The organism is Gilliamella sp. Pas-s27 (genome assembly GCF_009795865.1).
Taxonomy (GTDB): Bacteria; Pseudomonadota; Gammaproteobacteria; order Enterobacterales; family Orbaceae; genus Gilliamella.
Window position 1 is genome coordinate 1 of sequence record NZ_WTEW01000002.1, and the last position, 115343, is coordinate 115343.

At 34.7% G+C, this 115343-nt stretch carries 115 protein-coding genes, 2 tRNA genes, 2 pseudogenes and 1 CRISPR repeat array (1 of these 120 running past the window's edge); of the genes and pseudogenes, 53 read left to right on the forward strand and 66 right to left on the reverse strand.

Features of this window, described 5'->3' with window-relative positions; genetic code table 11:
• Positions 1 to 121 precede the first annotated feature (121 nt).
• From GQ589_RS12480 to GQ589_RS01140, 4 genes and pseudogenes are all read left to right on the forward strand, one after another.
• A pseudogene (locus GQ589_RS12480) lies at positions 122 to 562 on the forward strand (collagenase-like protease); the annotation flags it as partial.
• 494 nt (positions 563 to 1056) lie between these two features.
• Complete coding sequence (locus GQ589_RS01130) at positions 1057 to 1569, forward strand: hypothetical protein (RefSeq protein WP_160411578.1); 513 nt, start codon at positions 1057 to 1059, stop codon at positions 1567 to 1569.
• Between the two features lie 251 nt (positions 1570 to 1820).
• Positions 1821 to 2534, forward strand: a complete 714-nt coding sequence (locus GQ589_RS01135) for a helix-turn-helix domain-containing protein (protein ID WP_160424027.1) — start codon at positions 1821 to 1823, stop codon at positions 2532 to 2534.
• A 50-nt stretch (positions 2535 to 2584) separates the two neighbouring features.
• The gene (locus GQ589_RS01140) at positions 2585 to 3625 is read left to right on the forward strand and encodes a YdgH/BhsA/McbA-like domain containing protein (RefSeq protein ID WP_160399882.1); all 1041 of its coding nucleotides are present in this window, start codon (positions 2585 to 2587) and stop codon (positions 3623 to 3625) included.
• A 62-nt stretch (positions 3626 to 3687) separates the two neighbouring features.
• Here GQ589_RS01140 and hrpA read toward each other — a convergent pair whose 3' ends face one another.
• On the reverse strand, positions 3688 to 7566 hold the full coding sequence (gene hrpA, locus GQ589_RS01145; RefSeq protein ID WP_160424029.1) for an ATP-dependent RNA helicase HrpA: 3879 nt from the start codon (positions 7564 to 7566) through the stop codon (positions 3688 to 3690).
• 81 nt (positions 7567 to 7647) lie between these two features.
• On the opposite strand from hrpA, the gene GQ589_RS01150 reads away from it, so the two are divergent.
• The 4 genes from GQ589_RS01150 (at position 7648) to GQ589_RS01165 (ending at position 13525) form a co-directional block, all read left to right on the forward strand.
• The gene (locus GQ589_RS01150) at positions 7648 to 8067 is read left to right on the forward strand and encodes an META domain-containing protein (protein WP_160399884.1); all 420 of its coding nucleotides are present in this window, start codon (positions 7648 to 7650) and stop codon (positions 8065 to 8067) included.
• Positions 8068 to 8411: 344 nt separating this feature from the next.
• The gene (gene pykF / locus GQ589_RS01155) at positions 8412 to 9824 is read left to right on the forward strand and encodes a pyruvate kinase PykF (protein WP_160399885.1); all 1413 of its coding nucleotides are present in this window, start codon (positions 8412 to 8414) and stop codon (positions 9822 to 9824) included.
• A 108-nt stretch (positions 9825 to 9932) separates the two neighbouring features.
• Positions 9933 to 11990 carry a polyphosphate kinase 1 gene (gene ppk1, locus GQ589_RS01160; RefSeq protein ID WP_160411583.1) on the forward strand — a complete coding sequence of 686 codons (2058 nt, stop codon included), beginning with the start codon at positions 9933 to 9935 and terminating at the stop codon, positions 11988 to 11990.
• An 11-nt stretch (positions 11991 to 12001) separates the two neighbouring features.
• Positions 12002 to 13525 carry an exopolyphosphatase gene (locus GQ589_RS01165; RefSeq protein ID WP_160424031.1) on the forward strand — a complete coding sequence of 508 codons (1524 nt, stop codon included), beginning with the start codon at positions 12002 to 12004 and terminating at the stop codon, positions 13523 to 13525.
• Positions 13526 to 13611: 86 nt separating this feature from the next.
• Here the strand turns inward: GQ589_RS01165 and GQ589_RS01170 are convergent, their stop codons facing one another.
• The 3 genes from GQ589_RS01170 to GQ589_RS01180 all read right to left on the reverse strand — a co-directional run bounded on the left by GQ589_RS01170 (position 13612) and on the right by GQ589_RS01180 (position 19083).
• A complete protein-coding gene (locus GQ589_RS01170; RefSeq protein WP_160424033.1) occupies positions 13612 to 15072 on the reverse strand; it encodes a DASS family sodium-coupled anion symporter in 1461 nt (486 codons plus the stop codon).
• A gap of 247 nt (positions 15073 to 15319) precedes the next feature.
• The gene (locus GQ589_RS01175; RefSeq protein ID WP_202114986.1) at positions 15320 to 16282 is read right to left on the reverse strand and encodes an FAD:protein FMN transferase; all 963 of its coding nucleotides are present in this window, start codon (positions 16280 to 16282) and stop codon (positions 15320 to 15322) included.
• 29 nt (positions 16283 to 16311) lie between these two features.
• Positions 16312 to 19083: a flavocytochrome c gene (locus GQ589_RS01180; protein WP_160424037.1), complete on the reverse strand. Its 2772-nt coding sequence runs from the start codon at positions 19081 to 19083 to the stop codon at positions 16312 to 16314.
• Between the two features lie 551 nt (positions 19084 to 19634).
• Between GQ589_RS01180 and GQ589_RS01185 the strand changes: the two genes are divergently transcribed.
• Complete coding sequence (locus GQ589_RS01185; protein WP_160399890.1) at positions 19635 to 20684, forward strand: dihydroorotate oxidase; 1050 nt, start codon at positions 19635 to 19637, stop codon at positions 20682 to 20684.
• Positions 20685 to 20757: 73 nt separating this feature from the next.
• Here GQ589_RS01185 and GQ589_RS01190 read toward each other — a convergent pair whose 3' ends face one another.
• From GQ589_RS01190 to dnaQ, 4 genes are all read right to left on the reverse strand, one after another.
• Positions 20758 to 21120 (reverse strand): YbaN family protein, encoded by a 363-nt coding sequence (locus tag GQ589_RS01190; RefSeq protein WP_160424039.1) that lies wholly within the window; start codon positions 21118 to 21120, stop codon positions 20758 to 20760.
• A gap of 56 nt (positions 21121 to 21176) precedes the next feature.
• A complete protein-coding gene (locus GQ589_RS12485) occupies positions 21177 to 21479 on the reverse strand; it encodes a DUF2645 family protein (protein ID WP_160424041.1) in 303 nt (100 codons plus the stop codon).
• 117 nt (positions 21480 to 21596) lie between these two features.
• Positions 21597 to 21673: transfer RNA gene (locus tag GQ589_RS01200), tRNA-Asp, on the reverse strand.
• Between the two features lie 116 nt (positions 21674 to 21789).
• Positions 21790 to 22524, reverse strand: coding sequence for a DNA polymerase III subunit epsilon (gene dnaQ, locus GQ589_RS01205; protein ID WP_160424043.1), 735 nt, complete (start codon positions 22522 to 22524; stop codon positions 21790 to 21792).
• Positions 22525 to 22734: 210 nt separating this feature from the next.
• Between dnaQ and rnhA the strand changes: the two genes are divergently transcribed.
• From rnhA to GQ589_RS01220, 3 genes are all read left to right on the forward strand, one after another.
• On the forward strand, positions 22735 to 23211 hold the full coding sequence (gene rnhA, locus GQ589_RS01210) for a ribonuclease HI (RefSeq protein WP_160399894.1): 477 nt from the start codon (positions 22735 to 22737) through the stop codon (positions 23209 to 23211).
• A gap of 95 nt (positions 23212 to 23306) precedes the next feature.
• Positions 23307 to 24035, forward strand: a complete 729-nt coding sequence (gene gloB, locus GQ589_RS01215) for a hydroxyacylglutathione hydrolase (RefSeq protein WP_160424045.1) — start codon at positions 23307 to 23309, stop codon at positions 24033 to 24035.
• A 41-nt stretch (positions 24036 to 24076) separates the two neighbouring features.
• Entirely contained in the window at positions 24077 to 25312 is a 1236-nt protein-coding gene (locus GQ589_RS01220; RefSeq protein WP_160411592.1) for a transglycosylase SLT domain-containing protein, read from the forward strand.
• Here the strand turns inward: GQ589_RS01220 and GQ589_RS01225 are convergent.
• The 3 genes from GQ589_RS01225 to rlmC all read right to left on the reverse strand — a co-directional run bounded on the left by GQ589_RS01225 (position 25293) and on the right by rlmC (position 29024).
• Complete coding sequence (locus GQ589_RS01225; protein ID WP_160411593.1) at positions 25293 to 26078, reverse strand: endonuclease/exonuclease/phosphatase family protein; 786 nt, start codon at positions 26076 to 26078, stop codon at positions 25293 to 25295. The genes GQ589_RS01220 and GQ589_RS01225 overlap by 20 nt on opposite strands.
• Positions 26071 to 27642 (reverse strand): glutamate--cysteine ligase, encoded by a 1572-nt coding sequence (gene gshA, locus GQ589_RS01230; RefSeq protein ID WP_160424047.1) that lies wholly within the window; start codon positions 27640 to 27642, stop codon positions 26071 to 26073. The genes GQ589_RS01225 and gshA overlap by 8 nt, the downstream gene beginning before the upstream one ends.
• Before the next feature lie 233 nt (positions 27643 to 27875).
• Positions 27876 to 29024, reverse strand: a complete 1149-nt coding sequence (rlmC, locus tag GQ589_RS01235; protein WP_160424049.1) for a 23S rRNA (uracil(747)-C(5))-methyltransferase RlmC — start codon at positions 29022 to 29024, stop codon at positions 27876 to 27878.
• A 219-nt stretch (positions 29025 to 29243) separates the two neighbouring features.
• Between rlmC and map the strand changes: the two genes are divergently transcribed.
• Positions 29244 to 30032, forward strand: coding sequence for a type I methionyl aminopeptidase (map, locus tag GQ589_RS01240; RefSeq protein WP_160424052.1), 789 nt, complete (start codon positions 29244 to 29246; stop codon positions 30030 to 30032).
• A gap of 53 nt (positions 30033 to 30085) precedes the next feature.
• On the opposite strand, the gene GQ589_RS01245 is transcribed toward map, so the two are convergent.
• Positions 30086 to 30955 carry a co-chaperone YbbN gene (locus GQ589_RS01245; RefSeq protein WP_160424054.1) on the reverse strand — a complete coding sequence of 290 codons (870 nt, stop codon included), beginning with the start codon at positions 30953 to 30955 and terminating at the stop codon, positions 30086 to 30088.
• A 20-nt stretch (positions 30956 to 30975) separates the two neighbouring features.
• Positions 30976 to 31746, reverse strand: coding sequence for an SDR family oxidoreductase (locus GQ589_RS01250; protein ID WP_160424056.1), 771 nt, complete (start codon positions 31744 to 31746; stop codon positions 30976 to 30978).
• A gap of 98 nt (positions 31747 to 31844) precedes the next feature.
• Between GQ589_RS01250 and GQ589_RS01255 the strand changes: the two genes are divergently transcribed.
• Complete coding sequence (locus GQ589_RS01255) at positions 31845 to 32537, forward strand: 5'-methylthioadenosine/adenosylhomocysteine nucleosidase (RefSeq protein WP_160424058.1); 693 nt, start codon at positions 31845 to 31847, stop codon at positions 32535 to 32537.
• Positions 32538 to 32613: 76 nt separating this feature from the next.
• Here GQ589_RS01255 and rnd read toward each other — a convergent pair whose 3' ends face one another.
• The gene (gene rnd / locus GQ589_RS01260; protein WP_160424060.1) at positions 32614 to 33711 is read right to left on the reverse strand and encodes a ribonuclease D; all 1098 of its coding nucleotides are present in this window, start codon (positions 33709 to 33711) and stop codon (positions 32614 to 32616) included.
• Positions 33712 to 33739: 28 nt separating this feature from the next.
• Positions 33740 to 34885: a metallophosphoesterase gene (locus GQ589_RS01265; protein ID WP_160424062.1), complete on the reverse strand. Its 1146-nt coding sequence runs from the start codon at positions 34883 to 34885 to the stop codon at positions 33740 to 33742.
• Between the two features lie 80 nt (positions 34886 to 34965).
• Between GQ589_RS01265 and cmoA the strand changes: the two are divergent.
• Together cmoA and cmoB are read left to right on the forward strand one after the other, a co-directional pair.
• A pseudogene (gene cmoA / locus GQ589_RS01270) lies at positions 34966 to 35688 on the forward strand (carboxy-S-adenosyl-L-methionine synthase CmoA); the annotation flags it as partial.
• Between the two features lie 36 nt (positions 35689 to 35724).
• Entirely contained in the window at positions 35725 to 36693 is a 969-nt protein-coding gene (gene cmoB, locus GQ589_RS01275; protein ID WP_160424065.1) for a tRNA 5-methoxyuridine(34)/uridine 5-oxyacetic acid(34) synthase CmoB, read from the forward strand.
• A gap of 136 nt (positions 36694 to 36829) precedes the next feature.
• On the opposite strand, the gene GQ589_RS01280 is transcribed toward cmoB, so the two are convergent.
• A complete protein-coding gene (locus GQ589_RS01280; protein WP_160424067.1) occupies positions 36830 to 37006 on the reverse strand; it encodes a hypothetical protein in 177 nt (58 codons plus the stop codon).
• A gap of 221 nt (positions 37007 to 37227) precedes the next feature.
• On the opposite strand from GQ589_RS01280, the gene ygfZ reads away from it, so the two are divergent.
• Positions 37228 to 38103 carry a tRNA-modifying protein YgfZ gene (ygfZ, locus tag GQ589_RS01285; RefSeq protein WP_160424069.1) on the forward strand — a complete coding sequence of 292 codons (876 nt, stop codon included), beginning with the start codon at positions 37228 to 37230 and terminating at the stop codon, positions 38101 to 38103.
• A gap of 118 nt (positions 38104 to 38221) precedes the next feature.
• Here the strand turns inward: ygfZ and GQ589_RS01290 are convergent, their stop codons facing one another.
• From GQ589_RS01290 to ppdD (GQ589_RS01325), 8 genes are all read right to left on the reverse strand, one after another.
• Positions 38222 to 39379, reverse strand: a complete 1158-nt coding sequence (locus GQ589_RS01290; protein ID WP_160401441.1) for a M20 aminoacylase family protein — start codon at positions 39377 to 39379, stop codon at positions 38222 to 38224.
• Between the two features lie 170 nt (positions 39380 to 39549).
• Positions 39550 to 40344, reverse strand: a complete 795-nt coding sequence (locus tag GQ589_RS01295) for an A24 family peptidase (RefSeq protein ID WP_160424071.1) — start codon at positions 40342 to 40344, stop codon at positions 39550 to 39552.
• A complete protein-coding gene (gene hofC, locus GQ589_RS01300) occupies positions 40344 to 41519 on the reverse strand; it encodes a protein transport protein HofC (protein WP_160424073.1) in 1176 nt (391 codons plus the stop codon). The genes GQ589_RS01295 and hofC overlap by 1 nt, the downstream gene beginning before the upstream one ends.
• Positions 41516 to 42625 carry an ATPase, T2SS/T4P/T4SS family gene (locus GQ589_RS01305; RefSeq protein ID WP_160412018.1) on the reverse strand — a complete coding sequence of 370 codons (1110 nt, stop codon included), beginning with the start codon at positions 42623 to 42625 and terminating at the stop codon, positions 41516 to 41518. Before GQ589_RS01305 ends, hofC begins: the two co-directional genes overlap by 4 nt.
• A gap of 39 nt (positions 42626 to 42664) precedes the next feature.
• Positions 42665 to 43096, reverse strand: a complete 432-nt coding sequence (gene ppdD, locus GQ589_RS01310; RefSeq protein ID WP_160424075.1) for a prepilin peptidase-dependent pilin — start codon at positions 43094 to 43096, stop codon at positions 42665 to 42667.
• A 413-nt stretch (positions 43097 to 43509) separates the two neighbouring features.
• Positions 43510 to 43803 carry a hypothetical protein gene (locus GQ589_RS01315; RefSeq protein ID WP_160424077.1) on the reverse strand — a complete coding sequence of 98 codons (294 nt, stop codon included), beginning with the start codon at positions 43801 to 43803 and terminating at the stop codon, positions 43510 to 43512.
• Between the two features lie 398 nt (positions 43804 to 44201).
• Entirely contained in the window at positions 44202 to 44438 is a 237-nt protein-coding gene (locus GQ589_RS01320; protein ID WP_160424080.1) for an ATPase, T2SS/T4P/T4SS family, read from the reverse strand.
• A gap of 39 nt (positions 44439 to 44477) precedes the next feature.
• Entirely contained in the window at positions 44478 to 44909 is a 432-nt protein-coding gene (ppdD, locus tag GQ589_RS01325) for a prepilin peptidase-dependent pilin (protein WP_160401437.1), read from the reverse strand.
• A 211-nt stretch (positions 44910 to 45120) separates the two neighbouring features.
• On the opposite strand from ppdD (GQ589_RS01325), the gene ampD reads away from it, so the two are divergent.
• On the forward strand, positions 45121 to 45972 hold the full coding sequence (ampD, locus tag GQ589_RS01330) for a 1,6-anhydro-N-acetylmuramyl-L-alanine amidase AmpD (RefSeq protein WP_160412020.1): 852 nt from the start codon (positions 45121 to 45123) through the stop codon (positions 45970 to 45972).
• Between the two features lie 120 nt (positions 45973 to 46092).
• On the opposite strand, the gene mltG is transcribed toward ampD, so the two are convergent.
• The 3 genes from mltG to GQ589_RS01345 all read right to left on the reverse strand — a co-directional run bounded on the left by mltG (position 46093) and on the right by GQ589_RS01345 (position 48734).
• Positions 46093 to 47115: an endolytic transglycosylase MltG gene (mltG, locus tag GQ589_RS01335; protein ID WP_160401432.1), complete on the reverse strand. Its 1023-nt coding sequence runs from the start codon at positions 47113 to 47115 to the stop codon at positions 46093 to 46095.
• 7 nt (positions 47116 to 47122) lie between these two features.
• Positions 47123 to 48208, reverse strand: coding sequence for an alanine racemase (gene alr / locus GQ589_RS01340; RefSeq protein ID WP_160424082.1), 1086 nt, complete (start codon positions 48206 to 48208; stop codon positions 47123 to 47125).
• 196 nt (positions 48209 to 48404) lie between these two features.
• Positions 48405 to 48734: a nitrous oxide-stimulated promoter family protein gene (locus GQ589_RS01345; RefSeq protein WP_160424084.1), complete on the reverse strand. Its 330-nt coding sequence runs from the start codon at positions 48732 to 48734 to the stop codon at positions 48405 to 48407.
• 72 nt (positions 48735 to 48806) lie between these two features.
• On the opposite strand from GQ589_RS01345, the gene GQ589_RS01350 reads away from it, so the two are divergent.
• Entirely contained in the window at positions 48807 to 49637 is an 831-nt protein-coding gene (locus GQ589_RS01350; protein ID WP_160412024.1) for a shikimate 5-dehydrogenase, read from the forward strand.
• Between the two features lie 66 nt (positions 49638 to 49703).
• Here GQ589_RS01350 and ycaO read toward each other — a convergent pair whose 3' ends face one another.
• A complete protein-coding gene (gene ycaO, locus GQ589_RS01355; RefSeq protein ID WP_160401428.1) occupies positions 49704 to 51470 on the reverse strand; it encodes a 30S ribosomal protein S12 methylthiotransferase accessory factor YcaO in 1767 nt (588 codons plus the stop codon).
• 123 nt (positions 51471 to 51593) lie between these two features.
• On the opposite strand from ycaO, the gene GQ589_RS01360 reads away from it, so the two are divergent.
• On the forward strand, positions 51594 to 51923 hold the full coding sequence (locus GQ589_RS01360) for a DUF4282 domain-containing protein (RefSeq protein ID WP_160424087.1): 330 nt from the start codon (positions 51594 to 51596) through the stop codon (positions 51921 to 51923).
• Between the two features lie 114 nt (positions 51924 to 52037).
• Here GQ589_RS01360 and tsaD read toward each other — a convergent pair whose 3' ends face one another.
• Genes tsaD through coaE form a run of 4 tightly spaced genes read right to left on the reverse strand, consistent with a single transcriptional unit; the run spans position 52038 to position 54664 of the window.
• Complete coding sequence (gene tsaD, locus GQ589_RS01365; protein ID WP_160424089.1) at positions 52038 to 53063, reverse strand: tRNA (adenosine(37)-N6)-threonylcarbamoyltransferase complex transferase subunit TsaD; 1026 nt, start codon at positions 53061 to 53063, stop codon at positions 52038 to 52040.
• Positions 53063 to 53281, reverse strand: a complete 219-nt coding sequence (yacG, locus tag GQ589_RS01370; RefSeq protein WP_160401425.1) for a DNA gyrase inhibitor YacG — start codon at positions 53279 to 53281, stop codon at positions 53063 to 53065. Before yacG ends, tsaD begins: the two co-directional genes overlap by 1 nt.
• A 35-nt stretch (positions 53282 to 53316) precedes the next feature.
• Positions 53317 to 54054 carry a cell division protein ZapD gene (gene zapD / locus GQ589_RS01375; protein ID WP_160401424.1) on the reverse strand — a complete coding sequence of 246 codons (738 nt, stop codon included), beginning with the start codon at positions 54052 to 54054 and terminating at the stop codon, positions 53317 to 53319.
• 4 nt (positions 54055 to 54058) lie between these two features.
• Complete coding sequence (coaE, locus tag GQ589_RS01380) at positions 54059 to 54664, reverse strand: dephospho-CoA kinase (RefSeq protein ID WP_160412025.1); 606 nt, start codon at positions 54662 to 54664, stop codon at positions 54059 to 54061.
• Positions 54665 to 54931: 267 nt separating this feature from the next.
• On the opposite strand from coaE, the gene lexA reads away from it, so the two are divergent.
• Entirely contained in the window at positions 54932 to 55558 is a 627-nt protein-coding gene (gene lexA, locus GQ589_RS01385) for a transcriptional repressor LexA (RefSeq protein WP_160412026.1), read from the forward strand.
• Between the two features lie 62 nt (positions 55559 to 55620).
• Entirely contained in the window at positions 55621 to 56001 is a 381-nt protein-coding gene (locus GQ589_RS01390; protein WP_160412027.1) for a hypothetical protein, read from the forward strand.
• 116 nt (positions 56002 to 56117) lie between these two features.
• On the opposite strand, the gene hisM is transcribed toward GQ589_RS01390, so the two are convergent.
• From hisM to GQ589_RS01405, 3 genes are read right to left on the reverse strand one after another with little or no spacing between them, the layout of a single operon-like run.
• Complete coding sequence (gene hisM, locus GQ589_RS01395) at positions 56118 to 56837, reverse strand: histidine ABC transporter permease HisM (RefSeq protein WP_160401420.1); 720 nt, start codon at positions 56835 to 56837, stop codon at positions 56118 to 56120.
• 6 nt (positions 56838 to 56843) lie between these two features.
• Positions 56844 to 57527, reverse strand: coding sequence for an ABC transporter permease (locus GQ589_RS01400; protein ID WP_160401419.1), 684 nt, complete (start codon positions 57525 to 57527; stop codon positions 56844 to 56846).
• Between the two features lie 3 nt (positions 57528 to 57530).
• Positions 57531 to 58319, reverse strand: coding sequence for a lysine/arginine/ornithine ABC transporter substrate-binding protein (locus GQ589_RS01405; RefSeq protein WP_160401418.1), 789 nt, complete (start codon positions 58317 to 58319; stop codon positions 57531 to 57533).
• Between the two features lie 398 nt (positions 58320 to 58717).
• Here GQ589_RS01405 and GQ589_RS01410 point away from each other — a divergent pair, with 398 nt between their 5' ends.
• The 3 genes from GQ589_RS01410 to GQ589_RS01420 are packed head-to-tail and all read left to right on the forward strand — an operon-like array spanning position 58718 to position 60489.
• A complete protein-coding gene (locus GQ589_RS01410; protein ID WP_160412029.1) occupies positions 58718 to 59074 on the forward strand; it encodes an ArsC family reductase in 357 nt (118 codons plus the stop codon).
• A 13-nt stretch (positions 59075 to 59087) separates the two neighbouring features.
• Positions 59088 to 60227, forward strand: coding sequence for a succinyl-diaminopimelate desuccinylase (gene dapE / locus GQ589_RS01415; RefSeq protein ID WP_160424092.1), 1140 nt, complete (start codon positions 59088 to 59090; stop codon positions 60225 to 60227).
• Between the two features lie 58 nt (positions 60228 to 60285).
• A complete protein-coding gene (locus tag GQ589_RS01420; protein ID WP_160412030.1) occupies positions 60286 to 60489 on the forward strand; it encodes a YpfN family protein in 204 nt (67 codons plus the stop codon).
• A gap of 19 nt (positions 60490 to 60508) precedes the next feature.
• Here the strand turns inward: GQ589_RS01420 and cysZ are convergent, their stop codons facing one another.
• The 7 genes from cysZ to GQ589_RS01455 all read right to left on the reverse strand — a co-directional run bounded on the left by cysZ (position 60509) and on the right by GQ589_RS01455 (position 67222).
• On the reverse strand, positions 60509 to 61330 hold the full coding sequence (gene cysZ / locus GQ589_RS01425) for a sulfate transporter CysZ (RefSeq protein WP_160412031.1): 822 nt from the start codon (positions 61328 to 61330) through the stop codon (positions 60509 to 60511).
• 87 nt (positions 61331 to 61417) lie between these two features.
• A complete protein-coding gene (locus tag GQ589_RS01430) occupies positions 61418 to 63448 on the reverse strand; it encodes a tRNA(Met) cytidine acetyltransferase TmcA domain-containing protein (protein WP_160424094.1) in 2031 nt (676 codons plus the stop codon).
• Positions 63449 to 63451: 3 nt separating this feature from the next.
• On the reverse strand, positions 63452 to 63907 hold the full coding sequence (locus GQ589_RS01435) for a DUF441 domain-containing protein (protein WP_160401412.1): 456 nt from the start codon (positions 63905 to 63907) through the stop codon (positions 63452 to 63454).
• Positions 63907 to 64617 carry a phosphoribosylaminoimidazolesuccinocarboxamide synthase gene (gene purC / locus GQ589_RS01440; protein WP_160401411.1) on the reverse strand — a complete coding sequence of 237 codons (711 nt, stop codon included), beginning with the start codon at positions 64615 to 64617 and terminating at the stop codon, positions 63907 to 63909. The genes GQ589_RS01435 and purC overlap by 1 nt, the downstream gene beginning before the upstream one ends.
• A gap of 71 nt (positions 64618 to 64688) precedes the next feature.
• Entirely contained in the window at positions 64689 to 65453 is a 765-nt protein-coding gene (bamC, locus tag GQ589_RS01445) for an outer membrane protein assembly factor BamC (RefSeq protein ID WP_160424096.1), read from the reverse strand.
• Positions 65454 to 65487: 34 nt separating this feature from the next.
• Complete coding sequence (gene dapA / locus GQ589_RS01450; RefSeq protein WP_160401409.1) at positions 65488 to 66366, reverse strand: 4-hydroxy-tetrahydrodipicolinate synthase; 879 nt, start codon at positions 66364 to 66366, stop codon at positions 65488 to 65490.
• 97 nt (positions 66367 to 66463) lie between these two features.
• Positions 66464 to 67222, reverse strand: coding sequence for a Nif3-like dinuclear metal center hexameric protein (locus GQ589_RS01455; RefSeq protein WP_160424098.1), 759 nt, complete (start codon positions 67220 to 67222; stop codon positions 66464 to 66466).
• A 200-nt stretch (positions 67223 to 67422) separates the two neighbouring features.
• Here GQ589_RS01455 and rnt point away from each other — a divergent pair, with 200 nt between their 5' ends.
• Positions 67423 to 68106, forward strand: coding sequence for a ribonuclease T (gene rnt, locus GQ589_RS01460; protein WP_370519404.1), 684 nt, complete (start codon positions 67423 to 67425; stop codon positions 68104 to 68106).
• Positions 68107 to 68166: 60 nt separating this feature from the next.
• Here the strand turns inward: rnt and GQ589_RS01465 are convergent, their stop codons facing one another.
• From GQ589_RS01465 to GQ589_RS01495, 7 genes are all read right to left on the reverse strand, one after another.
• Complete coding sequence (locus tag GQ589_RS01465) at positions 68167 to 68493, reverse strand: Grx4 family monothiol glutaredoxin (protein ID WP_160412065.1); 327 nt, start codon at positions 68491 to 68493, stop codon at positions 68167 to 68169.
• A 335-nt stretch (positions 68494 to 68828) separates the two neighbouring features.
• A CRISPR array of direct repeats spans positions 68829 to 69096; the repeat unit is 28 nt; unit sequence TTTCTAAACCACCTACACGGCGTTAAAG.
• A gap of 195 nt (positions 69097 to 69291) precedes the next feature.
• Positions 69292 to 69729: a pyridoxamine 5'-phosphate oxidase family protein gene (locus tag GQ589_RS01470; protein ID WP_370519405.1), complete on the reverse strand. Its 438-nt coding sequence runs from the start codon at positions 69727 to 69729 to the stop codon at positions 69292 to 69294.
• Positions 69730 to 69747: 18 nt separating this feature from the next.
• On the reverse strand, positions 69748 to 70341 hold the full coding sequence (locus GQ589_RS01475) for a UbiX family flavin prenyltransferase (protein ID WP_160424103.1): 594 nt from the start codon (positions 70339 to 70341) through the stop codon (positions 69748 to 69750).
• 279 nt (positions 70342 to 70620) lie between these two features.
• Positions 70621 to 71829: an aldose 1-epimerase family protein gene (locus tag GQ589_RS01480; protein ID WP_160412038.1), complete on the reverse strand. Its 1209-nt coding sequence runs from the start codon at positions 71827 to 71829 to the stop codon at positions 70621 to 70623.
• A 187-nt stretch (positions 71830 to 72016) separates the two neighbouring features.
• Positions 72017 to 72595, reverse strand: coding sequence for a thymidine kinase (locus tag GQ589_RS01485; protein WP_160412039.1), 579 nt, complete (start codon positions 72593 to 72595; stop codon positions 72017 to 72019).
• A 117-nt stretch (positions 72596 to 72712) separates the two neighbouring features.
• A complete protein-coding gene (gene gpmA / locus GQ589_RS01490) occupies positions 72713 to 73465 on the reverse strand; it encodes a 2,3-diphosphoglycerate-dependent phosphoglycerate mutase (RefSeq protein ID WP_091123425.1) in 753 nt (250 codons plus the stop codon).
• A 118-nt stretch (positions 73466 to 73583) separates the two neighbouring features.
• Positions 73584 to 74606, reverse strand: a complete 1023-nt coding sequence (locus GQ589_RS01495; protein ID WP_160424105.1) for a peptidoglycan DD-metalloendopeptidase family protein — start codon at positions 74604 to 74606, stop codon at positions 73584 to 73586.
• A gap of 466 nt (positions 74607 to 75072) precedes the next feature.
• Between GQ589_RS01495 and rsmI the strand changes: the two genes are divergently transcribed.
• From rsmI to moeA, 3 genes are all read left to right on the forward strand, one after another.
• Positions 75073 to 75900: a 16S rRNA (cytidine(1402)-2'-O)-methyltransferase gene (gene rsmI, locus GQ589_RS01500; protein WP_160424107.1), complete on the forward strand. Its 828-nt coding sequence runs from the start codon at positions 75073 to 75075 to the stop codon at positions 75898 to 75900.
• A 151-nt stretch (positions 75901 to 76051) separates the two neighbouring features.
• The gene (gene ychF / locus GQ589_RS01505; RefSeq protein ID WP_160424109.1) at positions 76052 to 77143 is read left to right on the forward strand and encodes a redox-regulated ATPase YchF; all 1092 of its coding nucleotides are present in this window, start codon (positions 76052 to 76054) and stop codon (positions 77141 to 77143) included.
• A 128-nt stretch (positions 77144 to 77271) separates the two neighbouring features.
• Positions 77272 to 78498 (forward strand): molybdopterin molybdotransferase MoeA, encoded by a 1227-nt coding sequence (moeA, locus tag GQ589_RS01510; protein ID WP_160424112.1) that lies wholly within the window; start codon positions 77272 to 77274, stop codon positions 78496 to 78498.
• 32 nt (positions 78499 to 78530) lie between these two features.
• Here the strand turns inward: moeA and GQ589_RS01515 are convergent, their stop codons facing one another.
• The 4 genes from GQ589_RS01515 to folB form a co-directional block, all read right to left on the reverse strand.
• Positions 78531 to 78959 carry an EamA family transporter gene (locus tag GQ589_RS01515; RefSeq protein ID WP_160401245.1) on the reverse strand — a complete coding sequence of 143 codons (429 nt, stop codon included), beginning with the start codon at positions 78957 to 78959 and terminating at the stop codon, positions 78531 to 78533.
• Position 78960: 1 nt separating this feature from the next.
• Positions 78961 to 79167, reverse strand: a complete 207-nt coding sequence (locus tag GQ589_RS01520) for a hypothetical protein (RefSeq protein WP_160401246.1) — start codon at positions 79165 to 79167, stop codon at positions 78961 to 78963.
• A 68-nt stretch (positions 79168 to 79235) separates the two neighbouring features.
• Positions 79236 to 80213 carry an MBL fold metallo-hydrolase gene (locus tag GQ589_RS01525; protein WP_160424114.1) on the reverse strand — a complete coding sequence of 326 codons (978 nt, stop codon included), beginning with the start codon at positions 80211 to 80213 and terminating at the stop codon, positions 79236 to 79238.
• Positions 80214 to 80231: 18 nt separating this feature from the next.
• Positions 80232 to 80600, reverse strand: a complete 369-nt coding sequence (folB, locus tag GQ589_RS01530; RefSeq protein ID WP_160401282.1) for a dihydroneopterin aldolase — start codon at positions 80598 to 80600, stop codon at positions 80232 to 80234.
• A 96-nt stretch (positions 80601 to 80696) separates the two neighbouring features.
• On the opposite strand from folB, the gene rsmE reads away from it, so the two are divergent.
• The 6 genes from rsmE to purM all read left to right on the forward strand — a co-directional run bounded on the left by rsmE (position 80697) and on the right by purM (position 85162).
• Positions 80697 to 81422: a 16S rRNA (uracil(1498)-N(3))-methyltransferase gene (gene rsmE / locus GQ589_RS01535; RefSeq protein ID WP_160424116.1), complete on the forward strand. Its 726-nt coding sequence runs from the start codon at positions 80697 to 80699 to the stop codon at positions 81420 to 81422.
• 197 nt (positions 81423 to 81619) lie between these two features.
• Entirely contained in the window at positions 81620 to 82576 is a 957-nt protein-coding gene (gene gshB / locus GQ589_RS01540) for a glutathione synthase (protein WP_160424118.1), read from the forward strand.
• A 3-nt stretch (positions 82577 to 82579) separates the two neighbouring features.
• Positions 82580 to 83032 (forward strand): GNAT family N-acetyltransferase, encoded by a 453-nt coding sequence (locus GQ589_RS01545; protein ID WP_160401250.1) that lies wholly within the window; start codon positions 82580 to 82582, stop codon positions 83030 to 83032.
• 21 nt (positions 83033 to 83053) lie between these two features.
• On the forward strand, positions 83054 to 83611 hold the full coding sequence (locus tag GQ589_RS01550; RefSeq protein ID WP_160401251.1) for a YqgE/AlgH family protein: 558 nt from the start codon (positions 83054 to 83056) through the stop codon (positions 83609 to 83611).
• A gap of 3 nt (positions 83612 to 83614) precedes the next feature.
• Entirely contained in the window at positions 83615 to 84028 is a 414-nt protein-coding gene (gene ruvX / locus GQ589_RS01555; RefSeq protein WP_160412045.1) for a Holliday junction resolvase RuvX, read from the forward strand.
• 96 nt (positions 84029 to 84124) lie between these two features.
• Positions 84125 to 85162: a phosphoribosylformylglycinamidine cyclo-ligase gene (purM, locus tag GQ589_RS01560; protein ID WP_160424120.1), complete on the forward strand. Its 1038-nt coding sequence runs from the start codon at positions 84125 to 84127 to the stop codon at positions 85160 to 85162.
• Positions 85163 to 85392: 230 nt separating this feature from the next.
• Here purM and GQ589_RS01565 read toward each other — a convergent pair whose 3' ends face one another.
• Positions 85393 to 86952 carry a hypothetical protein gene (locus tag GQ589_RS01565; RefSeq protein ID WP_160424121.1) on the reverse strand — a complete coding sequence of 520 codons (1560 nt, stop codon included), beginning with the start codon at positions 86950 to 86952 and terminating at the stop codon, positions 85393 to 85395.
• Between the two features lie 691 nt (positions 86953 to 87643).
• Here GQ589_RS01565 and nifJ point away from each other — a divergent pair.
• Positions 87644 to 91186, forward strand: coding sequence for a pyruvate:ferredoxin (flavodoxin) oxidoreductase (nifJ, locus tag GQ589_RS01570; protein ID WP_160424124.1), 3543 nt, complete (start codon positions 87644 to 87646; stop codon positions 91184 to 91186).
• Between the two features lie 281 nt (positions 91187 to 91467).
• Positions 91468 to 92655: a histidinol-phosphate transaminase gene (locus GQ589_RS01575; protein ID WP_160424126.1), complete on the forward strand. Its 1188-nt coding sequence runs from the start codon at positions 91468 to 91470 to the stop codon at positions 92653 to 92655.
• Between the two features lie 90 nt (positions 92656 to 92745).
• Here the strand turns inward: GQ589_RS01575 and GQ589_RS01580 are convergent, their stop codons facing one another.
• The 4 genes from GQ589_RS01580 to zapB form a co-directional block, all read right to left on the reverse strand.
• Positions 92746 to 93279, reverse strand: a complete 534-nt coding sequence (locus tag GQ589_RS01580) for a C40 family peptidase (protein WP_160424128.1) — start codon at positions 93277 to 93279, stop codon at positions 92746 to 92748.
• On the reverse strand, positions 93227 to 94585 hold the full coding sequence (locus GQ589_RS01585; RefSeq protein WP_160424130.1) for a DUF3482 domain-containing protein: 1359 nt from the start codon (positions 94583 to 94585) through the stop codon (positions 93227 to 93229). The genes GQ589_RS01580 and GQ589_RS01585 overlap by 53 nt, the downstream gene beginning before the upstream one ends.
• A gap of 1 nt (position 94586) precedes the next feature.
• Complete coding sequence (locus GQ589_RS01590; protein WP_160424132.1) at positions 94587 to 95894, reverse strand: DUF2868 domain-containing protein; 1308 nt, start codon at positions 95892 to 95894, stop codon at positions 94587 to 94589.
• A 78-nt stretch (positions 95895 to 95972) separates the two neighbouring features.
• Positions 95973 to 96218, reverse strand: a complete 246-nt coding sequence (gene zapB, locus GQ589_RS01595) for a cell division protein ZapB (protein ID WP_160424134.1) — start codon at positions 96216 to 96218, stop codon at positions 95973 to 95975.
• A 100-nt stretch (positions 96219 to 96318) separates the two neighbouring features.
• On the opposite strand from zapB, the gene tpiA reads away from it, so the two are divergent.
• Entirely contained in the window at positions 96319 to 97095 is a 777-nt protein-coding gene (tpiA, locus tag GQ589_RS01600) for a triose-phosphate isomerase (RefSeq protein ID WP_160424136.1), read from the forward strand.
• 51 nt (positions 97096 to 97146) lie between these two features.
• Here tpiA and GQ589_RS01605 read toward each other — a convergent pair whose 3' ends face one another.
• Complete coding sequence (locus GQ589_RS01605; protein WP_160424138.1) at positions 97147 to 97374, reverse strand: helix-turn-helix domain-containing protein; 228 nt, start codon at positions 97372 to 97374, stop codon at positions 97147 to 97149.
• A 164-nt stretch (positions 97375 to 97538) separates the two neighbouring features.
• Between GQ589_RS01605 and GQ589_RS01610 the strand changes: the two genes are divergently transcribed.
• The 8 genes from GQ589_RS01610 (at position 97539) to GQ589_RS01645 (ending at position 105927) form a co-directional block, all read left to right on the forward strand.
• The gene (locus tag GQ589_RS01610; protein WP_160424141.1) at positions 97539 to 98228 is read left to right on the forward strand and encodes a LexA family transcriptional regulator; all 690 of its coding nucleotides are present in this window, start codon (positions 97539 to 97541) and stop codon (positions 98226 to 98228) included.
• Positions 98229 to 98509: 281 nt separating this feature from the next.
• Positions 98510 to 99628, forward strand: a complete 1119-nt coding sequence (gene mnmA, locus GQ589_RS01615) for a tRNA 2-thiouridine(34) synthase MnmA (protein ID WP_160401263.1) — start codon at positions 98510 to 98512, stop codon at positions 99626 to 99628.
• A gap of 1 nt (position 99629) precedes the next feature.
• A complete protein-coding gene (hflD, locus tag GQ589_RS01620; RefSeq protein ID WP_160401264.1) occupies positions 99630 to 100277 on the forward strand; it encodes a high frequency lysogenization protein HflD in 648 nt (215 codons plus the stop codon).
• A gap of 47 nt (positions 100278 to 100324) precedes the next feature.
• On the forward strand, positions 100325 to 101695 hold the full coding sequence (gene purB / locus GQ589_RS01625) for an adenylosuccinate lyase (protein ID WP_160401265.1): 1371 nt from the start codon (positions 100325 to 100327) through the stop codon (positions 101693 to 101695).
• 140 nt (positions 101696 to 101835) lie between these two features.
• Positions 101836 to 102756, forward strand: a complete 921-nt coding sequence (gene hemC / locus GQ589_RS01630; RefSeq protein WP_202114989.1) for a hydroxymethylbilane synthase — start codon at positions 101836 to 101838, stop codon at positions 102754 to 102756.
• Positions 102753 to 103493, forward strand: coding sequence for a uroporphyrinogen-III synthase (locus GQ589_RS01635; protein ID WP_160401266.1), 741 nt, complete (start codon positions 102753 to 102755; stop codon positions 103491 to 103493). The genes hemC and GQ589_RS01635 overlap by 4 nt, the downstream gene beginning before the upstream one ends.
• A gap of 18 nt (positions 103494 to 103511) precedes the next feature.
• Entirely contained in the window at positions 103512 to 105017 is a 1506-nt protein-coding gene (locus GQ589_RS01640) for a uroporphyrinogen-III C-methyltransferase (RefSeq protein ID WP_160424142.1), read from the forward strand.
• A 10-nt stretch (positions 105018 to 105027) separates the two neighbouring features.
• A complete protein-coding gene (locus GQ589_RS01645) occupies positions 105028 to 105927 on the forward strand; it encodes a heme biosynthesis HemY N-terminal domain-containing protein (protein WP_160424144.1) in 900 nt (299 codons plus the stop codon).
• Positions 105928 to 106016: 89 nt separating this feature from the next.
• On the opposite strand, the gene GQ589_RS01650 is transcribed toward GQ589_RS01645, so the two are convergent.
• Both GQ589_RS01650 and GQ589_RS01655 read right to left on the reverse strand, forming a co-directional pair.
• Positions 106017 to 106340 (reverse strand): AzlD domain-containing protein, encoded by a 324-nt coding sequence (locus tag GQ589_RS01650; RefSeq protein WP_160424146.1) that lies wholly within the window; start codon positions 106338 to 106340, stop codon positions 106017 to 106019.
• The gene (locus tag GQ589_RS01655; RefSeq protein ID WP_237398392.1) at positions 106337 to 107032 is read right to left on the reverse strand and encodes an AzlC family ABC transporter permease; all 696 of its coding nucleotides are present in this window, start codon (positions 107030 to 107032) and stop codon (positions 106337 to 106339) included. Before GQ589_RS01655 ends, GQ589_RS01650 begins: the two co-directional genes overlap by 4 nt.
• Positions 107033 to 107250: 218 nt before the next feature.
• Between GQ589_RS01655 and gmk the strand changes: the two genes are divergently transcribed.
• Positions 107251 to 107880: a guanylate kinase gene (gene gmk, locus GQ589_RS01660; RefSeq protein WP_160424149.1), complete on the forward strand. Its 630-nt coding sequence runs from the start codon at positions 107251 to 107253 to the stop codon at positions 107878 to 107880.
• A 51-nt stretch (positions 107881 to 107931) separates the two neighbouring features.
• Here the strand turns inward: gmk and gloA are convergent, their stop codons facing one another.
• Complete coding sequence (gene gloA, locus GQ589_RS01665; protein ID WP_160401271.1) at positions 107932 to 108339, reverse strand: lactoylglutathione lyase; 408 nt, start codon at positions 108337 to 108339, stop codon at positions 107932 to 107934.
• A gap of 221 nt (positions 108340 to 108560) precedes the next feature.
• Positions 108561 to 109058 (reverse strand): glycine zipper 2TM domain-containing protein, encoded by a 498-nt coding sequence (locus tag GQ589_RS01670; protein ID WP_160424188.1) that lies wholly within the window; start codon positions 109056 to 109058, stop codon positions 108561 to 108563.
• Positions 109059 to 109223: 165 nt separating this feature from the next.
• On the opposite strand from GQ589_RS01670, the gene GQ589_RS01675 reads away from it, so the two are divergent.
• The 3 genes from GQ589_RS01675 to pgm all read left to right on the forward strand — a co-directional run bounded on the left by GQ589_RS01675 (position 109224) and on the right by pgm (position 111674).
• Positions 109224 to 109409, forward strand: coding sequence for a hypothetical protein (locus GQ589_RS01675; RefSeq protein ID WP_160424151.1), 186 nt, complete (start codon positions 109224 to 109226; stop codon positions 109407 to 109409).
• Between the two features lie 22 nt (positions 109410 to 109431).
• The gene (locus tag GQ589_RS01680) at positions 109432 to 109935 is read left to right on the forward strand and encodes a replication initiation regulator SeqA (protein WP_160401273.1); all 504 of its coding nucleotides are present in this window, start codon (positions 109432 to 109434) and stop codon (positions 109933 to 109935) included.
• A 101-nt stretch (positions 109936 to 110036) separates the two neighbouring features.
• Positions 110037 to 111674, forward strand: coding sequence for a phosphoglucomutase (alpha-D-glucose-1,6-bisphosphate-dependent) (gene pgm / locus GQ589_RS01685; protein WP_160424153.1), 1638 nt, complete (start codon positions 110037 to 110039; stop codon positions 111672 to 111674).
• Between the two features lie 404 nt (positions 111675 to 112078).
• Here the strand turns inward: pgm and GQ589_RS01690 are convergent, their stop codons facing one another.
• The gene (locus GQ589_RS01690; RefSeq protein WP_160424156.1) at positions 112079 to 113374 is read right to left on the reverse strand and encodes a hypothetical protein; all 1296 of its coding nucleotides are present in this window, start codon (positions 113372 to 113374) and stop codon (positions 112079 to 112081) included.
• 629 nt (positions 113375 to 114003) lie between these two features.
• Between GQ589_RS01690 and GQ589_RS12490 the strand changes: the two genes are divergently transcribed.
• The 3 genes from GQ589_RS12490 to GQ589_RS01700 all read left to right on the forward strand — a co-directional run bounded on the left by GQ589_RS12490 (position 114004) and on the right by GQ589_RS01700 (position 114789).
• A complete protein-coding gene (locus GQ589_RS12490; protein WP_160424190.1) occupies positions 114004 to 114168 on the forward strand; it encodes a transposase in 165 nt (54 codons plus the stop codon).
• Between the two features lie 85 nt (positions 114169 to 114253).
• Entirely contained in the window at positions 114254 to 114385 is a 132-nt protein-coding gene (locus tag GQ589_RS12385) for a hypothetical protein (protein WP_255471051.1), read from the forward strand.
• Positions 114386 to 114609: 224 nt separating this feature from the next.
• Positions 114610 to 114789 carry a hypothetical protein gene (locus GQ589_RS01700; protein WP_237399164.1) on the forward strand — a complete coding sequence of 60 codons (180 nt, stop codon included), beginning with the start codon at positions 114610 to 114612 and terminating at the stop codon, positions 114787 to 114789.
• Between the two features lie 332 nt (positions 114790 to 115121).
• Here GQ589_RS01700 and GQ589_RS01705 read toward each other — a convergent pair.
• Positions 115122 to 115195, reverse strand: a tRNA-Cys gene (locus tag GQ589_RS01705).
• A gap of 132 nt (positions 115196 to 115327) precedes the next feature.
• On the reverse strand, positions 115328 to 115343 hold the end of the coding sequence (locus tag GQ589_RS01710; RefSeq protein WP_160424160.1) for a hypothetical protein. It continues 596 nt past the right edge of the window; 16 of the gene's 612 nt are visible here — the last part of the coding sequence; the start codon falls outside the window, past its right edge; it ends in the stop codon at positions 115328 to 115330.

The window sequence follows — 115343 nt, forward strand, 5'->3', positions numbered from 1 at the left end:
TTAAGCCGTTGTGCTTACTATTATAAACCTAAGTTACAGGATGATTCGGTGATTGTTTCGGTGTTGAATGCTATCACAGACCGGCATTTACGCTGGAGCTTTCCTAAATGCTTTAATCGTAAGAGATACTATAGCTAAATTAACTATAGCGAGATTAGAAAATTACCAACCTCAAAAGCATAAACCAAAACAAGAACCAGCTCCAATTTATCCTGAAAATCATCTGAGCTTTTTGGCCAACGTTTATAATCATAAGGCAAATGCAGCATGGTGTAGAATTAATTGAAAGTGCTTATGAAGCGCATGAGGTTAAAGACGATGCACCATTAATGACAACCAAACATTGCTTACGTTTTGCATTTAATTTATGCCGAAGCAAGCTAAAGGTATTCAAGGGGTGAAAAGTAAAGTAACACCAATGAAATTGGTTCAAAATAATGAGGAATTATTATTAAAATTCAACTGTAAAGCTTGTGAAATGCAAGTTTGGGGAAAAATCAAAAAGCATATTTTAAAAATGCCACTTCTTGGAGGTGATGTTATTTTAATAACTAAAAGTTAAAAATATTTAATAATCAATGATAGCAATGAAATAAATAACAAATTAATTCGCAATATTATGCATTATTTAACATAATATACATTATGCGAACAACGATAAACGTACGTGAATTCTGTAGATACAACCAACAAAATCATGACGCTAATTTAAAAATCTGTGGCATCTGTATCTGTTGAGTTTTCACCAAATTTATTTTTTATTTTTGTTACACTTCAGATTTCGTGGATCGACCATGAATCTGAGAAATCATTTTAACAAATGAAGACTATATAAAATTAGCAAGCCAAAAAGATAAATAACCATGGTAAAGTTCGGGTGTCACTGAACATTCAAAAACTTGATTAGCGTTAAAAGTGGTTGTATAGATAAAGAGTTTTTTCTGATTATAAACAAAATCAGTTAATTAAGAAATTCTCGTATATTTACACAACCATGATTTTCAAATATACTGATTTAGTTTAAAAATAAAAGATATACACAATAGGAATTTAAGAATGAGAACATTATTACTTATAGTTACTTTATTGGTTTGTCCATTATTGTATGCAAATCCAGCTCCATTTGGACTTGAAATTAACAAAGCAACATTAGAGAAAACAAAAGAAAAATATAATTTAGTTGAAAATGGGGTAAATTATTACTCACAGGGTTCAACGTACCTTATTGACACAAAAGAACTATCCTTAGATGGCTTAAACCGAGTGTTACTTATCTTTTCAAAAGAAAACAACATATTACTCAGTGTAGTTGCTACATTTAGCAGTTATAAATTTGATTCTATAAATAATAATTTATTCCAAAAATATAAGTTGTTAAAACAAAGTATACCACTTGTTGGCGATAGACATGTTGAATATAAAGATGATCAATCTTTAATCATTTTAGATGCCCCCCATTCTTCTTTTGATTTACATATCACATATATTTCAGAAGAGTTTAATAAAAAAGTAAATGAAATTCGAAAATTTGATAAAGAGCAAAATAAGAATGAATTTAATTCTTTATAATAATTAATCTCTTTCACTTGAGTTAAATAGTGGATAGAGGGAAAGACTCTTTCCACTTCAAATAAGTTAATAAATATAGCATGTTAAGATTAAAATAATGTATATTATGTTAAATAATGCATAATATTGCGAATTAATTTGTTATTTATTTCATTGCTATTAAATAATAATATAGTTAGTAATTTTTGTTTTATTTATAAAGTATGATAACCTAATCATCTAATAAATGATGATTATATTTTTCTATTAATATGCAAAATATTTTTAAGACCTTACGTTCGAAAAGTTATTCAGTTCCATGTGAATTATGCAGTATCGGCTCTCTTTGTATTCCCATGTTACTCAATAATAAGTTAGATAACATATTAGATCGAAAGGTGTCTTATGCCAAAAATGAAATTATAGTTAAAGCAAATACACCATTTACAAAATTCTATATTATTCATTCTGGTGCATTAAAAACTTTCGTGACAACGCCTGACAATTATCAACAAATTAATGGTTTCTTTTTACCTGGTGATATTGTTGGTTTAGATTCAATTTCCACTAAAATATATAATAATAATATTCAATCTCTTACTAATACACATATTTGCGAACTTCATTATGAAGAATTAATGTCATTAGTTGATACTCAAAAAAATGTTAGAGACATGGTTCTTAATTTACTCAGTTCTGATATTTATGATTATCAAAAATTGGTATTATGTTATTCACAGAAAAAAGCTGATGAAAGACTAGCAACTTTTATATATTCGCTTTATCGACGTTATGAACAACGAGGGCACACTTCATTAAATATAAAGCTCATGATGAGTCGGGCTGATATTGCTAACTATTTAGGTCTAACCATCGAAACAGTTAGCAGGAGTTTATCAAAACTTCAAGAACAAAATATTTTATCTGCTAAAGGAAAATGTATATTTATTAAAAACTTAAATGCTTTAATGAGTTTAGGTAATTAAATTTAGTTATGCTAAAATAATCACAATAATTTATTGTAGGGTCTTAATATATGACAAGCTTAAAGAAAACATTTATTGCAGGAACTATGGCTTTAGTCCCCCTTTTTTCGTTTGCAGCTCAACAACTAACAGAACAACAAGCTAAAGATTTACAATCATTTAAAAGCATAACTATTCGTGGTGCATTTTATACTGATAGTGATTATGTTCTGGCTATGTCAAAAGCCGCTGATAAAGAAGGTGCATCTTCTTTTTTTATAACTACAACTAATATTAGTCCTTCTAATGATACTTTGCGCATTGTTTACGCTAAATTATATAAAGCTGATGCCCCAAAAGCAGAAGAACAAACTGAAAACTTGCGCAAATTTGAAGGTGTATATGAATATCCAAAGTCTAAAGCAATCCGTTTAGAACCTTTTAATATTGTTCGTATTCGTGGATATTTCCCTAGTGAATATGATATAAACCGAGCTGTTGCTAAAGAAGCATCATTAAAAGGAGCCTATGCCTATTATATCGATTCACGTTCTGAATTAGGTAGTAATATACAAGTTGCAGCTTATTTATTTAAGAAAGATGCACCTGAGCGTAAACTTCAACCAGAAGATGCTATTCCATATGATTCAGAAGCTGGGCAACAAGCTCTTGCTCAAGGTGGTGATGCAGCAATGCAAGTTGAAAAACCAGGCTATTATTCCCCTTCTGCTTTTAATGAAAAGTTTTATGCAGATAAATTTAATAATAAAGTCAAAGTTATTGATGAACCTAATAATAAAACTACATCAACTGTAACGACAAATGCATCTTCATCTGAAACAACTTCTGTTGTAGAACCTCAACGCGTTACTCGTTACACAGTCACACTGCCTGATGGACGAAAAATCCAAGAATTAAATGATGCAACCGCCGCTAAAATGGTTGCATTTGATACAATAAAATTTAAAGGATACTACGTTACTGATCAAGAAATCTCTTATCAGGCAGGTAAACGAGCTATCGATGGTGGTGCTAAATATTATCACATAGCTCGAATTGCCCATGATTCAAATGGTCCGAATATAACTGTTTTTGTTGATCTTTATCGATAACTTGCATAGATAATGGGCGTTATGCGCCCTATTTTTTAGTCAATAAAGTGTTCTTTATTCGATCATTGTAATTCAGATTTTACTGTATCGATTTGTTGCTTAATACGTTTTGCTGAAATAGGATATGGTGTACCAAGCTGTTGAGCAAATAAATTAACCCTTAGTTCTTCAATCATCCAACGAATATTGGTTACTTTTTCTTGTGATTTTAAATATTCTGGCAAGTTATTTACCCATTTTGCATATTGATTTTCAGTATCTTCGATAATCGTCATCGACTGCCTGTCTTTAGTCAAATTTACCATTAACTTTTCAATTCTTTTTTCAATTGCAGTTAAATAGCGGAAAATATCAGGTAGTCTATTGTAACCTGATTGTGCAACAAATCCTTTATAAACAAGATGATCGAGTTGTTTTTTTATGTCAGATAACGCGAAAGCTAATGATAAATCAATTCGTCCTTTTAACTTTTTATTAATGTTATAATGTAAAGTCAAAATAGCTTCCACTTGTTTTGCAATATCAACTACAATTTCATTAATATGGCCTTTGATATAATCCAATAATGTCTGATAGGCATCTTCACTTTGAATAAATTGACCATTTTTTTCAATTAAATAATCAATACCACAAGCAATGCAGTCATCAATCAAACTTAGTACCGTCCCAAAACTATTAAAATACAAACCTAATTTAGATTTATTTGGTAGTTTTTCGTGTAAGTATTTGATTGGTGATGGTATATTGAGCATAAATAAACGTCTTAAACCTAATTTAGTTAATCTTTTTTGTTCATCTTGATTATCCACTAATTTTATGCTCACAGAATGTTGATTATCAATGATTGCTGGATAAGCTTTTATCGTATAATTATTGTTAGCTTCTTCATAGACACTAGGCAAATGACCAAAATTCCAGTTAACTAAATTATTTCGCTCAATTTGAGATGCTTTTTTGGTTGTTAAAGAGGATAACGCTTGCTGAACTTCATTTTTAAGTTGTTCTTTTAGTAAAGTTAGGTCCTTATTAGCAGCAATTTCTTTATTATTTTGGTCAACAATACTAAAAGTTATTTTTAAATAATTAGGAATTTGCTCAAGCTGCCAATCCTCATTTGTAATTTTCACACCGGTTATTTTGTAAAATTCAGTTTCTAAACTTTCAAGCAAAGGAATGTCTGTTGAAACAGCTCTACTCAAAAATGCATCAGCATAGTTTGGTGCAGGAACAAAATTTCGTCGCAATGCTTTTGGTAATGATTTTATTAATGATATAACTAAATCTTTTCTAAAACCAGGTACTTGCCAATCAAATCCCTTATTCTTAATTTGATTTAGTAAATCAAGTGGTATTTTTATTGTGACGCCGTCACGTTTGTGTCCAATATCAAATTGATAACTCAATGCTAATTTAAAATTATCTTGATACCAAAAATCAGGAAAATCATTTAAATTAACTAGTTCAGCAGATTGTTTGATCAACATTTCTTTTTCGACATTAAGAAAGTTAGGAGCCAATTTTTGCTTTTGCTTCCACCATGAGTCAAAATGTTTTGATGAAATGACAGACTTATCAATTCTTTTATCATAAAAATCAAAAAGTTCATTATCATCAATTAAAATATTTTGCCGACGAGACTTATGTTCAAGATCTTCAACCTCATTGATCAATTTTTGATTTTGCTTATAAAATCTATGATTTGTTAACCAATCACCTTCAACTAACGCATGCCTAATAAATAAGCTGCGACTTAAGATAGGATCGATTTTACTATAATTGACTATTCTACTTGCGACGATGGGTAAACCAAATAAAGTTACTTTTTCGTTCGCTATTGTGGTGCCCTGCCTTTTTGACCATCTAGGTTCACTGTAGCTATACTTAACTAGATGCTTTGCTATCGGTTCAATCCACTCTGCATCTATCTTAGCGACAGTTCGACCCCATAATCGACTTGTTTCAACTAATTCACTGGCAATACACCACTTAGGTTGATTTTTGAAAAGTGCTGAATTAGGAAAAATTGCAAATTTAATATTACGAGCACCAATATACTCGTGTTTTTCAAGATCTTTCATGCCAATATGAGATAGTAGCCCACTCAATAAAGCTACATGAAGTGAACGATAATCAGCTAATTGACTGTTGATGGGAAAAGCCAATTGTTTTATCGTTTGTCTGATTTGTGTATAGACATCTTGCCATTCTCTAATACGAAGATAGTTTAGAAAATCTTTTTTACATAATCGTCTAAATTGGTTTCCTGATAATATATTTTGCTGTTCTTTAATATAATTCCATAAATTAATTAAAGAAATAAAATCTGATTCATTATCAATAAAGCGACGATGTTTTTCATCTGAAGCTTGTTGTTTATCAAAAGGCCTTTCTCTTGGATCTTGAATCGATAAAGCAGCAGTAATTATCATGATTTCTTTGGTGCAACCTAATTTTCTTGCTTCAACAAGCATTCTGGCCAATCTTGGATCAATTGGTAATTGTGCTAAAATTTTTCCTATTTCAGTTAAATGATATCGATGATGTTTTGTAAATATTGCACCAAGTTCTTCTAATAATCGGATACCATCTCGAATATATTTTGCGTCAGGTGATTCAACAAAAGGAAAGGCTGCAATATCACCTAAACCTAAAGAAGTCATTTGTAATATCACTGATGCTAAATTGGTTCGCAAAATTTCAGGTTCAGTAAATTCAGGACGAGACAAGAAATCTTGTTCATCATATAAACGTATACAAATACCATCAGAAGTTCGTCCACAACGCCCTTTTCGTTGGTTAGCTGATGCTTGAGATATGGGTTCAATGGGTAAACGCTGAACTTTAGTACGATAACTATAGCGACTGATTCTAGCTAAACCAGGATCAATAACATATTTGATTCCAGGTACAGTTAAAGATGTTTCAGCTACATTAGTTGCAAGAACTATTCGCCTTTTAGTATGTGATTGAAAAATTCGATTTTGTTCAGATGCTGATAATCGTGCATATAAAGGTAAAATATCCGTATGACGAAGATCTAATTTATTTAATGTATCAGCAAGATCTCGAATTTCTCTTTCACCTGTTAAAAAAATCAGTATATCACCAGAGCTTTCAGCTGATAGCTCATCAATTGCATCAATAATAGGTTGAAAATCACTATTTTTATCGTCTGAATTATCACCGTTATCCAATATCGGTGGGCGATATCTAACTTCAACGGGATAGGTTCGTCCCGATACTTCAATAATTGGCGCCTGATTGAAATGCTTTGAAAACCGTTCTACATCAATCGTTGCTGACGTTATTATAACTTTTAAATCAGGACGCTTAGGTAATAATTGTTTAAGGTAACCTAGAATAAAATCAATATTTAAACTACGTTCATGAGCTTCGTCAATAATAATAGTATCGTATTGTAATAAAAGTTTATCTTTTTGAATTTCTGCAAGTAATATACCATCAGTCATTAATTTAATCAGTGTTGTATCACTAACATGATCTGAAAATCTAACTTTGAAACCTACTAACTGCCCTATTTCTGTTTTTAACTCTTCAGCTATACGATTGGCTACTGAGCGTGCAGCGAGTCGCCTTGGTTGGGTATGGCCAATATAACCTTTAACGCCCAAACCTAATTCTAAACAGATTTTTGGTATTTGTGTTGTTTTCCCTGAACCTGTTTCACCCGCAATTATGACAACTTGATGCTCTCTAATTGCATCATAAATCGACTGTTTTTTTTCAACAACAGGTAAATTATCTGGGAAATTAATTTTCTTTGGTAACGATGCTATTCTAGCCTGATAATGTAAATTAGCATTTTGTATAGCAGAATCTATATCAGCTATAGTTTGACTTTTCTTAGCTAACTTTATTATTTTATGTTTATCTAAGAAAGTTATTGAATCAAGGTTTTTTAATTGGTTTTGAGATAACATAAAAACTCAGATAATTTTAATTGACATCATATTTGAATTAGAATTAATTATAGCAAATCTAACCTATTATTAGGAGTTTAAATGAAAAAAACATTATTACTAATTTCACTATTTACATTGTCTTTAGTTATGTCTGGATGTAACAAATCAAATAAAATACAAGATACTGATCTTATGCATCACCGTTTTGTGCTAATTAAATCAAATGGCCAACCAGTTTCTTTAGATGAACAAGCTGAACTTATATTTGGTGAAAAGATGACTATCACAGGGAAAATGTGCAACCAGTTTTCAGGTCAGGTTACTTTAAATAAAGATAGCATTAATGGTTCTGGGCTTGCGATGACGAAAATGCTTTGTAGTGATGAACAATTAAACCAATTAGATTATATTATTACGCAATTAATTACTAATGGAGCTAAAATTAATTTAAACAACAACCAGCTAACTTTAAAAAACAACGAAAACGAACTAATTTATCAACTTAACGACCTAATGTAATTTAAAATATTTAGTTTTTTGTGACATTGGGCATAAATCGTTTTATTAAGTTGTCATAATTTAATTGCTTTTTAAGCAATAAAATTAAGATAAAAAACTTTATTTAAAATACTGTTAAGAATATAATAAGGACAATTTTTAAGGAATTTAGCTTATTGATGAAATTATCATATTCTTCGAGTACGTTATGCATTTTTGTAGCTGTTTTTAGCCACAAAGAATACTTTTACTAATAACACCAATGCTTTGTCATTGGTTTTTTTTTGCGAAGTACGGGTGTATCGGATTTTTGAATTGATTAAAACTTTAACATTAACATTAAATATTACTAAGTAGATATTATTATGAAAAAGACAAAAATTGTTTGTACTATTGGGCCAAAATCTGAATCAAAAGAAATGTTAGCAAAATTATTAAACGCAGGCATGAATGTTATGCGTTTAAATTTTTCTCATGGTGATTATGAAGAACATGGCAATCGTATTAAAAACTTACGTGAAGTGATGCAAGAAACAGGTTTAAAAGCTGCTATTATGCTAGATACTAAAGGACCTGAAATTCGTACCATAAAGTTAGAAGGTGGTAATGATGTATCACTTGTAGCAGGTCAAACATTTACCTTTACCACAGATAAAACTGTTGTTGGAAATGCCGAACGAGTAGCGGTTACTTATGATGGCTTTGCTCATGATCTTAAACCAGGCAATCGTGTACTTGTCGATGATGGTTTAATTGCAATGGACGTTAAAGAAGTCAAAGGTAACGAAGTTATCTGTACAGTTTTAAATAATGGTGATCTTGGTGAAAACAAAGGTATCAATCTACCTGGTGTTTCAATTAAGTTACCTGCACTTGCAGAAAAAGACAAAAACGACCTTATTTTTGGTTGTGAACAAGGTGTTGATTTTATTGCAGCATCATTTATTCGTAAACGTTCTGATGTTGAAGATATCCGTGCTCATTTAAAAGCACATGGTGGAGAAGACATTAAAATTATATCTAAAATCGAAAATCAAGAAGGTTTAGATAATTTTGATGAAATTCTTGAAGCTTCTGACGGTATTATGGTTGCTCGTGGCGATTTAGGTGTTGAAATTGCGGTCGAAGAAGTTATTTTTGCTCAAAAAATGATGATCAAAAAATGTAATAAAGCTTCAAAACCAGTTATTACCGCAACACAAATGCTTGATTCAATGATTAAAAATCCACGCCCTACTCGTGCTGAAGCCGGCGATGTGGCTAATGCTATTATTGACGGAACCGATGCTGTAATGCTTTCTGGTGAAAGTGCTAAAGGTAAATATCCACTTGAAACAGTCAATGTCATGGCAACTATCTGTAAACGCACAGACAAAACAATTCCTGCTTCATTAGAATTAACAACAAAAGATGAAAAATTAAGTATAACCTCAGCTGTTTGTTGTGGTGCGGTGGAAATTGCTGAACGCTTAAATGCACCGTTAATTGTGGTTGCAACTCGCAGTGGTAAATCTGCTCGTGAAGTTCGTCATTACTTCCCAAGAGCGCGTATTTTAGCGCTTTCATCAAGTCAAAAAACGGTTAATCAATTAGCTGTTACTAAAGGTGTAGAACCAATTTTAATTGATTCAATTAACTCAACTGACGATTTTTACCGTTTAGGTAAAGAGATGGCTGTAAAAGTATGTGGTTTACAGCAAGGTGAAATTATTGTGATGGTATCTGGTGCATTAGTACCAAGTGGAACAACTAACACAACATCGGTTCATCGTATTTAAACGTTAAATTTTTTCTATATAAAATAAAAAAAGCTAGCAGCCTGCTAGCTTTTTTATTTACATAAGTTATTCTGTATACAATATTATTAATAGAGTTAAAACACAACCATGATTGAAGAAAAAGTATATTTACCTAAAGAGCTTAGCTGGTTATCTTTCAATCAGCGAGTTTTACAAGAAGCTGCCGATAAAAGTAATCCGCTTATCGAGCGAATACATTTTTTGGGGATATACTCAAGTAACCTTGATGAATTTTATAAAGTCCAGTTTGCCAACTTAAAAAAATATGTACTTATAGAACAAGAACAAGTTCATTCTTCATCTAATGCTAAAAATTTATTACGACAAGTAAATCAAAAAGTTATCCAATTAGAACTGCAATTTGATCAGCTTTATAATGAATTATTATTAGAAATGGCTAGGAATCAAATATTCCTGATTAATGAAAGACAACTTTCATCGTATCAAGAGAATTGGATAAAAAATTATTATAAACAAAACCTTAGACAATATATCACGCCTATTTTGCTTGATAGTCATACCGAGCTTATTCAATTTTTAAAAGATGATCATGCCTATTTAGCTGTAGAAATTATTTGTCAGGATAACATCAGTTATGCACTTCTTGAACTACCAACCGATAATATCCCTCGTTTTGTATTATTACCGTCAGAAGTATCAACTAAAAATAAGTCTATTATTTTCCTAGATAACATATTACGCTACTGTTTATCAGACATTTTTAAAGAGTTTTTTGATGCTAAAGAATTAAATGCTTATTCAATTAATATCAACAGAGATGCGGAATACGAATTAAATACTGAGTTAGATAGCTTACTTGAACTCATGTCTCAAGGTTTAAAACAACGCTTAACAGCACAGCCCGTACGTTTTACTTATCAAAAAGATATGCCCAAAGCTTTATTTGAATTATTGATCAATAAATTACGATTAACCGAACAAGATGCAATGCCTGGAGGGCGTTATCCTAATTTTAAAGATCTTGTCAGATTTCCTGATTTTGGACAAAAAAGTCTATTAAATAAAAAAATCCCGAGTCTAAGTTATAATCGATTTAAGCAATTTCGTAACGCATTTGATGCAATTAAAGATAGAGATGTATTGCTCTATTATCCCTACTACTCCTTTGGCCATGTTCTAGAAATTATGCGGCAAGCCTCGTTTGATCCCTCTGTTACTCATATTCGAATGAACATTTATCGAGTAGCCAAAGACTCGCGCTTTATTCATGCTGCAATTAATGCCGCTAATAATGGTAAAAAAGTTACCGTAGTAGTTGAGTTACAAGCACGATTTGACGAAGAAGCAAATATAAAATGGGCAAAACGATTAATCAGTAGTGGAATTAAAGTTATCTATTCACAACCAAAGCTCAAAATTCACGCCAAATTGTTTTTGATTGATCGTAAAGAAAACGACGAAATTGTTCGTTATGCGCATATTGGTTCAGGTAACTTTAACGAAAAAACAGCACGAATTTATACTGATTTTTCACTATTAACTGCAGATCCAGCTATCACTGAAGAAGTTAGAAAAGTCTTTAATTTTATCGAAAATCCATTTAAACCGGTAACTTTCAATCATCTACTTGTTTCACCACAAAATACACGATTACGCTTTAATGAGTTTATTGAGCGAGAAATAAATAACGCTAAAGTCGGTAAAAAGTCAGGCATTTATCTAAAACTAAACGCTATTACCGATAAAGAAATGATTGATGAGCTTTACCGTGCATCGTGTGCTGGTGTAAAAATTAGAATGGTTGTACGAGGAACTTGTGTTTTAGTGCCACAAATACCTAATTTGAGTGAAAATATTTATGTGACTAGTATTGTGGATCAATTTCTAGAACATGCTCGTGTGTATATTTTTGAAAATGATGGGAAAAAAGATACCTATATATCTTCCGCTGATTGGATGCCTCGTAATATAGATAATCGTATTGAAGTAGGCGTAAAAATCTTTGATCCAATAATAAAATCAACAATTCATAATATTTTTGATATACAGTGCAATGATAACGTAAAAGCCCGTATCATTGATAAAGATGCAACAAATAATTATGTACAAAGAGGTAATAAGAAAAAAACCAGAGCTCAATATGCTATTTATGATTATTTAAAGCAATTAGAATCATTTGAATAAGGATTTTTAAAATGAAAAAATTCAATGAATATGCGGTAGTTGATCTTGGTTCAAATAGTTTTCATATGGTAATTGCCCGTATTATTAATGGTGCGATACAGATTATTTATAAAAATAAAAAAAATATACATCTAGCAACAGGGCTTAATACTAATAATGAACTAAGTGAATCAAGCATAATGCGAGGAGCGGAGTGTCTTGCGCTATTTGCTGAACGATTAAATGGATTTCCACCAGAACATGTTCGAGTTGTTGCAACTCATACATTACGAGTAGCAAAAAATAAGCATAAATTTTTAATGGCTGCTGCTAAAGTTTTTCCTTTTCCTATTGAGGTTATTTCGGGTCAAGAAGAAGCACGTCTTGTCTATTTAGGCACAATGACAGCAGAATCGACATCCTCAACTGATACAAAATTTGTAATAGATATTGGCGGAGGATCGACTGAAATTGCGATAGGAAAAGGAAATGATTTAACCCCCTTGATCGTTGCTAGCCGCCCCATGGGTTGTGTCACTTATACAAAACAGTTTTTCCATGACAAAAAAATTAATGCGGTTTCTTTTCAACAAGCTAAACTTGCAGCAGAACAACAAATTGAAAGCATGGTTAATACTATAAAAAACTTAAATATCACTGTTGCATTTGGTACATCGGGAACCATAAAATCAATTTATCAAATATTATTAGATCTTGGTGTCAGCGATGGCATTATTACATCTAAAAGGCTCGATGATTTAATTAGTTATGTTTTAGAATTCAAATCTTTTCACGATATCGACTACCCTTCGTTGTCCAAAGAAAGGAAAAACGTATTTGTTAGCGGGCTAGCTATATTTAGTGGTATTTTTGATGCATTAGGTCTAGAAGCTTTACAATTTAGTCCATGTGCATTACGAGAGGGTATATTTTACGAATTGATTGACGGTCCTAATTACCAAGATATTAGGCAAAATACTGCACAATCGCTTTCAGAGCATTATAATATAGATCAACGCCATGCAAAGCAGGTTGTTAAAACTGCAAAATATTTTTTTTCACAATGGCAACAACAAACACCAATTACAATTCCACCCAATATTGAATCTATTTTATATTGGGCAGCTCAGTTACATGAGGTAGGTTTAAAGATTAACTTTTCTTCAATTCATAAACATTCAAGTTATATTTTAAAAAATAGTAATCTACCAGGATTCAATGAAGAACAACAATTACTACTATCTACGCTTGTTCGTTATCATCGGAAGTCGATTAATATTGATGCTATACCTTATTTTAGCTTGTTTGAATACAAACATATCATATCATTAATACAAATTTTAAGATTATCTATACTAATAAATAACCAAAGGAATCCCGAAATTGATTTGCAGGCATTTCAATTAAAATTATTAAAAAATAAACTCACTAAAATCACCCTAGAAATTAATCAAGAATTTGTTGAAAATAATAAATTGATATTGCTTGATTTAGAACAAGAAAAAAAATTTTGGAAAAAAATTAATGATTGGAAACTATCAATTGTCATTAGTTAATTTGCCATACAATTTATTTTATATATAAAAATACCGCCAAGTAGGCGGTATATACAATAATTAGAAATATCATTATTGGCTTGTGATTAACCAAGACCAATAATCTTCCACCATAAAATACCAACAGTAAATACAATAATTAGATTAACAACACTACAAATAAATCCAACTTTCCACCATGTTTTTACTGGAACAAAACCTTCGGCAAATAATAATGGATTTCTTGCATTAGCAAATTGAGTAATAGAGCCAAAATAATTGGTACATATAACTAATGCAAAAACAGCAATTAATTGTGGTACGCCTAGTGCAATCGCAACAGATAAAAATACTGGAAATAGAGCAGCAATATGAGCATTACCGCTAGCAAAAAAGTAATGTAAATAGACATAAGCAATACACAAAACAATTATTACAAATACCCAACTACTTTCACCTAAGTATCCTTGTACAGCACCACCTATGGTGTCACCTAACCATTTTGTTACACCCAGTTTATTTACTTGGCCAGCCATCATAAGTAGCGCAGCAAACCATATTAATGTGTCCCAAGCAGATTTTTCACCTTTTATGTCATCCCAGCTTAATACACCCGTTAAGATTAAAATAGTTAAACCAATGAATGCTGTGGTTGTTGAATCAACACCAACATTTTTGCCAAAAATCCAAAGCACTAATAATAGAATAACGGTACCTGCCATAATAATTTCTTTAGCGGTAACTGCTCCCATTTTTTTTAATTCTTCTGCTGCTAGTTTTGGTGCTTCTGGCGTTTTTTTAAGTTCTGGATTAGTTAAAAAATAAATCACTAAAGGAATTACAATAAATGAAACTAAACATGGCACAATGGCAGCAACAAACCATTGCCCCCATCCTAATGTAATACCTAATGATGTTGTAACTAGTTTAGCGGCTAATAAATTACCTGTAAATGCCGTTAAAAACATTGCCGAGGTGATGTCATTCATATGGCTAATTGTTAGCATTAGAAATGTACCAATACGATTTCTTGATTCATCTTTTGGGCTTGAATTAAAGTTAATCGCTAACGCTTCCGCTATTGGATAAATAACCCCACCAGCACGCGCTGTAGTACTGGGAATTGCTGGAGCTAACGCGATGTCGGTGACCGATAAACCATAAGCAAGCCCTAATGTATTTTTTCCTAAAATTTTAACAAGATAATAGGCAATACGTTTACTTAGTCCTGTTTTGATAAAGCCACGAGCGATCATAAAAGCAATAACAATCAACCAAATAAGACTACTATTTAATTCACTTAAGGCAATTTTAATAGCAGCCGCATTTGTATCAGCACCAGAGGGTCTTAATACGGCAAAAACGGTAATTGCTAATAATCCAATAGCTCCAATTGGCATTATTTCAGCTACGATGCAGGCAATGGTGGCCACAAAAATAATGCTGGTTTGCCAACCTTGTTGGCTGATACCTTCAGGTGGCGTTACATATAACCAGAGTATCGCAGAAATTGCCGCAATAATAATGAGTGGCAACCATTTCACTGGTGTTTTTTTTACTACGTTCATAGTATTTTCCTTTTGAATTTAAATATTTTTAATAAGTTAAGATTTAATTCTATTTTTTATTTGATTATTTATTAAGTTTATTATTTTGAATAATAAATTAAAAAACATAATTAAAATCAATTACTTTTCTGACCTTTTTTTATTTGAAATTGCTTGTTTTTTTAATTAAAAGATATCAAAATAAATCTCAAAAAACTTCAATAAAATCAATATGTTTCCTGACGACTTTTTGTTACTATATTTATGTTTAATCTAGTTTTATTGTGTATTGTTTATCACTTTTTTGAAAAATAAAATTATTAGGATTTACCAATGCTATTGTTTTATTTTTTAACAAAAATATGGCTGATAAATTTGGACGTTTTTGCAAAAATTCTCTACTCTTATCAAGTCCCCATCCATAAAAAACCGTAGAATAAATATCACCTTCTAAAGAAGAATCTGAAATTACAGTCACGCTTTCTAATTCATTATCTAATGGATAGCCTGTTTGGGGATCGAATATGTGATGATAAAGATGATCGTTTTGTATAAAAAAGCGCTCATAAATTCCTGAAGTAACAACCGACTTATCTATAACTTTAATTACTCCTGATAACTTATTATCCGTTGAAAATGGTTTTCGAAGTCCAATATGCCAATAGCCGTTATCATCTGTTAAGGATGCGCCTAACGCAAATACATTACCGCCTAAATTAATGATCCCTTTGTAAACTTGATATTGAAGCAAAATTGATTTGACAACATCAGCAATATAGCCTTTAGCAATGGCACCTAAGTCAATTTCCATTCCTGCTTTTTTTAAAAAAACAGTATGTTTATTTGCATCAAGTTCAATATTTTTAGGATCTGTTAATAAAAGTTGTTGTTTTATTAATCTAGCAGCAGGAATTTGGTCACCTTGAAAGCCAATTTTCCAAAGTTTGACCAAAGGACCAATAGCTAAATTAAAACAACTATTAAAGTGTAAGCTTATCTTCTGGGCTTGTTCAATCAAAGAAAAAACAGGTCGACTTACTGTAACAGGATGTTGCCCAGCCGCTAAATTAATTGACATAACTTCGGATAACGGTTTGTTAACAGTTAGTTTGTCCTCAAGTATTTTTATGGTCTCAAAAACAGTTTGCACTGCGGTTTCATTAGGCTCTAAAAGCATTAATGAAACCGTTGTTCCCATTAAATGTTGAGTATATTCATTTGCATTTACCATGCTAAACAAGCTCAAATAGTTGTAACAAATTAATGTTTAATATAATCAGCCGCTTTTTTACCTGCTTGTGTACCAAATATAATAATATCAGCAACAGCATTACCACCAATACGATTAGCGCCATGTACTCCACCTACAACTTCACCAGCAGCAAATACACCTTGGATTACCTGTTTATCAGCATCTAATACTTGTGTTTGAGTGTTAATCGTTACGCCTCCCATTGTATGATGGACACCCGGTGCGATTTTTATTGCATAAAAAGGCCCTTTTTGAATTGGGTGACGCATACCAGTCGTTCGACCAAAGTCTTCATCGTGTTTAGTCGTCACAAATTGATTGTAACGCTCAACCGTTTTCACTAATGTGTTACCATCAATCGATAGTTTTTGAGCTAACTCTTCAAGCGTATTTGCTTGCCTTACAAGTTCATTTGAAACATATTCTTCAACAGATTTATTTTCATCTCGAACTTGTTGATCAAATAGAATATAAGCATAATGTTCAGGTAATTTGATAATTTCAGCAGAAACATTGTCTCTTGTATCAAGTTCATTAACAAATCGTTGACCTTTTTGTGATACCAATATTGCACCACCACCACGAATAGATTCAGAAATTAAATACGACGTTGTTTGTTCAACGGTTGGATGAATTTGTATTTCACCCATATCAACAGTCCCTGCACCGAGTTTTTCTAATAGCATAATACCAGAACCCGTTGCCCCTTTATGATTAGTAGTGACAAATCCTTTAAGATCAGGACGATATTTTTCAACCATTGTAGTATTGGCACTAAACCCACCTGTTGCAATAATGACAGCTTTGGCTTTTATTAAATGAGTTGAACCATCTTCTTCTGAAACTTTAACGCCAATAACTTTATGGTTTTCGGTTACAATTTCAGTAACTGCAGTATCAAGCATAACTTCAATATTACGCTTATTGATATTTTTAACTAAACCACTAATTAAAAAGCCACCAACAGCAGCACCACTTTCAGGGCGATGAGTTCGATCAATGCTCATTCCCCCCGTTGTGGTGATGCCACTTAATTCAATACCGTTATCATCTAACCAATTTATCGCATTTGGCGCATTTTCAACAAAATAATGCAATAACTCAGGATTATTTTTATTTTTCCCACCAGTCATTGTTTCTTTATAAAAGAGTTCTTTATTGTCTACAATACCTTTTAGCTGTTGGAATTTGGTTTCCGCAGCATTCATACCTGCCGAAGCTTTATTAGTATTACCACCAATCACTGACATTTGCTCGACAATAATAACATTTGCACCAAGATCATGTGCTTGAATCGCCGCAGAAAGTCCTGCTCCACCACTACCAACAACTACAACATCAAAAGCGCGATCATTAGGATCACCACCTTCGGCAATAATAGCTTCTTTATTAGATTTGGCCATCGCTTTAGTTACGGCTTTTTTAAAAGCTTCACATTGTGTAGTAGCGCCTGAAATAGCATCAACATGTGGGCTGTTGGAGTCAATAATTCGGTGTTTGATTTCAGTAAAATTATTTAATACTTCTCGATCAAAATTTTGAGCATTAACTAGTTGTATATCTTTAATAAAATCTTTTCCTAATTCAACATTAATCAAAAATTCGGAAGACTCATCATTAACTTTCTCTTGGTAATTCCCTGGTTTGAACTTTTTGACATTAAGATTAACATCTCGAATCAAGCTTTCAACAAGCGAAAAATGCCATAAAGGTTCAGGAATATTTAGCTCTTCACGTTTATCACTATTGATAAAAAGTTCAAGCTTTTCACCTTTTTCAATACGGTCAATCCAATCGGGATAAGCAATACAAGCACGACCAACCGCAACTAAATCATAACCACTATTAATGGCATCTTCCACATCACTTTGATTAATAACATTTCCGACACCAACAACTGGTATTTTTGCTAATGTTTCAGATCGCATTGTCACATATTTTTTAATTAATGGCGTTGGATCTTGTGTATCAACAATGGAGGGCCTCAGTATTGTTCCCATTGAAAAATGGATATAATCAAGCCCCTTTTCAGCCAATTTTTCAAGCAAATACATGGAATCATCAAAACGAATTCCAGGGACTTCTAATTCTTCAGGCGAAAAACGATATCCAACAATAAATTCAGGGGTTGCATATTGCTTAACCATAGCGTGGGTAATTTCTAAAACGGCTAAAGGGAATTGGGTTCGATTATCACGGCTTCCTCCCCATTTATCTTTTCGTTGATTTGAATTAGGTGAATAGAATTGTTGAATTAAATAAGTATTTGCCCCATGAATTTCTACCCCATCAAATCCTGCTTGAATTGCACGACGTACTGCTTGACCAAATTTATCAATCATTTCATCTACTTCTTCAGCCGTTAATGCAATGGGTGTAGGCGCATTTGGACGTGGAGCTGCAATAGCGCTAGGACCTACTGGTGATTGTCCTCCAATTAATTTAGGTTCAACCATTCTTCCGCCATGATAAACTTGAATAATTGCTTTAGAACCTTTTTCTTTGATCACTTTAGCAATTTTAGCTAAGCCTTCAATCTTATCATCACTATCTAAACCAATAGCGCCGGGAAAAGCTAACCCTTTATCGTCAACAAATCCACATTCAACAATAATAGTACCAATTGTTCCTGATCTTGCTTGATAATATTCAATTAAATCATGCGTAACTGAACCATCATAAAAACCGGAACAAGTTGTCATTGGAGCCATCATGATACGGTTTTTTAGTTCAACGCCATTAGGCAGTGTTAGCGACTTAAAAATATTTCCATTTTTCATTTTTATACACCTAATCATTATTATCTAATCTTCATAACTACCAATAATGATAACATTAACAATAATTATCCTCCAATTACATTAATTTCATTAATACCTGTTTTACTAATAGTAAATAGCGATGAGTATCATTTTTTCGACAGAACTTTTTTAGTTTTATTAGTCAATTAGAAAATTATTGATATAACTAAAATAAAATTCTGCCAATTTTTGATGTTTTATCGTACTTTATTTGTCAAACTCACAATTAAAAATCTAAAAAAAAACACTATAACCTTTTCATTTAGTTATATATTTTTTTAATTTTTATGTTGAACTTTAAATTGTCTGAGATAAAATAATCTGAAATATAACGCAAAGAGAGTATCGGAATGTTTGTAATACCAATTAAGAAGTTAAAATCAACTTTCGATTTTCTAGTTATTCTATTTTTTAATCCTCCTTTATGGAGGATTTTTTTTTGGGTTTAAAAAAACATATTTATCTATTTTTCTTTTATTACATATTAATAATCAATTTTATATTGAGAACACGCACAATCAGGAGACAGTATGAAATCTTTAACCCCTTTTTATGATCCAACTATAAGTTACGAAGATAATTATGCTCAAGGTCCATTTGGACTCTTTAAACAATTAGATAAAGCACAACAAATATCAACAAAACCTTCAAAATTCTTAAATGTTGAAGTCAATTTGCCATTTGGCCAACCAGCAGGCCCGTTATTAAACGCAAATTATATCAAAGCTGCTTTTGCTTATGGATTTGATTTATGTGTATATAAAACAGTAAGAACTAAAGGACATAAATGCCATCCATTACCGAATGTTTTGGCGGTCCATCCTAACGGTAAATTATCATCTAATTTAGATACTGTGCTAGCCGATACCAATTACAATCAACCATTGTCAATAACCAATTCGTTTGGAGTTCCCTCTTTTTCGCCTGATGTTTGGCAACCAGACATGGCTAATGCAGTCAAATATGCAGGGCATGGGCAGTGTGTTATTGGTAGTTTTCAAGGTACACAAGGTAACGGTGAAATTGAAAAAGATTATGCTTTAGCAGCGAAATTAGTCCGCGAAACAAATGCTCCTATTCTTGAAGCAAATTTAAGTTGCCCAAATGAAGGGGCTAGCAAATTACTTTGCTTTGATGTTGATAAAGTTGAGCGAATTGTTAATGAAATTAAAACTGAAGTACCTGATCGTCCACTTATCTTAAAGTTAGCTTATTTTCCTGATGATGAAAGAATTATTTCTTTATTAACCCGTGTAGGCTCTATTATCGATGGTTTAAGTGCAATCAACACACTATCAGCTAAACCTGTTGATGCTAAAGGAACCCCTGCTTTAGGTGAAAATAGAAAAGAAGGCGGTATTTGTGGTGACGCAATCCGTTGGGCTGGTTTAGATATGGTAAGTCGTTTAGCTAAATATCGTGAACAAATGGATTTAAACTTTGCTATTGTGGGCGTTGGTGGAGTTAGTTCTAGCGAACATTATCATCAATTTATAAAAAATGGTGCTGATGCTGTTATGAGTGCAACTGGTGCTATGTGGAATCCACTCCTTGCGATAGAAATAAAAAAGAGTCTTTAACTTTGACTAATAAATATTAAAAGTACGGGGCATTTTGCCCTGTATTTATGATCGCATAAATACAAAATGGCAATCACTTTTTTTTAAAATAAGAATAACCAAAAATAAGATGTGCTAAAAATACTATCGCTAACATAATTCTGACATGTAAAGAATCAAAAAGAATAAAAGGAATAAGTAAAACAACAAATATCATGATTATCATTTTTAATAAATTTAATTTTGTTATTTCCTTTTCTATTAGTATTTTTTGAATATAATCTTGATAATAACCACTTTTAGTAAAATAACGGTAAAGACGATCTGAGCTATTCAACCAAAGATAAGCCGTTAATAAATAAAATGGTACAGTTGGTAAAAGTGGTACAAAAATGCCTACTGTTCCCAATATAAATGAAAGACTACCGATAATAATAAAAAACCATTTTTTTAACATTGATAAATTCAACTCAATAGAATAATTTTCCATATTTTCTAGACAGGATGTTATTTTTAACAACTAAACCTAATAATAAATGAATAAACCCAAAATGCGAATAACAGCAAAATAATAACTGAGATAAATAACTTTTCTTTCTTTTTAGATAGAAAAAGTGGAATTAATAATGGTAGTAAAAAAACTAACACTATATACATATCACTTTGCGGATCATTATCATTGCCTGTTGGTAGCATGCATAAATTCAAAAATTCTTCCGGATATAGTTCTAACCAATATTCATGTTTGTTAGTTGAAAAAACGAATATAATAAAAAAACAAAATATTGCGTATATTGTTGCAAAGAAATATTTCATTATTTATGATGTCGTTATTTAATTTATACCACTTTTATACTTTATTACATTTAATAAAAGAAATTAAACTACTTCGAAATAAAAAATAGCAAGTCATGTTGAACATTCTTTAAGAATTGGCGGAACGGACGGGGCTCGAACCCGCGACCCCCTGCGTGACAGGCAGGTATTCTAACCAACTGAACTACCGCTCCGCTTTGTTTGAGAGTTTTAATGCTACAGCATTAAAGTAGGCGTGATATTAAAGATTATTTTTATTCACGTCAATAATTTTTTTTAAATAAATGATTAACTGAATGCAAAATAATCATTAATTCAAATTCCACAATGCTCCACCACTTTTTTTATCAATTTTTTTTAAAACAGATTCATGTTCAGAAAGTTCATATTCCGTTGCTTTTATTACTTTTAAAGGCACGCCACTACGCTCTACTCTTTTTATTGCATTTGGTTCAGATGAAGATAAATTATTTTCTTCGGAACTAAAAGATAAAGTTGTTTGTCCCCCAGTCATAGCCAAATAAACTTCAGCTAAAATTTCAGCATCTAATAAAGCACCATGCAATGTTCGGTGAGAATTATCTATCTGATAGCGTTCGCATAATGCATCTAAATTATTACGTTTACCAGGGAACAACCGTCTTGCCGTCGACAAGGTATCAGTAACAAGACAATGATCGGCTGTTTTAAAATCTAGCCCACAAAGACGAAATTCATAATCCATAAACCCCACATCAAACGAGGCGTTGTGAATTATTAATTCAGCACCATCAATAAATTTAATAAAATCATGTGCGATTTTTTTAAAAATTGGCTTATCTTTAACAAAATCATCACTGATACCATGCACACTAAATGCTCCCTCATCAATTAAGCGTTCTGGATTAATGTAAACATGAAAATGGTTGCCTGTTAAACGGCGATTAACCATTTCAACCGCGCCAATTTCAATAATCTTATGCCCTTCATAATGGTTATTGCCATCTTGATTCATACCGGTTGTTTCAGTATCTAAAACGATTTGTCGTGTATAATTATGTGTCACTTTCTTCTCTTTTTATATCAACAATTGGGGAAACGCATTTTTAATGATATAGTCTAGCACTAAAACCTTTTAATGTTGATACCTACCTAAATCTAGGTAGTAGACAATTGGCTAAATTTATAGAATATATAGTAAATAAATTAAAGTCCGTTAACTTGCCGTTTAATTGAGATAATTAATAAATTTAAATAGTTACAAAGAATCAACAATATGTTAAAAAAAATCGAAATATATACAGACGGTTCATGTCTTGGTAATCCTGGTCCTGGTGGCTATGCTGCTATATTAAAATATAAACAAATTGAAAAAATATTATCAGAAGGTTTTTTTAAAACAACAAATAATCGAATGGAATTATTAGCTGCGATTGCCGCTTTAGAACAATTAAAGCAACCTTGCCAAATTGAGTTATATTCTGATAGCCAATATTTGCGTAATGGTATTATCAATTGGATCCATGGTTGGAAAAAAAATGGTTGGAAGACCGCTAATAAACAATCTGTAAAAAATGTTGATTTATGGAAAAGACTTGATCAATTAGTACAAACTCACAAAATTGAGTGGATTTGGGTCAAAGGCCATGCTGGCCATATTGAAAACGAACGTTGCGACATTATAGCCAAAACACAAGCTCAATCGCCTACTTTGCAAGATACTGTATTTGAACAATCTATGCAGGATAATTGAATTGATAAAATAAAAAGTAGCTTTTTAGGCAACTTATATTTATATAAAAAGTTTTGGTTTAAATCAATTACTCATAAATAATGGTAAAAAATAATATGTATCAACTTCATTGCATTCCAGTTTTAAAAGATAATTATATTTGGATTTTAACCAATTCAGCCAATCAAGCCATAATTATTGATCCTGGTGAAGCCAAACCTGTCATTAATTATATAAACAAACATAGAATATCCCCTCTTGGAATTTTACTTACTCATCACCATATTGATCACACAGGTGGGGTGTATGAATTAAAAGCACAATATCAAAACATTGATGTTTACGGCCCCAATGAGATCGATTTACCAATTAATTATCTTATTAACCAAAATAAAGTTGATATTGGTGATTTTAGTTTTGATGTAATCGCTGTACCAGGGCATACTCTTGGTCATTTGGCTTATTATTGTAGCCCCTATTTATTTTCTGGCGATACTTTATTTTCGGCTGGTTGTGGAAGAGTTTTTGAAGGTACTTATCAACAAATGTTAGATTCGCTAAAGCAATTAAAACAGTTACCTGAAAATACTTTAATCTGTGCAAGTCATGAATATACTTTATCAAATTTAGCATTTGCACTTCAAATGTTGCCCGATGATAAAAATATCAAAGATTATTTAAATTTGATTTCGAAAAAACAAATGACATTACCGTCTATTTTGTCTAAAGAAAAACAAATTAACTTATTTTTAAGATGTCATGAACAAAAATTGCAAAATAAATTTAATTTTAACAATGAATTAGATTTATTTTCTTTTTTTAGAAGCCAAAAGGACATTTTTTAGGTATAATGCCACACTTAATTTGGGTAAAAACTTACGGACTAATGAAAAAGTTATTAATATTTACAGTATTATGTTTGTTTTTAATCGCATGTCAGCATCATGGACCACGATATAACCCTGTTGTTAGAATAAAATATTCAAAAAACACTGCTAACAGTATAAATGGCTCCAGTAATTATGTGTCTATCACTCAGAATCCATGGCAATATATGCTTAATCAGATTGATGCGAATATTCCTGAAAATAGTAGAATTAATGCAGAAAGAGAGCGATTGTTGCGTAATCCTAAAGGATTTGAAGCGGTTGCCTTACGTTCAGAGCCTTATGTTTATTACATTATTAATCAGCTTCGTAAAAATAATTTGCCAGCTGAGCTAGCTTTAATTCCTCTTATCGAAAGTGCTTATGATCCACTTGCTACATCACCAGCACAAGCGGCAGGTTTATGGCAATTTGTTCCAATTACAGCTAAAGAATATGGGCTACAGCAAAGTAGATCATTTGATGCCCGTAGAGATCTTATTGCATCCACTAACTCTGCAATTTCTTTGTTACAAAATTTAAATAGCCGTTTTAATGGGGATTGGTTATTAACACTTGCGGCTTATAATGCTGGTGAAGGTCGAGTCAAAAAAGCCATTGAAAAAAATCAGGCAAAAGGTCTACCTGTTAATTATTGGTCACTAGATTTGCCAACTGAAACTATGCATTATGTTCCTAAAATATTAGCTATAATTGATATTGTTAAAAATAATAAACGATATGGTATCAAGTTACCTGATTGTAATTATGAAAATTCACTTGTTAGGATTGATATATCTAAAAATATTTCATTAGCTAAAATTGCTCAATATTCTAAACTTTCACTTGATGAGCTAACAACATACAATGCAGGATACGTGCAACAAACAGTAAACGGTCCTTTCCATTTACTTGTTCCTTATGTTCATGCTAAAGATTTATTTACAAAATTACAAAAAGAAAATCTTGTTGCAAATGAAATTACAGAACTTTTACAAGATACACCACATCCTAATATGCCATTTGAATTTAGAGCAAGTTTAATTCAAAAAAGTGGTATAACAAATAGAATTAATTTCCCAAAAAATGTAAAAAAGATTGCTTATCTTGTTAAAGCTGGAGATAGTCTTTACTCGATAGCTCAAAATTATCGTGTAAAAATTACCGATATATTACAATGGAATAATTTAAAAAACTCTAAAGTACAAGAGGGTGATATCTTAACCATTAATCTTGCTAATGCAAATCCAATTTAAAATTAACAAATAAAGGGTTATGATCTGATGCTGCTGTTTTAATAATTTGAGCTGTATCAAGTTGTAGCCCTCGATAAAAAATAAAATCAAGTGGTCTACCCATAAATTTTTTTCGAATATCAATATCAACTGAAAAATTAACTGGCTTAAGTTCAATTGAACTTACAAGTTGATATAATAAATTCATTCTCTGCTTGCTCCAAGCATTAAAGTCTCCAGCTAAAATAACTGGACCATCGTGTTCCTTTATTCTATTTAATAGCATATGTATTTGTTGTCTATAAACTTTTACACCAATGCTAAAATTTACAGAATGAATATTTGCAACTAATAATTTTTGTTTGGAATGACTAATAGGATAAATAGTAATCAAAGCAGATTTAGGTACTCGAATTAATGGTTCTTTTTCTTTAAAAGAAAAAATTGAGGTCGGTAATGAATCAGAGATTGTCATTACGCCAGCATAGATGCCATTCAAACAATAAGCAGGAACATGATCTGCAATTTTATTATGATGTGAAATAAAATTAAGTAATTGAGCCGTTGTCTGGGCTTCTTGCAATAAAATTAGTTTAGCTTTATCCGCATATTGTTTAAGTACATCAATACAATCAACTCTTTTTTGTTTAAAAATATTCCAAACTAAAATCGAAAATGATGATTGTTCGATTAACGGTTTATTTATTGTTATTGGGTGATTAGGCAAAATCAACTCAACCTCGTTGCTTGCCTGATATCGTAATGTATAACACCGTTTTTTAAACATTTTTATTGTTCAATTTTTGTTTTAAGTATTCATCAAAAGATAAAGTATCGCCCTGCTCTTTCTTTTTTTGTTTTTCAATAGATGAATTACGTTGCTGAATAAAATCACCATCTGTTAATAATGATAAAGGTTCAGATAGAAGCTGTTTTTTATATTGGTTTGCTAAAGCTAAACCAAATTTTGCAGTACCTAAATCACTTATTGCTTGCAGTGTTCTTGCTGATAAAGTTAATTCAGGTTGATCAAACATTAAATCTAGTCGTTCACAAACTTTCCGATATTGTTGTTTATCATCCTTATGATCTAAAACATCAGCTACTCGTAATAAATCTTTAAATAACTCATGCCCAACTTTGGCCAAAGGTTCTCGATGGCTGTCACAGCCTATACCAATTTCAAGTCCAGGCTTTCGCCCTTCCATGATAACTCTATTCCAATTTAATTTAGCACACTCTAGTTCTTGGCTGCTCATTTCAGGGGCTGGGGCTAATGCACACCAAATTAAAAATAGGTCGATAAAGCGAACTTGCTCTTCAGTAATTCCCACTGGTGAAAACGGATTAACATCTAATGCCCGAACTTCAATATATTCAATGCCACCTCGTAAAAGTGCATCAGAAGGTAATTCCTGTGCCATTGGCACTCGTTTAGGGCGAATAGGTGCATAAAACTCATTTTCTATTTGTAAAATATTATCATTTAATTGTCGATAATGGCCATTAACTTTTATGCCTAATTGTGTAAATTCAGCTGATTTTGTTCGTGTTGCACGTTTTAATCCTTCAGCATATGTATCTAAATGGTTAAATGTAATGCCTAGCTGTTTTTGTGCGTTATTTGTATACCCAATATCACTTAATCTTAAGGATGTCGCATAAGGCAAATAACAATTGCCATTTGTTTGTTCAATAAAGGCTTTGGCTTTTTGTGGATCTTGAATAAATGAAGAACACATTGATGGCGATGCACCAAACAAATAAGGAATAACCCAACCAAATCGGTAATAGTTACGAATCAAAGTAAAGTAACCTTCAGAAATAACAACCTTACCCTCTTCTGAATTTTTTACACCATCTCTTGTTTGCCAAAATGCCATCGGTAATGAAAAATTATAATGAACACCTGATATCGTTTGCATCATTGCACCATAACGGTTTTTTAAACCTTCTCGATAAACCGTTTTGAAAAGTCCTTCATTTGATGAACCATATTGCGCTAAAATAATATCATCTTCGTTAGCTACAAAACATGGCATGCTCAATGGCCACATCATCTCATCACCAATATTTACGCTAGCATAACGATGTAAATCTCGTAAAAATGTTAACATATAATCAATATTAGTATTAACAGGTGTTATAAACTCTAACATCGACTCAGCAAAGTCGGTGGTAATCCATGGATGTGTTAATGCGGCGCCAATTTTAGAAGGAAAAGAAGCTTTCGATAATGATCCATCAGGTAAAATGCGTAAAGTTTCACGTTCTACACCACGTTGAATACCTTGTAAAATGGTATAGTGTTTTTCTAACCAATTAAGTGCTTTTGATACATCTGGAATCATATTTATACTTCCTTAAAATGAAGTTATTTGATTTTTTATATTAACATAATTTATGTATTAACTATGGGCTAATTTAATAACGTTTAAAATAAAAATTAGTAGTATTTTGTGAAAGAGGTAATTCAACAAATTGTAATTATTTATGTTTACCCAAAAATATCTAATTTTAATTATACTTTTAAATAATATCTATTTCATAGATAGGAGATAGTATTTTTGTTTTTATTATTAGCTTACTTAGACTTTTTTTGTAATAAAACTAACACTTCCATATGTGAAGTCTGTGGAAACATATCAAATAACTGTACTTTTTGGATTTGATAAATTGACAATAATGATAAATCATCAATTAATGAAAATAAGTTACAACTTGAATATAAAATATAATTAGGAGCCATTTGCTCTAAATACTGTATAAGTATCTTTCCCGCCCCTCGTCTTGGAGGATTCAATAAAACTAAATCGGGTACATTTTGTTGAGCTATCGCATATTGTGTTGCATCAAAAGACTTAAAAACTAGCTGTTTAAAACCGAGCCTTTCTGTTGATAAGGTTGCACATTCAATTGCATCAGAGTTAATTTCAATACCAGTTAGTTGAATATTTTTTTTAGTAGAATGGCTAACACAGCTTAAACCAAATCCGCCTACTCCACAAAATAGATCCCAAATAGATTTCACATTTAAATTTGTGACCCAGTCACTTGCTGTCTTGTAAAGATTGTTAGCAACATAGGTATTTGTTTGAAAGAAACTTTTAGATTTTATAAACAATGGAATCCCATTCAAAGTTATCGATAAAAAGGAATTCTCAGTTAGCTCGATCTCTTCATCTCCTTCTAAAATAGCTGAATGATTAGGCTGAATATTAATTGAAACGACTTGTAGACTTTGAATTTTTTCTTGCAATTGATGAAAAGAACGCTTAATTTTCTCGACAAATTTGTGTGATCTTAAAACAAAGCGCAACATAAAACTACTCGTCTCATTGCAACTGCTTTCTGTAATAATAACAAACTTCAGCTCGCCTTTTCGCTTATTAATATTATAAGGTACTAAGCCTTGTTTTCTGATATAAGTTCTCACTATTTTCAGAATGTTTTGCATATTATTTGAATAGAGTGGACAATCACAAAGATCAACTACCTTATTACCAGTCTGAACACCTAATATCGGTTTTTCAACCGTACCTAATACCGCCATTTTGGCTTTATTACGAAAAGCAGATTCTTTGCTGGCAAAAGGCTTTTTCACTTCTATAGGATTAAATTTACTTAGTTGCTGAATCAGAGTTGTTTGTTTCTGTTCTAATTGTGTTTGATAAGGGTGATTTATCCATTGACATGACAAACATTTTTTTTGTTGATAAAAGTGACATTGCATTATGATTAAGGCCTTTTTTATAATAAATATATTATATATAAAATTGAACTAATATAATAAATAGTTTCGAATTTTATACTAAAACACATGTTTTTCAGAAAACTTTTTACAAAAAAATTATAAGAATATAGATAAAATGTGTAGTTAATCATCTGTTATGATTTGACGAAACACAGCTGTATGATAGGATATTGCCATCAACATTATAGGAAAAATTTAATGTCTATTAAGTTAAAAAACCCCGAAGAAATCGAAAAAATGCGCATAGCAGGAAAGCTTGCTGCTGAAGTATTAGAAATGATTGAACCCTATGTTAAGCCAGGTATTAGTACTGGAGAACTGGATAAAATCTGCTATGAATATATCGTTAATGTTCAAAAAGCGATTCCTGCAAATATTGGTTATAGCGGTTATCGACATACAAGTTGTATTTCAATTAATGATGTGGTTTGTCATGGCATTCCAAGTTTTGATAAAAAAATAAAAGATGGTGACATCCTTAATATTGATGTAACCGTGATTAAAGATGGTTATCATGGTGATACATCAAGAATGTACATAGCAGGTAAACCGACAATTGTTGGTGAAAAGCTGTGTCAAGTAGCACAAGAAAGCTTATATGAATCGATCAGAATTATAAAACCAGGTATTCGTCTAAAAGAAATTGGTAAAACAATCCAAAAATATGTCGATAAATTTGGATTTTCATCTGTTCGTGAATATTGTGGACACGGTATTGGCAAGGTATATCATGATGAGCCTCAAGTTTTACATTATGATGCTGATGATGGCGGTGTCATTTTAAAACCAGGGATGACATTTACGATTGAACCAATGATAAATACAGGTGATTGGCGTACTCGTACTATGAAAGATGGTTGGACAGTCAAAACTAAAGACCATGGGCTTTCCGCTCAATATGAGCATACTATTTTAGTTACTGACAATGGAGTTGAAGTCTTAACATTGCGTAGTAATGAAAACTTCCCTCGTATTATTGAACACTAAATAAAAAAAGATTCAACAATAGCTTATTGTTGAATCTCTTCATTTAATAAACTTTAATACAATAAAGTATAAAGTTTACGGCGATATGAGCTTGCTAATGGATTACTTGTGCCGAGAGCAGCTAGCAAATCAAGTAATGTTTTTTTCACCTGCCCTTCGCCTACATTAAGATCTTGGGTAAGTGGTTTAAATAATAACTCTAATGCCTCTTCATGACGTCCAACTTGCATTAATTGAGATGATAACTGAATCATAAGTTCAACATTATCAGGTTGCTTAGCTAGTTCAGCTTGTAATAATTGCAATTCAGGTGAATTTGCTGCTTGTTCAAGTAACTCGATTTCAGCTTGTAAACCATGAAAAGTGGAATCTTGATCTTGTAGAGGAATTGTTGCAAGCACATCTTTAGCTTCACTTAATTGTTTTTGTTCTATTTGTGATTTTGCTAGCATTAAAGCAATATCTGTTCTTGTTTTCCCAAGATGATCAGTAAGCGCTTTCCAAGCTTGTCTTAATAAAGGTAATGCTTGTTCATATTTTGCTTCATTAAATAAGTTTTTTGCCTCAATAAGTTTTAGTTCATCTTCGTTAGGTAAAAACTTTATTAAAAATTCTTTGATCGTTTCTTCTGACTGTGGGCCTTGAAAACCATCAACAGGTTGACCATTTTGAAAAAGATAAACAGTTGGAATTGCTCTTAAACCAAATTGAGCTGCTAGCATTTGTTCTTCATCACAATTAAGGCTAGCTAAAATAAATTGACCATGGTGTTCATTAGCTAATTTTGTCAATACGTTTGTCATTGCTTCATAATTTGGACTTCTTGCAGACCAAAAATAAAACAATACAGGGGATTGAAAGGATCTTTCTATAATCTCTTGAATATTTTGTTCATTAACATCAAAAATAAATTGGTTTTGCATATTATGTCCTAGGTATATGGTTATTTATTCTTTAAAATTTTATCCATTAATCTATCTGGAAGCAAACGTTTAGCAATGGCAGCAATTTTAGTTATTTTTGTTACCCTGTAACGTATTTTAGGGGTTTTATTTTCAAGCGCATGAAATAAATAAGGTAACACGGCTTCTGGTGGTAACGTAAATCGTTTGGCAATAGGTGGGTTTTTTACAATATTTTCTTTTTCTGTTTGATTAACATTATTTGAAAAATACGTTTTTAATGGTCCAGGTTCAATCAGACTAACTTTGATATTGGTATTAGCTAATTCTAATCTTAGTACATCGGACCACGCTTCTAATGCATACTTACTTGCAGAATAAGCACCACGACCAGGAGTAGCAATAATACCAACAATTGAACTTGTTTGAATAATTCGTCCTTCATTTTGTTCAAGCATCGCAGGAAGTAACAGTTGAGTTAATTGATGAATCCCAAAGAAATTAGTTGAAAATTGTGATTCCAACTGCTCACGACTAATAGTATTTAATCGCCCATACACACCAAAACCTGCATTATTAAATAATGCATCTAATTTACCATTTGTTAAGGTTAAAACTTCCTGAGCTGCTTGGTCAACTGAGTCGGGATTATCTAAATCAAGCAAAACTGTTTCAAAACCTTGCTCAATAAGTTTTTTTTGATCAGATAGTCTGCGACATGACGCAATAACGCGATACCCTCGTTTTTTTAAGGCAATGGCCGACACTAAACCTATTCCACTCGAACAGCCCGTAATAAAAATAGTTCGCAATTTTATAGCTCCGTTAATTCATATATTGTCAAGTTTATCTCTAGCAATTATGATAGCACATCTAAATTCAAGTTATGCAAATAAGCCAAGAGGATCCTATGAAAATCGCCATTATTGCAGCAATGGAAGAAGAAGTAGCCATATTAAAAAGTAAAATTACTCATTACCACGTTGAACATCATTTAGGTTATGTTTTTCATCTTGGAAAAATTTCAGGATGTGACATAGTTTTGCTTCAATCGGGTATTGGTAAAGTTGCTGCAGCGTCAGGCACTACTGTACTATTAAATAACTATAAAGTCGATGCAGTTATCAACACGGGATCAGCTGGAGGGTTATCTGCTACTCTTAATATTGGTGATATTATTGTTTCAAAAGATGTTTTTTATCATGATGTTGATTTAACGGCTTTTGGTTACAAACCTGGACAAATGTCGGGTTGCCCTGTTACATTTAAGGCAGATCAAAAATATCAATCACTCGCCCAAAGTTGTATAAAAAAACATGGTGTTAATGCGATTGAAGGATCAATTGGTAGCGGCGATGCATTTATCAATGGTAAAGCTACATTGGAAAAAATAAAACAAACCTTTCCTGATGCAATCGCTGTTGAAATGGAAGCAGCAGCTATTGGTCATGTTTGTTGGTTATCTAAAGTCCCTTTTGTTGTCGTTCGAGCTATTTCAGATAATGGTGATAATGAGTCCGCCGTTGATTTTGAATCATTTTTAAAATTAGCAGCTGCACAATCATCACTTATTGTTGAATCAATGCTAAGTGAGCTTGCATAAACTACATTTTAAAATGATGTGTATTCCCCAAAAAGCCAATCATATTTAAGATTGGCAATTGCTCTCAATAAAAATACTAAGCATCATCAATGTCAAAACAATATTTTTCAAATAAAGCTTTTCGCCAGCCTATTAATATTTCAGGCTTATCATCGTTTTTATTAGTTTGCCATTTTACATATTGATTAATTAACCGACGAGAAATTAATAAATCAGGATTAAGTCCAGTCTGCTTAGCTAGTTCTCTAGCCGCTTCCTTTAATTTATCAGAAATATACTTATAATTAGGGTAACTACTCACCTTAAATACAGGTGGAATGTCGGGTATTGATTCAGATAAAATAGCTAAAATTGTTTGTCCATACAAACGAATTTCCTTCCCTTTCATGCCTAACTTATTAAGTTCAGCTAATGATGTAGGTGAATAACGTGCAACTTTAAATAATGCATCTTCATGTATAACAAAATTCAAAGCAATATCTTGTTCTTTGGCCAACTTGTATCGCCAATTAGCTAATTTATATAATCGTCCTAAACTTTTACCTTTTAGTTGCCAATTATTTTTAATATTTAAATAAGCATCTTTGGGGTCCATAACTTCACATTTACGCATAACTGCCATTTGGCACTCTTGATAAGCTGCTTGTAAATAATTGTTTGCGCTTAATTGTGATTTTAAAATGTTTATTAAGGGAAAAAGATATAACACATCATTTATGGCATACTCGCATTGTCTTTCAGTTAATGGGCGTTTTAACCAATCTGTTCGAGTTTCGCTTTTATCAAGCTCTATCTCTAAATATTTTTTTACTAAACTAGCATAACCACAACTAAGTGGATTATCTAAAAACGAAGCCAATATTTGGCTATCTATAATAGGAGTGGGTACTATTCCGAAATAATGGAGAAAAACCTCGATGTCTTCGCTACACGAGTGAAAATATTTTTCAATTTTAGGATTGCTTAAAATGATTAGAAAATCCTTCCAATCATTGATTGCTATGGGGTCAATTAATGCCGCATGTTCTCCATCAAATATTTGTAACAGCCCTAAATGAGGATAAAAGGTTTGAGTTCGAATAAATTCAGTATCTAACGCAATCGCCGAACTATTTTCGATTTTAGAACAATAATCAGCTAATTGATCATCATTAATAATAAGTTGATAAGACAAAGTCAAATTCCTATTCAGATAAGTTAATTTATTGTATGTGCTTTTCAAATACAACATCAATCACCACAATTTCGGAACGAGTCATTAAGCGAATGGGTGGTCCCCAAAATCCATACCCACTACTGACTATACTAGTAAAATGTTGCTCTTCATTTTGATATAGACCATAAGCATTTTTATATATTAACTTTTCGATAAAGTTGATAGGAAATATTTGCCCAGCATGAGTATGCCCAGAAATCATTAAATCAACACCTAGTTTTTCTGGTTCAGTAAGATCTTTGGGTTGGTGATCTAGTAAAATAATAGGGGCACTTGTATTTGCAAACATCATCAGCTCGTCCAATGTTGCTCTTTTCACATCATAGAGTACAGAAGAAAAATCATCCCGCCCAATTAATGTAATTCCCACATCATCTAGATAGACAATATCATCCTTCAAAACTTTCATATTTGCTTGTTTAAAAGCATGAATAATATCTTCTTCACGATTATTTTGTTTTCTAGTATTTAAATATTCATGGTTACCAAAAATAACATAAGTGCCATATTTTGACTTTAGTTGTTGCAATTGCTTATCAAAACCATGTTCAATAAAAGGTGCTAAACGTTTATCTAATGTATCACCAGTAATGACAATAAAATCAGCATTTAATTGGTTTACTTTATCAATCATTTGCTGAATAAATTCAGTCGACGTTAATTCATTAATATGAATATCGCTAAGCTGCACAATACGTAATTGTTCAACATGGGCTAGTTTGTCAATTTTTACTTGATAATAAACGTTTTTTGGACTAATTGCCATTTTATGGCCCCAATAAAATAGTGACAAAACAGCGCTTATATAAACAATTTTAAGCCATAAATTAGGTTTTAATTTTCTTTTACTAAACAGATAGATTGCATCAAAAATCAATAGTGTAAAAATACTACACAGCACTACTGCAAAAATAGAATTAAAAACCAGAGATAGTTTATTAAAAGTACCGTCAAATACCCTAGAAAGTACGAGAGATAATCCTGCGGTCACAACAACCACCCAATAGATGGTTTTATAATAACCTGTTAAATGAAAATTAAACCAAAATAACCATCTTTTCCCTAAATACACAGCCATTAAAATACAGATAATAATGGCTATAAAAGGAACAGCAAAATTAATAAATCCCATAATTATTAGAACAATTGAATACAAAAAATGATATAATAACAGAATTATTTTTTATCGTACCACTAACTTTTATGGATCTCAAAAAAGACCAATTATTCAGCGTACCCGTCGAAAAATTAGGGGATTGGACTTTTGACGAAAAAGTCGCCGAGGTTTTTCCGGATATGGTTCAACGTTCTGTTCCTGGTTATTCCAATATTATTTCAATGATCGGAATGTTGGCAAAACGGTTTGTCCAACCAAACTCGATGATCTATGATTTAGGTTGCTCTTTAGGTGCGGCAACCCTTTCTATTCGTCGTAATGTCAATCAAGAAAATTGTCGAATAATTGCCATTGATAATTCTTTACCAATGGTTGAGCGTTGTAAACGACACATCGAATCTTACAAAGCAAACACCCCTGTAGATGTAATTTGTGATGATATTTGTCATATTAACATGCAAAATGCATCAATGGTTGTACTCAATTTCACCTTACAATTTTTAACCCCGGAAAATCGTCAACGTGTTTTAAATAATATCTATAATGCGTTAAAACCAAATGGCATTTTGGTACTATCTGAAAAATTTAGCTTTAATGATTCCACTATCGATGAGCTGCTATTTAATATGCATCATGATTTTAAACGAGCTAATGGCTACAGTGAACTGGAAATCAGCCAAAAGCGTAATATGCTAGAAAATGTGATGCTTACAGATACAATTGAAACTCATAAAAAACGGCTTGCTGATGCTGGTTTCTCCCACATTAATACTTGGTTTCAATGTTTTAATTTTGGCTCGATTATTGCCATAAAATAACAGTTTGATATAAGCGTAATTGACAAGGAACATACAATGATTGATTTTGGTGATTTTTACCAGATTATTGCAAAAAATAAACTTAGTAGCTGGCTTGAAGTATTGCCAGCACAACTCGCAAACTGGCAAAAACAGAATATTGATAACCGCTTTAATCAATGGCTCAATAGCATTAAGCATTTACCATCTATTACGCCTTATCAAATTGATTTATTGCATAGCGTAACAGTAAAAGCGCAAGAACCACTTTCTGCCGGCGAACAACAAAGAATTACCCAATTACTAAAAAATATGATGCCTTGGCGTAAAGGCCCTTTTCACTTGTATGGTATTGATATTAATACTGAATGGCGCTCAGATTGGAAATGGGAACGGTTAATTAATTATATAGATAATTTAGAAGGGAAAACCGTCTTAGATGTTGGTTGCAACAGTGGTTACCATTTATGGCGGATGATTGGTGCAGGAGCCAAACTCGCTGTTGGAATCGATCCTATGGCGCTTTATTTATGCCAATTTGAAGCAATTCGCAAACTGCTAGGTAATGATCAGCGAGCTCATTTATTACCTCTTGGAATTGAACAACTACCAAAACTTAATGCCTTTGATACTGTATTTTCAATGGGAGTATTATACCATCGAAGATCGCCACTCGATCACCTTTATCAATTAAAAGATCAACTTGTTGACGGTGGACAATTAGTTCTCGAAACGTTAGTCATTGATGGTGAATTACATCAAGCATTAATGCCTGGGGAGCGTTATGCACAAATGCGTAATGTTTACTTTATTCCATCCGTTCCAACAATGATTAACTGGTTATGCAAATGTGGATTTTCGGACGTAAAAATGGTCGATATATCACCAACAAGTTTAAAGGAACAAAGAAAAACAGAATGGATGAGTTCTGATTCACTAGCTGATTTTTTAGATTCAAATGATTTAAGCAAAACCATTGAAGGCTACCCTGCTCCAGTACGAGCAGTTTTTATCGCTAAAAAATAAACTGAATTGATAACTATAAATACCTATAATTTAAAATAGTTATCCGATATGTTTGAATATCTACATTTTGTTTTTTGTAATTGGTGTTTTTGCGTAGCGTGTTATATTATTAATAATTAGTATAAAAAAATACAATTTATTTTTCTAACGCCATAATCCGTTGTTGCTCAGCCGTTAACTCTCGACGTCTGTTTTTATTGGGGGACAGTTGCCTAATCCACTTATATAGAGTTGATCTACCCAAACCTAAATGGTTGGCAAGCTTACTGATAAGATCACGCATAATCAACTGATTGTTATTTGAATTCGGCACTAAATTTTTTGACCATGATATTTGTCTCCTATGATTTTTGTTTATATCATAGAGGCGACTTTTGTCCACTTTTTGGGCGAGGAACATCTACAAATAAAATTAATTTCTTAAATATCGCTAATTGATTTTATTGTTATTTTTTGGTTTTTTATATACACTCAGAACTTAAGCATTTCTAAATATAACAGTACTGGAATCCTTCATTACCTAAAGGTACAAATATGAGCAATATTTCTTCTAAACCGACTTCTCTTGCTGACTGGCAATTGGTTAAAGTCTCAGGGGACGATAACCGTGTTTTTTTGCAAGGACAAATAACCAATGATATTAACCGCCTTTCAGAACACGCTACACTCTATGCTGCTCATTGTGACAGTAAAGGCAGAATGTGGAGTACGTTATTGTTATTTCAACGAGGTAACGATATTTACTACATTGAACGTAAAAGCGTTGCAAAAAGACAGGTTGCTGAGCTAGCAAAATATGCCGTTTTTTCTAAGGTATCTATCGAACTAGTCCAAGACTTAAATATGGTTGGATTGGTTGACGATGCCATACCAGCTGCAATTAAAGCTAAATTAATTGATAAAAGCTGTTTAACTGAAAATAACATCACCTACATCAAGTTACCTTTACCTGAAACACGCGTCATTATGATAACGCCGGAATCAATTCCAAATGATTTGAATCCATGTAGTGACTGGTTAAAACTTGATTTTCAGGCTGGTTATCCAGTTATTGATGATATCAATATGGCCATTTTATTACCACAAGCTTGCAATTTACAATCATATGATGCAATCAGCTTTGACAAAGGTTGCTATTGCGGGCAAGAAATGGTTGCTAGAGCGCAGTTTCGTGGTGCAAATACACGCGGTATGTATGTTATTAAAGGAACAAGTAATGTTCTGCCCAAAGTGGGAAGTACACTTGAATACAAACTTACTGGTGGTTGGCGAGAAGGCGGCTTAGTATTAGCTGCAACAAGACTAGATGACAAAGACAGCATTTGTGTCCAAGTTGTACTAAATAATGGAATTGATTTAAATACCGTATTTAGAATCTACGGTAATGACAATAGCCGATTGATGTTTTAATCTGTTATTTAGCTAAAACTGCTGGAATAAATTAATGTTTATTCCGGCAGTTTTATGTATCTACCGTTTCAGCTAGTAGCTTAATCACTTAGTTAACTACTTATAGTTAGTTAGTTCGTTACTTAGCCAATTCTTGGTTAACAATTTCAACAAAATAGCTTACACCCGTTGCTAATACTTCGTCATTGAAGTTAAAGGCGGGATTATGTAAGTTAGCACCTTTTCCTGCACCCAACCAAACGTATACACCTGGTATTTTTTGCAACATAAAGGCAAAATCTTCTGATCCCATTGAAGGAAGCGGATCAATAACTAAGTTATCTTGCCCAACAACTTTTTTAGCGGCGGCAATTGCAATATCAGCTTGTTTTGCGTAATTAATTGTTGCAGGGTAACGACGTTGATAATCCACTTCGGCTTTAGCTTCAAATGTTGTGGCAATGCCAGTTGCAATTTGTTTAATTCGTTGTTCAGCCATATCTTGTACTTGAGCACTAAATGTCCTAACTGTACCACGAATCACCGCTTCTTGAGGTAACACATTCCAAGTATCACCGCTATGAATTTGAGTCACACTAACCACTAACGAACTTAGCGGATCAGTATTACGACTCACAATACTTTGCAAACTATTCACTATTTGTGTAGCAGTTAAAATCGTATCTTTACCAAGATGAGGAGCAGCCGCATGCGCACCCACGCCAGTAATTTTAATTTCAAACACATCATACGACGCCATCATTGGACCATGATTAATATAAAAATGATTTAATGCCATGTTAGGTTGATTATGAATACCGTACACCGCTTCAATTGGGAATTGCTCAAATAAGCCATTTTCAACCATAACTCGTGCTCCACCTTCGTTTTCCTCGGCTGGTTGAAAAATAACAACAACAGTTCCTGCAAAATCGCGATGTTCGCTTAAATACTTAGCTGTGCCAAGTAACATAGCAGTATGTCCATCATGTCCACAAGCGTGCATTTTGCCACGAATCGTCGAACAATATTCGATGTTATTTTCTTCAATAATATCTAATGCATCAATATCCGCTCTTAGCGCAATCCACCGCCCTTCTTGCTGACCTTTGATAATACCAACAACGCCCGTTGGGGCAAAATGGGTATACAGTTCAGTAATCCCAAAAGACTGGAGTTTTTCAATAATAAATTGTGTTGTGTTAACTTCTTCGAAGGCGGTTTCAGGATGAGCATGAATATGGTGGCGCCATATTTCCATTTCGTTTTTTAGTTCATTAATGCTATTTGATATCATAAATAATTCCTTAAGTAGTGACTGATTACAGCACAACAAGCTGATCTTGTTGGTACTATAACGCGATTTTCACTTTTATAAAAATAACTATTTTTACTATGAATATCAATTTTAGTTATATGTTGCTAATATTGAAAGGGGTAACAACTTGATGTGCTTTTGATACATGATTAATTAATCAAAAGCGACGTAAATAGCAATATTTTTGAAACACTTTGACCCAAATAAACCATCACATAACCAGAAATTAACAAAAACGGTCCAAAAGGAATACCTTTTAAGGTGTTTTTATTCAGCACATACCGCAAAAAAAGGCAATATAAAATCCCTAATACCGAGGCAAAAAATAGCAATATAGGCAACTCAATATAAGGTAACCAACTGCCTAATGCCGCCAATAATTTAATATCCCCCCCACCTAGTCCTTGTTTTTTGAAAGCTAAATAAAATAAACTAGCAGGCACTTTTAATAATAAATACCCCAAAAAGATACCAAGTAATGAATCAGTTAAGCTGATGTTAGTTATGTTAAAATAGGCAAGTATTACACCAAACCACATCAATGGTTGGGTAAACAAATCAGGTAATAAAAAGTATTTAAAATCGATTAAAGCTAACAGCAAAAAGTAGCAACCAAGTAGCATTAAAATGCCACTTTGATAACTTAAACCATAATCAAAATAGATAATAACAAATAAAGCCGAGATCAATAATTCGACAATAAGATAATGCCATGAAATCTTAGTGTTACAGTAATGACAACGTCCTTTTAATATCAGCCAAGAAACAATGGGGATTAATTGCCAAGCATTAAGTCGATGATGACAGTGCGAGCAAGCGGATCGATAAACACAAATACGGTATAAATATTGGCATGATGTAATTGTTGGCAAATAACGGCAATATGCAACATAAATAAAACTACCAACACAAAGTCCTAAACAAATAATGATAAATGCTAACATTAGTGAATCACTTCGCCCATTTGAAATATCGGTAAATACATAGCCACAATTAGACTGCCAATAATCAAGGCCAATACTAACATTAATAATGGCTCAAACGCTTGTGATAAATTATCGGTTAAGGTTTGATTTTGTTCTTGATAATAGTTAGCGAGCTTATCAAGCATTAAATCTAATGTGCCTGACTCTTCGCCCACACGAATAAGCTGGGCACATAAGCTAGGAAAGTGTAATTGCTGATGCAATACATGGCTAAATGAGTGTCCTTGCTCAATACTAGCTATAATTTTCGAAAGGCTATCACGATAAAGGCAATAATAAGTGGTATTCGCCGCTGCAGCTAAACCTGCTAATAATGGTATGCCTGCTTTTTGGGTGATCGCAATGGTTTGAAAAATTTGCGTTAAGCAGCTAGTTTTGATCACTGGACCAATAAAAGGACTTTTGATTATTATCTTTTCGATTTTATGGCGATAGTGTACTTTTAAATAGCGTTGATAACAAAAATAGCTAATAGAAAAAATCACACACCCAATTAACCAATTTTGTTGCAAATAATTGGAAAAATCAATAACACCTTGTGTAAAAGCAGGTAACTGAGCATCGAAATCTTGATAAATATCCGAAAATTTTGGCAAAACAAACAACAACATCACCAAACTTACAATTACAGCAACCAATAATAAAAACAGTGGATAACGCATTGCCTTTTTCAGACTTTTTTGTAGTTTAATTGATTTTTCAAGCAATACAGCTAACTGCTCAAAACTTTCATCAAGCTGTCCTGTCAGTTCGCCTGTTGCTATAATTTCGCAATACAGGGCAGAAAATACCGAAGAATGTTGTCGTAATACTTGGGATAAAAATTCGCCTTTAGCTATTTGTTGCTTAATATCAAGTAACAAATATTGCCAGTGAGGTTTAGTTTGCTCTTGGGCAAGTAATTGCAATGTATCAATAATAGATAATCCAGCTTTTAACATCGTCGCTAATTGTTTAGTAATCATCAGCAAATCAGTACGATTAAAACTATGTGCGGTAATAATATTACCTGCTTTAATCTTAATGGCGATTTTACCTTGCAACAATAAATGCCGTTTAACAGCCTGTGATGATTCGGCGATAATTTTGTGTTGATTAAAATCGACATCATACCAATAATAGAGCCGTTTCATGCGGTATCACCCAAAACTCGATTTAATTCAGTTAACGTCGTCACGCCCTGCTTCACTAATTTTTGTCCAGCCATTTTTAGTGAAATCATATTGGAAGAAGAAATAGCCTGATTGACTAATATTTGCTGTTGAATATCGGGCGTGATAACTAAAAATTCATATAACCCAATTCGTCCTTTATAACCACCAATACAGTTTTGGCATCCTGAAGCTAAATAATGGGGTTCGTATTCATTATCTAACTTAACCAAATCACTTGCCACAACTTTGCAATGTGGGCACAATTTTCGAACTAACCGCTGAGCAATGATTAATTTTAAGCTTGATGACAATAGATAATTTTCTATACCCATTTGCTTTAATCGTGTTATTGCCTCGACACTTGAATTAGTATGCAATGTAGATAACACTAAATGCCCAGTTTGCGCAGCTTGGATTGCTATTTCGGCAGTTTCACGATCGCGAATTTCACCGATCATCATTACATCAGGATCTTGCCGTAGTAAGGCACGCAATACTATAGCAAACGTCAAACCTGCCTTAAGATTAATCGCAGTTTGATTAATGCCATCTAAGGGAATTTCAATGGGATCTTCAACACTACAAATGTTACGTTCAGTTTTATTTAACCGCTTTAATCCACTATATAGTGTTACCGTTTTACCACTACCTGTTGGTCCAGTAACTAAAATCAAACCTTGCGGATAGTTTAAAATTTGCTTGAATGTTAAAAGGTCAGCATCTGTTAATCCTAAGTCATTAATTGTTAGTTCTGATTCATGGTTATCCATAACTCTTAAAACAATTTTTTCACCATACATGACGGGTAAAGTGGCAATACGCATGGTATAACGGTCAATCACAAGTTGCCCATCTTGGGGTAATCTATGTTCAGCAATATTCAATTTAGACATAATTTTTAGCCTTGCAGTAATCTGTTTCGCTAATGCAAGTGGGGGTGATAACATATCGTGCAAAACACCATCAATACGCATACGAATACGATAGCTATGTTGGTAAGGCTCAAAATGAATATCCGAAGCACGCTTATTTAACGCTTCAAGCAGTAATTTATCAATACTTTCAATTAGCTGTTCTTCTTGCATAAAGGCGCTTCCTTATCTGTTAATTTTTAAATATAAACATTAAAATTTGAAAATATCTTCACACGCACTGGTTAAACTGGCATCAACAGGTGATGTGGTGCACACACGGCTCCAATCTAAATTGCCATGAGTGGCATTGATTGTTGGTGTTAGTGTAGTTGTTAATCCTGTTAAAGCACTGGTTCCAACCAAGGTAATAATACCGTTATTGACTGTAATTGAAGTTACATAATTCGATGTTCGACTTGCTGGTACACCATTGTTACCATTGCTACAGTTAGTTAAACCACCTTGTTCAACAGCACAAATTTCAACCGCTGTTTTATACGATGTCATTATTTGTAACATATCAGTCAGCGCAGCTTTTTTTACATATCCTTGATAGGCTGGTACGCCGATAGCGGTTAAGATAGCAATGACAACAATGGCGATCATCAGTTCAAATAATGTAAAACCCGATTGATTAGACATAAACACCTCGATTTTTTAGTCAGTTATTTAATAGAGGATTCTTTATAACAAGATAAAAAAATGAAATAATAACGAAATAGCAAGATTGGAATACAAAATCCCCTATGCACTTAATTGTTACGTTGCATGTCTAATTTTCGTGAAGTAGATCGCAAAACAAATCCATATATCGGTTTATTAGAATCGGTTTATTCGTAAACAGGAGTTAATATGCCCCTAAAAATTATGAATGGCTGGTTACAAGGTATAAAATATCCTTGCTCAATACCCACAATCATTTGCACAAGGCTGAAGAGATCTGTTGAACCTCACGATCATGATCATAATGAGGTGATAGAATAATAGAAATGCAGAGACGACGACAAATAGATAAAGAGTTAATACTCAAATTTTTTAAGGAAAAAATTTATTGTTTATGAATCTAATTTACAAGTTATCCATTCTACGAGTTTTTTTTCATCTGACCGTGAGCAATAAACCCAGTATCCTTTGAATTCAGATTTCGTCGATAATCTTATAAACCATTGTTCGTCTTTTGGAATATCTTTTTGTAATTTTACTTTTTTATAAACTACTTTCACATCAGAATTTAACTTTTTAATAATCCACTCTTGTAACGTAATGTTGTTTTTTTCTGCTTGTCTTTTCCATCGAATGAATCTTTTTTTTTCTGTAACAAAAATAAATGATATTAATTTTTGCTCCATTTCAACCTCTTTATAGAAAAGACTATTACATGTTAATAGAGTTATAAGTAAAGACGAAAAACTATTTTTTTTTCGTTGGTTTAGTTACTTTAATACACCATAAAGTGAAAATAAACATAAGTAAACCGAGTAAAAATAGTAACCACATATAAGCTCTCCCATTACTTATTTTTAAGTGTTATGCTACTGAGTATAAGTAATACTCCATAAAAAACACTATAATAGCATTTATATAACCAGACTTTTTCACAAAAATAAGACCATATAGCGCCCATCTCCGCAATTTTATCACAAATATCTTTTCTAGCATTTTTATTTTCAATAAAATTCACGATAAAAAATTAATGAATCTTTCTAAAAAAATCTCATATAAGATATCTTTACGCATGGTATAGAGGTCAATGATAAGTTGGCCATCTTGAGGCGATATTTAACTTAGACATAATTTTTAGCCTTGCAGTAATCTGTTTCGCTAATGCCAGTGGGGGTGATAACATATCGTGCAAAACACCATCAATGCGCATACGAATACGATAGCTATGTTGGTAAGGCTCAAAATGAATATCCGAAGCACGCTTATTTAACGCTTCAAGCAGTAATTTATCAATACTTTCAATTAGCTGTTCTTCTTGCATAAAGGCGCTTCCTTATCTATTAATTTTTAAATATAAACATTAAAATTTGAAAATATCTTCACACGCACTGGTTAAACTGGCATCAACAGGTGATGTGGTGCACACACGGCTCCAATCCAAATTGCCATGAGTGGCATTGATTGTTGGTGTTAGTGTAGTTGTTAATCCTGTTAAAGCACTGGTTCCAACCAAGGTAATAATGCCGTTATTGACTGTAATTGAAGTTACATAATTCGACGTTCGACTTGCTGGCACACCATTGTTACCATTGCTACAGTTAGTTAAACCACCTTGTTCAACAGCACAAATTTCAACCGCTGTTTTATATGATGTCATTATTTGTAACATATCAGTCAGCGCAGCTTTTTTTACATATCCTTGATAGGCTGGTACGCCAATAGCGGTTAAGATAGCAATCACAACAATGGCGATCATCAATTCAAATAATGAGAAACCTGATTGATTGGACATAAACACCTCAATTTTTCAGTTAGTTATTTAATAGAGGATTCTTTATAACAAGATAAAAAAATGAAATAATAACGAAATAGCTAGGTTGGAATGCAAAATCCACTATGCACTTAATTGTTACGTTGCATGTCTAATTTTCGTGAAGTAGATCGCAAAACAAATCCATATATCGGTTTATTAGAATCGGTTTATTAGATAAGTCGGAGTCAATATGTCCCTAAAAATTGTAAATGGCTGGTTACAAGGTATAAAGCAGGTTGTTTCGCCTTTTTATAATGAACGTCCAGCAAATAAACCGATATCGTTACTTGTCATCCATAATATCAGCTTGCCACCCAATCAATATGGTGGCCCTTATGTTGAAAAGTTATTCACCGGCAAGCTCGATCCTAAGCAGGATCCGTACTTTACGTCGATTTATCAACTTGAAGTATCCAGTCATCTATTTATTCGACGCGATGGTGAAATAATTCAATTTGTTCCATTTGATAAACGGGCATGGCACGCAGGAAAATCAGTATTTGAAGGACAAGAAAACTGTAACGATTTTTCAATTGGTATTGAAATGGAAGGATGTGATAGTGACAATTTTACCGAGCAACAATATCAACAATTAGCAAACATCACGTTATTATTACAACAGACTTATGCTATCAAAGACATCGCAGGTCATAGCGACATAGCGCCCGATCGCAAAACCGATCCTGGTCCTTGTTTTGATTGGCAATATTATCAAAATTTGCTTGCACAAAAATCACAAACAGACATGTTACTCAAACAACTTGAAAAAATTATGGCAGAATTGCAAAAAATCGACCTATGGCAAACCACACCGCCAAATCCCGATGCCTTTTTAAGCCAAGAACCTTTTGCTATCGACACCATGCAAGCACACGAATGGTTACAGTGGATTTTTATTCCACGAATACAAGCAATGATTGATGCCAAAACAAATTTGCCAAAATTTGCTCTACACCCTTATTTTGAAGAAGCACTAAAAGAGCAAGAGCAAGATGTTAATCATCTGCTCAATCTTATTAAACAACTTGATGAATTATCGTAAATTAACAAGATAAAAGAACCGCATTTATATGCGGTTCCCTAATGTATATCAATAACTAATACCAAAAGGATACAATAAAAATCGGCCAGAAAAGGTATTGATTTTATTAAAGTTTTTGGGTTAATTTCCACTATTCGATAACTGTCTATATACATTCACCGCTTGTTGATGGTTACTATAAGTGGTTGAAAAGGTATGCCCACCGGTTCCATTCGCAACAAAAAATAGATAATTGGTTTTAGCTGGATGCGCTGCTGCTTCAAGTGAAGCAAGGCTTGGCATTGCAATTGGTGTTGGAGGAAGTCCCTCAATGACATAGGTATTATAAGGGTTTTGGGTATCAGTCAAATCAACTCGCCTAATGGTACCTTTGTAGTTATCACCTAAACCATAAATAATGGTTGGGTCAGTTTGTAACTTCATTTTGCTTTTTAGGCGATTAACAAATACTGAAGCCACATTTGCCCTTTCGGAATTAATACCCGTTTCTTTTTCAATAATTGATGCAATAATAAGGAGTTCATAAGGCGATTGATAAGGAAGATTACTATCGCGATTATCCCAGATTTTTTGCAAGTTACTTTTCATTGTCATGTGTGCACGTTTTAAGATATTAATATCTAACGTATCGGCGGTATAAAGATAAGTATCGGGTGATAACCAACCTTCTATCGATCCTTCAATACCCAGTAGTTTAGCAATTTCTTCGTCGGTTTTACCTATTAACGTTTGTTGAATATATGGGGTATTTTGGATGACAGTTAACCAGTCTTTAGCCCGCTTGCCTTCAACAAATTGAATCGAAAAATTGCTCTCTTTGCCTGACACCAACAATTGCAAAAACTCTTCAACTGTCATATGAGGGTGTAATTGATAAGTCCCTGCTTTAATGGATCTTAATGATGGGTTTAGTTTGCACAAATATGGAAGCAAATATGCCCTTTCGAGCAATTGGCTTTCTTTAACTTGTTCAACTAACTGATGCATAGATGTGCCTTTTTTCAAAACAAACATCTGGTTTTCGTTAGTGACTTGCATTTGCTGTTTAGAAAACTGCTGTAAAAAATAATAACCAATACTAATCGAACCACCCACAATTAAGATTAGGGTGAGTAAAGTGTATAAAAATATCTTTTTAATCATAACTTATTTATCTAATATAGTGGATTTTTGCGCGTGAAGTTAAGCGCGTTATTAATTCATAAGCACTAATTCCTGTGTGCTTTGCGATTTCTTCAACGGGGAGTTCTGCCCCCCAAAATATGACTTCATCACCAGGTTTTTCAAGGCTATTGATGCCTAAATCAACCACAATCATATCCATTGAAACTCGCCCAACAATGGGCACTTTACGGTCATTAATCAAAACTGGGGTATTTTGTGGGATATTTCTTGGATAACCATCACCATACCCCATAGCAACCACACCAAGTTGTGTATCTTGCTCACAATACCAAGTCTGACCATAACCAACCGATTCGCCTTGTTTATGCTTTCGCACGGCGATTAATTCTGATTTAAATGTCATCGCTGGCTTTAAATCAGCAATTGGTGCATCAAAAGGTGAAACACCATATAAAGCGATACCTGGACGCACAGCATCGCGATGAGCCATTGGCCAAGCCAACGTGCCGCCCGATGCGGCAATTGAACATTTGCCAATCAGTGTTTTGTCCTCAATTGAATCAATAAACTGATCAAATAGTTCTATTTGCTTTAACGTTTGATCTGAAGTGAGATCATCAGCTGAACTAAAATGACTCATAATATTAATCGGTTTACAAACCGCAGAACAATTCGCTAAACGATAAAATTCGTCCTTGGCTTCATCAAGACTAAAACCTAATCGATGCATACCTGTATCAAGTTTAAACCATGTAATAATTTGATTTTCAAGCGGTGATGACTGCAATACGTCGATTTGCCATTTACTATGAATGGCTGGTTGAACATTAAAAGTGATTAAATCCCACATATCATCATGCAGGAAAAACCCTTCCAAAGCCATAATGGGGGTATTAATGCCAATATTTCGCAATTGAATTGCTTCTGAAAGTCGAGACACACCAAAATAATCGACTTTATCGATTAATAGCTGTGCAATTTCTTCAATACCATGAGAATAAGCATTAGCTTTAATTACTGCAACTAGTTGACTCGTTGGCGCTATTTTTTTTAGATATTCAACATTATGAATAACTGCTTGACGATTGACTTCAACAACGGCGATAGACATGTTATTACCTAAACTTTGATTAAGGGGTTATTTTAAATTTTGTTTTTAATAATAACAAATTTTTATTTTTATATATATCTATTAATAACTTAACATCATTTTTAAGTCATAAAAAGGTTTTATTTACACTCTCAATTCCATCATTTATATTAAATTAATCAATCTTTTTTGTTTATTACTACAAGCCTGCTGTTTACTATTTACTCAATAAATTTTTATAGATATGTCTAAAGGCCATAATGGGGTGGTGAATAATCATCCTTGGACCTGCATAACGCATCACTTGTTTTATTTTTTGTTTATAATCTTTGCGATAACAGTGTTTTGGACAGCGTTCGCAAGTTGTTTTGTGTTCACCAAAGCGACACATGGTTAGGCGTGCCATGGCATAATTTAGCAAATCATGGCATTCATTACATAACTGATTGCGAGGTGTGTGATGATTTTGATGGCAATATAAATAGATCATCACACTTACTGTGGCTTTTTCTTGCTGTATTTTAGGACCAGTATTATTTGCAACCATAATCACATAACAGGTTAATAAAGAAAGTGGTAAAATAAAATTTATCGTACTATACCACAAGGATTTGTTGTCATGACAAGAATTATTAATAAAGACACCACTGTTTGTATGTCTCTTTCGGCAAGACCAAGCAATTTTGGTACTCGTTTTCATAATTATTTGTATGAAAAACTCGATCTTAACTACTTATATAAAGCTTTTACCACTAATAACTTAAAAGATGCTATTTATGGCATTAAAGCCTTAGCGATCCGTGGTTGTGCTATTTCAATGCCTTATAAAGAAGCTTGCATTGAATTTATTGATGAATTAGATGATTCAGTAAAATCTATTCAATCGGTTAATACTATTGTTAACACCAATCACTATTTAAAAGCCTATAATACTGACTATATTGCCGTTGCCAAACTTATAGTCCAAAATAAAATTGATAATACCACACCATTTGTTTTAAAAGGTAGTGGCGGTATGGCAAATGCAGTAATTGGTGCTTTTTATGATGCCGGCTTTAAAAATGGTATTATTGCTGCTCGCAACCAATCCAAAGGCGAAACATTAGCCAAACGTTATGGATATCAATGGGTGAAGAACGAGCAAACTATACCGTCCCAACAAGCTAAGCTTATTATTAATGTGACCCCAATTGGTATGCTTGGTGGTGTTGAAGCGCAGGAATTAGCGTTTCCAAAAGAAATGATAAATAATGCTGATGTTGTGTTTGATGTCGTTGCTCTACCCGTTGAAACACCAATGATAAAATATGCCCAACAGTTAAACAAAACTATTATTTCAGGTGCTGATGTTGCGGTACTTCAAGCGCTTGAACAGTTTGTATTATATACAGGTATTACACCTAGCGAAGAATTAGTTAAACAAGCAGGTGAATTTGCAAGGCAAGGTTAAATAACATTATCAACGCCACCGAGTCTATTCGGCGGCGTTGAATATATAAATAATAACATATATAAGTTATAACATCGCCTGATGTAATTTGTTATATACTGCTAATAACTTTTGATGCATGGCAAATTGTTCTAAATTATTATTGGTGGTTTTGTCGTCTTTAGCAAAAGACACCAAACCAAAAAATACTTTTTCACCATTAGCGTACTGCCACATGTCATCAACACACGCTTTGCCATACATTTTATCAAAGGCGGTTTGATAGCTACTAAACTGTTTTTTACCGCGTTGCAAAATAAAATTAACTAACGTTTGTAAACAACGATAAGCATGATTACGCTCTGGGGTAAAGATCGATTCATTCATTTCAAGCGTCCAATCAATCCACTGTTGTGCTTGTGTTAAGTCTTTACCTGCCAATGCTAACATTGCTTTTAATTCACCAACACGCAGTGTTAACCACGCATTATCATTACCTGTTGCAATACCTAGTAATTCACGAACACGCGCATAATCATCAAGCCCTTCATCGTCGAGCTGTTCAATAATGGCTAAGTATTGTTTAGCCGTGTGCTTTTTATTAGGTAACGATAAAATAAGATCACGCAAACCAATAGCCATATTGCTGTTAGCAATTAAAAGATCTTCCGGAGGATAAATTTCAGACATGCCTACAGCTAAAATACGGCAAGCATAAACACCTAGATGTTCGTAATCCATGATTAACACTTCAGTTTTGTGACGAGCAAAAATAGCCATTAAATTTGCAAACTCTTGTTCTGTCGTACCTGAAAAGTCCCAATCGACAAATTCATAATCGGCTTGTTCTTTAAATAGATCCCATGAAATCAAACCGCTTGAATCAATAAAATGTGTTTCTAAATTGCTAAGATCTGCAACATCATCATTATCAAAACTTGGTGGTGAAAACACATCAAGATCTTTTAAACTACGTCCTTGTAACAGTTCGGTTACTGTTCGCTCAAGTGCAACACCAAAATTAGGATGAGCCCCAAACGAGGCATAACAAGTTCCATTTTGTGGATTAAACAGCACGACACAAATAACCGGAAACTCACCACCCAGCGAAGCATCAAAACAGTAAAGCGGAAAGCCTTCGCTTTCAAGCGCATCAATTGCAGCTAAAACGGTTGGGTAACGATTAATCACTTCGGTTGGAATAATCGGCAAACTAATAGCTTCAGCTATAATCTTGTTTTTGGTATAACGCTCAAAAATTTCGGATATCGCCTGCACTCGCGCTTCATTATGTGTGTTACCAGCGGCCATACCATTAGAAGCATATAAATTAGCAATTAAATTAACAGGCACATAAACCGTTTGTTTATCGGACTGTTGTTCAAACGGTAAAGTGCAAATACCTCGTTCGTCATTACTTGATTGTAAATCAACTAAGTCGGTTGCGCTTAACTCACGATCGGGATCATAAAATTTAAGTAGTTTTTGAGATAATAATCCTTTAGGTAAGGAATTATCTTCAGGAATAGAAAACCATTTTTCACTCGGATAATGTACAAAATCAGCATTTGCTGCTTTTTTGCCTAAATAAAAATCGGAAAAAAAGTAATTGGTTGATAATCGCTCAAAATATTCCCCCAAGGCCGATGCCAATGCTGCTTTTTTGCTGGAGCCTTTACCATTAGCAAAGCATAATGGACAGTTAATATTTTGAATATGAACTGACCACACATTGGGCACAGGATTAAGCCAAGATGCTTCTTTTACTTCTAAATCATATTTTGTTAGTTGTTGTTGAAAATAATTAATTGAATCTTCGAGGGCGGCATCTTTGCCGGGGATATACGTTTTCATAGTTAATCTCAAGATAATTTTATGTTACAATCGTCGCGCCTTACAGCTTTTGAAAATTATAACTGTATACGCGAATTAAAAAAATAGAAACAATAAAATTAACCCATTCACAAAGGAAATATAATGAACAATAAAATCAAATTTTCAGATCTTACTATTAAAGACTTTTTCTTCTTTAATCGAATGATAACACCAACATTTATCACTATTGTATATTGGATTGCATTATTTTTTATTGTAATTGCTTCATTAACAATGATTTTAGGTAGTTTTGCTTTATTTACTTATAGTTTTTCTGCTGGTTTAGTTACCTTTTTTAGTGGCATCGTTACTTTTATTGCTGGCTTTATTTCAACGCGTATTGGTTTTGAATTGATTTGTATTTTATTCAACATTAACCACAATATTGAAAAATTAGCCAACGAAAAGACTAATTCAGAAACACAAGAATAATCACCTAATATCAATGCTATTAATTAATAGCGTTGACTGGGCTTCAATAAAAAAGTGAGACTTATTCCCACTTTTTTATTTTCTATTTTTTATCGCTAAATCTAAAATAATCCCTTAACCTACATTAAGCTCACTAAGTGGCCATCTAGGTCTAACATTGATGGACAAATCAGAATGTAACCCTGCTTTTAGATGGATCATCCCAGCATAAGCAATCATAGCACCATTGTCAGTACAAAATTCAAGTCTTGGGTAATAAACCTGCCCCTTTCGCTGTGCCATTAATTGTGCAAGCTTATGGCGTAATGTTTTATTGGCACTGACACCACCAGCAACAACGAGGCGATTAAATCCGGTTTGTTCAAGTGCACGGCGAGACTTAATAATTAGCGTGTCGACTAAAGCATCTTCAAAAGCCCTCGCAATATCTGCTTTAGTTTGGTCATCTATAACTTGATCGTGCGTATTTTGATGAATAATATTAGCCGCCGCAGTTTTAAGCCCAGAAAAACTAAAATCAAGCCCGGGTCTATCTGTCATTGGTCGTGGAAAGTGAAAGCGAGAATCACAACCTTGTTCAGCTAATTTTGACAATTTTGCACCCCCCGGATAATCAAGCCCAATTAGTTTAGCTGTTTTATCAAAGGCTTCCCCTGCCGCATCATCAATCGACTCTCCCATTAATTGGTATTGTCCAACACCTGTCACCTTAATTAATTGTGTATGCCCTCCTGAAACAAGTAGTGCGACAAAAGGGAATTCGGGCGGATTATCTTCTAACATTGGCGCAAGTAAGTGCCCTTCCATATGGTGCACAGCAACTGCTGGTACATCCCACGCATAAGCCAGTGAACGCCCAATTGATGCACCAACCATTAACGCACCAATCAACCCTGGACCTGCCGTATAAGCAATTCCATTAATATCTTGAGCTGTTAAATTTGCTTCTTTTAGAGCTGCTTGAATTAATGGCACTGTTTTACGAATATGATCACGCGATGCCAGTTCAGGCACCACACCACCATAATCGGCATGTAATTTAATTTGCGAATAAAGCTGGTTTGCAATTAACCCCTCGACATCATCATAAATCGCGATGCCTGTTTCATCGCATGAGGTTTCAATACCAAGGATCTTCATTAATGTCTACCTGCAAAATCGTTAAGATCTTCTTCACTCCAAAGATCTTGTTCAGTAATATCTTTATCAGGAATGCGATGTTCTTCAGTTGCCCAATCGCCTAAATCGATAAGTTGACAGCGTTTACTACAAAATGGACGGTACGGGCTATCTTTGCTCCATACCACTTGTTTTTGACAAGTTGGGCAATTGACATAGGTAACGGTTTCTTTATTCATTGTAACTCTTTTTTAATAATTAGTACTTAATAACGCTAACAACAAGCTAATTCAAAATCAATACTATCGGTATTCACATTATCACAAGCATCAAGCGGTAAAAATCGAATGCTATAGCGTGACATATGACCAGATACTTGAGGGTACATGTTTTTTTCTAACGAAATCCGAATACGAATCAAATTAACATCACCATTAGTTTCTTGAAAAAAGTTGTTAGTATAAATAAATGGTTTAAATTCTCCCAATTGTCTTATTAATTGCATATAACATGTCAAAGACTCATCAAGAATGGATAAGTGTTGTAACCAGTTTTTTACTTGTATATAACGCCTTTCTTGTGGAATTTTTAGCCATAAATGAAATGAAGGCAAATCAAAACTACAACAACCACCTGGTATCATTAAGCGTTGACGAATTGCGGTAATAAAACGATCATCTTTTAACGGTTGTCCCAAACGGGCGATAGCATTAAATTGAGCTAGAAAAACATCAAACTTGTTAATCAAATTGCTAAGTAAATCATAATCCACACCATCAAAAGCTAACCAAGAAGTTAACTTTTGTTTTTGAGATTCAAGCTCTTTAATAAAATCTGCTTTCACATCGTTACGTTCAATAATCTCTAATAACTCGGACAATGCGTGAAAAAAAACCAACGCATTATTTTGATCAAAATGACAATGCGTATTTAACTGATTTAATAAAAATTCAATACGAAGCCAAGTGCGCATTTTCTCATTTAATGGATGTTCAAAAACAATGTTATTCATCTATTCAAATCTTACAATTAAAGTTATCTAAATATTGTTGATGTAATTGGTCGACTTGCGTAGTTAGCGACGCAAAATCACCCTCATTAACAATGATATCATCAGCATAAGATAAACGTTTTTGTAAAGACACTTGTGACAGTATCATTTTTTTGGCTAATGATTCGCTAATATTATCTCTTTTTACTAATCGTGCCAATTGTAACGACACAGGCGTATCGATTATCAATACACGATCAGCCAACGTATGTAAATTATTTTCAACTAACAAAGGAACAACCCAGATCACATACGTTGATTTTTGCATTGCAATTTGTTTTTGGGTTTCTTGCTGAATAATTGGATGCAACAAATGATTAAGCCATAGCCGCTCATGATCATTATTAAAAATAATCTCACGGAGTTGACTGCGATCAAGTTCACCATTTGCAAGTAAAATTTCCTGACTAAAATGCTGAACAATTTGATTAAATGCATCGCTACCAACCTGCACAACTTGCCTTGCAATAATGTCAGCATCAATAATAGGTACTCCCAATTTGTTAAACAAATTGGCGATGGTACTTTTACCACTGGCAATACCACCACTGAGCGCAACAACATAAGGCATACAGCAAATTCCAAGTTAAAAAAATATTGCCCAATTATAGCATATAAGTAACTTGATCATATAACCCTAAATACAAGCAAAACTTATTCGTTAATTGGGAAATTTATTCCCCCATTAACGCGGTAAAATCATTTACTAAAATAGTACATAAAGCTAAGAATTAGGAAAATTAATCGCCCATTGTCAAATAAATAAAATAAAACAGTTGTTTTATATCATTGGCTGTATATAATTACATATATATGTATATAAAAACAGGAATATGTTATGAGACCATTAACCGAACGCCAACAACAGATTTATGACCTAATTAAAGACAACATCCAAACTACTGGCATGCCTCCTACTCGTGCCGAAATTGCAAAAAAATTAGGATTTCGATCAGCCAACGCCGCTGAAGAACACCTTAAAGCACTCGCCAAAAAAGGGGCAATCGAAATGATCGCAGGATCATCACGCGGAATTCGTCTTTTGCTTGAAAACCCAGTTGAACAAAATGAACTTGAGGGTTTACCATTAATTGGGCAAGTAGCGGCAGGATCACCGATCTTAGCGCAAGAGCATATTGAAAGCCATTACCAAGTTGATCCGTCTCTATTTAAACCTCATGCCGACTTTTTACTAAGAGTGCATGGCATGTCCATGAAAGATATCGGTATATTAGATGGTGACCTGTTAGCTGTACATAAAACCCAAGATGTTAAAAATGGTCAAATTGTTGTTGCTCGCATTGATGACGAAGTTACCGTAAAACGCCTATCACGCAAAGGCAAACATGTCCACTTACTTGCCGAAAATAGTGAATTTTCACCTATAGAAATCGACTTAGAACAACAAAATTTTGCCATTGAAGGGCTTGCTGTTGGCATTATTCGTAACGGTTCATGGATGTAAGTATATAGATGTATGAGCAAAGATGGTATAGAATAGTAAACACTAAAAAGTAGGAGATTACTATGTGGCTATTTTGGTTATACGAAGGTTTAGCATTTGTTGCAGTCATATTGCTCATTTTTGGCTATTGTCGTTTTAGAGGAATTGGTTTTTGGTCTTTCATCTGGAAATATTTAAAATGGGTATCGTTAGCAGTCCTTATTGCTTGGTTAGCAGTTGCAATCCTTTGCCGAGTTGACTTATATAATGCTACCCACTGCTATTTTAGAGGGGAAAGCATGCATGCCAACACCAAATATTCTATCTTCTTAGGTGAATGCCAAGTTGAAACGCCAAGTGGAAGTTATGTACCTATTGAACGAGCTAGAGCATTACCTGGCTCAAGTAACCATGATAATGACGATGGAAACGAATCCACAAGCGAATTCTATCCTGTAAATTAATATATCGGGAATTCAAAATCCGACAAGTGCTACTGTAGTTGTCGGATTTTTCCATTTTTATCTGAATGAAAAATAGAATTGTAAACAAATAAAAAATCAGCACATAACTTAATTTATTAATTATTTTGCGCATTAGTCCGTTGAAAAGCCAAACAAGACTGTTCTAACTTTTTAAACCCCCAAATTAGCATAAAGCTTACACAAAGATAAATTACTGCGGCAATACCAAAAGCATAAAAAGGTTGATAGGTTTCGGCATAGATATCTCGTGCAATCTTCATCACATCTTGTACTGTAACCGTAAAAGCTAGCGCCGTCGAATGCAACATAAATATCACCTCGTTACTATAAGCAGGCAATGCAATACGAAACGCTCTTGGCAAAATAATATAGCGATAAAGTTGAAAACGGTTAAAGCCAAGTGCAGTTGCGGCTTGAATTTCACCATGTGAAACATGTCTAATAGCACCAGCAAAAACCTCGGTCGTGTAGGCACAAGTATTTAAGGTAAAGGCAAGCACAGTGCAATTTAAGCCACTTTGAAAAAAATCGCCCAACCAAGCATTATTTTTAACCACACTTAAAGTATAAATACCTGTGTAAATAATCAATAACTGCACATATAACGGTGTACCACGAAAAATATAGGTAAACAACCAAATAGGTAATTTAATTAGTTTATTTGGCGAATTTCGTCCTACTGCTAACCCTAGCGACAAAGTGCCACCAATTAAAACGGATAAAATCAAAATCCACAGCGTCATGGCAAGGCCGGTGATGTTATAGCCATCAGTCCATAATAATGCTTGCCAATATTGTTGAATAATTTCTAACATGAGTTTTTATAACTTACTTTTAATGGTACCAATGGAATAACGCCGCTCCAGCCACCATAAAACGATATTCGATATTGAGGTAAAAAACAGATAAAATGCGCCAGCGATCAAAGCAAATAACAAGGGTTGATACAAAGCTTCGCCTGCATTTTTAGTTGCTTTGACTAAGTCTGATAACCCCAGCAACGATACCAACGCCGTCGCTTTTAATACTACTAGCCAATTATTCGCAATACCTGGCAACGCAAAACGCATCATTAAAGGAAACATTACATACCGAAACACTTGGACTTTGCTAAGTCCTAGAGCTGTTGCTGCTGCCAATGTATTTTTAGATACTGCAATATAGGCTCCCCGAAAGGTTTCGGTAAAATAAGCCCCATAAATAAAACCTAACGTAATAATGCCGGCTATTAGTGGATCGATTTCAATAAAAGGCATATTAAAATAATCTGTTATATTATTGATTAAAAACTGCAAACCAAAGAAGATCAACATCATCAACACTAAATCAGGCACGCCACGAATTAGCGACGTATAAGCCTGACAAAGTACATTACATATTTTGGAATCAGCCAACTTTCCTAATGCACAAACAATACCAAGAATTATGGCGAACAACAAAGAAGCCAGTGCTAAAACAATGGTTAGCCATGCGCCTTGAAAAATTAACGAAATATAGCCCTGCATGGTTTATTTTTTATTACCATATACATTAAAGTCGAAATATTTATCATTTATTTTTTGATAAGTACCATCGGCTAAAATAGCTTTTAACGCTTGATTAAATGCTTCACGTAGCTCGTTGTCATTTTTACGAAAACCAATGCCTACCCCAACATCAAAATAATTTGCATCAGTCAATGCATCACCCGCAAAAGTAAAACCTTTACCTTGTGGTTGTTTGAGAAAGGCATAACTACCTGTTACTTCATCTTGTAGTGCGGCATCTAAACGACCAGCCACTAAATCAGAAAATACTTGTAATTGATTTTGATAAGGCACAATTATCACCCCATTAGGGCGCCACATTTCGTTAGCAAAATGTTCCTGCGATGTTCCTTGCTCAACCCCAACACGTTTACCTTTTAACGATTCGGCATTAGGTATTAAATTAGATCCTTCTTTAACAATCAAACGCGAATAAGTCATAAAAATCTCGTCCGAGAATGCAATCTGCTTTTTACGCTTTTCAGTCATCATAAGCGATGAGGAAATGATATCAATTTTTCTTGATAGTAACGAAGGAATCAGCGCATCAAAATCGGTCGATTGAAAGGTGCATTTTATGTTAGCCTTTTCACATAAAGCTTTTGTAATTTCAATATTAAAACCTGTAATATTGCCACTAGCGTCAATAAAATCGAAAGGTGCATAAGACGTATCTGAACCAACTTTGATCGACTCAGGTAATGTGGCATAACTTGCTATGGATAAGCTTAACCCCCCCAAAATAGCTAATGCTTTTAACCAATTCTTCATAATTTATCTTCCCCCCATTTTTAACCAAAGGCATAATATAGCGCGTTATGCTATATTTTTATAATAAAAAAAAGTTATTATTGCTGTCCCCAAAATTAGAATTACTTAACAACAAATCCTCCCAAATAATATTTGCTTAATAACTAAAAAGACGATTTTTAACCACAAAAAACTTAAATAAAATCAATACCTTTACTGACGGTTTTTTGTGCCATTTTTTACTTTTATTTTTTAATTATCTAAAACAGTGTTGAAAATGCGATAATTACCACATGTTTACAAATGTGTGTAGCTAAAAAATTCAATCAAAAGATCTAAATATAAAACACCCCTTCAATTTGCTGCCTTATACTGATAGCTGTTATAATTTGTTAAACTTTCAAATTGAGATCACCTTTATGTATACTGTCTATGGCATTAAAAACTGCAACACAATGAAAAAAGCCTTTACTTGGCTTGATGAACATCATATCAATTATCAATTCCATAATTATAAAACTGATGGACTATCAGAAGCGCTTTTAGACACATTTTTACAATTGGTGGACTGGCAAAATTTGCTTAATACACGCGGGACAACTTGGCGCAAGTTAGAGGAAACTGTCCGAGCCCAGATAAATAACGAACAAGCGGCTAAAAAAATTATGCTAGCCAATCCATCTATATTAAAACGCCCTTTACTGATTGATGGAAAGCGGGCTTTATTGGGATTTTCAGATCAGCTTTATTCACAATTTACATCGCAATCTAAATAAAATCGAGACCATTATGACTGAACCTGTTATTGCATTAACCAAAGCACTCATTGCAGAAAAATCAATAAGCCCTGACGATAAAAACTGCCAAAAACTGATTATTGACCGACTAAAACCGCTTGGCTTCATCATTGAAGAAGTCAATATAGGGCAAACAAAAAACTTATGGGCCTATCATGGTGATGCTACTAGCAAAACCTTAATGTTTGCCGGTCATACCGACGTTGTACCTGCTGGCGATGAAAGTAAATGGCTTTATCCACCATTTACACCGACTATTGACCAGCACGGAGTGCTTTATGGGCGTGGCGCATCAGATATGAAAAGCGGTGTTGCAGCCATGGTTTGTGCGGCGGAAGATTTTGTTAAACGCAATCCAAATCACTCTGGACGTGTAGCTTTTTTGATCACTTCAGATGAAGAAGCTGATGCAACTGACGGCACCGTCAAAGTGGTTGATTTACTTATGGAACGCCAAGAACGTGTTGATTATTGTATTGTCGGTGAGCCATCGAGCAATGCCGTACTTGGCGATCAAATTAAAAACGGTCGTCGTGGTTCAGTCACAGCTAATCTAATTGTGCATGGCGTTCAAGGTCATGTTGCCTACCCTCACCTTGCCGATAATCCTGTCCACCGTTTTGCACCAGCATTAAACGAATTAGTTACCACTGTTTGGGATGAAGGTAATGAGTACTTCCCTAAAACCACAATGCAAATAGCGAATATTAATGGTGGTACAGGTGCTGAAAACGTTGTACCGGGCGAGCTTCGTGTGCAATTTAATTTTCGGTATAGTAGCGAATTGACAGATGCCATGATTAAAGCGCGTGTTGAGCATATTTTACAAAAGCACAATGTAAATTATACCTTAACTTGGCGATTATCAGGTCATCCTTTTTTAACACCACAAGGCGATTTAACCAACGCTGCAGCTAGTGCTATCAAAGAGTTGACAGATATTGACACTGAATTATCTACTAGTGGTGGTACATCTGATGGTCGCTTTATTGCCAAAATGGGATGCCAAGTAATCGAACTAGGCGTACTTAATAAAACTATTCACAAAGTCAACGAAAACGCCAACTGCCAAGATATTATTACCTTAACTGCAATTTATTACCGAATTTTGGAAAAATTGTTGCTAGTATAATTGGTTCATGTAGCGATTATAACTTGGTGATTTCGATTTTAATCTAAGAGGAAATACTATGGAATGGCTTAAAGATTATTGGTGGATAATTTTGATCATTTTAATTGGAATTTTTATTAATACGATTAAGGCATTAAATCGGCTAAGTTATAAAGCGTATCTTGAAAAAAAGAAAGGGATAAAATCTATCCCTTATAAAGATGACGACGACGATGATTGGCCAACAACAAATCCCACGTCAACGTCGCCTAAAAAAAAGTAACGCAGTAAAAATAACAAGCCTATTTGCCGCTATTAAATAATGCTTGATGACGGTAGCGATCAACCCACATTGCCGTAGCACCACACACTGCAATAGGCATAATAATTAAATTAAGCACGGGTACCATAGTAAAAAAGCCAACTAGAATACCAAAAGTTAAATTATCGGCTTTATGTTGATTAAGCAACTCACGCATACGGTGAAAAGTGATTTTATGATTATCAAAGGCGTAATCAGCATATTGAATGTTAATTTGCCAAGCGGTAAATAAAAACCAAACCACAGGCGTCACCGATTGCCCAATAACAGGAATAAAATAGGTTAACAGTATTGGAATCGCCCATAATAAATAGTTAAACAATTTTTGAAATTCGCGACCAAAAATCCGAGGAAGATCTTTAATGATACTTATCCACGATGTATCTACTGCTGGCATTCCTGTTAATTGTGCTTCGACTTGTTCGGCCAATAAGCCATTGAACGGCGCAGCAATGATATTTGCTACCGTACTAAAAAAATAACAAAATAAAATCACTAGCGTTAAAATCACAATAAAAACGATAATATAACCCAACCACTGCAACCAACTTGGCACATACGACAATCCCCAATCGACCATACCCGTAATGGTGGTAAAAAACCAATAAAATAGTGCCGACATAATCACAATATTGGCAATTAATGGTAAAAAAACAAATCGCTTGATTCCTGGGCTAAATGCCAAAGACCACCCTTTAAAAAAATACTCAATACCTGTTGTAGGTTGACGGTTTGGGGTGTGGTTATTAGGTTGGTTTTGCGAATGGCGGTGCTGTGTTCGGTTTTCTAATTGATTGTGCATCACATCCGATTCCTTTTAAATTAAAACGAATTGAATTAAAACATGACAACTATTGTAAACATACCTCTTAATAACCTGCAATGACAATTAATTATTTTTACTGTCTATTTTGGCAAAGATTACATTATTGCCTTGCTTTGCTAGCCATGTTCTGACCTCGTTTTTAATGGTTTGCATTAATGCTTGTTTACCAGCAAGTTGGTATAAATCAATAATCAAAGTCTGATTATTTTTGCTGTTTAATAGTGCTGACAACACAGGTAAATCGTTTGCCTGCGTGGGCTGTGATTGTAAGGATGTTTGAATATGGCGATTTAATCGACACAATGCAGCGTAAGTGGCTTCAAATGGGCGGTGATAATAAGCAAATCCCGTTAGCTCATCAAAATCATTCGTATCTAAGTTTAGTGATAATAACAACTCACTGTCGTTGTTAATCATTTGATTAAAAGGTAAATTGATGATATCGTTAAGCCAAAATATGTTACACTGTAACTTACGTTGTAATTTTAGCGTTAAATGCTGACCAGATTCTGTGAGTGGCTTTAACACCATAACCGAATAACTACCACTGCTGGCTTGTTTATGGCTACTGACATGAACCAAGACAAATCCGCAAGCAGCCCAAAATTGATAATTAGACGGACTATAAGCAAAACTAACCGACACAAAATCACAATCATGCACTTTAGCATCATCAACAATAGTCTGCACAAGTTGCTTAGCAATATATTGCCGTCGATAAGTGCTAATAACCGCAATACGGTTGATTCTAACCGAACGCAACTTGGCGGCTAATCGTTCGCCGGCATGGGCAACCAGAGACTGTGCCACTAAATTACCTTTAGGGCGACGTGTTCCCTGCCATACTTGTTCAATTAAATTATCAGGTAAATTCCCTTCAGTCACAGTCACTGCCGCAGCCACTTTTTTATTACCAACAGTTGCCTGCCAAACTGATAAATTTTGTGCGTCAAACAGACGCCGTAAATCAATGAGTGTAGTCTGATAATGCGCTATTTTTAGTAAATAAAAGATCGACCTTAACGCATGAATATCATTGCGTTCAATCTTGGCATATTTGACGGGTAAAGAACTCGCCTTCCTAGGGTTATTTGGCGCCAATAAACCATTGAGTAACAACCGATCGCTAAATTGTTCCAGCTCATCACCCGCTTGCCAACGAATGGGAGTATGTAGATGAAAATATTGACATGCTTTATTTGCCAATAATTTCAACAAAAAACCTTGTCCTGTACCTTCATACCCTTCAACGGTTGTAGTTAATAATACTCGACTATTATGGGCAATAGCCAATTGTAACAGTTGTTCAAGCATGGAAAGTGGGATCATGGCGGCTTCGTCAATAATCAGATAGTCAGCAAATCGATTATGCGACTGTGCAATTAATTCATCAGGTGCAAAAAATGGAATATTGGGTTTGGCAAAAGCAAAAAAGGTTGTCAAAGCTGATTTATTGGGAGCGGTTACAATACAACGTTGATAATGGCTAAATAACCCCGCTAATGCTGATTTACCACGCCCACGCTTGGCAACTAATACATTAATCGGTTTATTGCTATCTAATATCTGTTTTAACGTGCTTTGCTGCTGAGTTAAGTCGCAACTGTCATCATTCACTTGCCCAAAAATCACCGGTAATGTTGCTATTTTGGGCAAAGTAGCTTGATTAATATATATGCCAAACTCTGCTAATGTTTGGGTTAAATGTGTAACAAAATTAGGAACGGAGATCGCTGTTTGACATTCATTCCAGCGCAGGCTGTCATGATCGTGCCAAGTAGTTAGGTTATTAGGCAATAACAAAACTAACACACTGCCTTTTACTAGCGTACCGACTAACATGGCAAAAGCATCAAGATTAAATCCGACCGTGGCATCAAAAACCGCATGCTGATACTGCTGCCCCAATAATTGTCTTGTTTGATTAGGTTGGAGTGCGTTAGCAATCAATGAGCAAGGTAAACAATCGGGCTGATGCGTAACAATAACCCAATCACCAACATTTTGCTCAAAGATTGGAATAAGTTGTTCAAATAATTGTGAGGTTTCGCCCTGTAACACCCATAGTTTTCGAGTGTTGTTGGGATTATGCATAGATTAACTTTTTCCAATTAATAACGACAATATCCCTGCAGCAATAAGTGGTCCTACAGGAACGCCTTTGAAAAAGGCAACGCCAATTAGCGTACCAATAATTAAGCCATTAACAATAGTTGGATGTGCACCAATAAGTGATATGCCACGCGTGCCTAGCCAAGATACGCAAATACCAACCAAAATAGCCAATAGCGATTGCCAAGTGGTAAACGATTTAGCAATATCAGCAATTTTTAACGAACCATCAGCCAATGGCACCATCATAGCAGCCGTTAAAATAACAATCCCAATGGTTAAGCCATATTGATTTAAAAACGGAAAATAAGTGGCTAGCGGTGTTAGTTTAAAGAGTAACAACAAAAGTACTGCAAATGTCACTGTGTTATTATTCGTTAAATAACATAGTCCCGCTAAACCCAATAGAACAAAAAAAGAAACATCAAACTGCGCAAGCATTACAAAGGCACACCAATCCGTTTTGCCACTTCTTCATAAGCTTCAATTACACCACCTAAACCTTGACGGAATCGGTCTTTGTCCATTTTTTTCAGTGTAGCGCTTTCCCACAAACGGCAACCATCGGGTGAAAACTCATCACCTAACGTAATTTCGCCTTTAAACAAACCAAACTCGAGTTTATAGTCAACCAATATTAGCCCTGCTTTCTCAAATAGTTCAGTCAAAATAGTGTTAATTTTAAAGCTAAGTTCTTTCATTTTAGCTAATTGATCATCACTAGCCCAACCAAAAGCTTTACAGTGCGACTCGTTAACCATAGGATCGTGCAATGCATCGTTTTTTAGAAATAATTCAAAGGTAGGAGGATTTAAAATTTCGCCTTCTTCAACGCCTAAACGCTTAACTAAAGATCCCGCCGCACGATTGCGTACCACGCATTCAACTGGTACCATTTGTAGTTTTTTAACAAGTACTTCATTGTCTGATAATAAGGATTCAACTTGAGTTGGAATGCCCGCTTCACGCAATTTGGTCATAATAAAATAGTTAAATTTATTATTAACCATGCCCTTACGATCTAACTGCTCAATGCGTAAACCATCAAATGCCGATGTATCATTGCGAAACTCAAGGATTAATAAATCGGGGTTTTCAGTCGTGTATACCGTTTTAGCTTTACCACGATAAAGCTCAGCCAACTTTTTCATGTTTATAACCTTATATCAATTACCAATAAATAATTAAGGAGCTATTCGCTCCTTAAATTCCAAATCTATTTTTAATCTGCGCCACTCACGGCAGTTGCTGGTTTTTTACTTTCAGACTTGTCCTTTTCTTCATCACTTTTATCTTGTGATTTTGGTGGCACAACACGCATAGAATCAGGTGCTACATCGTCCATAATGTCATTAAATAAGCCGACAACATAACGTTGTACTTCAATCGGTTGTGAAGTTAAATCATCAGCACCACGAGTTAACGAAGTGAGCAAAATGGTGATAGTTTCAGTATCCCCTAGCAATTGACGCTTAATTGAATAAGAAGCTTCAACCGCTTGCTCTTCATCCGCACGAACTATAAAACTTTTACCAGTTTGAATAGAATTACTGTCTTGGCTAGCAATAAAAATATTTCTTTTGCTTAAGCTATTAGGGATGCGTTCCCACACTTGACTGCTTAATGGTGCATTAAAAGTAACAGCACCACTATTATAAACTGCAAATGCATCGGATATAGTTGGGATTGGTAAACTTGGCGGTCTAATATCAAGCTTTTTACCTAAAGCACCTTTATACTCGGTTTTATCAATATAAAAATCACCGTTTTCAATAGGTACTAAAAAGCCTTCAGGGACAATTAGTGATTTTAAAGAAGGCGACTGAAGGTAATCCTCATTACCATCGACTTCACGCTTAAAATTCTGATCATTACCACAACCAGCAAGAAATAAAGAAGCTACAATAGTTAAAATTGCTACTTTTTTAACCCCATTGTTTTTAAATAAAGTTCTGCTTAATATTTTATTTAATGAATTATTTAACATAAATATCTGCTTTTTAATTAAAGGTTATACAAAACTACAGTAGATTTGCCTCTTTTAATGCTTGCTCAACCACAGGCATTGATGATTGCGTTAACGCTACCAAAGGCAATCGAATTGTTGCGCTTTGCATTAAACCTAATCTTGCACAAGCCCATTTGGCTGGCGTAGGGTTGGGTTCAATAAATAAATGGCGATGTAACGCCATTAAAGTATCGTTTAAAGTACGGGCTTCTTGAATTTGGTTATTAGCCGCAAGTTCACATACTGTTGCAACAGCTTTGGCAGCCACGTTAGCAGTGACCGAAATCACCCCGTCACCACCTAAAATCATAAAGTCTAAAAATGTCGAATCATCGCCACTTAATAATTTAAAATCAGGACCAACTAATTTACGCGTTGGATAAACTCTTGAAAGGTCACCGGTTGCGTCTTTCAATGCAACAATATTTTTAATTTTAGCTAAACGCCCAACGGTTTCAGGTTTAATATCACTACTCGTACGCCCTGGCACATTATATAAAATTTGTGGCAACGCTGTGCTTTCAGCAATGGCTTTAAAGTGTTGATACATACCTTCTTGTGTTGGTTTGTTATAATAAGGCGCAACGGTTAAACAACCAACAACACCGATATCTTCAACCCGACGAGTCAACTCAATGGCCTCTTTCGTTGCGTTTGAACCTGTGCCTGCAATAATGGCAATGCGACCATCGGCATAATCGATAGTTCGTTTAATCACATCGACATGCTCATGATGATCAAGCGTTGCCGATTCGCCTGTCGTACCGACCGAAACAATGCCTGATGTTCCATTAGCAATATGATATTCGACCAATTTTTTTAAGCTTACGTGGTCTACGTTTCCTTTCGTATCCATAGGGGTAACTAGTGCGACCAGACTTCCTGTAAACATAAAATGACCTCTCATATTTATTGGTTTATAACACAACGTGAAGAATAAAAAATCTGCGGATAAGTATGCGATATTTCTTAATTAAATTCAACTTTTGTTATGCTGGATTATCAATATCAACAAAAATAACATCCACACCATAACGGCTTGCTAACCATTTTCCTAGATTTTCAATGCCATAACGCTCGGTGGCATGATGCCCAGCGGCATAAAAGTTAACACCATATTCACGCGCAATGTGAATAGTGCGTTCTGACACTTCGCCAGTAAAAAAAGCATCCACTCCCATTTGTGCTGCTTGCTCAATATAGTCTTGCCCACCACCACTGCACCAAGCAACACGCTTAATCATTTGCGGTGCATTATCACCACAAAATAACACTTGTCGCTGGTTATGATGTAACACTTGTTCAAGTTGATGTTTAAATTGCAATGTCGTCAATGGGCTATTTAGCACACCTGTAAAAAGTAGATCAGTGATATCATCACGCTTATCAACCGTAATCCCGAGCAAATTAGCTAACGCCACATTATTGCCCAACGAAGGGTGACCATCTAACGGCAAGTGATAGCCATACAAATTAATATCATTTGTTAACAACGTCTTAATACGCTGATACTTAATACCAGTAATGGTTTGCACTTCGTTTTTCCAAAAATAACCATGATGCACCAACACCGCATCGGCCTGTAATTCAACTGCTTTATCTAACAATAATTGACAAGCTGTAACGCCTGTTACAACTTTATTAACTTGTCTTCGCCCTTGTACTTGCAGCCCATTTGGTGCATAGTCCCGATAGCGAGTAATTTGTAGTTCATCATTAATAATCTTTTCTAATTCAAAATGGTGCATTGCTTGCTCGGTTTTAAAATGATTTTATAAGGAATGATTATAATCACTTTAAATAACAAACGCATCTACTCGTTTGCCTTAATGTAATTTGCGTAATATTTATCATAAAAAATTAACAACAAACGATTAGCTCCAGTGCTAGGCGAACCGTTTAAAAACTGGCATAATAGCCCTTTTTTGACGAATTAAGATAAATTATTGTGCCAAACGCCAAATTATGTGAACGCTTTCGGGGGTTTTATCCCGTTGTCATTGATATCGAAACCTCGGGGTTCGATCCCAAACTCAATGCCATATTAGAAATCGCCGCCATCACCTTAAAAATGACACCAGACGGCTGGCTAGAACCAGATCAATCGCTACAATTTAATGTCAACCCATTTGACGGCGCCATTTTAGAGCCTGCTGCACTTACCTTTAACGGCATCGACCCCAGCAACCCATTACGAGCCGCAGTGGACGAAAGACAAGCCCTAGATGAAATATTTAAAATGATCAGAACAGGCATAAAAGACAGCGGTTGCACGCGCGCAGTTATTGTGGCGCATAATGCGCACTTTGATCACAGTTTTTTAATGGCAGCAGCAGAACGTTCAGAAATAAAACGCAACCCATTCCACCCATTTGCTACCTTTGACACCGCATCACTCAGTGGCTTAATGTTTGGACAAACAGTGCTTGCCAAAGCTTGCCAAATGGCGCAAATCACCTTTGATCACAAACAAGCTCACAGTGCGCTATACGACACCCAAAAAACCGCCATACTCTTTTGTAAAATTGTTAATCGACTAAAATCGCTTGGTGGATGGCCTTTGGTTGCTATAGAAATTGATGAGGATTTAGAGACAAAGTCAGATAATACTCAACAAATTGAAGAACAATAAAATAAATTACAATAACAAACAAAAAAGCGCGCTCAACTGGCGCGCTTGATTGATTGGATATTAAGACTTGTGCTTTTCAGCCGTTTGCTTAATGAGCGTTTGCAGTTCGCCAGTTTGGAACATTTCTAACATAATATCACAGCCTCCCACAAGCTCGCCTTCAACCCACAATTGTGGGAATGTAGGCCAATCAGCAAATTTGGGTAATTCGGCACGAATATCAGGGTTTTGCAAAATATCAACATAAGCAAACGCTTCACCACATTGCGACAAAACCTGCACTGCCTGAGCCGAAAAGCCACAACTTGGCAATTTTGGCGAACCTTTCATATATAAAATAATTGGGTTATCGGCAATTTGTTTTTTGATTTTGTCGAGTGTTGTCATTTCAGTTGTCATGCGATTTCCTTGGTAATTTAGCGTAATAACGCTAGTTATTTTAACGTAGAATTAGGATTGTGACTAATGCTATCTTGAATCATAGCCGCTTAGTGGAGGTTTTTAGAGCAGATTATTGGGGGGATTTTAGCGTTAAAAATCACCAACAAAAACTTCAATAAAATCAATACCTTTCCTGACCGTTTTTTTGTAAAAAATAATACCTTTTTTGGCAGTGAATAGAATGGATTAGGTGCGGTGGCTTGGGATGTTTGGACTTTGGGGATTCAAAATAGCCAATTATTTTTTGAGATTATTTTTTATAATTAACTGATTTATTTTATTTTTTATTACCACCACACGGCGTTAAAGTTAAAAATTTTATTGACCTTTAATGTCGTGTATTTCTAAACCACCTACACGGCGTTAAAGGATTCTAAAAATATTAAAAATGACATAAAAGATTTCTAAACCACCTACACGGCGTTAAAGGAGGCTGATAATGGAACAGCGAACGGATGAATTTTCTAAACCACCTACACGGCGTTAAAGTCCTTGGCGATCATCGTAGTTATTAATTGAATTTTCTAAACCACCTACACGGCGTTAAAGTAGAACTTAAGATTCGATAAATCTTGCTATACAAAGATAAACAACAATTTTGGCTTTGAAAACCCTTTTTTTAAACTATTTTTTAATAGATTGATTTTATTTAATTTTAAATTAAAGTAAAAAAAGGGTTTGTAGGGTTCTGTATTCAAAAAAATGCCTAAAAAACTTTTGAAGGCAGACAATAGTTTTTTTGTTTTATGTGTCTTGTTGTTTTACCCAATGCGTTTTATTAGCAAATCCTAATAAGTTGTTGGTCATTTTTATGCTTTGTAGTTCTAATTCCCAAATTGGTGCTTTGATAACCCTTGCAAAAGGAAACGCTCGATAATATTGTCCATAGGCTTGCTTGGCTTGTTCATTTTGTAATTGAGTTGCTTTAGCTTGAAATTGGATGCCTTGGATTTGTGCAATAGTTTTGGGGGTAACGCTAATGGTTCCTGCCACTTGGGGTTGTATTAGCATAGCTTTAGCGTGTTGGGTTTTTAGTTCAGAAAGGAAATATAAATGCATTGGCTGTTCATCAAATACATAAAAAGTATTACATGCCCATGGTGTGTTGTCGGGCAAAATAACGCTGAGTGTTAGCACATGATGCTTTTTGATAAACTTAATAATTTTAGGATCGACTTGCATAGGTTAAGGTTGTGTTAGTCATTCGGGTTTGTGATTTAGGTGCCGGTCTTCGCCCCAGCGTGGTAGTGTTGGAATATCAAGACCAAATAAGTCAAGAGCTCTAGCTACGCTGTGGGTAATGATGTCATCAATACTATTAATATGCTGATATAGCGCAGGCACGGGGGGGCAAATAATACCGCCCATAAGGGTGACTGCCTCCATATTTTTTAGATGTGCTAAATTTAATGGCGATTCGCGCACCATTAGCACTAAACGACGACGCTCTTTTAATACAACATCGGCAGCACGAGTAAGTAAATTATCAGATAGCCCTTGCGCTATGGCGGCGAGCGTGCGCATTGAGCAAGGAGCGATCAGCATACCTATGGTTTTAAATGAGCCACTTGCAATGGCGGCACCAATGTTGTTAACAGAGTATACTTTGTCTGCCATTGATTCTATTTGAGCTAAACTTATGTCTGGTGCTTCGTGAGTACGTGTGATGTGCGCCGCTTTTGAGATCACTAAATGAGTTTGGATATTGAGTGGCTTTAAAAGCGTCAGGGCCTTTATTCCATAAACAAACCCTGTTGCGCCACTAATACCAATCACTATCCGTTGTTGTGTCATGTTGGTCTCATTATTTTATTAATATAGAATTGTAATAAATGTCGTTAATCGCTATCTTAATTAGTTAATAAATCAAATAATACTTTAAAAATAAGTGATACGAAAGCTAGTTACGAAATGAATGACTATACCTATATATTAATAGTGAATCAAGTAGTATCTGGTTACTAGCTAAGTTATTACACTATCAATACGTCAATTAGGGAGGGGGAAAACTAGTTCGTTTATTAGATTGTTTTTATGGCTACCACTATGAGATTAGTAGCCATTTTTAATGATTTATTCTTTAGCCATTGGTTCATTAATAACTTTGGTTTCTTGATCTCTTTGAATAGCTTTAATCTTTTCTGAGTATTTTGTAACAGCATCTTTATTAGATAATAAGCTATAAGTTAGCGTAAACTCTGTGCTTTGTCCTGGCTCTAACTGACGCACGCGTTTTTGCTCACGTTCGATAGTTATTGGATAAGCAAAACTAGTACCTGGCTCTAAACCGGTGACATAGCCTTGTTTTAAAGTATCGGTATTTTTCCACAATGAAAGAACAGGAAGCTGATTGATGTTAAAAGCAATACCTGCTGCTTTATCACCAGCTTTATTAGTTACCATTACCTGTGTTTGTCCATTGGTATCGGCAAAAGGATACACATTAAATACCATTTCATCAAAGCCTTTAGTTGGGCCTAAATAAGTTTGCCATGTATTAAGTCCACCTTTTGCATAATCGTTAAATGGTGAAATTTCTTTAACAGGTGCTACAAATTTAGCTCCTTCTTCAAGAATTGGTGTACCAAAGTTGCTATGATAGATGATTTGATAATCACGAGTATAATCACCTTTATTAGTGACTACATCATGAACAGTAAATTCTTTACTTCCTGGTACATAACTAAGAGATACCCAAGTTTCTAGATTACTTTTTTTAAAAGTATTTTCTTTGATTAGACCTTTGACAGTAATGGTATGCGGTAATTTATCACTAATATCAACGATTAATTTAGATACAGGAGTATTTTGAGCTCGACCATGAAGCGTGTACATCATTCCATCAGCTCGTGCCGCATGACCTGTCCATTCAAAACCACAACGAACCATCATTTCGTTAAAACCATCTAACCAACCTATTCCTCCTCGACTTTCTAAATTAATATATTTAGGATTGACGACTTCATCTACTGGCGAGTCCCAACCCATACGTACACCATCACCAACAACAGATAAAATACCTAAACCTCTAGTAGGAATTAATTTAATAGTAAAATTACCGCTAGAAATAGTAAGAAGTTCTGTACCATCTTGTTTTCCACCTTTTAGCACGGTATTTTGAATAGTAAATTTATTACCATTTACCCCTAAGCTTTGATTGGAAATTGACCAGTTACCTTTAGCAATATTCTTTTCGTTATCTGTTAATACAAATTCTTTAGCATTGGTATTATAACTAATCAAACTAAGTACTACAGCTAATGAAATAGTTTTGATTTTCATAATTTCCCTCATCTCTCATAGTTAATAAAATAGTACTGAATCGTTTCAGTAAATATGGCATAAAATAACAAGAATGAACAAAAGGAAAATCATAAAAATGAGAAGTTATTCACACTTTTTCAACATCAACTAATTGGACATTATAAAAATATATCATTTCTTCGAGTCAGTGTGAAATATTCCAAGGTCAGTTCTTAGGCCTTATTTGCCCTGCTTTCCAGTGTTTTCGACATACTGAGTGGTATTCACTGTCACCTAGATGGATAGAGTTACCAAATTTTACAATTTTTCCGTCTTGTCCTTCTAGTAAGATCATGGTAGCTTTTTTACCACACCAACAGACGGTTTTTAGCTCTCTAAAATTGTCGGCAATTTCGAGCAGTGTTTTGGATCCTTCAAATAGATGCCCCATATAGTCGGTTTTGATACCAAAAAACATAATAGGCACGCCTTTTTCATCACAAACATCGGATAGTTTCCAGATAGTGTTACGAGATAAGAATTGACTTTCGTCAATAAGTATACAAGCGTAGTTACTTTGTTTGATGTGCTCAATGATGCCATCAACCGTTGTATCGTCAAGCTGTAGCGCCTTTTTGCGTAGCCCCAAGCGCGAGACAATTTCAACCGCCGAATCACGCGTATCAACCGACGATTTAAGCAGTAACGTTTGCATGTTGTTACTTAGGTAGTTGTGGTCAATTTGTAGTAGTTCGGTGGATTTACCGGCATTCATTACGCCATATATGTAATAGATCTTAGACAAAATAACGCTCTCAAAATTAAAATAAATAAAACATAAAAATCAGTGAATAACAGCTATTATGCAGATAATAAAAAAGGTAAGTTAAACAACCTACCTTTTTGTTTGTTTAAGGAATAATTATTTTGCTTTACCTTGGTTTGCAACTGCTGCTTGTTTTGCTGCAATTTCATCTGCGTTGCCTAGGTAATAGTGTTTGATGACTTTCATATTGTCGTCAAATTCATACACTAATGGTACACCTGTTGGGATGTTAAGTTCGATGATGTCGTCATCGCTAATGTTGTCTAGGTGTTTTACTAACGCACGAAGTGAGTTACCATGCGCGGCAATAATAACACGTTCACCTTTAGCTACACGTGGAGCAATGGTTGATTCCCAGTAAGGTAATACTCGTTTGATCGTTAATGCTAAGCTTTCAGTTAATGGTAGTTCTGATTCAGGTAATTTGCTGTAACGTGAATCGTGACCTGGGAAGCGTTCATCTGATTTTTCAAGCGCAGGAGGCGTAATTGCAAAGCCACGACGCCATAATTTTACTTGATCATCACCATATTTTGCCGCTGTTTCAGCTTTGTTTAATCCTTGCAATGCACCATAATGACGTTCGTTTAATTTCCAGCTTTTTTCAACCGGTAACCATGCTTGGTCGACTTCGTCCAAAACGTGCCATAATGTGTGAATTGCGCGTTTTAATACTGATGTATAGGCATAATCAAATTCAAAACCTTCTTGTTTAAGTAATTTACCTGCTTCAGCGGCTTCTTGGTTGCCTTTGTCAGATAAATCAACATCAGTCCAACCGCAAAAACGGTTTTCTTGGTTCCAAACACTTTCGCCATGTCGAATAAGCACTAGTTTTTTTACTGCCATGAGTATAACTCCTTAGTTACGTAGATTAAATTTTTAGTATATTCTGTTTTATGGCTATGCTTAGTCCTTGCCTGCACAGCCTTTGATTTTGCGGTTATTAATTAACGCAAAATGTTTGTTATTTTGGTAAATATTTTAATGGATCGACTGATTTTGCTTTGTATCGAATTTCAAAGTGTAATCTAACTGACGATGAGCCCGTTGCGCCCATCGTGGCAATTTGTTCACCCGCACGCACGGCTTGTTGTTCTTTTACTAAAATAGATTGGTTGTGCGCATAAGCGGTTAAGTAGTCATCGTTATGTTTGATAATAATTAAATTTCCATATCCCGGTAATGCATTGCCCGAATAAACAACTCGTCCATTAGCTGCTGCCATGACTTTACTGCCAAGTGAACCTGATATATCAATACCTTTGCTTACATTAGAGAATTTTTCAATAATTTTACCCTTAGCAGGCCATTGCCATGCAATTCTCGACATTGATGAACTTGCGCTTGGTGCGCTGTTAGCTGAATCTAATGGTTCAGTAACAGTTTCAGTTGTTTCGATCGTTGTTGGTTGTTGATTTGGATTTGTTGTCGTTACCGAAGTGGTAGTTGTTTTACTTGCCGTTGTATCGCTTGTTGTAGTTTTTTCCGTTACCACAACTGTCCCACCACTCACGTCTAACACTTGCCCAACATTTACGGCAAAAGGTTCTTTGATGTTGTTTTTAGCCGCTAACGAGCGATAATCATTACCTGTTACCCATGCAATGTAAAATAATGTATCCCCACGTTTAACTGTGTAAGTATCACCTTTGTAGCCCCCTTTGGGAATGTCGTCGTAATTACGGTTGTAAACAATCCGTTCGTTACTAACTACGGTGCCATTACTGCTAATAGTAGTGTGAGTTGTATTTGTATTTGCCGCCGTTGTCTGTCTTGATGAAGGTGGATTATAAGTACTAGGCGTAGCAGAAGTTCTACTACCACCTGTTGAAATATTCGTAGGTGGTTTGGTATAGACTGAGGATGTTGATGCCCCTCCTGCACCAGAAATATCTTCAATTTCAGCCTGCTCGGTTTGTGTACAAGCGGCAATTAACAAACTTAAGCAACTTAATGTCAGTATTTTTTTCAAAGCAACACCTTTCATTCGTAAATTTTATTTTTAGCTATTTTGTATTCAATAGCGTTTTTATTAGAGCATTTTAGCGTTTTTGTAGCAAAAAGCTATTATCAAATAAGTTATTATATGGATTACTTATTGATTAAAGCAACAAATTCATCAAGAATTTGCCGATTATGACTGCTATTTTTGTTTATCATCTTGGTTTATTAAGGTTATTACTCTATTTTTGTGTTCAATAACCATGATTATAATACTAATTTGGTGTCATACCGTTATCTATTTATCTGTATTAATCCATTATTAATTGGCTATTAATTAAAAATAAAATGCAAATAATGTTATTATTAATGAGTTAGTTTGCTAACCCACGATTTGCTATTTAATCTAGCTGGTCCAATTTATTTTGAAAGTAATGAGTATATACAATAAAATAGGCTTTCGTACAGTATCTTTACCGTATTTCTATAAAAATTTAATGTGATTTAAAATAATGACTTTATATATTGTTGCAACACCAATCGGAAACTTAGATGATATTACGCTTAGAGCGATCAATACACTTAAAAGCGTTGATCTTATTGCGGCAGAAGATACTCGCCATAGCGGTCTACTTTTACAACATCTTGGCATTAAAGCAAAGCTGTTTGCTTTGCATGATCATAATGAGCAAGAAAAGTCTCACCTTTTGATTGAAAAATTAAAATCGGGCTTGTCTATTGCTTTAATTTCAGATGCCGGTACACCATTAATTAACGATCCTGGTTATCACTTGGTTAAAGCTTGTCGTGACAATAATATTCAAGTCGTTCCCATTCCGGGGGCTTGTGCTGCTATTGCTGCATTGTCGGTCGCGGGATTGCCTTCTGATAAATTTAGTTATGAAGGATTTTTACCCGCTAAGAGCAAAGCACGGCAAGATAGTTTAACTAGATTAATTGATGAGCCACGGACTATGATTTTTTATGAATCAACTCATCGTTTGTTAGATACGCTGCAAGATATGCAAGCCGTTTTGGGTGCAAATAAGCATATTGTTTTGGCGAAAGAGCTCACCAAAACATGGGAAACTATCGTCAGTTTTACCATAAGCGAACTAATTGCGTGGCTAAACGAAGATACTAATCGGCAAAAAGGCGAATTTGTTTTGATTGTTGAAGGCCATGTAAAAACAGATAATGACATTGATCAGAAAGCCATTAATACCCTTAAATTATTGCAAAAAGAGTTACCTCTTAAAAAAGCGGCCGCTATTACTGCTGAAATCCATGGACTGAAAAAGAATCAGCTTTATCAAATTGGATTAGTGCAAGAAGAATAACTTTAGCAAAGTTACCAAGTTGATATTAAGCCGTTGCGGTTAAAATACGAAACAACGTAAAATCAGTAACAAGATCATTGGTACTAAGTGCGTTATTTGATATAATCCCCCGCAATTTTTATAACATTTTATGATAAAGGTAACAAACAGTATGGGATTTAAATGTGGGATTGTCGGATTACCGAATGTAGGTAAGTCAACGCTTTTTAACGCACTAACTAAAGCAGGCATTGAGGCAGCTAACTTTCCTTTTTGTACTATCGAGCCAAATACTGGGGTTGTGCCGATGCCCGATCCACGTTTAGATGAGCTGGCTAAAATTGTCAAACCACAACGTACTTTGCCAACAACGATGGAATTTGTTGATATTGCAGGCCTTGTTAAAGGTGCATCAAAAGGTGAAGGCCTTGGTAATCAATTTTTAGCCAACATTCGTGAAACCGAAGCCATTGGGCATGTTGTGCGTTGTTTTGAAAACGAGAACATCGTCCACGTTGCGGGTAAAATCGATCCGGCTGAAGATATCGAAATTATCAATACCGAGCTAGCATTAGCCGATCTTGAAGCCTGTGAACGGGCAATCACTCGCCAACAAAAACGCGCTAAAGGTGGCGATAAAGACGCTAAATTTGAGGTGGAAATTCTTGAAAAATGTTTACCTCATCTTGAACAAGGCAAAAAGCTACTTTTATTAGATTTTAGTAAAGAAGAACTTGAAGCTATCAAATACCTTAGTTTTTTAACACTAAAACCAACTATGTACATTGCCAATGTTAATGAAGATGGTTTTGAAAATAATCCTTATTTAGATAAAGTCAAAGCAATAGCAGAACAAGAAAAGGCAGTTGTAGTGCCAGTTTGTGCAGCAATTGAAGCTGAACTTGCTGAACTTGATGACGATGATCGTGATGAGTTTATGCAAGATTTAGGTTTAACCGAACCCGGTTTAAACCGTGTAATTCGTGCTGGATATAGTTTGCTTAATCTGCAAACTTATTTTACCGCTGGCGTTAAAGAAGTTCGTGCTTGGACAATTTCGGTTGGTGATACGGCTCCGCAAGCGGCAGGTAAGATCCATACTGACTTCGAAAAAGGCTTTATCCGTGCACAAACCATCGCTTTTGATGATTTTATTAAATACGGTGGTGAGCAAGGGGCTAAAGAAGCAGGTAAAATGCGTGCCGAAGGTAAAGATTATGTCGTGCAAGATGGCGATATTATGAATTTCTTATTTAATGTGTAGTTGATTATTTTACGTCGCCTCTTGGCGACGTTGTTATGTGGGTAAAGAGGACGTTAACCTTTATCTACAACTTTTGTCAAACCTGCTAATCTGTAGTGGATTGATATACACAAGGACTGCTCACTTTTATGTTACTCACTTTTCAACAAGCCAAACAGCAAGTACTGCAAAGCATATCAACCATAAAATCACTGTCTCACGAAAAAGTCAGGTTATTTGATGCTCTAGATCGGATCACTGCTGAGAATGTGATTTCGCCGATTAATGTGCCACGATTCGATAATTCTGCGATGGATGGTTATGCTGTTCGATTAGCGGATCTTAAGCAATCAACCTTATTACCGTTAGCAGGTGCAATTTTTGCGGGCGATGATATAAGCAATCTTTATTGGCCAAAAGGAACCTGTTTACGCATTATGACAGGCGCTCCTGTACCCAATGATGCCGATGCAGTTGTTATGCAAGAGCAGACCAAAAAATCAGATTTGGGTATTGCTTTTTTGAATCAGGTAAAAGCTGGCGATAACATCCGCCGTATAGGCGAAGATGTTAAGCAAGGTGCAATCATCGTCAACAAAGGGACTAAATTAACAGTACCAACCCTATCGACACTGGCAACACTGGGCATGAGCAAACTTGTGGTATTTAAAAAGTTAAAAGTCGCTATCTTATCAACTGGGAATGAATTAACACCCATTGGTGAAAGCTTACCTTGCAATGGTGCTATTTATGATAGTAATCGCTTTACGCTGAAATTATTACTGAGCAAACTTAACTGTGAAATTATTGATCTGGGTATTATTGCTGATGATCCAAACCAAATTAAACAAGCGTTGATGAGTGCATCAAGTCAAGCGGACTTGGTGATAACCAGTGGCGGAGTTTCAGTTGGTGACGCTGATTATACCAAAACCGCTTTAGAGGATCTGGGCACAATCAACTTTTGGAAGATGGCAATAAAACCGGGCAAACCTTTTGCCTTTGGTAAAATTGGCAATGCGCTATTTTGTGGTTTGCCGGGCAATCCTGTTTCAACTTTGGTGACATTTTACCAATTAGTGCAGCCTTTGATTTTGGAGCTTTCAGGACTTGAAGATTCATCCATGGATTTAAGCTTTAAAGTTAAAACAGCAACAAATCTTAAAAAAAGCGTAGGTAGATTAGACTTTCAACGTGGTGTGTTGCAAATTAATACTCAAGGCGAATTAGAAGTGAGCACAACTGGACAGCAAGGTTCGCATATTACTCAATCGTTTAATCAAGCAAACTGTTTTATTGTGCTTGAACAAGAACGAGGCAATGTAGCTAAAGGTGAACTTGTTACTGTTGAGCTATTTAATGCGCTATTAAAGTAGCCTATATTTAGACTAATGCACTATTTTGAATATCAAAATAGTGCAACTAATATCGCACCAGCCGCAATCATCGCAACACCAATTCCGGCTAATAACGAGATCTTTTCACCAAATAAAACCACAGCAAACACCACCGCAAATACAACACTTAATTTGTCAATTGGCGCAACTTGTGACACTTTACCTTCTTTAATTGCCATAAAGTAAAATAACCAAGAGAGCGCACCAGCAATACCACTAAGCGCAATAATGAGTAAAGCTTTTTTGTCGTTAAAAAAGGTACTAATAAGGTTGAGCTTACCTTGAACAACCACAACACCAACTAAAAAAATGGCCATAACAATAGCACGAATGGCTGTTGCAGTGTTTGCATCAAGATGTTGTAAGCCAATTTTTCCTAAGATAGCAACACTTGCAGCAGTAATAGCGGAAAGTAGCGCATAAATAAGCCAAGTACTCATGTTAATACTTGTCTATTTTGATTAGATATTGTTGATTATTTGAATTAGCTTCACATTGTTGTGATTTATTCATTACACCACGACAATCTTCTAAAACGCCGTGGGCTTTTGACCAATGATAAGTTTTACCTTCGTCGTTTTTACCGCCACATCCGACTAATATCACGCTAAACATTAAGCAAGACAACCCAATAATGGCTGATTTCATTTATTCCCCCTCTCTTTTTTGCAAATACATCGAAATAATTAACGGTATTACGTTTGTTTTTATTTAGATTATTCTACTCCAGAATCAATACGATTAATAGCTTGGTTACCGCCTATTTTTATTAGATGAAAAGGACGATTGCCTTTGTAGGAATTTAATAATTGCGGAGGTTCATCTAGTGGTTCATCCGCTAGCTCAAATGCTCCCCAATGAATAGCTATTGCGCAATGACAACTAAGTTCATCATATAACTGCACAGCTTGTTTGGGGTCAATATGTTGAAGGTGCATAAACCAGCGTGGTGCGTAAGCACCGATTGGAATCAAGGCTAAATCAATACTTGAAAAACGTTCACCAATTTCTTTTAAACTTGATGAATAGCCTGTATCCCCCATAAAATAGATGGTTTTAGTTTGTTCTTCATCCGTTACTTTTGATTGAATAATCCAACCACACCAGAGACTTTTGTTGGTGTCAAATATTCCTCGATTACTCCAATGCCGTGCAGGTACAGCTGTAAACCTGATACCGTTAATAGTAACAAAATCCCACCAATTGAGTTCAATAACCTGCTTGGCTCCCCACTTTTCTAATTTACGCTTTAATCCTAATGGCACCATAATGACCATGTTGGGAAAACGTGTAATTAATTTTTTAATACTCTGATAATCAAGATGATCATAATGAGAGTGCGAAATCACGATAAAATCAATTTGAGGGAGTTGTTCAATCAATAAAGCAGGTGGCGTACGACGTTTTGGACCAACAAACTGAACTGGTGATACTCGTTTTGAAAACACGGGATCGGTTAAGATCATTTTATCTGCTAAACGCATTAATGTGGTTGAATGACCTATCCACCATACTCTATCTCCCGCCAACGTTAAATCAATTTTTTCAAACCAAGTTTGATTAAAAGCTAAGTAGCCTGTTTTAGGTGGTAATACTTTACGATGACGATGCCATCGCCATGCATCAAATAGCTTAATTTTAAAAGGTTCACTGTTTTTAAAACGGCGCGTTTTGCGTTGCGTTTTTGTTTTCATAACTTCATATCTTTTGGGCTAATTAGCAAATCGTTCAATCATCACAGCAACATTATTAGCATTAACAATTGCGCTCGGTTTAGAAACTTTGACTTTTAGCCATTGTACCGCAAATTTTTGTATGATTAATTTGGCAACGTTTTCAGCTACCGATTCTATCAATTCAAATTGGTTTGATTCAATAAATTGAGTGATAGCTTGGCTAACTAGAAAATAATCTAAACAAAGTGAAACATTATCGCTTTCACCTGCTGGTTTATTGTCCCATGCCATTTCTAGGTCGAGTATGAGTTTTTGTTTGATGGTCTTTTCCCACTCGTAAACACCTATAGTGGTTAAAACAGTTAACCCTTCAATTATTACCCTATCGTTACTATATGTATTCATGCTAGATTCCAAAAGCTTAGTTTATTTAAATAGAGATTACCGAATCTTAGTAAATTACGCTATAATTTATTGCAATATATTTTAAGACTAGCAATTATGACACGAATTTTTCAACCATTTACAATTACCCAAAATAGTATTATTACGTTAGATGATAACGCCTTTAATCATCTTGTTCGCGTTTTGCGGATGAAGGTTGGCGAAAATATTATTTTATTTGATGGTTCGAATCAAATCACACCTGCCGTTATCCATGAAGTTAATAAAAAATCAGTCACGGTGAAAACAGCTTTGACAATAACTGATGACCGTGAATCACCTTTAAACATTCATTTAGGGCAAGTTATTTCTCGTGGTGAGAAAATGGAATTTACAATTCAAAAATCAGTTGAATTAGGTGTAAAAAGTATTACCCCCCTACTTTCTGAACGTTGTGGTGTGAAACTTGATGCCGAAAGACTAGATAAAAAAGTTCAACAATGGCAAAAGATCGTGATTTCAGCTTGTGAGCAATGTGGTCGTAATGTCATGCCTATCATTCATCCTGTAACCAAACTTGAAACTTGGTGCACAAGTTTAACAACGCAACTACGCTTAAATCTTCACCCCAAAGCAAAGCTTGGTATTAAGCAGATACCTAGTGGTAAACAGGATATTAGCTTATTGATTGGCCCAGAAGGTGGATTATCAGACAGTGAAATTAATATGACTCATCGCTATCAATTTACCGATATTTTGCTCGGCCCGCGTGTTTTACGCACCGAAACAGCAGCATTAACCGCGATAACCGCTTTGCAAGTGCATTTTGGTGATTTGGGATAATATAAATTAACTCGATATGAGCAATGTTTGCTTTGAATCTTAATCGGTAACGAGTATGATAGTTGAAAATACATTTTTTATAATGATTTAGCACACTAGCTGTTATATGTTCAAAATACCCCAATGAACACATATAAAGTAATACATATTATCAATCGACTATTCGCTAAAACCAAAAGAATCAGTAAGGAGTCACTATGATTAAGCTTGGTATTGTTATGGATCCAATTAGTCATATCAATATAAAAAAAGACACTAGTTTTGCTATGTTGCTTGAGGCACAAAAACGCGGTTATGAGCTTTTTTATATTGAAATGAACGATCTTTTTTTATACACAGGCGAAGCTTATGCCACAACTCGTGCTTTGACCGTTTATAACGATAAGGATCATTGGTTTGAGTTTGGGCAAGAACAAACCATTGCACTCAGTGACCTTGATACAATTTTAATGCGTAAAGATCCGCCTTTTGATACTGAGTTTATTTATGCCACTTATATTTTAGAACGCGCCGAAGAAAAAGGTGTATTAGTGGTCAATAAACCACAAAGCCTGCGCGATTGTAACGAAAAATTGTTTACTGCTTGGTTTGCACAGTTTACTCCGAAGACACTAGTTACACGCCAAACAACACAAATTAAAGCATTTTTCCAAAAACATCACGATATCATTTTAAAACCATTGGATGGTATGGGGGGGTCGTCAATTTTTAGGATCAAACAAGATGATCCTAATGTTTCGGTCATTATTGAAACATTAACCGAACATAATACACGTTATTGCATGGCTCAAAACTTCATTCCAGAGATTAAAGACGGCGATAAGCGCGTTTTAGTGGTTGATGGTGAACCCGTTCCTTACTGTTTAGCTCGAATTCCACAAAAAGGCGAAACTCGCGGTAACCTTGCTGTTGGCGGCCATGGTGAAGTAAGAGCATTAAGCGAAAGTGATTGGTATATAGCTAAAAGCATCGCCCCTGTTTTAAAAGAAAAGGGCTTACTGTTTGTAGGACTTGATATTATTGGTGATAAATTAACCGAAATTAATGTCACTAGTCCAACTTGTGTCCGTGAAATTGAAGCTGCCAATCCCGATCTTTCAATCACTGGCATGTTAATGAATGCAATCGAATATCGATTAAATAAGAAGAGTTAAATCATGATTAGAGAATATAAAGCAGAAGATTTAGACAGCGTAATGGAAATATGGTTGCAAGGTAATTTGCAAGCGCATGATTTTATTAACCCTGATTTTTTTAAACAAAATTATGATTTGGTAAAAATGCTAATTCCAATGTCTAGGTTATATGTACAAGATCTTAACGGCGTAAAAGGTTTTATTGGTTTAACTGAAAACTATATTTCAGGGCTATTTGTTGATCAAAATTACCGCCACCAAGGCGTCGGTAAAGCATTAGTCAATAAAGCAAAACAGCGCCATAATGAACTGTTAGTACATGTTTATAAAAAAAATGCTGCAGCGATTGATTTTTATCTTTCTCAAAATTTTAATATTGTTTCAGAATCAATCAATGAAGAAACCAACGAACCAGAATTATTAATGCGCTGTAATGTTGAACATAACGTTAAAATTGGCAAATGCGCATTATAAAAGTTACCTAAATGTGAGCTTATGAATTTAAAAGATCATTTTATTATTGCTATGCCAACTTTGGATGACTCCTTCTTTAGTCGTTCTGTTATTTATATTTGTGAACACAATCGTGATGGCGCCATGGGCATTATGATTAATAAACCGATTGTTGATCTTAATGTTGCAACGGTGCTTACACGATTGGAAATTACTTCACCAAAAAGTTGTGCTGAATTAGAACATCCCGTATTTTGTGGCGGCCCACTTGCAGAGGAGCAAGGGTTTATTCTACACACTCCTCAACAAGGATTTGCTTCTAGCATTCAGATTTCTGACGAGGTGATGATTACCACGTCGCTCGATGCACTCAAATCAATCGGCTCACCTGAACAACCGCAAAATATCTTTTTGTCTTTAGGTTATTCAAGCTGGCAATCATTGCAACTTGAGGGTGAAATTGCCCGTAATGATTGGTTAGTGACTCATGCTGTGCCTAAAATTATTTATGAGGTAGCCATTGATGAGCGTTGGCAAAAGGCAGCCGAATCACTTGGTATTAATATCAAAACTATTTCACATCAAATGGGCAATGCATAATCGATGGCTACAATTATTGCATTTGATTTTGGTACGGCAAGTATTGGCGCAGCAATTGGGCAAGATATAACTAAAACAGCTAATCCTTTATGTTCTTTTAAAGCGCGTGATGGTATTCCTAACTGGCAAACCATCGAAAAGGTGTTAAATGAGTGGAAACCTGATTTTTTAGTCGTTGGGCTTCCCCTAAATATGGATGGCACCGAGCAACCCTTAACCGCGCGAGCTCGTAAATTTGCTAATCGTTTACATGGCAGATTTGGTTATCAAGTACATTTGCAAGATGAGAGATTATCAACCGTTGAAGCAAAATCACATATTTTTGCTTCACGAGGTTATCGAGCACTTGAAAAGGGACATGTTGATGCAACTTCTGCCATTATTATTTTGGAAAGCTGGTTTGAAAATAATTACTAGTTTTAATTAATTGGTTATTTTGTAAATAATTAATCGCCATTAAATTTCATCCTTGCTAAAATAGTAGCCCACTATTTATTGTAAGGATTGCTTGCTGTGTCAAATAATAAATCTCTCAGTTATAAGGACGCTGGTGTCGATATTGATGCCGGCAATGAACTTGTTAATCGCATTAAATCTGTCGTTAAAGAAACCAAACGACCTGAAGTTATGGGTGGACTGGGTGGCTTTGGTGCACTATGTGCTATTCCACAAAAATATAAAGAGCCTATTTTAGTATCTGGTACCGACGGTGTAGGTACCAAATTACGTCTAGCAATGGATTTAAATCGCCATGAATCAATTGGTATCGATTTAGTCGCAATGTGTGTTAACGATCTGATTGTTCAAGGCGCTGAACCTTTATTTTTCCTTGATTATTATGCTACTGGTAAACTTGATGTTGATGTTGCCGCTACCGTAGTTACAGGCATTGCTGAGGGTTGTAAGCAATCAGGCTGTGCTTTAGTGGGTGGTGAAACAGCTGAAATGCCGGGTATGTATCATGGTAATGATTATGATTTGGCAGGATTTTGCGTGGGTGTTGTTGAAAAGTCAGCCATGATCGACGGTAGCAAGGTGCAAGATGGCGATGTATTAATTGCATTAGCATCAAGTGGTGCTCATTCGAATGGCTATTCATTAGTGCGTAAAATTATTGAAGTCAGTGGCGTAAACCCGGCTACCGAACAATTAAATGGAAAACCACTTGCCGATCACTTACTTGCACCAACTAAGATCTATGTTAAGTCTATTCTTGACCTTATTGCTCAAGTTGATGTGCACGCCATTGCCCATATCACTGGTGGTGGATTCTGGGAAAACATCCCTCGTGTATTACCCGATAATACACAAGCCGTGATTAACGAAGCAAGCTGGCAATGGCTTGAGATATTTAATTGGCTACAAAAAGCAGGTAATGTCAGCCGTCATGAAATGTACCGGACCTTTAACTGTGGTGTTGGCTTAATTGTTGCCTTACCAAAACAGTCAGCCGATAAAGCAATTAACTTGCTAAATAACCATGGCGAAAAAGCATGGTTATTAGGTGAAATTAAACACACCACGTCAAGCGAGCGTGTTGTAATAAAATAAATTTTATTTTCATATTATCCATCTTAACATAATGAATTAGATGGATAATATGCTACTTTTTTATTAGGCTAAACTTAATCTAACAGTTACTCAATGTTTATGTTTATTTTATAAAATTTTTACAACATTATCAAAAGATTAGCTAATATCTATTAAACTTATGTATTGTTCAGCAAATGAGTTAAACCATGAAAATTTATTTATTCTAGTGATAAATAAAACTATTACGTTTACTGAGCAACACAAGCAACCCTATCAGTATTTCGCTTCCAAAATTCAACATCTACATCACCGAATAGAGCGAAAACATTATATCTTCTACCTTCTTTAGAAACATCAGTTACCCAATAGTCACCAGAATCCCAACCCGCATCACGATAATTATAAATAATTCCCCATTCATTAAACAACCCTCCAACCCATCGAGAAGTACTCCGATAACTAATTCTGCGTTGATACGTATTTCCTTGTCCTGGCACCCCAAAATTCCAACCAGAACCATTTGCATTTGTATAATCTTGTGCTGCAGGAACAAAATACGTTTGTGGTGAGGAAAGATTTTCACAAAACGAAACTGCATTATCGTAATTCTGACCTGTATCCCCTGGTTTTACGATAAACCAACGATCTATTTTAAATTGATATAACAAATTTCCTGCCGTATCACGATAAAGTTCAAATTTTGCTGGGTTAAACGTTTTATTAATAGAATCCTTTGTTGGTCCTTTTAAGGTTACCCGAACAGTGTTCTTATTTTCAGCAGTTAATGATAGTTTAATCCCCGTACCTAATACCGGCTGTACCATATTACCATTAATAGCAATCATTTGCCTTGCTGTCATACCTGTGAGTATTAATTTAAAATATAAATTATTTGCTCCAGTTGTGGGGAAATTCTTTGATGCATCACTAAGACTTTGTACTTTAAATCCATAATCTTGATCCCACTGTTCCTTTGGACCTGCGTATTCACCCGTACCATTAGCTAACTTAGGTTGAGCATAACACACGGAAGGTATATCGATATGTGGTTTAATATAATATGAGTGACTAGCCCCAGAAAATCGATTTTTTCTAGGTACTCCATACGCTGTCCATAACTCAGCTTCAGTTGCTGTTAATGTTAATTTATAAGGTGCATCACAAATATTTAATTGTCTGCTTGGATTAGCTTTCACATCTCCCGTAATATCTTTACCGTTTTTATCTTGCCATTTAATAATTAAGTTGCCCGTTGCATTAATATCTCCATCACCATCATCATCTCGCCCATAGTTATACGGTGGATTAACCAAGTTAGTTAACAAAATTTCAGGATAACTTGCTACTGGTACCATGGTTTGAATATCTGCAAAAGAGTCTGTGGCATTAGGCATCTCTATTGGATTATTTATGCTTGATGTATCTACTGTTGCGTTAGGATAAAGTACACTATTTACACCCGATGGTATATAACTGCCATGTGGCAATTTTATGCCCAATAGCCCTTCAACGCTCATTGCCTTAGTGGTTCCACCATCAAACGTTAAATATGGCGCTGTTCCTTGAATAACTCTTGAAGTTTGTGCCGATAGTGCCTGAGAACTGAGAGAATACGGTAATAATAACAATGGAGCAATGTACCAAGGTGATTTTGATAAAAATTTGAGTCTCAGCGAAAATTTTAGCCAATTCGCTAAGTTCGGTGATAAAGATAAGGTTAGTAAATGTTTTCGGTTTCGACGATAATTAAAATCAAGAAGAGTTAGAGCATAGGGCTGCCAGTGCTTGTTGCTAATATGAAAATGCATAAAATCACACCTGTCAAGTAAATTTTTTGTTTTGTTTATGTTTTATGATTAACAGCTTATTTAATAAGCAAAATAGTGTAAAAACGTCTAAATTATAAACTGCTTAAAATAAGTTCGCTAGTTTTTTTATTACTATTTTGTAAAGATTTGTTAAGTTATCAAAGATAAAGTTGCCTTTGGGATATTTTAAGAAGTCGTTTTTTTTGTGTTATATTGTGCAATGTTTTTTGATGATGATTGGCTTTATGAAAAGCTAAATGATATCGACTCTAAATATTTTTACAGAAACATAATCTAAAAAATAAAAAGTTTTACAAATGTCCATAATTAGTATACCGCTTACATAAAAAATTACACACTTGTTTTCATATTTTATATGTGTAGAAGTTTTGTTAACTATTATTTTACGAGGTTTTTAGGTGTTATAAATAAAATGTTCCAAAAGATGTTTGATGTCGGCAGATAGTGTTATTTTTTATTAGAGTAATTACTCAAATGAGTATAAACAACATAAGTAATATCTGCAGTTTAAATCTATTGATTTTACTTGTTATCAAAATTTTTATTAAAAAAAGTGATAATAAAAAATTTAACATAAAAATAACAAAAAGTTATATTGGTTTCTGATACAATAATACAAATTTATAATAAATTTGTAATGCCATAACACTATAAAATACAAGGTTTTTTAATGATCATATCAGATGCTAACAGTGCGGTGTCATCCGTCGCTTATCGTGCAAACGAAGTCATTGCCATATACCCAATCACACCAAGCTCAACCATGGCCGAGCAAGCTAGCACTTGGGCAGAGTTTAATAAACCAAATGTATTTGGTGATACACCAAGAGTGATTGAAATGCAGTCCGAAGCAGGAGCCATTGCAACTGTTCATGGTTCATTAATGACTGGGGCGCTAGCAACTTCGTTTACTTCGTCGCAAGGTTTGCTTTTAATGATCCCATCACTATACAAAATAGCTGGCGAACTTACTCCTTTTGTTTTGCATGTTGCCGCTCGGACTGTTGCAACTCACGCTCTTTCTATTTTTGGTGATCATTCTGATGTGATGGCAATTAGGCAAACTGGTTTTGCAATGCTTTGTTCAAGCTCAGTGCAGGAAGCACAAGATTTTGCGTTAATTTCACAAATGGCAACCTTAAATAGCCGAGTTCCTTTTGTTCACTTTTTTGATGGATTTAGGACATCACACGAAGTCAATAAAATCTATCCACTAAGTGATGAACAAATTCATAATTTATTACCGCATGAGGCGATTAAAGCTTATCGTGAGCGAGCTTTAACACCCGACAAACCTGTGACTCGTGGCACATCAGCCAACCCTGATACCTATTTCCAATGCCGAGAAGCGATAAATAGTTATTATGATAGTACTTATCAACATGTTGTTGATGCTATGGATTCCTTTGCGGCAGAAACAGGCAGAAGGTATCAACCTTTTGAATATTATGGAGCTTGTGATGCTGAACGTGTTATTGTCATTATGGGATCTGGAGCAAGCACCACCAAAGAAGTTGTGGATGTTTTACTTAAACAAAACGAAAAAGTTGGTGTTGTGAACGTTCGATTATTTCGCCCTTTTTCAGCCAGCCATTTACTAAGTGTCATTCCTAATACTATTAATAAAATTGCTGTTCTTGATAGAACTAAAGAGCCAGGAGCGCAAGCCGAGCCACTTTATTTAGATATTATAACCGCATTTTCTGAAAGTTTATCACGAGGGGAACGCACAACTATGCCACTTATTATAGGTGGACGTTATGGGTTATCCTCTAAAGAGTTTGATCCTAGATGTGTACTTGCCATTTTTGCTGAACTTAACTTAGCAAAACCAAAGCGACGCTTTACTGTTGGTATTTATGATGATATTACAGGACTGTCTTTACCATTGCCGGATCAATCTATTCCACAAAAATCTTCACTTGAAGCGCTATTTTATGGACTTGGTAGTGATGGCACTGTATCAGCAACTAAAAATAATATTAAAATTATTGGTGATAGTTCACCTTTTTATGTACAAGGGTATTTTGTATATGACTCGAAAAAAGCAGGCGGCTTAACCACTTCGCACTTACGAGTTAGTTTAGATCCTATTGATTCCCCTTATTTAATTACCAGTGCACACTTTATTGGCTGCCACCAAGATCAGTTTATCGATAAATATCAAATTGTTGATAAGTTAAAAGACGATGGTATTTTTTTACTTAATACACCATATAGCAAAGATGAAATTTGGCATAGACTTCCAAAAGAAGTGCAAGTGCAATTAATTAAAAAGCGTGCACACTTTTACATTATAAATGCGGCAAAAATTGCTCGTGAATGTAATTTAGGAGCTAGAATTAATACCGTTATGCAGGCTGCGTTTTTTCATCTTGCTGAAATATTTAAAAATGATTTTAGTATTACTCAATTAAAAGAGGTCATTGCCAAAAGTTATAGTAGTAAAGGGCAAAATTTGGTTGAAAACAACTGGAAAGCACTTGATTTAGCTATTGCTTCATTAGTACAAATACCGCTTAGTTGTGTTGATCAAAGTAGCTCAACTATGCCTCCTATTGTACCAGCTAATGCTCCTAATTTTGTTAAAGCAGTGACAGCTACAATGTTAGCTGGTTTAGGTGATAATTTACCTGTATCAGCATTTCCACCCGACGGCACATGGCCTATCGGTACAACAAAATGGGAAAAACGCAATATTGCAGAGCAAATCCCGATTTGGCAACCAGAACTATGTACTCAATGTAACCACTGTGCGGTTGCTTGCCCTCATGCAGCTATTCGCGCCAAAGTTGTTGATCCTGACGATATGCTAAGCGCTCCAGATTCATTAAGCTCGCTTGAAGTTAAAGCTCGTGATATGAAAGGACAACGCTATGTGTTACAAGTGGCACCAGAAGATTGCACTGGCTGTAACTTATGTGTCGAAGTGTGCCCTGCTCGCGATCGTAATAATTTTGAAATTAAAGCAATTAACATGCAATCACGTATCGACAATCTTGATACACAACGTACCAATTTTGAGTACTTTACTGCATTGCCAGATCGAAATATTAATACACTTGAACGTATTGATGTACGTACATCACAATTGCTTACACCGCTATTTGAATATTCAGGCGCTTGTGCTGGCTGTGGCGAAACTCCATACATAAAATTATTGACACAACTTTATGGTGACCATTTAGCCATAGCCAATGCCACTGGGTGTTCATCAATTTATGGTGGTAATCTGCCATCATCACCTTATACGACCGATCGCGATGGGCGTGGACCGGCTTGGGCAAATTCATTATTTGAAGATAATGCTGAGTTTGCATTAGGGTATCGCATTACTTATGATCAACATAAAAAACGTGCGTTACGTTTACTTGATTATGTTGCCGGCGACATTTCGCCCGAAATAATTATCGCCTTAAAATCATCAGAAACCTCTATAGCTGAAAAGCGTCAACAAGTCGAGTTATTACGTGAGCAGCTTGCACACCTAGACTCTGCTCAATCACAAGAGTTGATGCAAGATGCAAATTATTTGGTTGATAAATCAGTTTGGGCTATTGGTGGCGATGGTTGGGCTTATGATATTGGATTTGGTGGGCTTGATCATGTGATGAGCTTAACCGATAACGTAAATATATTAGTATTAGATACACAATGTTATTCCAATACCGGTGGTCAACAATCAAAAGCCACGCCGATGGGTGCGGTATCAAAATTTGCCGATTTAGGTAAGCATAAAGCGCGTAAAGATCTTGGTGTTAGTGTAATGATGTATGGCCATGTCTATGTTGCACAAGTTGCATTAGGTTCACAACTCAACCAAACTCTTAAAGCCCTACAAGAAGCCGAAGCTTATGATGGGCCATCTTTAGTCATCGCTTATAGCCCTTGTGAAGAACATGGCTATGATTTGGCTAAATCACACGAACAAATGAAGGATTTAGTTAAATCAGGGTTCTGGCCTTTATATCGTTACGATCCACGCCGTATGGCTGAAGGTAAACCAGGTTTAGTACTAGATTCTAAAGCACCAAACAGTGATTTATTAACTAGTATCTTACTAAAAGAACAGCGTTTTCGCCGCTTAGAAACACTTGAACCTTTAATGGCAAACACTCTGCATGAACGTTCAACTAAAATGGCAGATTCTAAATATAAATTCTTGCAAATACTGGCAACCTATTCGGATATTGAAACACCTGCAGATAACTAACAATGATCACCTACGGTAAAACAGTTATCCACGGTAATTTACAAATCACTATAAAGGACTGTTATTAAAGCAGTCCTTTTTACACACTATTTTTGATCAATAAAGCACCAAATCTGTGCAAGTTTAGATTAATCTGTCCTGAATAATAACCATCTTATCGTTAACTTTTTGTTATCTAATACTTTACAAATAAGTAATCTTAGTAATCTTTAAAAACTTGGTATTATTTTTGCTTAATTAATAATTGACCACATAAATATTAATTAAGCGAGAGGTGAATCATGATATCCAATTTAAATGTCAGTAGAAGAAAATTAATCACATTTTCGAGTGCGGCAATTGCAGGGCTATCTATTAATCAATTATTATCTAAAGCCCATGCGATGGAAGCGCAAAACTCAATTTCATTCTCGCTACCTATGCTTGAAAATGTAGCAACACCAGATATTAACAATCCAATAAGACTCAATTTCAATGAAAATGCGCTTGGTATGTCACCACTCGCAAAACAAGCAGCAATCGATGCCGTACCAAAAGCTAATCGCTATGCCAAAGCCGAAATGCCAATGCTTAATAAACGATTAGCTCAACATCATAAAGTTGATGATTCTAAAATTTTATTAACTGCAGGCTCATCGGAAGGTATTCGAAGCGCTATTGCCGCTTTTGTTAAGCCAGATACTCAATTAGTCATTCCAGATCTTACTTATGGTGATGGAGAACATTTTGCAAAGATCTTTAATTTAAAAATTACTAAAGTACCAAGTTTGCCTGATTGGCAGATAGATATAAAAGGCATACAAAAAGCTGCTGAAGATTATAATGGATTTTCAATTGTTTATTTGGTTAATCCAAATAATCCTACTTCGACTGTTTTTACAACAAACGAAATCGAACCTTGGATAAAAAGCAAACCTAAAAATACGATCTTTATTATTGACGAAGCTTATGCTGAATTTGTTAATGATCCTGCTTTTAAATCAGTTGATGAATTAATTGCAAAAGGTTGTGACAATATCATATTACTTAAAACATTTTCAAAAATCCATGCAATGGCAGGATTACGAGTCGGTTATGCAGTCAGCTCACTTGAAAATATTCAAAATATGGCTCAATATGTAGCTGGCGAAAAGCTCAACTATTGTGGTGTTTGTGCTGCACTTGCTTCTATGGATGATCAACCATTTTTAACTTATTCTAAAAAAGCGGTTGATGTATCACGTCAAATCATGGAAAAAGCACTATCAGACTTAGGATTACACTATTTAAAATCACAAACTAATTTTATGTTTCATAAAAGTCCGATTAATTTAAAAGATTATCGTGAATTAATGAAAAATAACTTCATATTGATTGGAAGAGATTTTGAACCAGCAACAAACTGGTGTCGAATATCACTTGGTTCACCGAGCGAAATGCTCTATGTAGCAAATACAATGAACGAATTAAAAAATAAAGGACAAATCTAACAATAGCTTTATTACAGATAAAAAATAAGCTCTTTAATATTGATTAATTTAAAGAGCTTTTTGTTATTACATTATTCTTCAAAAGGAAGCTTAACTACCCATTACACGTCGCGTCATCCAGTAATGCTTCTTCCAATAACTTTCATTTAAACTTGAATAGATAACACCTTTTGATGTCGAAGCATGTAAAAACTTACCATCAGCATAATAAATACCAACATGCAAACCACTACGGCTCCGACCTGTTTTAAAAAATACTAAATCGCCAGCTTTAGGTGTGTTTACCTTAACACCTAATCGAGCCTGCTCTGCCGCACTTCTTGGTAAGTTTTTTGAAAGCCTATTTTTAAAAAAATTCATCACTAAAGCAGAACAATCACTACCTGACAAAGTTGTACCACCATAACGGTATGGTGTGTTTTGCCATTTTTTATAATGAGATTCTATTTTAGCCAATATAGTCGGATCAGATTTAGTACTTTTAACAGAAACCTGTCCTTGACTAGTACTACAACCGAATAACATAAACAAAGAAAAGATCAATGTACTTATTAAAAAATCTCTCTTTACATTAATGGAATTGCTGAGCAACGTTCCTAATAATCGATTGCCTTTTTTTGTCATTTTTTTTTGTTCCTTTATTTAACGTCGACCAGTACGAATAACGTCTAGCTACCTTTAAACTTTTAGGTAACACACCTTTTTCCCATTCATTTTTATCTAATTTAGATAACCTAACAGGTCTCGTATCCGCATGGCCGCGATGATTTAAACTTTCTTTAAGGCGAATTAATCGTAAAGAAAGAAAACAAATAATAACATCATCAACACTTAATTTACTATACCCAGAAAGCTGATACCGCATTCTAGAACCATAATGTTTCGCAGTTTGCACCAAACTGCCAACTACAGCGCCAACCAACGCGGCAGAACCAAGTGAAATACCACCTGTTGCTACATCAATACTTGCACCAATTGTTGCGCCTGACACAAAGCCTTTAGTCAAATGCATACCCACCGTTTTTAGTGCATCAACATTAAAAAGGTCAGCATTATAACGGCCTTTGATTAAAGGCAAGCTCTCTTCACTCTCTTGAGTTAAATCGAATTGATACAATTTTAATAATTCATTAATCGCTGTTTGTTCTCGCTTTCTGACTTTATTTTGCATATCAGCAATGGCTCGGTTATCGTCTAGTTTAGCCATTTTGGAAAAAGCGGTAACATCAACAAGCGTTTCTGCAATAATTCGATTAGCTGTTTTATTTCGAGAATCACGAATTTGTGAGATTTTATCTAGCCAATTATCTAATATTTCTTTAGCAGGTTCAACTAGTAAAGCAAGGCTATGATACAATCGCTCTTCACCATCTAAAGATGAAAATATAGCGTCGAACTTAACGATAGCATGAATCCCCACTCGTGACAGCAATCTTTTCCATTCTTTTTCATTTTGGTCATTACCGGATATAAAATTCAAAACTGCTAATATGGGTTTATCACTATTAGATAAAATAGATAACTCATCGTGATACTTTGCCAATATTGGCTCTCTGACATCTATCACATAGATAGCTACATCACTATTTAGTAGCTGTTTGATGACTTTGGCTTCTTGATTAAAAGTGTTTTCAGCCTCTGGACTTTGTAAAAAAATAGTTAATTTATCAACACCATCAAGTTTTTTATTAGCAGGAACAAGTTGGTTAATATAATCATAAAGCGCCAAACTGTCTTCTAACCCTGGTGTATCATAAAAAACAATCGATTTATTTTGCTCAAGCGGCAAAGTTATTGATTCAACATGTCTTGTGGTGCCAGGATGGTCAGATACATGACCAAAACGGCTATTGCGAATTAAGGTGCGTAATAATGACGTTTTACCAACATTGGCGTGACCAACTACGGCTAATTTTAATGTTGATAGCATACTAAATATCCTCACTTAGCCAATCTGGTTCAGCTAATTGTAAAGAGAGCGATTGCCAATTATGATACTGTTTGCCTTGATTAATAAACCAAATTCGGGTTTGTTGTGATTTGTTAATCAGCTGATTAATAAAATTCAATAACCCTCTATCGGGTGATCTATCGGTATCAATTGCAATTAGCAATTTTTTAGCTGGTGTTAATTGAAAGTAATCTAAAATATTATTACGTTGTTCTCTTGTATTTAAAAAACCTAAAAATTTAATAGACTCAGGATGATGCCAACTTTCGTGCACATCTACTGCAACCAAAAAAGAGCCCTTACCATCTTCAATTGGATGTACAGGAGAACACCATTGATGGTTACTGTATCCTAATCTATCGGCATCTTCAATGTTAACAATTAATGGTTGCAATTGGTTTGCTAATACTTGATAGTCAGGGTGTGTAATATTGAGTTTAATATAACGACAACTAACCAACCAGTTAACACCGCAGAATATCATACATAACACCCGTACCAATAACCCATAAACAATAAACACCCCCAACAGCCAAACAGCCCATGACGAACGAATTTCGCCAGTGTTTAAAGCATTCTCGCTTAATTTTATTATGTCATCTTGAGGGATATCAAAACCAAATAATGAAGGTAAATAGCCCAAATAGTGCGTTAAACGAATAATAGTATCAGAACTAAGTAATGTAGTTTGCCATTCAAAACTATAATACTTAGTTGAAAATAACACTATTAACACTAGCAATGCACTGCTTAAAATCATAGTCCAAAACAGGTTAAGCACAAAACCGATAAGCCAACGCACGCGGGTTCCAAACAATTCAATAAATGCAGGAATAAGTTGTTGTATGGTCTTTTTTTGAGAAAGTTTTTTAGCTAACCACAACCAGCAATGAATTAATAAACTACCGCCAAAATTAGAAAAGAAAAAAAATGAACAAAGCCAAATAGATAATGTAATTAAGTGCACACCTAATAAGCTAAAAAGCGCCCAATATAAATTGATAGGGTTCTGGTTCACTGCTCCCAAAGCTAAGGAACCACCTAAAAATACAGAGAATAATAGCAATAAAACAAAAGAAAACTTTATAGACTGTATTAGTATTTTTTGCGAAGAATATAGGCCATTTTGTTTTGACAACATCGTTGCTCGCATCACAATTCGGTCAGTGAGCGATATTTGTTCAGTTCTTACTTGTCGGTTAATATCTTGGTCAGCAAACCGTCCTGATTCAGCTTCAATTAAATGGATAGTTTCAGTCAGCCAGAGTGATTTTAGCTTTTGTTGCATTAAACTTAGCCTCTACCATTATCTACAATTAAGAATAAAAGAAACGCGACCTAAGTCGCGTTAAAAAATTTGAATCAATTATTGTGTAATTTCGCCAATTTTACTTAATAATGTTTGAATACGTTGTTGCCATAGTTGTTGATCTTGTTTGAGTTTTTCGTTTTCATCACGTAATACTTTTATTTCATCAGAACTATCATTAATCAGTTGTTCCAACTCCTGATTCCCTTGTTTTAAAGTAGCAATCTCTTGTTGTAATGTGGTGATAGTATTAACGGTATGCTGGATTTTATTTTCCAATTGATTCAATATTTCTAATGACATATTTTTCCTCAAGCTCAGTTTATTTGGTGTATAATACTGACTATTATACCGAATTCATTCTAAAATCAACACTATTTTAAACTTTAAGTTGGAGAAAATTATGCGTAAACCACTTGTTATGGGGAACTGGAAGCTCAATGGTAGTAAAGACATGGCTAAAAGCCTAGTTGCAGGGCTACGAAATGAGCTATCAAATAATACTACGTGCAATGTAGCAATTGCACCACCGGCTGTCTATCTTGATTTTGTAAAACATCAACTAGATGGTTCTAATATCATTTTAGGAGCTCAAGACGTTGGCGTAAATCTTTCTGGTGCTTATACTGGGGAAGTATCAATCGAAATGCTAAAAGACGTTGGTGTAACTCACGTTATTATTGGGCACTCTGAACGTCGTACTTATCATAAAGAATCAGACGAATTTATTGCTAAAAAGTTTGGTGTCATTAAAGAGGCAGGATTAGTACCAGTATTATGTATTGGCGAAACTGAAGCTGAAAACGAGGCAGGTCAAACACAAGCTATCTGTGCTCATCAAATTGATGCAGTGATTAAGGCGCTTGGCATTCAAGCATTTAATGGTGCGGTTATTGCTTATGAACCAGTTTGGGCAATTGGAACTGGAAAATCAGCAACTCCAGTACAAGCGCAAGCTGTTCATAAATTTATTCGAGATCATATTGCTAAACAAAATGAAAAAGTAGCACAGCAAGTGATTATCCAATATGGTGGGTCTGTTAATGATAAAAATGCAGCCGAGCTCTTTACTCAACCTGATATTGATGGTGCATTAGTAGGCGGAGCATCATTAAAAGCCGATGCTTTTGCAGCGATCGTTAAAGCAGCCGAACAAGCTAAAAAATCAATCGTAGCATAGTAAATAATAAAAAAGACGCTAATAAGTGTCTTTTTTATTTTCAAACTAATATTATTTTTTAGTTTTTAATTGATAACGTGAAGGCCAAATTTGCTCAACAGGGACTTGTAAATAATCAGAAATAATTCGCTCATACTTTGGACAATGTCGATATAAAGCATTTCTTAAAGTATCAGCCTGTAATCCACTGGATCTCGATAATGCTCTTAAATTTCCGCCTCTAATTTTAATTTCACCCACCACTCTAGATGGTGCCCAGTCTTGATCTTGTTCTCTCATTATGAGATCCTCTATAGGTTATAGTTTTGCTATTGTAAAGATTATCGGTCTTACAATGTTAAAAATGAATATTCATAAGATAAGAAAATATATGGGCAGAGAATAACACATAAAAAAACGAATTAAAATAAAAAAAATGAAAAACACACAAAATGGAATAAAAAATGACAGAAAACAAAGTAAAAAAACAAAATGAAAAAGAAAAAATACAGATTTTAATTGATACAGGTGTAATTGATTTTAGGAATAGACTAAATTTAGTATTAGAAGGCATATCAGGTAATGCCTTTGCCAAAAAAGTTGGTATGTCAGAGGCGGTTATACGAGATTATTTATCAGGGAAAACCTATCCAGCATTAAATAGGCTTGCAATTATTGCTCAAAAATGCAACGTTCCTATAGAGTGGCTAGCAACAGGAAAAGGAGAATGTAGGTTATTGTCAGAATCTGAATGCCGAGGTTCAGTACATATTCCATTTCACCATTTAAACGAAACAAGTAAATTTTACCCACAAATAGAATCAATTCCGTTTGATCTATCCTTAATAAAACATCAAGGCTGTAACCACAAAGATTTAACCGCAGTATGGGCTAAAGGTGATAGCATGGAACCAACAATATCAAATCATGATATTCTTATCATCAACAAGACTCATAACAAACCGATTGATGGTTATTTGTATGCTGTTGAGTATGAGGACCAAATTAGTATAAAACGCATACAAAATCAAGGTGCTAACTTAGCATTACTTTGTGATAACCCTAAATACCCAGCAATTATTGGTGATAAGTATGAACAACAAGACTTTAGAATTATAGGACTTGTTATTTATCTTTTAAAAAATTTTGACTAATTTTTATTTAATCTTTAAATAATAACAGTTTTATAAGTTTTATTTAATAAAGCTGTTATTATTTTATGATTTCATTTTTTTATGCGAATATTTAATAAATAAAAATAAAAAATCGTAAAAGCACCTTTGAATATAAATTTAAAGCAAAAGTTGGTATTAAATTAATATAAATCACAGTTGAATATAGTGTTCTTTATCTGCATAACTTTATGCTTTTTGCCTTAGTTATGCTAAAATTGAAACCAAATTTTTTATTAATTTTACCTATTAATATAGCTATTATGACAAACATAAACTCTCGAAAAAAAGTCGTTGTCGGTATGTCAGGTGGCGTCGACTCTTCTGTTTCCGCTTATTTATTACAACAACAAGGATATGATGTTGTTGGGTTGTTTATGAAAAACTGGGAAGAAGACGATACTGAAGAATACTGTTCAGCAGCCATTGACTTAGCTGATGCACAAGCCGTTTGCGATAAATTAAACATCAAATTACATACAGTTAATTTTGCTGCCGAATATTGGGACAATGTATTTGAACATTTTTTATCAGAATACAAAGCAGGCCGAACACCAAACCCAGATATTTTATGTAATAAAGAAATAAAATTTAAAGCTTTTTTAGAATATGCAGCTGAAGATCTTGGTGCTGACTTTATTGCTACAGGACATTATGTTCGCAAACGCGAAACAAATGGAAAAGTTGAATTATTACGTGGTATAGACACCAACAAGGATCAAAGCTACTTTCTTTATACCTTGAGTGAAACACAAGTAAGCCAAAGCCTGTTTCCCGTCGGTGAACTTGAAAAACCACAAGTGCGTCAAATTGCAGAAAAGCTTGGTTTAGCGACGGCTAAGAAAAAAGACTCTACAGGTATCTGCTTTATTGGTGAACGAAAATTCACTGACTTTTTGGCTCGTTATTTACCAGCACAAGCAGGCGATATTCGCACTGTTGACGGTGAAATTATTGGCAGACATCAAGGGCTTATGTATCATACGTTAGGACAACGTAAAGGATTGGGTATTGGTGGTTTAAAACAAGCCGATGATACGCCATGGTATGTGGTTGACAAAGATCTAACAAATAACGAGTTAATTGTGGCACAAGGTCACGATCACCCTGCTCTATTTTCACACGGATTAATTGCTCAACAACTACATTGGGTTGACCGTAAAGTGGTCACCGAACCATTCAATTGTACGGTTAAAACACGCTATCGCCAACAAGATATAGCGTGCCAAGTGGTACCATTAGCTGATGATAAAATAAAAGTCATATTTGATAATCCCGTTGCTGCTGTTACACCAGGTCAATCAGCTGTCTTTTATCAAAACGAAGTATGCTTAGGTGGCGGTATTATTGAAGAACAAATAAAAAGCAGTAAGGAGTACTAAAGTGAATAATAAATACCATCATATTGCCATTGCCCTTGCCGGTGCAACACAAAGTGCAATATTGGTACCACAACTAGCTAATACAGGTATTTGTAGTGCAACACTTTATGAACAAGCAATAAAAAGTATATTTAAAACCTCGCCAAAAACAACGGACGATGTTTATGATGGTATTAAAAATATCAAAATAGGATTACAAACACTAATACAATTATTGTCGTCAGGACAAAAAGAGCACGTTCAAACTATTCGTTACCTGTTTGGCTCTCTTAGTATTACAAACAAATTATTAAAAAATAAAGACGCATTAGATAAGATAGACCAACGATTAAAACGCATTTCAGGACTTTATTCTGATATAAATGATCAAACCGTTGGTATTAATGTTGATGATATATCCTATTCATTAGCGGGAATCTATTCTGATATCATTAGCCCGATATCAACTAAAATCAAAGTTATTGGCAAAATTGAATTTCTACAAAACTCATTAGTACAAGCAAAAGTAAGAACAGCACTTTTGGGTTGTGTTCGATCAGCCATTTTATGGTACCAAGTTGGCGGCAGTCGTTTTCAGTTTCTTTTTAGCCGTAAACGCATTTGTGATGCAGCCCAACAACTATTAGACCAAATTAATCGCATAAACTAATTTGTACTTTATAACTGATATTTCAAAATAATAACGGAGTTAAACCGATGGAATTATCTGCACTTACTGCCCTTTCACCAATTGATGGACGTTATGGTGAGAAAACAACAGAATTACGCACCATTTTTAGCGAATATGGTTTACTAAAATACCGTGTTCAAGTTGAAGTTCGTTGGTTACAAAAGCTAGCCTTACAAGCAGATATTTTAGAGGTACCAACCTTAAGCCAGTCAGCCATCAACCACCTTAACCAAATTGTTGAGCAATTTAGTGAGCAAGATGCTAATCGTATCAAAGAAATCGAAAAAACCACTAATCACGATGTCAAAGCGGTAGAATATTTTTTAAAAGAAAAAGTCAGCACTAATGAAGAATTACATGCAGTTAACGAATTTATTCATTTTGCTTGTACATCAGAAGATATTAATAACTTATCTTATGCATTAATGCTAAAAACAGCCAGAGAAACCGTCTTAGTTCCATATTGGAATAAACTGATCGAAAAAATCACCTCACAAGCCAAGTCTTATCGTGATTTACCGCTACTTTCAAGAACGCACGGACAACCTGCTACACCATCAACAATAGGTAAGGAATTTGCCAATGTTGCTTACCGTTTAAAACGTCAATTAAAGCAACTACAATCGGTTGAAATACTAGGTAAAATTAATGGAGCCACAGGCAATTATAATGCACATATGGTTGCTTATCCTCAAGTGAATTGGCATCAATTTAGCGAAGAATTTGTTAGATCACTAGGGTTAAATTGGAACCCTTATACTACTCAAATCGAACCTCATGATTATATTGCCGAATTTTTCGATTGTGTGGCTCGTTTTAATACCATTATGATCGACTTTGATCGTGATGTTTGGGGATATATTTCGTTAAATCACTTTAAACAAAAAACCATTGCTGGCGAAATTGGCTCATCAACAATGCCACATAAAGTCAACCCAATTGACTTTGAAAACTCAGAAGGAAATTTAGGTATTGCTAATGCTATCATGAACCACTTAGGTAGCAAATTACCTATTTCTCGTTGGCAACGTGACTTAACCGACTCAACAGTATTACGCAATTTAGGTGTAGGTATTGGTTATGCTATTATTGCTTACCAATCAACACTAAAAGGATTAAATAAACTTGAAGTTAACCAAGACTATTTACTTGACGAGCTTAACCGTAACTGGGAAGTATTAGCCGAACCAATCCAAACTGTAATGCGCCGTTACGGCATTGAAAAACCCTACGAAAAACTCAAAGAACTAACCCGTGGTAAACGTGTTGATGCAAAAGGCATGCAAGAATTTATTGACTCATTAGATCTGCCCGAAAGTGAAAAAACACGACTAAAACAATTAACACCAGCTAATTATATTGGTTATGCAGTTAGTTTTGTTGATGATTTAGATTAATAACTTAAATTTAATTAGCCAAATACAGTTTACACTGTATTTGGCTATATTGATTTTTAAGTGATTAAATTAACCAGTACCGATATACAAATTGTGCAATAACACAAACCATTTAAGCAAAAATAAAACGGAAAATTCCATTGAACATTCGCATTGCAACACGAAAAAGCCCTTTAGCGCTATGGCAAGCTAATTTTGTTAAGCAACAATTGCTAGCCGCTCACCCCCATTTAACAGTGGAATTAATTCCTATGGTTACTAAAGGCGACATAATGCTAGACAGCCCCCTATCAAAAATTGGTGGCAAAGGGCTATTTGTTAAACAACTTGAACAAGCCATATTGAATAACGACGCGGATATTGCTGTTCATTCTATAAAAGATATTCCCACCGAGTTCCCAGAAGGATTAACTCTAGCCACCATTTGCAAACGAGGCGATGTTCGTGATGCGTTTATTTCAAATAAATATTCAAGCATAAGCGAACTCCCAGATGGTGCCATTATCGGAACATCAAGTTTACGACGTCAATGCCAATTAAGAGCTAAATATCCACATTTACAAATTAAAGATCTTCGAGGCAATATAGGTACTCGCCTAGCTAAACTCGATAATCAAGAATATGATGCTATTATTTTAGCGTCTGTCGGTTTAAAACGCCTAGAATTAGAAAATAGAATAAAACAATATATTGATACGGACTTAATTTTACCCGCTGTTGGTCAAGGAGCAATTGGAATTGAAACTCGAACAGATGATAAAAAAATATTAGATATTCTTTCCGTGCTTGATGATAAAAATAGCCGCGTTTGTATTCAAGCAGAAAGAGCAATGAACAAAGCGCTACAAGGTGGCTGCCAAGTGCCTATTGCTTGCTATAGCCAACTAAGCAATGATATTTTAACTTTAGAAGGATTTGTTGGACGTATTGATGGTATGCAAATAATTAAAGCTAAATTACAAGGCTCTGCAAACCGTGCAGAACAACTGGGCCACAATCTCGCAATACAACTATTAAATCAAGGCGCCGACAAAATATTACAGGAATTAAATGGCGAATGATTTATGTAACAAGACCCTCGCCAGAAGGCGAGGAGCTAGCTAAACAACTAAACCTTGCCAATTTATCAGCAGCTCACCTTCCTTTATTTGATATTTTACCTGGAGCTGAACTGGTTGATTTAGAGCAACAACTTAATTGTCTTTTACCATCAGACATTGTAATTGCACTATCGCCACAAGTTATTCACTCCATCAAAACCTATTTACCCGACTTATCTTTTCCAGCAAATAGGCACTATTTTGCAATAGGCAAAAAAACAGCAGAATTATTAAGCCAACTAACTACAACCAAAGTTAATCACCCTAAACAAGAAGATAGCGAAGGTTTATTAGACTTACTAAAGAGCGTAGCACTAGCACATCGTACCGTACTGATTTTACGGGGTAATTCAGGAAGAAATTTATTAGCTGACACATTAATAACCCAACAAGCTCAGGTTAAAATACTAGAATGTTATTACCGTAAACCAATAACCTATTGTGACAATATTTTAGCTAACAACATAAACAGCCAAATCATTATTATTACCAGTGTTGAGCACTTAATGCGACTTGAGCTTTATTGTCAAAAACAACACAAACAGCAAGCTCAACTCATTGTTACTAGTGAACGAATTTTAAAAAAAGCACAACAATTAAATTGGCAAAATATTTTACAAATAGCGGGGGCGAATAATCAAATTTTATTTAAAACAATGTTAACTCTATGTCATAATGCCAACATCAATTTCGAATAAATCTAAATGAGGTCATTTATGCCGTTAAAATATTATGGTGCCAATGCGACACTTTCAACAATAAGCACAACTTCATTTAGTCAACCAACAATAACAGCGATTGAAAATGAAGCGAATGAAACTATGAAAAAAGACAAAAAAGATCAAACAACCACTCAACCCAATCCTGCAGTAGAATCGAAAGCCCAAACCAAAAACATTAATAGTAATAATGACAATATAGGCAAAACAAAAGTTTCAAAATTATCGATAATAGCTATAGCATTAACCGCTTGCTTAGGTGGATTTGGTTTTTATTATGGCCAACAGCAATTTGCAAAACAACAAAAGACCATCTCAACATTACAAACCGAACTGGCCAATTTAAAACAAACAACCAAGCAGAGCATAACAAATGATTTACACAGCAGCATTGAAGATGCTGTTAATAAACAGAATCAACAGTTCAGCAAATTAGAACAACAAGTAGAACGTCAACTTAGTGATCAACAAAAAGTACAACAACAATTAAGCAACCAAGTGAATGACACATTAAAGCTCAATGAACAAAGCCTACAAAACATCAACGAGCGTTTAGCGGCTATGTCAACCACAGATCATAAAGTTTGGTTAATTTCGCAAGCAAATTATTTAGTCCATTTAGCGGGGCGTAAAATTTGGAATGACCAAGATTACACATCAGCACGACTATTACTTAAAAATGCCGACGAAAGCCTAGCTCAAGCTGATGATCCTAGCCTATTACCAGCACGACAAGCAATTAGTAAAGATATTAACTCACTAGCTCAAGTCAGTTTTGTTGATACTGATGGCATTATTATTAATTTAATTGGATTGTCAGATGCCCTTACCGAATTACCTTTAGTTGGGCATTATCAAGAAATCGACCTTGGAATGACACAATATAGCGAAGACTCAGCCAATAAAAATGAGAACAAAGCAGTCCAAGTCGAGAACATAAACACAGAAAACACTAACACAGAAAATTCTCACGCAGATAACAATCAACAAGTACATACAAATAATACAACTGAAGATAAAGAGAATGAAATAACATCATCAGCCGGCGATTGGTCTAGCAATTTATTAAGTAGTGCTAAGACTTTTATGGATAAATTTATCACCATTGAAAAGCTGGACAATAAAGATAACAACTTCAAAGCATGCTTAGAACAAGCAGGTCAAGATGAAAAACAAATTGTCCATTGCCAAATATTAAAAGCACCATTAAGCATAGAACAATCACTTTACCTACGTGAAAACATCCGTTTCCGCCTATTGATTGCCGCACAAGCAGTGCCAAGACACCAAGACTTAATTTACCAACGCGCACTTAACGACACTGCAACTTGGGTTAATGCTTATTTTGATGGTAACGCACCAAGTGTCAAAGCATTTATCAATGAGCTTGATAATTTACAAAATCAATCAATCAGCAATCAAAGTGTACAGGAAAACCTAACTAGCATCAGCGAACTTGAAAAATTAATGCAAACTCGTGTTCGTTCAATGTTGGCAAAATAGGAGAATAATCATGATAAGAATACTAATTATTTTCTTAGTGCTAGTAGGTGGATTTTTCCTTGGCCCATTATTGCAAGGACACCAAGGCTCAGCAGTATTTGAATTTGCCAACTATCGTGTCAGCATGTCATTTAATTCATTTATGATACTTGAATTAATTGGCTTACTTTGTCTTTATTTAATTTATTGTATCTTCAATAAAATATTTAACTCTAAAACAACGCTTGGCAACTGGTTACGCTTAAAATCACCTAAAAAATCAATAAAACGTCTTGAACAAGCACAATTTTTATTGTTAGAAGGTGATTATCAACAAGCGGCAAAGTTATTTACAAAAAGTGCCAAAGGGGCAAAAAATACCACTTTATCGTATTTACTTGCCGCACAAGCACAAATTGACAACGATGAATTAATTCAAGCCAACCAATCGCTAGAACAAGCGGCTAGAACCTGTCAACCTAAAGAGATATTTGCCTTTCAATTAGTACAAATTCGATTGCAACTAAAAAACCACGAGTACACAGCCGCACGCATCGTGTTAGAACAACTACTAAACGAAAAACCACGTAATGTGGAAGTGCTACGATTAGCCGATCAACTTTATTACGAAACTGGTGATTATCAAGCGGTTATCGATCTATTACCAGCAATGTATAAAGCTAAAGCTTATAATGAATCGCAACTAGATCAATTTAAACAGGTAGCCTATATTGCCCGAATCAAACAATTATCAACTGACAGTGATACGCAAGCACTAACCAAATGGTGGCATGCGCAACCACGAGCGATATTGAATAATATGACATATCAAAAAGCGATGGCAACCTATCTTAATCAAATCGGCCAAAATAGCGAAGCTGAAAAACTATTAAAATCGATTAACAAACTTGAACAAAAAGAAAGAACTTAATAAAACATAAAAAAAACAGGGCAACTGCCCTGTTTTTGTTTTAACAAACAATAAAAAATTAACCAAAGCAATTTATTAATAAATTCAAATTACACAATAAAATAACGAATCAACGCCATAAAACACATACCTGCAACCACAATACACATTAAGTTTTTAGTGATCACAGCAACAATGACTGTTGGAATGGTCGCCAAACAATATTCCACATGAAAATCAGGAAACTGCCCCTCTTTTGCCACAAATAAATTTTGCACAAATAAAGCAGTCAAAATACACAAAGGTACATACGACAAAAAACGAATTACCACATTCGGTAACTGAAACTTTCGAACCAGCATGAAAGGAACCACTCTTGGTAACCAAGTGACTAAACCACACCCTAAAATAATCAATAAACTATAAATTGTCACGCATCACGCTCCATAGCCATACCCATAAAACATCCACCAAAAGTGCTAATTAAAATCGCCATTTCGGGTGACACAAAACGCATTAATAAAATTAGCATAATTGCAACGGTTAACATTACTAATAGTCGATTTTTAAGACTTTTGCTTTTATCACCAATCAGTTGCAAATAAAGTAAACCAATAAACATGGCAACCAAGGCATAATCTAAACCAAACAAGTTTGGATCAGGTAACCATTCACCGATTACTGCCCCTAAAAAACAAGATAAAATCCAAGCCAAATAAGCTGTTACATTAAGCCCATGCATCCAAACAGCATTGACGGGAACTTTATTGGCTATGGCACTCATTACAACGGCAAAACTCTCGTCAGTTAATAAACTACCGATAGCCATATTATTAAAAAATGAGAATCTACGAAAAGCGGGGGCGGTTGCCATGCTCATTAAAAAATGACGGGAATTAACTAAAAAAACAGTAAAAATAATGGCTGAAACAGGTGTAGCCACCATCATTAGACCGGCAATAATAAACTGTGCCGCACCAGCATAAACAATCACAGCCAATAATGTAATTTCAAGTACAGATAAATTTGCTGACTTTCCTACAACACCCGCAGCAATACCAATACCAATATAGCCTAATAAAGTTGGAATACAAGCATAAACACCATCTTTAAAAGTCAAAGACATAATCATTCCTTAACAATAACAATACATGATTTTATAAATTAATATTGTGGATATTGCAAACCAATCATACTGTCCTATAACCTAAAATATTAAACAGTAAATTATTTTATTGGCTCACAATAAACCACATTTTTTTACCAAATTTTGCTATAATATCGCTTAATTTATATCAATGACAATAAAATAACGCAATAGCAACCAACGTGGCAAACATATCTATGTATACAGGAACTTTATTTATTATCTCTGCACCGAGTGGAGCAGGAAAATCAAGCCTTATTCAAGCTTATTTAAACCAAAATCCAAAACAAGCAAAAGTATCAATTTCACATACAACTCGCCAGCCACGAGCAGGCGAATTACATGGCGAACATTATTATTTTGTGGATCATAAACTTTTTGAATCCTTAATTGATAAAAATTCTTTTGTAGAATATGCCAACGTATTTGACCACTATTACGGCACATCTAAAGCAGAAATAGAACAAAGCTTATCACAAGGAATTAATGTGTTTTTAGATATTGATTGGCAAGGAGCAAGACAAGTACGCCAAAAAATGCCTCAAGCAAAAAGCATCTTTATATTACCACCATCACTAAAAGAGTTAGAAAACCGCCTAATAAAACGTGGACAAGACAACAGTAGTGTTATAGCCAAAAGAATGCAAAAAGCCCAAGCCGAAATTTCGCATTATAACGAATATGATTATGTTATTATCAATGACGATTTCGACACCTCATTAAGTGCCTTAAGTGCAATTATTACCACTGCTAGCTTAGAGCAAGCAAAACAGACAACCATTAATTCGCAATTATTAAAAGATTTATTGGGTAGTGATTTAAATTAAAACACCAATAATATCGCCGAAATTTCAATCGGCGATATTATAAAAAAGCCTTTAATTTCCTAAAGCTTGATCAGCCTGATCATTTTGAATCAACTCTAACTTATAACCATCAGGATCTTCAACAAAAGCAATAATCGTTGAACCACCTTTTACAGGTCCTGCTTCGCGTGTTACCTTGCCTCCTGCTTGCTTAACGGCATCGCACATTTTAGCCACATCATTAACACCAATAGCAATATGACCAAACGCCGTTCCATGATCATAGTTATCGGTATCCCAATTATAAGTTAACTCAATCACTGAACTCGTTGTCTCATCGCCATAACCAACAAAGGCTAATGAATATTTGTATTGTGTATTTTCACTGGTTCTTAGCACTCGCATACCCATTACACGGGTATAAAAATCAATCGAACGCTGCAAATCACCAACTCGAATCATAGTATGTAAAATACGCATCGGCTTACTGTTCCTTTAATATAATAAATAAAATAATAGAATAAAAATTTTGTTGAGTTTATACGTTAGTGTTTAGACAGGCAAATTTTTGTTATTGATTGGATATTTTATGATACTTAATCAAAAGCTAACAACAATCGTATACCTAAAAAACCATTTTGCTCACCATCAAAGTGAGCAAAATTAAGTATTATCTTTTGATTTATTATTTTGATTAGCGGTTATCTTGATTGATTGCTATAACGTGGCGAAGCACTAATTTGCTTACCATTAGTAACTAAACGAACCGCTTGGCCAGCAAAGAAATCTTTAGCTGAACCTTTTTGCACAAGCACAATGTTTGAACCATTCTCTTGTTTGATTTCTAGCTCGACAGCACTTGCTTGGCTAGTTTTATCTTGAATGACATCCCCCAAAATTGCACCACCAATAGCACCTGTTGCAGTCGCTAAAACTTGGCCAGAACCATTACCAATAGTATTACCTAAAACACCACCTAAAACAGCACCACCTAAGCTACCTATAATATTTTCGTTTTTACCATTTGTGTTATTAGCTTGAATTTTAACAGGTCGAACTGAAACAACTGTACCATAACTCACTTGCTGAACTTGTTTGGCTTGATCAGCGGTATAAACATCGCCAGAATAGATATCACTATTGCTACATCCAGATAGAATTGCAACTAAAATAGTTAGTGTGACGATTTTTTTCATAATTAATTCCTCATATAATATCGGTATCTTTTTATTATACCTTGTTTAGAATAAATTATTAAGAAAAAACGACAATATCATTTTCATTATTTTATCAATAGCTAATACAATTTATGCTTAAGTTAGGTTATACTCAGCACAATAGTTTATTCAGCGTACAATGAGTATATGAAACGGTTATTTTTTCAATTAATATTATCGGTTATGATAACGGCTTGTCATGATGCAAACCAAGCTCCCCGAAAAAGCGAGAGCGTTGAATTTAAACAACCATCAAATGATTGTTTAAATAACGAATCGACTCATGATTCGCATCTTAACAAAATTCCTGCTTTAGGATGTCCCGTAAAATAATTTAATAGGCACATGTAACACAATGAAAACGATAGAAATCGACGAAGAATTATACCAATTTATTGCTGGTCAAACCAAACACATTGGTGAAGATGCATCAAGTATATTACGACGTTTATTGAATATAAACCAATCAACCTCAGCAAAACAAAATACCATCGTCAAAAAAGAAAACCACTACCCTCTTTTTAACGATTTATTAACTAGCGACACGTTCATAAGCGAAAAATCCATTATCAGCCGTTTTATATTATTGCTCAGTGCACTATATAACTATAATCCAGCGCTTTTTGCTATTGCAGCAACATCACTGCATGGTAGTAAACGACAATACCTAGCTAAAGACAAACAGTCTCTTGAAGCATCGGGCAAAAACACCAAACCCCGCGAAATTACTGGCACACCTTATTGGGTAATTAGCAACACAAATACAGCTAGAAAACAATATATTGTAGAATCGATAATGAGTGACATGGGCATATCTGAAACTATGATAAACCAAGTTACTAACGCATTCTTACCTTAACAGAAAAAACAAAAACAAATAAAGCTAAAATGTGACAACACACAACGTGTTCACATTTTAGCTATTATAAAAAAACATATTTAATGAAAGAGGATAAAAAAATGGCCAAGCAAAGCCGTGCAGGAATGTTAGCTCAACCATCAGATCTCATTAATGTTGAAACATTACGCAATAACTATTACCAGATTCAACCTGATACGGATAACGCTAGCCAACTAGTCATATTTGGCACATCGGGCCATCGGGGCAGTTCAAACAAAGGCACATTCAACGAAGCACACATATTAGCCGTTGCTCAAGCCATTGCGGAATACCGCAAAGCCAACAAAGTTACAGGGCCATGTTTTATTGGTCAAGACACCCATGCCCTATCAGAACTTGCATTAAAATCAGTGCTTGAAGTTTTTACCGCTAACGAACAAACCGTTGTTATCGCACAAAATTGGGGATATACCCCAACGCCTGTCATATCACATGCAATTTTAACCTACAACCAAGGCAAACAAACCCAACTAGCGGACGGTATTGTCATTACCCCATCGCATAATCCACCAGAGGATGGTGGCATAAAATACAACCCAACTAATGGCGGGCCGGCGGATACTGACATCACCAAACAAATTGAAAACCGTGCTAACGAACTACTAAAAAATAAACTCAATGGCGTAAAACGTATCACCTTAGACAAGGCTATAAATTCAAATTACGTTCATACCAAAGAGTACGAAACCGACTACATCAACGACCTTGAAAACATCTTAGATCTTGCGCTGATCAAATCATCGTCACTAAAAATTGGGGTTGACCCACTTGGTGGTGCAGGCATTACTTATTGGCCTAGAATTGCTGAAAAATACGGTATCAATCTTAATATTGTTAACAACAAAATCGATCCGACATTCAGCTTTATGCACCTAGATCATGATGAAATCATTCGAATGGACTGCTCAAGCCGTTGGGCAATGGCGGGATTGTTAACATTAAAAGACCAATTTGATTTAGCTTTTGGTAACGACACTGACTTTGACCGTCATGGCATTGTCACACCAAAAGGACTAATGAACCCCAATGCCTACCTATCAACTTGTGTCAATTACCTATTCCAAAACCGCCCACAATGGCACAAAGATATCGCTATTGGAAAAACACTAGTTACAAGCTCAATGATCGACCGTGTAGCAAATAGCCTAAACAAACAATACCTAGAATACCCTGTTGGTTTTAAATGGTATGCAGATGGTCTATACAACGGCAAACTCGGCTTTGCAGGCGAAGAAAGCGCAGGCGCATCATTTTTAAGAACCAACGGCAAAGTTTGGACAACCGACAAAGACGGCATAATCCTATGCCTACTTGCTGCTGAAATGACTGCAAAAGTGGGCAAAAACCCACAAGAACAATATCAAGAGCTTGAAGCGAAATTTGGCGTATCTTATTACGGACGAATTCAAGCACCTGCATCGTTTAGTGAAAAACAAAAACTAGCCAAACTTGATGCTAGCCAACTAACGACCGACAGCTTAGCAGGTGAAAAAATCACCCAATGCCTAACCACTGCACCAGCTAACAATGCCGCAATTGGTGGGCTTAAAGTGATTGCAGAAAACGGCTGGTTTGCTGCTCGCCCATCAGGAACAGAAGACGCCTATAAAATCTATGCAGAAAGCTTTATAAGCAACGAACATTTAAATACACTACAGCAAGAAGCCCAACAAATCGTGGCTAAAGCAATTAAATAATAGTAAAAGCTACAAAAAACAGCAGCTACTTGGCTGCTGTTTTTTCATGTAAGGATTTCAAAAAAACCTCAATAAAATCAATACCTTTTCTGGCTGATTTTTTGGGGTAATAATTTGCTTTTTATAAAAATAACTCAATAAAATGCATCATTCCACAATATATTGTGAAAAATCATAACAAACATAGGTACTTTCTTTACTATATATTGTTTTTTATCTTCATTTTGCAAAATTTGTGCATCTAGTTTACTTTACTTACCTAAAATAGGATAAATAACTAGAGCGTAAACATAACGATATCGTTTAGAAAACCCAAACTAATGCCGGGTTTTGATATTTAATTTATTATTTTATTTGCACCATACTTCATCACGCTTTAATAATTAGAAACTAAACGCTAAAAACTAAGGCATGGTACAAACAGCATAGCCCCCTCCATAGCTCCCCCACTGACCCACATAACCATTACGGTGAATATAGAAGTGATTTGTATTTGATACCGCATCACTTGTCCAAATATCACCACGACCAAAACCTGCCACATCACCATAATAAGACGCATCGCTCCACTCACTTAAAAATCCAGCGCCTATCCGACGTTGGTAATATAGAGTACCTGACGATGGCATAGAACCATCTATATCACCTATACATGGAAAATCAGTATTATTTACACCACATTTCGCATTGCTTAAATCTCTTACTCGAGAAAAACGATACCCCAAACTACTACACCAAGTTGCTTGCTCAGGAACAGTAGTATATTTCTCTCCCCGATGAACAAACCACTGCCTTAACTCAAATCCATACTTAACAACCACATTACCACTACTATCCTTACCTTGTAATTCAAATAGTTGTGGCAAAGATGGGGCTATAAGTCGACTAGGATTACTTGATTGTATTTGAGTATTATCTGCCCTAGGACCATTTAACGTTACCCTCGTTACATTTTGGGATTTATCAGAAATCCAATCATCGTATGTAGTAGTACCCGAGCACCATCGGCATGGGATAGAGAATGAGTCTGAACGTGGCCTTACCCAACTTACCGTTGCGGTTATATCACTACCATTGGTGACAGTAGACCAAGTTAACTGACTTGCATGCACGCCACCAACATCTAAATCAAAATACAATCCATCAGCACCCGTAGTCGGGAAATTGAGGCGATAAAAAGATGGATTAATTGACTGCGTTAAAAACCCTTTAGTAGGATCCCATATACTAGATGGACCTGTGAAGCGAGGATTATCTCCAGAGGAATTAGTGCCACCAAATATCAAACGAGGTCTTGCATAACAAACTTTAGGTTGTTGTGAATGCGGATTGATATGATACGACACCGTACTTCCACTGAAAATACGTTTATTTGGCACACCATACGCTGTAGCTAAACTACCACCTAAACTACTTAATGTTACTTTATAAGGTGCCTTACAAATATCTAGTATATCACCACGACTAACAGCATTACCGTTTTTATCCATAAACGATACTGATATACTCCCCGTGGCAATAATACCATTAGCTCCCTGCCCGTCGCCATCATCTCCCCAATTACCTTGAGTTACCAAGCTACTTATACTCACCGAGTCAGTCGATGAAGGGACGATCATTTCAATATTAGCAAGAGTATCGCCGGCATTAAGTAACCGAATTGGTGTCATCGCTGAGTTATTGTTTTGCGGAGTGAACACTTTACCGTTCGATAACTTAATACTTAATAAATCATCAGTTGTAGTTAATTTGGTGATGCCACCATCAAATGTTAAATATTCCCTCTATAGCTTTTAATGTTTTTGCCGACAATGCCTGTGAACACGGAGAATACAGCAATAAGAGTAATGGCACAAAGACCAACTGTAATTTTGCTAAGCATAATGGCTTCGTTAATAAAAATAAGACTTTAGTCTTTCTTCGACTACAGTGATATTGAAAAATATTTAGAACATAATTTTTATATTAGATGCCAACAAAAATAGTGCATCTCCATCATCCTATTAGTATTTTATATTTTTATAAATATCCACTCAAAAATAAATATTTATTAGCGATAGATGGAAGTAATTTTAGAGGATGTAAATTGACCTTGTGACTGTTTTTTGAATAAAAACCACAAAAATCTAATAAAATCAAAACCATTACTGACCGATTTTTGCATAAAAATAGAGATGATTGTTTGGCGGAATAGCACTGTTGTGGTGGTGTAATGGCTCAAATTTAATCTGACAGACACTTATTACTTGTAACTCTTCCTTAAAATAGTACAGCAAAAAAGTACAAAATTCTCTATGATAAAAGTAAAAGATAATTTAAACATGAAAAAATAACCGAACACCAAATTGTATCGATATTAAAAGAAGCAGAAGTAGATATTCCTATTAAAGAGCTTTGCCGTAAACAGGGCATGGGCAACTCTACTTTTTATAAATGGCGAGAAAAATATGGCGATATTAAAATATTATATATCAAATATTTAAAAGATTTTTAGGAAGAAAATCGTAAGATCAAACAAATGCTTGCCGAGCTGAATTTAAAATTCCGCATCACGAAGAAATTATAAAAAAGCTTCAGCGTTGACACTGGAACGTAAAACGTGGGCAGAAATGCTACAATCAACGCATGCGATTACGATTGCAATGAGCTGTGTAATTATGGAATTAAGTCGGAGTGCTTACTATTATCAACCTAAATTACGGGTGGCTTAATGATTATTGCGATATTGAGTAATATAGCGGAAAAATACTTGTGTTGGGACTTTCCTGAATGTTTTCATCGTATTCGAAAACTTAGTTATAAATGGAATCATAAACATGTTTAGCGGGTATATTGTGAGTTAAAACTTAATATTAGAATAAAGCATAAAAAGCGTATTCCACTACGAACGCCAAAACAGTTATCGTCACCCAAGAAGCAAGGTGAATGCTGGACAATGGATTTTATGAGTGATAATAGCAAAAAACAACGTCGTTTTAGAACATTCAACGTCATTGATGACTTTAACCGAGAAGGATTAAGTATTGATATTTCAATCAGTTTACCCTCAGGTAGAACCACTCGTTATATAAACAAATTAGATTTTATTACAAAGCAAAACTCAAAGGCTTATTGAAAATAAGAATAGTATAAAACTAAAATAAATTAAATATTTTTCAGTTTTTAACTTATAAAAAAGATCGGGGGAAATAATTAATGTTATAACTAATAATATTTTTATTTTAGGTGAACAATAAACAGGTGTATCAAAATTTCAAATAAACCATAATTATTTAATAATCAAGTAATTACTAAATAATTAAACTGAAATTTATAATGTTTATTAACTTTAGTAAGTCAAATCAAAAAAACTCTATCAATAAAAAGTTTTGGAAAATTTTAACCACCATTTTACCGCCACTTGCTATTATCTATTTAAGGAGTTGTTAGGTAATTCATTGATTTTTATGGAGGCGCGTCCCGGAGTCGAACCGAGGTAGACGGATTTGCAATCCGCAGCATGGCCACTCTGCCAACGCGCCGTAGAGGTCTATCTGAATAGGTTGCAGATAGTAGCATTGGCTTGACTAATCGTCAAGATTAAATAGCTTATAATTACAGCAATCGTTTCGTTTTTATTTGAATTGCTAAGATCTACTTATTTTTACAAAACATTATTGTTTTTCTGGA

What these genes read in the sequence shown, in the direction of transcription:
- GQ589_RS01130 (WP_160411578.1), top strand. Translation starts at nt 1,057, where the DNA reads ATGAGAACATTATTACTTATAGTTACTTTATTGGTTTGTCCATTATTG.
- GQ589_RS01135 (WP_160424027.1), top strand. Translation starts at nt 1,821, where the DNA reads ATGCAAAATATTTTTAAGACCTTACGTTCGAAAAGTTATTCAGTTCCA.
- GQ589_RS01140 (WP_160399882.1), top strand. Translation starts at nt 2,585, where the DNA reads ATGACAAGCTTAAAGAAAACATTTATTGCAGGAACTATGGCTTTAGTC.
- hrpA (WP_160424029.1), bottom strand. Translation starts at nt 7,566, where the DNA reads ATGTTATCTCAAAACCAATTAAAAAACCTTGATTCAATAACTTTCTTA.
- GQ589_RS01150 (WP_160399884.1), top strand. Translation starts at nt 7,648, where the DNA reads ATGAAAAAAACATTATTACTAATTTCACTATTTACATTGTCTTTAGTT.
- pykF (WP_160399885.1), top strand. Translation starts at nt 8,412, where the DNA reads ATGAAAAAGACAAAAATTGTTTGTACTATTGGGCCAAAATCTGAATCA.
- ppk1 (WP_160411583.1), top strand. Translation starts at nt 9,933, where the DNA reads ATGATTGAAGAAAAAGTATATTTACCTAAAGAGCTTAGCTGGTTATCT.
- GQ589_RS01165 (WP_160424031.1), top strand. Translation starts at nt 12,002, where the DNA reads ATGAAAAAATTCAATGAATATGCGGTAGTTGATCTTGGTTCAAATAGT.
- GQ589_RS01170 (WP_160424033.1), bottom strand. Translation starts at nt 15,072, where the DNA reads ATGAACGTAGTAAAAAAAACACCAGTGAAATGGTTGCCACTCATTATT.
- GQ589_RS01175 (WP_202114986.1), bottom strand. Translation starts at nt 16,282, where the DNA reads ATGGTAAATGCAAATGAATATACTCAACATTTAATGGGAACAACGGTT.
- GQ589_RS01180 (WP_160424037.1), bottom strand. Translation starts at nt 19,083, where the DNA reads ATGAAAAATGGAAATATTTTTAAGTCGCTAACACTGCCTAATGGCGTT.
- GQ589_RS01185 (WP_160399890.1), top strand. Translation starts at nt 19,635, where the DNA reads ATGAAATCTTTAACCCCTTTTTATGATCCAACTATAAGTTACGAAGAT.
- GQ589_RS01190 (WP_160424039.1), bottom strand. Translation starts at nt 21,120, where the DNA reads ATGTTAAAAAAATGGTTTTTTATTATTATCGGTAGTCTTTCATTTATA.
- GQ589_RS12485 (WP_160424041.1), bottom strand. Translation starts at nt 21,479, where the DNA reads ATGAAATATTTCTTTGCAACAATATACGCAATATTTTGTTTTTTTATT.
- rnhA (WP_160399894.1), top strand. Translation starts at nt 22,735, where the DNA reads ATGTTAAAAAAAATCGAAATATATACAGACGGTTCATGTCTTGGTAAT.
- gloB (WP_160424045.1), top strand. Translation starts at nt 23,307, where the DNA reads ATGTATCAACTTCATTGCATTCCAGTTTTAAAAGATAATTATATTTGG.
- GQ589_RS01220 (WP_160411592.1), top strand. Translation starts at nt 24,077, where the DNA reads ATGAAAAAGTTATTAATATTTACAGTATTATGTTTGTTTTTAATCGCA.
- GQ589_RS01225 (WP_160411593.1), bottom strand. Translation starts at nt 26,078, where the DNA reads ATGTTTAAAAAACGGTGTTATACATTACGATATCAGGCAAGCAACGAG.
- gshA (WP_160424047.1), bottom strand. Translation starts at nt 27,642, where the DNA reads ATGATTCCAGATGTATCAAAAGCACTTAATTGGTTAGAAAAACACTAT.
- rlmC (WP_160424049.1), bottom strand. Translation starts at nt 29,024, where the DNA reads ATGCAATGTCACTTTTATCAACAAAAAAAATGTTTGTCATGTCAATGG.
- map (WP_160424052.1), top strand. Translation starts at nt 29,244, where the DNA reads ATGTCTATTAAGTTAAAAAACCCCGAAGAAATCGAAAAAATGCGCATA.
- GQ589_RS01245 (WP_160424054.1), bottom strand. Translation starts at nt 30,955, where the DNA reads ATGCAAAACCAATTTATTTTTGATGTTAATGAACAAAATATTCAAGAG.
- GQ589_RS01255 (WP_160424058.1), top strand. Translation starts at nt 31,845, where the DNA reads ATGAAAATCGCCATTATTGCAGCAATGGAAGAAGAAGTAGCCATATTA.
- GQ589_RS01265 (WP_160424062.1), bottom strand. Translation starts at nt 34,885, where the DNA reads ATGGGATTTATTAATTTTGCTGTTCCTTTTATAGCCATTATTATCTGT.
- cmoB (WP_160424065.1), top strand. Translation starts at nt 35,725, where the DNA reads ATGATTGATTTTGGTGATTTTTACCAGATTATTGCAAAAAATAAACTT.
- ygfZ (WP_160424069.1), top strand. Translation starts at nt 37,228, where the DNA reads ATGAGCAATATTTCTTCTAAACCGACTTCTCTTGCTGACTGGCAATTG.
- GQ589_RS01290 (WP_160401441.1), bottom strand. Translation starts at nt 39,379, where the DNA reads ATGATATCAAATAGCATTAATGAACTAAAAAACGAAATGGAAATATGG.
- GQ589_RS01295 (WP_160424071.1), bottom strand. Translation starts at nt 40,344, where the DNA reads ATGTTAGCATTTATCATTATTTGTTTAGGACTTTGTGTTGGTAGTTTT.
- hofC (WP_160424073.1), bottom strand. Translation starts at nt 41,519, where the DNA reads ATGAAACGGCTCTATTATTGGTATGATGTCGATTTTAATCAACACAAA.
- GQ589_RS01305 (WP_160412018.1), bottom strand. Translation starts at nt 42,625, where the DNA reads ATGCAAGAAGAACAGCTAATTGAAAGTATTGATAAATTACTGCTTGAA.
- ppdD (WP_160424075.1), bottom strand. Translation starts at nt 43,096, where the DNA reads ATGTCTAATCAATCGGGTTTTACATTATTTGAACTGATGATCGCCATT.
- GQ589_RS01315 (WP_160424077.1), bottom strand. Translation starts at nt 43,803, where the DNA reads ATGGAGCAAAAATTAATATCATTTATTTTTGTTACAGAAAAAAAAAGA.
- GQ589_RS01320 (WP_160424080.1), bottom strand. Translation starts at nt 44,438, where the DNA reads ATGCAAGAAGAACAGCTAATTGAAAGTATTGATAAATTACTGCTTGAA.
- ppdD (WP_160401437.1), bottom strand. Translation starts at nt 44,909, where the DNA reads ATGTCCAATCAATCAGGTTTCTCATTATTTGAATTGATGATCGCCATT.
- ampD (WP_160412020.1), top strand. Translation starts at nt 45,121, where the DNA reads ATGTCCCTAAAAATTGTAAATGGCTGGTTACAAGGTATAAAGCAGGTT.
- mltG (WP_160401432.1), bottom strand. Translation starts at nt 47,115, where the DNA reads ATGATTAAAAAGATATTTTTATACACTTTACTCACCCTAATCTTAATT.
- alr (WP_160424082.1), bottom strand. Translation starts at nt 48,208, where the DNA reads ATGTCTATCGCCGTTGTTGAAGTCAATCGTCAAGCAGTTATTCATAAT.
- GQ589_RS01345 (WP_160424084.1), bottom strand. Translation starts at nt 48,734, where the DNA reads ATGGTTGCAAATAATACTGGTCCTAAAATACAGCAAGAAAAAGCCACA.
- GQ589_RS01350 (WP_160412024.1), top strand. Translation starts at nt 48,807, where the DNA reads ATGACAAGAATTATTAATAAAGACACCACTGTTTGTATGTCTCTTTCG.
- ycaO (WP_160401428.1), bottom strand. Translation starts at nt 51,470, where the DNA reads ATGAAAACGTATATCCCCGGCAAAGATGCCGCCCTCGAAGATTCAATT.
- GQ589_RS01360 (WP_160424087.1), top strand. Translation starts at nt 51,594, where the DNA reads ATGAACAATAAAATCAAATTTTCAGATCTTACTATTAAAGACTTTTTC.
- tsaD (WP_160424089.1), bottom strand. Translation starts at nt 53,063, where the DNA reads ATGAAGATCCTTGGTATTGAAACCTCATGCGATGAAACAGGCATCGCG.
- yacG (WP_160401425.1), bottom strand. Translation starts at nt 53,281, where the DNA reads ATGAATAAAGAAACCGTTACCTATGTCAATTGCCCAACTTGTCAAAAA.
- zapD (WP_160401424.1), bottom strand. Translation starts at nt 54,054, where the DNA reads ATGAATAACATTGTTTTTGAACATCCATTAAATGAGAAAATGCGCACT.
- coaE (WP_160412025.1), bottom strand. Translation starts at nt 54,664, where the DNA reads ATGCCTTATGTTGTTGCGCTCAGTGGTGGTATTGCCAGTGGTAAAAGT.
- lexA (WP_160412026.1), top strand. Translation starts at nt 54,932, where the DNA reads ATGAGACCATTAACCGAACGCCAACAACAGATTTATGACCTAATTAAA.
- GQ589_RS01390 (WP_160412027.1), top strand. Translation starts at nt 55,621, where the DNA reads ATGTGGCTATTTTGGTTATACGAAGGTTTAGCATTTGTTGCAGTCATA.
- hisM (WP_160401420.1), bottom strand. Translation starts at nt 56,837, where the DNA reads ATGTTAGAAATTATTCAACAATATTGGCAAGCATTATTATGGACTGAT.
- GQ589_RS01400 (WP_160401419.1), bottom strand. Translation starts at nt 57,527, where the DNA reads ATGCAGGGCTATATTTCGTTAATTTTTCAAGGCGCATGGCTAACCATT.
- GQ589_RS01405 (WP_160401418.1), bottom strand. Translation starts at nt 58,319, where the DNA reads ATGAAGAATTGGTTAAAAGCATTAGCTATTTTGGGGGGGTTAAGCTTA.
- GQ589_RS01410 (WP_160412029.1), top strand. Translation starts at nt 58,718, where the DNA reads ATGTATACTGTCTATGGCATTAAAAACTGCAACACAATGAAAAAAGCC.
- dapE (WP_160424092.1), top strand. Translation starts at nt 59,088, where the DNA reads ATGACTGAACCTGTTATTGCATTAACCAAAGCACTCATTGCAGAAAAA.
- GQ589_RS01420 (WP_160412030.1), top strand. Translation starts at nt 60,286, where the DNA reads ATGGAATGGCTTAAAGATTATTGGTGGATAATTTTGATCATTTTAATT.
- cysZ (WP_160412031.1), bottom strand. Translation starts at nt 61,330, where the DNA reads ATGCACAATCAATTAGAAAACCGAACACAGCACCGCCATTCGCAAAAC.
- GQ589_RS01430 (WP_160424094.1), bottom strand. Translation starts at nt 63,448, where the DNA reads ATGCATAATCCCAACAACACTCGAAAACTATGGGTGTTACAGGGCGAA.
- GQ589_RS01435 (WP_160401412.1), bottom strand. Translation starts at nt 63,907, where the DNA reads ATGCTTGCGCAGTTTGATGTTTCTTTTTTTGTTCTATTGGGTTTAGCG.
- purC (WP_160401411.1), bottom strand. Translation starts at nt 64,617, where the DNA reads ATGAAAAAGTTGGCTGAGCTTTATCGTGGTAAAGCTAAAACGGTATAC.
- bamC (WP_160424096.1), bottom strand. Translation starts at nt 65,453, where the DNA reads ATGTTAAATAATTCATTAAATAAAATATTAAGCAGAACTTTATTTAAA.
- dapA (WP_160401409.1), bottom strand. Translation starts at nt 66,366, where the DNA reads ATGTTTACAGGAAGTCTGGTCGCACTAGTTACCCCTATGGATACGAAA.
- GQ589_RS01455 (WP_160424098.1), bottom strand. Translation starts at nt 67,222, where the DNA reads ATGCACCATTTTGAATTAGAAAAGATTATTAATGATGAACTACAAATT.
- GQ589_RS01465 (WP_160412065.1), bottom strand. Translation starts at nt 68,493, where the DNA reads ATGACAACACTCGACAAAATCAAAAAACAAATTGCCGATAACCCAATT.
- GQ589_RS01470 (WP_370519405.1), bottom strand. Translation starts at nt 69,729, where the DNA reads ATGCAAGTCGATCCTAAAATTATTAAGTTTATCAAAAAGCATCATGTG.
- GQ589_RS01475 (WP_160424103.1), bottom strand. Translation starts at nt 70,341, where the DNA reads ATGACACAACAACGGATAGTGATTGGTATTAGTGGCGCAACAGGGTTT.
- GQ589_RS01480 (WP_160412038.1), bottom strand. Translation starts at nt 71,829, where the DNA reads ATGAAAATCAAAACTATTTCATTAGCTGTAGTACTTAGTTTGATTAGT.
- gpmA (WP_091123425.1), bottom strand. Translation starts at nt 73,465, where the DNA reads ATGGCAGTAAAAAAACTAGTGCTTATTCGACATGGCGAAAGTGTTTGG.
- GQ589_RS01495 (WP_160424105.1), bottom strand. Translation starts at nt 74,606, where the DNA reads ATGAAAGGTGTTGCTTTGAAAAAAATACTGACATTAAGTTGCTTAAGT.
- rsmI (WP_160424107.1), top strand. Translation starts at nt 75,073, where the DNA reads ATGACTTTATATATTGTTGCAACACCAATCGGAAACTTAGATGATATT.
- ychF (WP_160424109.1), top strand. Translation starts at nt 76,052, where the DNA reads ATGGGATTTAAATGTGGGATTGTCGGATTACCGAATGTAGGTAAGTCA.
- moeA (WP_160424112.1), top strand. Translation starts at nt 77,272, where the DNA reads ATGTTACTCACTTTTCAACAAGCCAAACAGCAAGTACTGCAAAGCATA.
- GQ589_RS01515 (WP_160401245.1), bottom strand. Translation starts at nt 78,959, where the DNA reads ATGAGTACTTGGCTTATTTATGCGCTACTTTCCGCTATTACTGCTGCA.
- GQ589_RS01520 (WP_160401246.1), bottom strand. Translation starts at nt 79,167, where the DNA reads ATGAAATCAGCCATTATTGGGTTGTCTTGCTTAATGTTTAGCGTGATA.
- GQ589_RS01525 (WP_160424114.1), bottom strand. Translation starts at nt 80,213, where the DNA reads ATGAAAACAAAAACGCAACGCAAAACGCGCCGTTTTAAAAACAGTGAA.
- folB (WP_160401282.1), bottom strand. Translation starts at nt 80,600, where the DNA reads ATGAATACATATAGTAACGATAGGGTAATAATTGAAGGGTTAACTGTT.
- rsmE (WP_160424116.1), top strand. Translation starts at nt 80,697, where the DNA reads ATGACACGAATTTTTCAACCATTTACAATTACCCAAAATAGTATTATT.
- gshB (WP_160424118.1), top strand. Translation starts at nt 81,620, where the DNA reads ATGATTAAGCTTGGTATTGTTATGGATCCAATTAGTCATATCAATATA.
- GQ589_RS01545 (WP_160401250.1), top strand. Translation starts at nt 82,580, where the DNA reads ATGATTAGAGAATATAAAGCAGAAGATTTAGACAGCGTAATGGAAATA.
- GQ589_RS01550 (WP_160401251.1), top strand. Translation starts at nt 83,054, where the DNA reads ATGAATTTAAAAGATCATTTTATTATTGCTATGCCAACTTTGGATGAC.
- ruvX (WP_160412045.1), top strand. Translation starts at nt 83,615, where the DNA reads ATGGCTACAATTATTGCATTTGATTTTGGTACGGCAAGTATTGGCGCA.
- GQ589_RS01565 (WP_160424121.1), bottom strand. Translation starts at nt 86,952, where the DNA reads ATGCATTTTCATATTAGCAACAAGCACTGGCAGCCCTATGCTCTAACT.
- nifJ (WP_160424124.1), top strand. Translation starts at nt 87,644, where the DNA reads ATGATCATATCAGATGCTAACAGTGCGGTGTCATCCGTCGCTTATCGT.
- GQ589_RS01575 (WP_160424126.1), top strand. Translation starts at nt 91,468, where the DNA reads ATGATATCCAATTTAAATGTCAGTAGAAGAAAATTAATCACATTTTCG.
- GQ589_RS01580 (WP_160424128.1), bottom strand. Translation starts at nt 93,279, where the DNA reads ATGACAAAAAAAGGCAATCGATTATTAGGAACGTTGCTCAGCAATTCC.
- GQ589_RS01585 (WP_160424130.1), bottom strand. Translation starts at nt 94,585, where the DNA reads ATGCTATCAACATTAAAATTAGCCGTAGTTGGTCACGCCAATGTTGGT.
- GQ589_RS01590 (WP_160424132.1), bottom strand. Translation starts at nt 95,894, where the DNA reads ATGCAACAAAAGCTAAAATCACTCTGGCTGACTGAAACTATCCATTTA.
- zapB (WP_160424134.1), bottom strand. Translation starts at nt 96,218, where the DNA reads ATGTCATTAGAAATATTGAATCAATTGGAAAATAAAATCCAGCATACC.
- tpiA (WP_160424136.1), top strand. Translation starts at nt 96,319, where the DNA reads ATGCGTAAACCACTTGTTATGGGGAACTGGAAGCTCAATGGTAGTAAA.
- GQ589_RS01605 (WP_160424138.1), bottom strand. Translation starts at nt 97,374, where the DNA reads ATGAGAGAACAAGATCAAGACTGGGCACCATCTAGAGTGGTGGGTGAA.
- GQ589_RS01610 (WP_160424141.1), top strand. Translation starts at nt 97,539, where the DNA reads ATGACAGAAAACAAAGTAAAAAAACAAAATGAAAAAGAAAAAATACAG.
- mnmA (WP_160401263.1), top strand. Translation starts at nt 98,510, where the DNA reads ATGACAAACATAAACTCTCGAAAAAAAGTCGTTGTCGGTATGTCAGGT.
- purB (WP_160401265.1), top strand. Translation starts at nt 100,325, where the DNA reads ATGGAATTATCTGCACTTACTGCCCTTTCACCAATTGATGGACGTTAT.
- GQ589_RS01635 (WP_160401266.1), top strand. Translation starts at nt 102,753, where the DNA reads ATGATTTATGTAACAAGACCCTCGCCAGAAGGCGAGGAGCTAGCTAAA.
- GQ589_RS01640 (WP_160424142.1), top strand. Translation starts at nt 103,512, where the DNA reads ATGCCGTTAAAATATTATGGTGCCAATGCGACACTTTCAACAATAAGC.
- GQ589_RS01645 (WP_160424144.1), top strand. Translation starts at nt 105,028, where the DNA reads ATGATAAGAATACTAATTATTTTCTTAGTGCTAGTAGGTGGATTTTTC.
- GQ589_RS01655 (WP_237398392.1), bottom strand. Translation starts at nt 107,032, where the DNA reads ATGTCTTTGACTTTTAAAGATGGTGTTTATGCTTGTATTCCAACTTTA.
- gmk (WP_160424149.1), top strand. Translation starts at nt 107,251, where the DNA reads ATGTATACAGGAACTTTATTTATTATCTCTGCACCGAGTGGAGCAGGA.
- gloA (WP_160401271.1), bottom strand. Translation starts at nt 108,339, where the DNA reads ATGCGTATTTTACATACTATGATTCGAGTTGGTGATTTGCAGCGTTCG.
- GQ589_RS01675 (WP_160424151.1), top strand. Translation starts at nt 109,224, where the DNA reads ATGAAACGGTTATTTTTTCAATTAATATTATCGGTTATGATAACGGCT.
- GQ589_RS01680 (WP_160401273.1), top strand. Translation starts at nt 109,432, where the DNA reads ATGAAAACGATAGAAATCGACGAAGAATTATACCAATTTATTGCTGGT.
- pgm (WP_160424153.1), top strand. Translation starts at nt 110,037, where the DNA reads ATGGCCAAGCAAAGCCGTGCAGGAATGTTAGCTCAACCATCAGATCTC.
- GQ589_RS01700 (WP_237399164.1), top strand. Translation starts at nt 114,610, where the DNA reads ATGGATTTTATGAGTGATAATAGCAAAAAACAACGTCGTTTTAGAACA.